Raw genomic sequence first — 115,343 nt, 5'->3', positions numbered from 1 at the left:
CGATCATTGTGTGCAGTTTTCACACGGCGCAGAATTTATTGCCGGCTTAAACAGTGAGGCGATTACACACACGGTTGTGAAGGGGACCAATCCGTCTATCGACAGTTATAGCGGCTTTTTTGATAATCAGCGTTTGCAAAGTACAGGTTTGAGTGACTACCTCGCTGAGCAGGGAATCGATGAAGTGTATGTTGTCGGTCTGGCGACCGATTATTGTGTCAAGTTCACTGCATTAGATGCGGTCTCGCTGGGTCTTCGTACCTGGGTGATCAAAGATGCATGCCGGGGCGTCAATATTGCCCCGCAAGATAGCGACGATGCTTTTCAGGCTATGCAGGATGCCGGCTGTGAACTGATTTCATCGTCGGTATTCTTGGCGCAGCAGATGTAGCCAGCGAAGACGATGGATGAATCTCTGTTGCTCGCAGCCAGAATACAACAAAGCCGTTGGGCAGCTTTGTTGTATCTGCAGGTGACTGGTGTATCTGCAAGGCGACTGTGGCATCAGCGCTCAGGCAGAGCCGGTACAGGACTTAATCGCCACTGATTTGGTAGTGTCTGGCGACATTGGCGGTGATTTTTCCCCATGGTGAGGCTTTGGCCCTGGCTTGATGCTGTTCAAAGGCGTTACGGTCGACAAACTCCTCATACACATCAAAACGATTTGGATTGCCTGGCGTGGGTGTGACATCAAACACCAGACATCCGCTTTCGGCAAGGGTCAGGCACTTATGTTCTGCTAATGCTTGTTTTACTGCGGCTAAATCTTCATTCTCAACCACAATATAGCCGCTTAAAGTCACCTTACCCATTTAAATTCCTTGTGGTTAGGTTCAGATACGTTCAGCCAGGTAAGCCTGATAATCCGGGATCTCAATATCGACATCCTGCGCCATTAACTCTGAATTAAACAGAAACTTAGCGGTCGCACGGTTAGTCGCAACCGGAATGTTCCACACGCTGGCGATGCGCAATAGAGCTTTGACATCCGGATCATGCGGGACGGCGTTGAGTGGATCCCAGAAGAAAATCAGGACATCAATTTTGCCTTCAGAAATCAGAGCGCCAATCTGCTGATCACCGCCCATCGGGCCACTGATCATGCTGGTAATTTCAAGGCCGGTTTCTTTGCTCAGCATATGGCCGGTTGTACCGGTTGCGTACAAGGCATGATGCTCCAGCTTGCTTTGGTTTTCTTTCACCCAACGCAGCAGTTCGCCTTTGTAGTTATCGTGAGCAACCAGAGCCACATGCTTGCGCTGTGACATAGTACGCGTGGTCTTTTTCATTGATGACCTTCCTAATGTTTGATAAGTCTGTTGTTAAACTCAGATGTTAATAACCAAAACCGCATGTCCATTCAATGGCTTTTATCAAAAAAGGTGCGGTCGGGGTTGTCACAGATAACGAATTCAATATTCCGTGTCCATTCCTGGCACGAAATGATGGCTATAGCGTAATGACTGACCACGCCAGTAGGGCATGCGCGAGATAGTAACTCACCAGTACCGCCTGACGAGTAATGAGCGTTGAAGCCAAAAAACGGTTTCTGGCCCACATTAAATCGCACATCAGCAGCATGAAAGCACCCATGATAGCGAGGTTAGCCGATGTAGACTGGCTGCTGAGCCAATACTCGGCGCTCGAAGAACCCAAAGTTGCAATCACCACCAGATAGATCAGAACCGGTACCATCAAGCGCTCCAGATTGGGCAGCAGCAGGAGGAAAGTCAGGATACCTAGTGCAAAAATGACCACAGGGATCCACCAGGTCACCGAACCGACCATGCTGATAAATCCTATCACATAGCAGGTGTGGGCGAGTAAATAGCCGGCGGAGGCGAGTCGGCTGTTATCTCCTGTCAGGGAGATAACACTGTCAGCCAAGGCGAAGACCAGCAGACCGCTGCTGACCCATAACGCTAATGGGGTACGGGTGGCTGAGCTGAATAAAATGGCCGTTGCCATCAGCAGCAGTGGCAGTGGTTTGGTGAGTGAACACAACCAGCGTGGCCCACGCTCGTCAGAAAACAGTTGAATACAGGATACGATCAGAATACTTGGCCACATAAATATTTCCCGGTTAAGACACGGCGCGAATAAGCACATGAATAATAACAGGAATACAATTATCAGAGTAGAGCTATTGCGTCATGGTCGTGCAAAGGGTGACCGAACACTCAGCGGGAAAAATGGGGAAACACGTTTGCCCCCAAAACAGTGGACTTGGAACCGGATACGGATCGTAAAATTAAAGTGTGCATAATAATATTCACTTTACGGCTATTGAAGCTTGATTTGTGCAATTAAATTGCCTGATTCTATATTTTGTGGCAGATTGGAGGCCGTTTATTTAGGGAGTGAGTGGTAATCTATGACTGAACTGGCAGAGCTGATGCAAAGGTATGTCGAGCAGTACTCGTTGTCTGATCTGGAAGGGGCCATTCAAACCGATATTCCCGGCGTACATTTTTACCGCAGTGAGAAGGGTAACCCACGTCAGCCTTTTGTTTACCAGTCCGGTATTATCATTCTGGGGCAGGGTCACAAAGATATTCATATCGGGAGTAATACTGTGCATTACGGACCCAATGACTATCTGGTGGTTGGGGTGCCCATGCCGCTCGAGTGCGAGGCGCTCGTTGAACCTGGCAAGCCTTTGCTCGGACTGAGTATCGATATTGATCATTCTATCTTGCTGAAACAGATCGATTTACTCGAACAGGCCGAATTTACGCCGCTACAACAATGTAAAGCCAATCCGTGTGGTATTCAGGCGGTAGCGATGAATACTGAGATGCAGAGCAGTTGCAAGCGAATCATGCAGGCTCTGATTGATGGTCTTGAAGCTCAGGTTTTGGGTACGTCTTTGTTAGAAGAGATGATCTTCAGGGCATTGACCAGTTGTGAAGGGCATGTGCTGTTTGAACTGGCTTACCATGAGGGCCATTACGCCCGGATTGCGAAAGCATTGAGTAAGGTTCATCGGGATTATGCTCAACCGCTGACGGTGCAGGCTTTGGCTGAAGAGGCCAATATGAGTATTTCAGCCTTTCATCAGGCGTTTCGACGGGTCACAATGGAATCACCGTTGCAGTATCTGAAAAAGGTTCGCCTCAATAAAGCCAAAGAGCTTATCCACGTTGAAGGGAAACGGGTGAATGATGCTGCGCATTTGGTGGGCTACACCAGTACTTCGCAGTTTTCCCGTGAGTACAAACGTCATTTCAATGAAACGCCTCGCGGCATAAAAGCCGCCTAAAAGAGGAATAAAATTGGTTCAGATTTACTCTTTTCGTGCACTATCTAAAACGAGATACTAAAACTCCCCCGTACAAGTCACTGGTCAGCGAAAGTCGGTAACTTTCTGTTTGATAGTAAGTTTCTTGATAGTAACTATCGGTTTTCGAGTAACTATTGATTTGAAGGCAAGTTACGACTCGCTTTTAGATTGCGACTTATGTTCAAGCCAGGCGTTACCTAGTGCCTTGTAGACAAGTGCCTTGGACACAAAAAGCATCGTTATGCTTCTGATGTATTTACCCGTATTCATGTGAATACGGGTTTTTTTAATCTGTTCCTTTTTTTGGGACGAGATCTAAATAGTCCCTTAAGGCTCACCTTTCTTAAAGAAATAAATGATTGTGTTGACTATATTGTCATTATGGTTCCTGCCGTACGCTGCTCCGATGAATAGAGGAGGGTCAGCATAGCAGTGAAGGTATAAGCATGGTTTGTCCACACTTTCAGGGATGGGTTCCCCGATTAGGAGGGGAGATGGCTAAATATAGATATGCATTACCCCAGCTTCAAGGTGGATTTTTTATGACTGATGGTGGCCTGGAAACGACGCTGATCTATCTGGAACATTTTGATTTACCTGTATTTGCCGCTTTTGTTTTGCTGCAAAATGAGCAGGGAGAGCGAGCCTTAAGGCGCTATTATTCCTCCTACGCTGAGATAGCCCGACGCCATGACGTCGGTTTAATTTTGGAAACGGCGACCTGGCGGGCCAATCCGGAGTACGGTGGACGTCTGGGATACAGTCTGGCACAGCTTGAAACGGAAATACGCAAAGCCGTCAGTTTGTTACTTGATATTCGTCAGGAGTATGAATCGCCGCACACTCCGGTGGTGATCAGTGGTTGTCTCGGTCCCCGTGGGGATGGTTACATCGCACAGCAACGGATGACCGCTCAGGAAGCCGATGATTATCACGATTTTCAAATCCACAGTTTTACCACCGCAGCTGCGGATTTGGTTACCGCGCTGACGCTCACTTATGCCGAGGAAGCGATTGGCATCTCTATGGCGGCCAGGCGGCACGCCATGCCGGTGGTGATTTCGTTTACAGTTGAAACTGATGGCCGTCTGCCGTCAGGTCAACCGTTAGGTGAAGCGATTTGTCAGGTTGAACTCGATACCGATGCTTATCCGTCGTACTACATGATCAATTGCGCTCATCCAAGTCATTTCAGGGCCGCCGTCAGTGGTGGTGAACCTTGGGTTAGGCGCATACATGGCCTTAGGGCCAATGCCTCCGCACTGAGTCACACTGAATTGGAACAGTGTACCAAGCTGGACGATGGTAATCCGCACCAGCTCAGCCTTGACTACACACAGCTGCTCAGTAAGTCAATGCGCCACGTTAACATTGTCGGGGGGTGTTGTGGTACCGACACCCGTCACTTAGAGCGAATTGTCGCAAGCTGTTTACCCGTTTACCGTCAAGGAAAGAATGATAAACCGTTAAATAGTTAAATAGTTAAATAGTTAAACAGTTAAACAGTTAACTGGGGAATCGTGGAAATGGCTTCGCAGTGATTAAGAGGCACTGAGTGTTACGTGTTATACCTATAGGCAGAGTAGGGCAGATGGGGCGGCGGTGAAGAGGAATCACCTTGCGTGACTCCTCTCGACTGATGGCCGGTTACCATTTTAGTAACAGCGGCGATTCGTGGGTTCAGAACTGGTAGCTTTCCGGAACGACCACTATGCCTTTTTCGGAAATACGGAAACGTTTCGCATCTTCAATCGGATTCAGTCCGATCTGGGTATGCGGCGGAATTTTTACGTGTTTGTCGATAATACAATTGACCAACTGGCAACCGTCACCGACTTCAACATCGTCAAACAGAATACAATCAACAATGGTTGCACTATCGTTGATACGTACGCCGGATGAAATGACCGAGTGTTGCACGGAACCACCAGAGTTGACTACGCCGTTGGCGATGATGGAGTTGATGAAAATGCCCTCATTACCTGTGGCGGAGGAGACGGTCCGGGCTGGTGGCAACTGCGGTTCATAAGTACGAATCGCCCAGTTTTTCTGGTACAGATTCATTGGCGGAACAGGTTCCAGCAGATCCATATTGGCTTCATAGAACGAATCTATGGTACCCACATCGCGCCAGTAGTTATCTTTGGCAACCCGACCTTTTTCGTCACCAAACTGATAAGCGTAGACGTTATTGTCAGGGATCAGTTTCGGGATGATGTCTTTACCAAAATCATGACTGGAAGCATCATTTTCCGCATCTTCTTTCAGCACTTGTTGTAACACAGCCATATCGAAGATATAGATCCCCATGGATGCCAGACTCCGGTCAGGCCGGTTTGGCATAGATGGCGGATCGCTCGGTTTTTCAATGAATGACGTGATACGGTGTTCGTCATCAATCGCCATTACACCAAACGCTTTTGCTTCTTCGCGTGCAACATCCATACAGGCAATAGTCAGTGCCGCGCCTTTTTCACGGTGCTCATCCAGCATCGCGGCATAGTCCATGCGATAGATATGATCGCCGGACAGAACAACGACGTGTTTGGCATCGCTGCGCGACAGTAACCACATGTTGTGGAACAGGGCGTCGGCCGTCCCTTCGTACCATTTACCACCTTTACGCATTTGTGGGGGGACCACAGTGATGAATTCGCCCAATTCAGGATTGAATATGGACCAGCCATCGCGTAAATGCTTTTGTAACGAGTGCGATTTGTATTGCGTCAACACCAAGATGCGACGTAACCCGGAATGCAGACAGTTGGTAAGTGTAAAATCGATAATACGGTATTTACCGCCAAATGGTACGGCAGGTTTAGCGCGGTCATCGGTTAGCGGGGATAGTCGCGAGCCGACACCACCGGCAAGCACGACTGCTAAGGTATCTTGCATCTTATTTCTCCCTAAATATGTGCAATTCATAACCATCTTAGAGAGTAGTACAAGTTTCACGCCAATATTGAAAACACTGTCGAATATGGGCTTTGGGTTACATAAGTTCTCACTAATGCACTAGTTTGATGCGATATTGTGATTTTATATGCATCAACTTGGTGCTCAGGCAAAATGCACCATTTCTGTGCTGGTGAGCACCGAGACCAAATTGCGTCCCGATGCTTTTGATTCATAAAGGGCCAGATCGGCTCTCTGATAGACATCGCCGGTAGATTCCGTCACATCTGTAATCCCGCTGCTGATAGAAAGCTCGCCTTTGTACTGGTCAAAAATCGCGACCCGCAGGCGGTTCAACACCTTATCAGCCTCTTCGAGCGAAGTGTGGGGCATTATGATGGCAAACTCTTCACCACCAATGCGTGAGATAAAATCCGATTCGCGCAGTTCGGTGCGCAGGCAAACGGCAACATTACGGAGAATCTCATCACCGCGAGCGTGGCCAAACCTATCGTTAATCCGTTTGAAGTGATCAATATCAACGATAGCCAGGCAAGAATGCTCCTGCTCGGGATAACGTTTGACCCGCATACATTCGGATGAGAACTCCTGATCAAATTTACGTCGGTTCCAGATCCCCGTCAGGCCGTCTTTTTCACTTTGATCGCGCAGCAGGTTTTCCAGTTCTTTACGTTGGCTGATATCAACGAAGGAAGCGACATAAAACTGGATGATACCGTCATCATCGAGAATAGTCTGGATACGCAGGATTTCAGTGATTTCATGGCCGTCACGATGCCGGTTAACGACTTCACCTTCCCAGGAGCCATCTTCCTGCAAAGACTTCCACATATTGAGATAGAATTCTTGGTTATGTTTACCCGAGGCAAAGATAGACGGTTGTTTACCCTTAACTTCATCAAATGAATAGCCGCTTTGGTTGGTGAATTCACTGTTCACTTTGATGATGCGGTTGTTCTTGTCGGTAATCAAGACCGCAGACATACCATTCATCGCGGCGCGGGCGAGCTTACTTTCGATACTGTTTTTGTGATGATTACGATTCCAGCAGATGCATCCTAATGCGATTAAGGTGATCACAAAGAACATGGCATACATTTGCCACAACAAGCGGTTTTTGCTGCTGCGGATAAGTGGCTGTAATGCCTGAACGTCAAAGCTTTCCAGCAGAATCAACGGCTGAACGTTTGCTAACGTCTGGCCCTGTGAAATCGTAACAAAACTGAACCATTGGTCCTTAGCAAACAGTGTTCCCTGCTGCGAACTTTCAATGTGTTGCCATAACTCTGGCATTGTAAGGGCCAGGTTGGTTGTCGGGAAGACTTCAATGTTCTGATGGTTGTCTAACGTCATCAAAACATCGCCACGACTATTGAGTAGGCTGGGCAAACCGGCTGATGGATCATCGGTTCCGAGCATTTGCTGATAGATGTATTCCAGGCTGACTTCAGCGACCAGGTAACCAGCCCGTTCACCGTTAGAGTCTATCGGTGTCACGAAATGCAAAACGGGTTGTTTTGAAGTTGCGGTCAGAGCGTGAAACTGATTGCCGCCGACCACTACGATCTGCCCCGATTTAAGGTGTTGTGCCGTCAGGAACTCATCGTACTGGCTACGGTTGATTAACCCCGTATCGGTTATGGCTACCGCCATCCCCCGAATATAATCAACACGTATGGTTTCTTGTCCTGTGCGGTCAATAAAACTCAGGCTGGAATAGCCTCCCAGAGTACGGGCCACCAATAACCAAAAATCCTGCACGGCCTCGATATTGAATTCATTCGGATTACTGACCGCCCGGTGAAAAAGGCTGTTGTTGGTCAGAGTGGTAAAGGTTTTGTAAGCTTCGTTGAGTGAAGACACCAGTTCACGCTTGCTAAAGTCGAGCTTCACTCTCTGTTTTTGTTCCTCCAATGCCAAAGCCTGCCCTTCAAGCTTGGCAAATTCCTGAGCGAAATAAAGTGCCGGCACAAATCCGATGATGAACAAGACGAGTACGAATTGACCGATGTATTTGGTGAACGTTGACGGCATAGCAACTTAACTAAAAAATGACAGCGACAGTATAGCGTTTCATAATGAGATGTCGCTTCCAAAATTTCCGGTTCGTGCGTTAGTTCAAACTAAAGTATGTCGCATTCTTTAGCTGGTGTTTGACCGTAGCTCTAACGAAGCAGGGAGTTGCAGGAAATATGGGGAACACCATTCAATACGTGTACGCTCGAAGGGATAAACAATAAGATAAAGTTAATCAATCGAATGGAGATTCGGGATTTACAATGTAAACCCTAGTTTTCCTAAGGGCTGGAGGTGATCTCGGTCAGAGCAGATAAGGCGGAAATCTCATAGTCGTAGTAATTTTGCATCGTTTGCAAAGAACGACGCAGAACATCGAGTGAGCCTTTCAGCTCCTGGTTTGATTTCAAATAGAGCTCAGCTGAAAAGTAATTGCTCATCAGCCCTTCATTTTTACATTTTTCTCCCAGCTGAAACCACTGCTCGGTTTGCATGACGATATATTTTGGCGTCTCATCGAGTAAAAACAGCAGGTTGATCACATCTCTGCTCGCCTTCTGCGCGCTTTCTAGCTGCATGGCGATTTTAGTGCGAATGTCATGTCGATTGCTGTCCCAGAGAAATTGCAGTTCACTTTGGGTAAATTCCTGATGCAGAAAAACCGCGTGTTGGAAGTTAGGTAGCCACAGGTTGTATTGGGAGGCGAGTAAATTGTAACGCTGGTCTAAAGTTTGTTGAGAACTGAGTGCTTTATTCCATTCTTGTTCGTTACACTGCACCGCATGACTTTGCTGCGGTAAAGTCATGTAAATAACGGCCGTTATAATCAATAAGCATGCTCGCTTTCCGGTCATGGTGATAGGTCATTAGTGAGTGTTAATTTAGTATAGATTAGGATAAATGAGCGCTGTGCCACATTTATCCTGATTGAGACACGGAGCCTCTGCATCAATGAAAAAAATACTGATGATTGTGATGTTGCTGTTGGGACTGGGTGGTGCCGGCGCGGGTTATTACCTGTTCTATTATCAACCGATGCATGAGCTGGCAGAGGCGGCCAAAGCCGGACAGAAAGATACGCCAGCCCCCCAGGAGACGGAATCACAACCTGGTCAGCCTGATGTGCCTAAGCCGGAGGTGATGGATTACTTCGTGGAATTGCCGAAATTAGGGGTACGTGAAGCACCGAATGAAGACGCGTTTGTTGAACGCTGGATGTATCGGGGCGATAAAGTACATCTGTATGAAAAGAAAGATGGCTGGGGACGGGTGAGTCAGTACTTCGTTTACCAGGAAGGCGGCCCTGAGATTGCTGAATGGCTCCCTTTGTCGGGTCTCAGTGAGCAGGCGCCGGTCATCACCGCAGACGAACGTAACAAAACCCTGGCTGCTTATATCGCCAAATCAGATGACTTGCTTGAGTTTGAAAGTATCTTTTTACAAAAGACCGATCAATTGCTCAAAGAGGGCACTTGCGACCCGGATGATTTTGCCGAACTGGGTGGCTGGGTGCGCTCGGTGAAGTTTCAGAATCGCGATGTGTATTTCATATACTGCGGTGGCTTAAGTCAGGCTGATAAGATCTATCTCAATGTCCAGACTGGAGAGATCTTCTATAACGCCCAGTAGCATTAATAGTACCCAGCAGAAGTTCGGGTATCCAATAGCATTTATAGCGTTCAATCGAGTAGCTCCGAGCTGCCGCTCAGTCGTCGATATGACCTTGTGACCAGCCAATGGTCGATACAAAAAGAGAGTGGCTCTGGAGCGCACCGGGTTCTAAAACGATTTGAACCGGTAACATCTCTGCAGGGATTGCAACAGCCTCCCAATGGCAAGCAGGTGACAAGCATACGATCACCAGACGGCTTGAATCGACAGTGATAGATTAAGTGACATTGTCACGTCATTCCGCACTAAAATTTATTTTCTTACACCTTACCTCATGAAATTCTCCCGGGTTGATGTTGTTTGCCCGGGCTTAGCGTGGGGTCAGGTACAAATGTCTTAATCATGGGCCGTTTGTGCGTTGAGCATAATCAGGTTTGGGGGATGTACAGGGCGGAACGAGGCATTGCACAAATTTACTGCAGATTAACACCCGAAACATGCACTAAAACAATGCACGAATATCATGTTTACTGATGTGGTAATTATCTGTGTTTGTTTGAATTGAACTTAGGTTTTGGTTTGAGTGCCTTCTTTCTGTGCTTGTCATTCATAAATTTTTCTGATAATTGCCTTGCTTCGATTAGAGAACTTCCATTTTATCATTAGTTTATACTAATTTAGTTATTATTATACATTGAGATAGGGTGAGATCTTACCAATACATTGGTGGGGTATTTAAATATTATCAATATCAAACATGTTATATTAATATTTAAAACATAAATGAATTTATTATTTAATGATAAAATAAATTTTTAATATGCAATGGTTAATTAATTTATAATGTTTAAATTAATTTAACTCATGAATCACCAATAAAGTGCAAAAATATTTTCCTTTTCACCATGAAAGTGCAATCGCCTTGTCATAAATTGGTGCGCAACAAATCTATAAATTAATGTTCCCGGTAACTTATTGATATTTATCAAGATTGATGAAACGTGAATTGAATCAAAGAAAGTCTTTTTAATCAATGTCTTATGCCATTTTTGTTAAGAGTAAAATCTAAATAAATTGTTTAAAATCAGTAATTTATATTATATATAACAAATAATTAACATTTCACCCTCAGTGAGATGTTAGTCAAAAATATGACAAAAGGCACCGATTTAATTTGAATTGTCACAAAGTAGGTTTAATTTAAATAAGGAGCGCACGAAAAATTCTTTGCAAAGGAATAAAAGATTAAATTATCGATAATGGTTTAGCTCTGGCTTAAATTATGGATGAAAAAAGCATAAAACCTGCTAACTCTTTTGAATGGAGTCATAAATGAAAAAAGTCGCGTTGATTACTGGGTCTAAAGGTGGAATTGGTTCCGCTATCTCTTCTGCACTGGTTGCTGATGGCTATCGAGTCATCGCTACCTATTACACCGGCGCATATGATTGCGCATTGGATTGGTTCAAGGAAAAGCAATTTACCGAAGAGCAGGTTCGTCTGTTTGAGCTAGACGTTACTAATACGGAAGAGTGCGCCGAGCGCTTGGAAAAATTGCTCGAGGAGGAAGGTACCGTTGATGTCATTGTTAATAACGCAGGCATCACCCGCGACGGTATGTTCAAGAAAATGACAGCTGCGGCATGGAAGGATGTCATCGAAACGAATTTGAATAGTGTGTTTAACGTGACTCAACCGCTGTTTGCTGCGATGTGCGAAAAAGGCGGTGGCCGCGTCATTAACATCTCGTCAGTGAATGGCTTGAAAGGCCAGCTCGGGCAAACCAACTATTCTGCTGCGAAAGCGGGCATGATTGGCTTCTCAAAAGCACTGGCTGCTGAAGGAGCTCGTAGTGGTGTCACTGTCAATGTGGTAGCTCCGGGATATACCGCGACTCCAATGGTTGAGCAGATGCGTGCTGAAGTTCTCGAATCCATTGTTCAACAAGTTCCGATGCAACGTCTTGCGAAGCCGGAAGAGATTGCAGCAGCAGTGAGCTTTTTAGCCAGTGATGCCGGTGCATACATCACGGGCGAGACTCTGTCGGTCAACGGCGGCTTATACATGCAGTAAGGGAGTATGCAGGATGGAAAAAGTATTTATTGTTGCGGCTAAACGTAGCCCGATTGGCGCTTTTGGCGGCTCATTGAAAGACGTTCCGGCCGGTAAACTGGCGGCAGAAGTAGTGAAAGGTGCTTTGCTGGCAGGCAACGTGGACCCGGCTCAGGTAGACGAAGTGATTATGGGTAACGTAATCAGTGCCGGTCAGGGCATGGGGGTCGGTCGTCAGGCGGCATTATATGCGGGTATTCCCGAATCAGTACCTGCGTATGGCGTTAACATGGTGTGTGGTAGTGGTATGAAAGCGGTGATGGATGCCGTGGCCCACATTCGTGCCGGAGATGCCTCAGTGGTTGTGGCAGCCGGCGTAGAAGTGATGTCGCAAATTCCTTTCGCCTCTCCGAGTTCGCTGCGTGACGGCAATAAAATGGGCAACTTTGAAATGAAAGATCTGCTCATCGCCGACGGCCTGACCGATGTATTTAATCAATACCACATGGGTGTAACGGCCGAGAATATTGCGGCTCAGTTTGAGTTATCCCGTGAAGAGCAGGACAGTTTTGCCCTGAGTAGTCAGCAGAAAGCGGTTGCTGCGATTGAAGCCGGTAAATTCACAGACGAAATTGTACCGATTGAAGTGAAGCAGCGCCGCGAAACGGTGACCTTCTCTGTTGATGAATATCCCAAATCGGGAACGACTCTGGAGCGTCTGCAATCACTCCGTCCGGCCTTTAACAAGGAAGGGACGGTTACAGCGGGCAATGCTTCCGGTATTAACGATGGTGCCAGTGCCATCATCGTCGCTTCTCAGTCCGCCGTTGAAGCTTATGGTTTAACGCCTTTGGCGGAAATCATCGGATATGCACAAACCGGTATTGACCCGAGTGTCATGGGCCTGGGGCCGGTGAACGCGGTCACGCAGGCACTGGAAAAAGCGGAACTTGACATTGATCAGGTTGAATTGTTTGAGCTCAACGAAGCGTTCGCTGCACAAGCATTGGGCGTTGTGCACGGATTATGTGCTGAACATAACGTCACGCCAGAGTCGATTCTCGATAAGGCTAACGTGAATGGCGGCGCTATCGCTCTGGGGCATCCTCTGGGCGCCTCTGGTAACCGTATTATGGTTACATTGATTCATGAACTTAAGCGTCGTGGTCAGGATTACGGCGTGGCCTCACTGTGTGTCGGTGGTGGCATGGGAACTGCAGTGGTTATTAAAGCAGCTAAGTAACTCCTCAGATAAGGATTTATCTTGGAGAACTCGGCGGTTTGAAAGGCAGTGCAAAAGTTTTAGAGCAAATTGAGAATTTATTTCATTCACTAGGAGATACAATATGTATACGGATTTTTTCAAAACTTTCACGGATCAAACTGAAAAAACATTAGAACCTTATGTGAAGTTCAACAAACTGGTTGCTAAAAACGTTGAAGTTCTGACTGAACTGCAACTGAACTCAATTCGCACTTACAGCGAGCTGGGTCTGGCGCAAATGAAAGCAGCCAGCGATGTTAAAGACGTGGCATCTATGACAGCGTTCAGCTCTCAACAATTGGGTGTGCTGACTAAACTGTCTCAACAAATGATGGACGACAGCACCAAGCTGCAGTCAGTTGCCAAAGAATTTAAAGAAGACATCGACAAACTTGCTTCAGAAAATCTTAAGTCAGTGACTCCTGCGTAACACTGTGCTTTGCGCCGCCTACGGGCGGCGTTTTTTCTGTTTTAAGGAGTAAGTTTATGTTTCAACATGCCTTTACAGACTACCTTGTGAAACTGCAGGAGGCCAACCATCGCTGGTGGCGGGATTTCGAAGTCAACAAGGAGGTCATGAATACCCCTCTTAATAAAGCGTTGCAGGAAGTCAACTGGGATGACACGGCGCAGCTGTTTGAGAAAGCAGCGCATCAACCTGCGGCGGTTTTGCAATTGCAAACTGAGTGGTGGGAGCAGCAGCTGAAAATCTGGCAGAACGTTGTTTTGGAAGGTAACCAAAAACAGGTGGTAGAAAGCGAGCAGGGCGATAAGCGCTTCGCGGACGAAACCTGGAAAACGGACCCATTTTTCAGCTTTATTAAGCAATCTTACCTGCTTTACAGTAAAAATTATCTGGACACGATCAACTCGGTGGACGGGCTGGATGAGAAGACCAAGGAACGCATCCTGTTTTTTGCTCGCCAGTCAATTAATGCCTTGTCTCCGAGTAATTTCATTGCGACTAACCCAGAGCTGCTGAAGCTGACCATCGAACAGAATGGCGAGAACCTGCTGAAGGGAATGGAGCTGCTGAAGGAAGACGTTGAGTCCAGTGCCGATATTCTTAAAATTCGCATGACCAACAACAATGCGTTCCGAGTCGGTCAAGACATCGCCAATACGCCGGGTGACGTGGTTTTTAAAAATGATCTGTTCGAGCTGATTCAATACAAACCGATGACAGAAACGGTCAACTCGACGCCGTTGCTGATCGTACCGCCTTTCATCAACAAGTATTACATTCTTGACCTGCGTGAGAAGAACTCACTGGTGCGTTGGCTGGTTGAACAGGGACATACTGTGTTTATGATGTCCTGGCGTAACCCGGGTCAGGCTCAGGCCGATGTGAACTTCGAAAACTATGTGTTGGATGGGGTAGTGAAAGCCGTGACTGCGGTTGAATCTATCACTGGCCAGGAACAAATTAATGCAGTGGGGTACTGTATTGGTGGTACGGTTCTGGCGACAACTATTGCGTACTATGCAGCGAAGCGCATGAAAAAGCGTATCAAATCAGCGAGCTTTTTCACGACCTTGCTTGATTTCTCGCAACCTGGCGAAGTGGGCGCATACATCAATGACACCATCATCAGTGCCATTGAAATGCAAAACAACGCCAAAGGTTATATGGACGGTCGTTCACTCAGTGTGACCTTCAGCCTGTTGCGTGAGAACAGCCTGTACTGGAATTACTATGTCGACAATTACCTAAAAGGCAGCAGTCCGGTCGATTTCGACTTACTGTACTGGAACAGCGACAGCACCAACGTTGCAGCTTCAACGCACAACTTTATGCTGCGTGAACTGTATCTGGAGAACAAACTGGTACAGGACAAAGGCGTGAAAGTTGGTGGCGTGTGGATTGATTTAGATAAAATCAAGATCCCGAGCTACTTTATCTCGGCAAAAGAGGACCACATTGCTCTTTGGCAGGGAACTTATCGCGGCGCGTTAAAAACGGGTGGCAATAAGGTGTTTGTGCTGGGTGAGTCAGGTCATATTGCCGGTATTGTTAATCATCCGGACAAAAACAAATATGGCTTCTGGACTAACGATACACTGGAAGAAACCGCTGAAGAGTGGCTGGAAAGTGCACAGCGTACCGAAGGCTCATGGTGGAAACACTGGGATGCGTGGCTGCAAACGTTCAGCAACAAAGAGAAAGTCGCGCCGTATGCAATGGGTAACGATGAGTATCCGGTTATCGACGTGGCACCTGGACAGTACGTTAAACAGGTACTGCCGGTTGTTGATGCTGAATAAATTTTCTTATCTGTTAAGCGCCATGACTCACCATCATGGCGCTTTTTTTCAACTGGCGGATGAGCCTGGCTGAGACGGCAATCGCTGACTTTTCCTGCATGATTGCCCGAATGCAAAAAACCGGCGCAATACGCCGATTTTGTATTTCCGAGGAAGCGCAAAGTCACCCGTTTTTGCTCCCCGGTTTTTTTGATTGCGTGTTTCTCCTGTGCAAAGTCAGGAGTGCGTGTCGTTACGTGTCTTTGTCTTTGGTTAGCGACAGTAACCACACACATACCACTGCGACGGCCGCAAAGCCACCCAGAATAATGACCGGCATGGCGCTATAGCCCAGGACATGCCAGATAACAGATTCTAATGTACTCATGGGTTGTACTCCTTACTGCCAACCTTCAACGCCATGCATATCCGGCAGGTTATGCGCTATGCCTTTGTGGCAATCGACACAGGTTTTTTCTCCTGAAGCCAGTGCGGTCGAGTGCTGCAGAGCACTGCGCTCGCTTTGCTCGGAAAAATCCATATATTCAAACTGATGGCAGTTACGGCATTCCAGCGAATCGTTCTTTTTCAGCCGCGCCCATTCCCGTTCCGCCAGGTGAGCCCGCCGGGCCTGGAATTTTTCCGGTGTATCTATGGTGCCGACAAAGTGGGCAAACAGTTCTTTTGATGCCTGGACTTTACGTACTATCTTATCCGTCCATTCATGTGGTACGTGACAGTCCGAACAGATAGCGCGCACGCCGGAACGGTTAGAATAGTGTATGGTTTCCTGGATTTCAGCCACGATAGGGGCATGGCATCCGGAGCAGAAAGCTTCTGAGTTCGTCGCTTCCATACCGGTATTGAATGCCCCCCAGAACAGAAGACCACCGGCAAAGCCCATAAACAGCACCACGCCAACCGCGGCTTTGCTCGGGCTTTTTAACCGTTGCCAAAACGCTTTGAGTAATTTCATACATTGCCTCTCAAATTAATACCAGGTTTGGTTAGCGGAGTGAGTCGACGCTTTCAAACTTGTTTTCTACCAAAGGTTTTGCATCAGCCTGAGGTACATGGCATTGCAGGCAGAAGTAACGTCGTGGCGACACATCTGCCAGGACAGCATCTTCACGGTTAACAAAGTGAGTTACACTGATTTTGGTTGCGCCCATTTCCTTGGCGTTTTTCCAGCTATGGCACGCCAGGCATTTGTTGGCGTTCAGCGAGACTTCATAGTTACGAATGTTATGTGGGATCAGCGGCGGCTGATAAACATAATCACTCTCCAGAGTATGTTCACGCGGGTACTTTTTCATATTATCTGCGGCACGAGTATCTTCCAGGAGAGTACTGCCACGCAATGACTCCAGTCCGCCAACACCACCCGGATTATCCAGTTCTGCCTGTGCTATACCTGCAATCAGCGTACAGAGTGTCATGAGTACCATGAGTAGTTTCTTCATCTTACATTCTCCGCCCAATGGCTTGAGTCTTTGAGCGGGCTGCGAGAGTGCAGCCCGGCATATTCTGTTGATGGCTTATGCCTGTCTTACTGGGTTGAGGCCACTTTGGTGATCTTAACCGGACATTTTTTAAAGTCTGTCTGTTTGGACAGCGGGTCCGTTGCATCCAGGATCAGTTTGTTGATCAGAATACGTGCATCGAAGAAAGGGACAAATACCAAACCCTGCGGCGGTTTATTGCGGCCACGAGTTTCAACTCTGGCACGTACTTCACCGCGTTTATTGCTGATCACAACTTCGTCACCACGGCGCAGACCACGTGCTTTGGCATCTTCATGGTGCATAAAACAGACAGCATCCGGAAATGCTTTGTACAGCTCGGGTACCCGGCGGGTCATGGTACCGGTGTGCCAGTGCTCCAGCACTCGGCCTGTACACAGCCATAAGTCAAATTCGGCATCCGGTACTTCAGGTGGTGCTTCGTACGGTGCTGAAATGATCAGCGCTTTACCATCCGGTTTACCGTAGAAATCCCAGCCGCTGCCTGGTTTGGCATAAGGGTCAGAGCCTTCTTTGAAGCGCCATAATGTTTCTTTTCCGTCAACAACCGGCCAACGCAGACCACGTACCTGATGATAGACATCGTACGGTGCTAAATCATGGCCGTGGCCGCGACCAAAAGTGGCATACTCTTCAAACAGGCCTTTCTGAACATAAAAGCCGAAATGGTGTGCGTCGTCATTGAGTTCGCGGGCTTCTTCGATAGCGAATTTGTCGACCTGACCATTGCGGAATAACATGTCATACATGGTTTTACCACGGTATTCTGGGGCTTGAGCCAGCAACTCTTGCGGCCAGATCTCTTCCATCTTGAAGCGTTTGGAAAATTCCATTACCTGCCACAGATCTGATTTGGCTTCACCGACGGTAGAGACCTGTTGGTACCAAGCCTGAGTACGGCGTTCTGCGTTGCCGTATGCCCCTTCTTTTTCTACCCACATCGCTGTTGGCAAAATCAGATCCGCGGCCTGAGCAGTTACTGTCGGATAAGGGTCTGAAACCACTATAAAGTTATCCGGATTACGGTAGCCAGGCAGGCGTTCACTATTGATATTCGGGCCTGCTTGCATGTTGTTATTGCACTGTACCCAGTAACAGTTAAGTACCCCGTCATTGAGCATGCGATCCTGCAAAACGGCATGAAAACCAGGTTTTGGCGGTATGGTTCCTTCCGGTAGCTTCCAGATTTTTTCCGCGATGGCACGGTGTTGCGGATTGGCAACCACCATGTCCGCCGGCAGGCGATGGGAAAACGTGCCTACTTCACGAGCGGTACCACAGGCTGAAGGTTGTCCGGTCAGTGAAAACGGGCTGTTACCCGGAGTTGAAATTTTACCGGTCAGTAAGTGCAGGTTGTAGACCAGACTTTGCATCCAAACCCCCCGGGTATGCTGGTTCATGCCCATGGTCCAGAGAGACATCACTTTGGTGTCAGGGTCAGCATATTGTTTCGCCAGCATGATCAGTTTTTCGACGCTGACGCCAGACATCTCAGAGGCTTTCTCAGCGCTGTATTCGGCCACGGACTGTTTGTATTGTTCGAAACTGATATCACTCATCGCGCCTGAGTTAGCGTTCTTCGCCTTTTGTTGCAGCGGGTGATTATCACGCAAGCCATAGCCGATGTCCGTGGTGGCTTGTTTGAAGTGAGTGTGTTTGTTGACGAAATCCCAGTTCACCGCATCATTTTGAATGATGTAGTTGGCAATGAAGTTGGCAATGGCGAGATCAGACTGCGGATGGAATATATAGCCGTGATCGGCCAGTTCAAACGAACGATGGTAATAAGTCGATAGTACGTTCACTTTCACATGCGGATGACTGAGGCGACGATCAGTAATGCGGGTCCAGAGAACCGGGTGCATCTCAGCCATGTTAGAACCCCACAGCACAAACACGTCTGCATTTTCAAAGTCATCGTAGCAGCCCATTGGTTCATCGATGCCGAAAGTACGCATAAAGCCGCCTACAGCCGAAGCCATACAGTGGCGGGCGTTGGGGTCGATGTTATTTGAGCGGAAACCGGCTTTCATCATTTTGGCCGCAGCGTAGCCTTCCATAACGGTCCATTGGCCGGAGCCAAACATGCCTACGCTGGTTGGTCCTTTCGCTTTCAGCGAGGCTTTCCATTTTTCAGCCATAACGTCAAATGCCTGATCCCAGGACACTGGCATAAAGTCACCGTCTTTACTGTATTCGCCGTCTTTCATGCGCAGTAACGGTTGTGTCAGGCGATCTTTGCCATACATGATTTTCGACAGGAAGTAGCCTTTGATACAGTTAAGCCCTTTATTAACCGGTGCTTCCGGATCTCCCTGAGTCGCCACGATACGGCCATTCTGAGTCCCGACCAGGACCGAGCAACCGGTTCCGCAAAAACGACAAGGCGCTTTGTCCCAGGTGATCTTAGTTTGGTCTGAACTGGCGATCAGATTGGTGGCAGTCGCTGGCAGTGTAATACCTGCCACTGCAGCAGCAGAAGCAGCTGCGTTTGCTTTTACAAACGCGCGTCTTGTCATTTTCATACGTCACCCTCAAATTGGGATTGTGGTTGTTCTGATTCGGTCGTGAATGAACTCTGATCCAGTGCGTCCAGATCCGTTTCGATCTGGTGGTAGACCAGTACTGCGCTGAGCACATTCGGTAAATTATTGATGGCATCAATGGTATCGGTCACGAAACCCTGATTTTCGGTCTCGAGAACCACCACAATTTTACCTTCCGGGCTGTCCCCGTAGATTTCGGCGTTATCGAACTGCTCGATCGCAGTCTTGACGCTCGCGAGATGTTGCGGGTGGGTATGTACCACCAAACTTGAAATATGCACTTCATTCAGCGACATAATGATCTCTTATCGTTATTCAATACGGGTAACTTTGATAGCGTCGGTCGGGCAAACTGACACACAAGCACCGCAGCCATTACATTCATCAGTGTTGATTACAGGCTGAGCCACTTTTCCTGCTGCCAGATGAAAATGAATCGCCATCACATCGCAACTGTCACCGCAACTGCGGCACTCGACGTTCTGGGTTGCCAGGCAGCGTTGGCTTATGGATGCTGTGGCCTGCCAGGGCGATTCAGACTGGGGCAGAAAAATGGGTGCAGGGCAGACTTCTGCACATTGGTAGCAAAAGGTGCACTCATCCAGAGCAAAATCGACGCTCGGAAATCCGCCGTCACCATGAACGATGATGTTCATTTCACATGCTGTAAGACACTGACCGCAGCGAGTACAAAGATCGGTCAAGACTTCTGCACTGATAATCCATGGCAGGCGAATTGCATCACTATCAACTAATTGACGAGTAAAGAGTCTTCGTTTAGAGAAGTCCACCACGCGAATTACCCAATGTTTTAAAGGTTATCAATTGAGTATGGCTCACAATTTCAGTTGATAAACTTCAATTATCCATACGCAAATTGTAGTTTTTGGCATAGTGGTATAAATACCCCTAAGGGGGTAAAGCGGAGTAGGCTTGTTTTAGATCAATAAATTCAGGCGCGTATCATCACATATTTGCAGCGCATTCCATTTTGCGCAGGAATAGCCGTGCAACGGCAGAGTAAAAAACAGCACGTCAGGGAGATATTTTTGGCGATACAAGTTGAGAAATCGGTCACTAGTACGATTGCGAAATCGATGTTGCTGATCGTACTGCTTTCAGTTCTGATCACCGGGTTTGCAATTATCACCCTGGCTTCATCGCTTAATGACGCGGAAGCGGTAAATGTTTCAGGCTCAATGCGGATGCAGAGTTATCGCCTTGCTTACGATATTCAGAGCGAGTCAGCCAGTTACATGCAACATATCGCTGCGTTCGAGCAGTCACTGAATGCACCGTCAATGCAGGCGGTACGTAACTGGAATGTTCCGGAGAATATCGCCCAGGATTACGAAGCATTGATCATGCGCTGGCAGATACTTAAAGCGCAGCTAACCGGAGATAATAAGCAAGAATATCTCCACCAGGTCGAAGACTTTGTCCGCCGTATCGACGGATTTGTCCTTAAATTACAACGATTTTCTGAACAGAAGCTGATTAATCTGGCTTGGGTTGGCGGGCTGGGCTTGGGCGGCGTATTGTTGATCTCACTGTTTGTTGTGCGTTACATCCGCAAAGAAGTCGTGCGCCCGTTACGTGCTCTGGTTATCGCCAGTGAACAAGTGCAGAATCGCGCCTTTGAGGTACAGCTCGATACCAACAGCCCTAACGAGCTGGGTATTCTTTCCGCTACATTCAATGTGATGGCGGGGGAGTTGGGTAAGCTGTATCGTGGTCTGGAACAGGCCGTGAATGAGAAAACCCATAAGCTGCAACGAGCCAATCAGTCGTTGGAGGTCCTGTATAACTCGGCCCAGCAGTTGACGGCAGCGCGGATTACCCAGGACAACTACCAGGCGATTCTGCGTCATATGGTCAGCATCCAGGGGGTAAATGGCGTTAAGATCGAGATTGAGCAGGAGGCTAGCAAGCCTCTGATGCTGCAGGAAGGACAAATTTGTGGTGAAAATGCCAATAGTCGCGAGTTGATTTTGGCGGGTCAGTCGCTGGGTCATCTGTACTGGGAAGCAGGATTACCTTGCCCGGACCAGGCACTGATCGAAAACTTCGCGCTGATGCTGGCCCGGGCAGTGTATTACAACCGGGCTCAGAAACAGGCCGAGCAGCTGCTGCTGATGGAAGAGCGGGCGACGATCGCGCGAGAGCTGCATGATTCTTTGGCGCAGTCTTTGTCTTATCTGAAAATTCAGGTCTCGCTGCTGAAACGGGTGATGGCTAAACTGGAGCAGAACCCGTACAGCTCACAAACTAACGATATCATCGGCGATATCGACCAGGGATTGTCCGGCGCATATACCCAGCTGCGTGAATTGCTGACCACGTTCCGCCTAACGATTAGGGAAGCAAACTTTGGTCAGGCGCTGGTGGATATGCTGGACCAACTGGCGGATCAGACACCGGCGCGGATAACGCTTAATAACAATTTGTCATCCATGGGGCTGGAGGCACATCAGCAGGTTCACTTGATGCAACTCATCCGTGAAGCGACCATGAATGCGATAAAACATGCGGACGCAACGCAAATTAACATCGATTGTAACGAACAGGACAATGAAGTGGTGGTTACCATCGAAGATGACGGCGTAGGGTTTGATCAGCAAGAAGCTAAACTCAACCATTACGGGATGAGTATTATGCAGGAAAGAGCTGGTCGTCTGAATGGCGAATTGCGCGTGGAAGCTTCGCCTGAACGCGGATGCAAAGTAACACTGACATATATGAGATCAAGGGATACACATGATGACGAAATGTAGAATAATGCTGGTGGATGATCATCCTTTGATGCGGCGCGGGATCAATCAGTTATTGAGCCTGGAAGATGAGTTCGAAGTCGTGACGGAAGCCTGCAATGGTAACGAAGCGATTGCTCTGGCTCATGAGTTTGATCCGGACATGATTCTGCTCGATCTGAATATGAAGGGATTATCCGGTTTGGATACTCTCAAAGCGCTGCGCGCTGATGGCTCCGGCGCCACGATTGTGATACTCACTGTATCCGACAGCGCTGCGGATATCGAAGCCATAGTGCGCGCCGGTGCCGATGGTTATCTGCTGAAAGATACGGAACCAGATGAGTTGATCGCCTTGCTCAAAGAGGCGATTGGGGGTAACAAGGCTTATAGTGACGTCGTCGCCAGATACTTGCTGGAGCGCAAAGATCAGCAAGATGTGTTTGATTCGCTGACTGAACGTGAAGCGCAGATCCTGGGTGAAGTCGCGAAAGGTTACCGCAATAAGCAGATTGCCGATCGTCTGTTTATTTCAGAATCGACGGTAAAAGTGCACATGAAGAGCCTGCTCAAAAAACTGCACGTGCCATCCCGCACTGCGGCGACAGTGCTTTATCTGGAGCGCTTTGGCGATATTGGCTGATACCCGGACGGAAGTTGCAGATCACCACAGGGTGACTGGCGAATGACGCCCTGTGATTTGTTTAGGTAGGATGCTAATTGAGGGATGTATCGATAATATCCAGTAGTGTTCGTGACTGCATAGAAATCGTGGCTGCACAGAAATCGTGACTGAATAGTAATCGTTAATCCGCGGGTGATGTCTGTTTGACTTCGAGACGATTTTTGTTATCACGGTTGGCCAGTACCTGCTGCTCGTGATCAATCACCAGGCTTGACTTAGCCAGACGGTCATAAAGCAGCACGTTGACCGTTGCCGCCAGGTTCATACAACCAACGGTTGGAACATAGACAACATGGTCGGCTTTATCAACCAGTTCCTGTGGCAGCGAACCATCTTCCGGGCCAAACAGATACATGGCTTTTTCCGGATGGATAAAGTTCGGTAACGCCGTTGCGCCCAAAGCCAGTTCAACACAGACAATTTTGACATCATCAGCCAGGTTGGCGGTGAGATCTTGCATCTCTGTCAGTTCAATATGCTGGCGTGCATTGTGAGTATCGGTCTGAAATTTGGCTGCGCGGCTGTAACGGGTGCCGTTAAAGCGTACCTGGGAAGCCTGGTAACAGCCGGCTGCACGCATCACGGCGCCTACGTTGGTCGGACTTTTCGGATTGTTCAGGCCAATAATGACGGTGGATTGGGTGGTCATGATTTCTCTCAGTAACAGGCGAGGCGCAAGTATATGACCACAGGCCAAAGAGCTCAAGGTGGTTAAGCTTTACTGTTTCGATGTGGGTTTGTCGAGTGAGAAGTTTGCAACAATATTGACGATAGGCGTACGTTTTAATCCCATCTTAGTCTGGTGTTAAGTACATCGTTTGACGCTTGTGTCAGCTTACGCCGAGCCGGGTAAAGCATCTGTCAACTGAGGTCTGTTACTCACCAAATAATCGGTTGATTGAACAACAAAGGGCGCATTGCTGCGCCCTTTGTCTTAACTATGTAAATACAGATGGTTATGCGTATTGAGCAACCACCTGATGCCAGCGGTTACGTTTTTCCAGCAACTCTGCTTTGACTTGCTGATAGCGAGCTTTAAGTACAGAGAGCTCGTAGCGCTGCGCTGCTGAATTCTTTTTGCTTTCCAGTAGCTGCTTTTTGACATCGTAGTAGTTATGTAACTCGGTTATAAAAGCGTCGAACTCACGCTGAATCGTCTCCACAATCGCATGCTGATTGGGTAGCTGAGTCACTTTACTGGTTGCGTACTTCAGGCTCATTTGGGCACGTGCTTTCTCAATTTTGATCGCAGGTGCGGTGCGCAGTTTAGTGGCCAGACCCAGCCAGGCACACAAGCGGATAATCCACTTGGTCGGGTCGTATTGCCACCAGTAAATACCGTTACGGTAGTCATTTTCAAAAATATGGTGATAGTTATGATAGCCCTCACCAAAGGTAAAGAAGGCAAGAATACCATTATCGCGCGCTGTATTACGGTCAGTAAAAGGCTGTTTACCCCAGATATGCGCCAGTGAATTAATAAAAAAGGTGGTGTGATGGTTGAGCACTAAACGCACCGCGCCAATCATCAGCAACATGCCCCACACATCGTTATAGATAAGGCCAAGCAGAATCGGCACACCAAGGTTCATGAGAATGGCGAGCGCAACGTAGTATTTGTGTTGCCACATCGCAATACCATCTTTCTGCAGATCACGGCAGTTGCTGTAATCGTCATAGGTTGCGGCATTGTAGCTGCGCAGCATCCACCCGATATGTGAAAACCAGAATCCGCGTTTAGCGGAATAGGGGTCTTTATCGTTCTGATCGACAAACTTGTGGTGTACCCGGTGATCGGACGCCCAGTGCAGAGCACTGTTTTGCAACGCGAATGCACCGCCCAGCGCGCAAATCAGGCGCACCAGCCAGTGAGCCTCAAATGCTTTGTGAGACCACAGGCGATGATAGCCAGTGGTGATCGACAGGTTGCAGAACGAAAAACAGACCACCAGCCAGATCCAGTGTTCCGCGCCGTAACCAAATTGCCAGCCATACCAGGGCGCAACGACCGTCGCCAGAATAAAGCTCACTGAAAATATTGTTATATTTAGCCAAATCAGAGGCGGTTTATTAGTCATTTACAGACCCTTAAGCTTACAAGTGTGCGCTAGAATATCAGCGAACTCTGTTATGTCAAATAGCATTAAATGAAATGTGACCAGAATGTTTTGCTTTTCTGCGCTAAATGCATAGTATGAAGGGGGTGAAAACCCATTACAGGAAGTAATAAGGACTAGTAAATGGAAATCAAAGTAGCAGAATATAGCGATTTTGAACGCATTGCAGTTTTGCATGCTCGTAGTTGGCAAATTAACTATGCAGGTATTCTGGAACAAGAATACCTGGATAATGAAGTGTTGGATGATCGCCGCCTTATCTGGCAGGCTCGATTGACGAACCCGCCTTTTAATCAGCATATTTTGTTGATTGAAGAGGCTGGATTACTGTGCGGATTTATCTGTGCATTTGGTAATCACGACTTTGAAAAAGGCACCAATATCGAATCTTTGCATGTTGACCCGGATTACAAAGGTCGCGGCTTGGGCTCAGTGCTGATTAAAGAGATGGCACAATGGCTGGAGAAATATTTCCCGGAGCAGGGGGTATATCTGGAAGTGGCGGAGCAAAATCAACCCGCGATTGATTTCTATGACCATATTGGTGGTGAACGTCTGGCTGAAAAAATGTGGCATGCACCGGGGGGGAGCGATCTGCCGGAGTGGATCTACAGCTGGAAAACGCCACAGGCGCTGATGCAGGCGGTTAACTAACCGCGCTCGTGTGGCATCAGGTCAAAGTGTACAGATTCTCAAAGCTAAAAGACGAAAGGGCCGACTGGCCCTTTTTTGTTGCGACTGTCTTTGTTGCAAGCCTCTGGTGCCGCTTAACGGGTACTCGCTCTATCCATTCAGCCGTAACGCTCAGCGAGTCTGAAATTCAGACACCGCGTCGTCCATCTGTTTGGCCTGCTGCGATACGCTGTCCACTTCACTTAGTACTTGCTGCGCGGAGCGTAAGTAGCGCGCGAGTTTAGATGCCATTTGCATCACCTGCAATAAGCAATAGAATGGCTAAATGTAACAATTGAAGCAACCACACACGAATCACTGTCATGTGAGATGGAGTTTTCATGAACTTAGAACGTTATAAAGGGCTGATCTTTGATATGGATGGCACCTTGATTGATACCATGCCTGCCCATATTGAAGCTTGGCGCACGACCGCTGAATTTTTTGACTTTCCTTTTGACGGGGATTGGCTGCACAGTATGGGCGGGATGCCAAGTTATAAAATCGTGGGTGAAATCAACCGAAAATTTGGTCTTGCGCTGGAGCCGATGGCGGTTGCTGAACACAAGATGCGGGCGTTTGCTGAGATTGACGACAGTGGCGCATTAATCGCAGATACTTACGCGGTATTTCAGGATTATCTGGGCAGTAAAAAAATCGCGATTGGTACCGGCAGCCAGCGTATCAGTGCCGAGAAGTTGCTGAACCGGGTTGGAGTGCTGGACAAACTCGATGCCGTAGTGACTGCCACTGAAGTTAAAAATCATAAACCGCATCCGGAAACCTTTTTGCGCGCCTGTGAACTGATTGGCCTGCAACCTAGTGAATGCGTGGTGTTTGAAGATACCCATTTAGGTAAGCAGGCAGCACATGCCGGTGGTATGGACTGTATTATGGTGACAGAGCAGGGCCTGCAATTTCATCCGTTACCGCAGTAATGCGTGCATGGTTATTTATCGCCGCGATTTGTGTTGTTACTGGAACGTACGATAAACAGAAAGAGCGGCCATTCGGCCGCCCTTATGATTTTGCTTTCCCACATCAAAGGGATTGAGCAGCGATTACTGAATTGCCAGCAGTTCGACTTCAAAAATTAAGGTTGCCGACGGTGGAATCGGGCCTGCGCCATTTTTACCGTACCCCAGGTTGGCCGGTACATACAGGCGCACTTTCTCACCTTCAGTCATCAGCTGCACACCTTCCTGCCAGCCTTTGATGACCTGATTCAGCCCAAACACGATTGGCTCGTTGCGCTGATAAGAGCTGTCAAACACAGTGCCGTCCAGCAGACGTCCTTCATAGTGAACTTTCACCCGGCTGTTCGCTTTCGGGTGCTCAGTGCCGATACCTGGTTTTAATACTTCGTATTGTAAGCCACTGTGGGTGGTAATGACGCCTGGTTTGTTGGCGTTTTCTGTCATAAATTCCTGACCCTGCTCGATATTCTGTTCCGCCGCTTTGTGGTTATTCCAACTGCGATAGATGAACAGACCCGCCAGTACAAACACAACCACAGGCAAAATAATTTTATACATAGTCTCAATACTCAGTTTACGTCAGGTTATACGACCAAATCTGGTTTTGCTGCGTAATCAGAATGCTCATCGGATATTTGCTATACAAAACCAAGCCTTGATAAAGATAGGCTGATTCTAGCGGGTTCACCGGATGAGGCAAACCAGGAAATCAGGATTTGTTACCAATTTTGCATAAAGTTTTTGTGTGGCTGCCGATAATAAAAGAGTCGTTTCAACAAATGGATGAGAGATTCATGAGGGTTATTGCGTTATTTACATTATTGCTACTGACTGGATGTAGTTCCCTGTCTCTCGATAATCCAATCGGGATGTTGGATACTAATATGTTGGATACGGCTCCGCAAAGTGATCAAGACGTGCGTTACCCTGAGTGGGGTCATGCACCTCAGCCTGCTCCGGTATCTGTGGCGGTTCCAGCGGTTGCGACACCGATTCAGAGGCCGCAGAGGCAGGCTTCTGCCTCCGGCTACAGCTCACTTGAGCAGTTTTTAATGCAAAATGGTATCGATTATGAAGTGATGCCGGGCAACCATATTATGGTCAAGCTTAAACATACCATGCAGTTTGCCACCGGTTCGGCGCAGCTTTCTTCAGACTCTGCGTACTGGCTCAATATTATGAGCCAGTTTTTGTCTCGTGAACGCGGTATCGATATCGTTATTGAGGGACATACCGATAATACCGGCACAACCACGCTGAATGATGGTTTATCGGTCAGACGCGCTCAATCGGTCAAAGATACTCTGGTCAGAAATAATGTCGCACGCAATGCGATTTTTACCCGCGGTTATGGTGAATCTATCCCAGCGTGCACCAACAGCACGACTCAGGGTCGGGCGTGTAACCGCCGGGTAGAGTTACTTCTTATCGTCTCAAATAATTGATTTAGTTTGCGTGCGAGTTGCAAGACGAGTTGGATGTGGTTGCGACTTTAAGCACATGCTTTGTTACTACTTGTGTGGAGTTGTTGATTATACTCACGCAACTGAGGTTTATTGAGTATGATGTTTTGAAAACCGCCTTAAAATTGTGTATATAAGGCGTCTACAATGTATAAGAATTATTAACGCCATGTCAGCTATTCAATCGTCTCAAAATGAAGTTCCGGTAGGGGAACAGGATCAGTTGGTTTCAACCACAGATCTTAAAGGTGTCATTACATACTGCAATGATACTTTTTGTCGTATCGCCGGGTTCGAGGAGCATGAACTCCTGGGACAAAACCACAATATCGTGCGCCATAACGATATGCCGAAAGCGGCGTTTGCCGATATGTGGCAGCATCTTAAGCAGGGTAATGCCTGGCGCGGGATAGTTAAAAACCGCACCAAAACGAACGGGCATTACTGGGTCGACGCTTATGTCACCCCCATTTACGAAGATGGTAAAGTGTGTGGCTTCCAGTCGGTGCGTGTCCAGGCGCAGCGTCAATGGGTGGATATTGCCGCGAAAGCGTATAAAGCACTGCGCAGCGCTGAACAGTCCGGCCGCAGCTTCTCTCTCAAGATTTCCGCTTCGGTGCGTTATGCTATCCTCCTCGGGTCACTGGCGGCGCCTGCGGCTGCCTATTTCCTGGCGCAGAGCAGTAATATGCAGCTGTTGGCCAGTTTATTGCCGGCTGCGGCCCTGGGTCTATTGTTCCGTCAGGAGTTGATTGATACACCCAAGCAGATCCATCGTTTGCAATCACAGTATGACAGTATCAGCCGTCTGATTTACTCGGGTAACAGTGCGTTTTCGGTGGTGGACTATCATCTGAAAATGGCTTCAGCCCGAATCCGTACGGTGCTGGGGCGTATGGTTGACTCAGCGCACCCGCTGCGCGACGTGTCTGAAAATTTAAGTGCTAATACGGCGGAAGTGGTGCAGGCGCTGAAACAGCAGAACGCCGATATTCGCAGTGTGGTGCAGGCTACAGACGCGGTCGAAGCTGCGGCAGATGCGGTATCCGGTAATACCCAAACTGCTCATGAGTTAATTGAAAAGGCATCGGCCAGTTGCCTGCATACCAAGCAAAGCATAGAGCAAACGCACAATAATCTGGTGGTGCTCAGTGATCAGGCTGAGCGGGCAACCGGCACGACCTATGAGCTCAATGAGCAGGCGCAGAAAGTGGGTCAGTTGATGGAAGAAATCGGTGGCATCGCTGAACAGACTAACCTGTTGGCACTGAATGCTGCGATTGAAGCGGCGCGTGCCGGGGAGCAGGGGCGTGGCTTTGCTGTGGTTGCCGATGAAGTGCGTGCTTTGTCTGGTCGTACCCAAAAGGCGACTCAGCATATTCAGTCCAGCATTGATACCATGCTGAATACGATTGAGTCATGGCAAAAAGAGATTGTCGAGAGTCAGAAACAGACTCAGGCGTGCGGTGCCGTGGCAGAAGAGAGCGGTCATCGCCTGCAGGAAGTTGAGCAGCAACTGGCACAAATGCAGAGTATCATCAGCGATATGGCTCACTCAGCTACGGCGCAGCGTGAACTGACCAGCGAGGTCAATCAGCATATTCATTCAATCGCCTCAATGGCAACGCAAAATCTGGCCGCAACCAATACGGTTGAAGAGTTCAGCCAGCAGATGAATGAGCGAGTGGATGATTTTGGCCAGCTCGCTAAGCGATTCGAAGAAAAATAACCCAATCAGGAAATGGCCGCATGATGCGGCCATTTTTGTCTTATATTCCCTCAAGATTCCCTCTGTTTGTCTTATATTCCCTCAAGATTCCCTCTGTTTTTCTTATTTCCTTAAATTTTCATGATCAATACGCCATAGGTCTGATGTGACTCGAAATGTAAAAAACTGTTTCTAAGTGATAATTTGTTATGTTATAACATTAATAGTTGTTAGGGTTGTTACGGAATTATCGTTATGAAGTCTGTGGTTGGAGAGATAGCGCGAACTCCTGTTAAAGCGCTCTTGTCGGTTTCACAAAGTCAACCAGCGCTGCAAGGAAGGCGTTTGTTATTGCTGTCGGCCCAAGTGCGCATCGGTTTGGCTGGCATTGTGCTGACGGCACTCTGGTTATCGATTTACTGGGCGGTACTGCTGCCATGATGACACTGGATCAGTTGGTGGTGGGTTATCGCGGGCAAGCCGTGACGCTGCCAGTCAGTGGCCGGTTTAAGTCGGGATCCCTGACCGCCATTATGGGGCCGAACGGAGCTGGTAAGTCGACGCTGGTCAAAACCTTATGTGGTTTGCAATCGCCGGTTTCAGGCCGGTTGGATGTCTGTGCTGCAGTTCCGCAAGTGGCCTGGCTGCCTCAGCGTGCCGAAATGGATAGTGATTTCCCCATCAGTGTGTATGAGGTGGTCGCCATGGGATGCTGGCCCAAGCAAGGCATTGGGCAAGCACTGGGGCAAGATAACCACATCCGAATTGAACGGGCTTTGACTGACGTTGGGATTGGTGATCTGGCTGCACGTACGATAGGTGAACTGTCCGGCGGTCAGTTTCAGCGCATGTTGTTTGCGCGCATGTTGGTTCAGGATGCAGATGTGATGATGATGGATGAACCTTTTGCCGGTATCGATCAGGCTACACAACAGATATTGCTGCAGCTTATGTTGGCGTTAAATCAAAAGGGCAAAACAGTGATAGCGGTGCTGCATGATGTCACTCTGGTGCGACGCTATTTCCCTCAACTGCTGCTGATGATGCCGGATCAGGTCAGATGGGGAGCGACTAGTGAATTATTGACAGAGCAAAGATACGGTTCTGACGGTGTGGTCATTCCTCTGTTTCATCAGGAGAGCTTGTATGAGCACACACATCATTGATGCCTTCATCCAGTACGGATTTATGCGCCGCTCTCTGGTGGCCTGCCTGGCGTTATCACTCAGCCTGGCTCCGCTCGGCGTGTTTTTGCTGTTGCGCCGCATGAGTCTGGTCGGCGATGCCTTGTCTCATGCGGTATTGCCCGGTGTCGCTGTGGGTTACCTGCTGTCGGGAATGTCGCTGCTTGCGATGGGGCTGGGCGGATTTATTGCCGGTTTGGTGGTGGCGATGGCATCAGGCTGGATCAGCAAAATGACCCGTTTGCAGGAAGATTCTGCATTTGCCGGCCTTTATCTTGGCTCCCTTGCGCTGGGCGTTACCTTGGTATCACTGCGCAGTAACGGTGTCGACTTGTTGCACTTACTGTTTGGCTCCCTGCTTGCGGTTGATGCGGATTCACTGATGTTTATCGGCGCTATTAGCAGTTTTACTTTGCTGGTTATTGCCCTGCTGTATCGCGGCATCGTGTTCGAATCGTTCAATGCAAGCTTCTTTACCATGCATTCGCGCTCCTTTTCGTTGCTGATGCACGGTCTGTTTATGGCGCTGGTGGTGCTCAATCTGGTCGCCGGTTTTCAGGTGTTGGGCACCCTGATGACGGTAGGTCTGATGATGTTACCAGCCATCGCCGCTCGCTGTTGGACCAACAGACTGGGCGTGATGCTGTTAGTCGCGGTACTGCTCGGAATGCTCAGTTCAGTCATCGGACTGGCCTGGTCCTGGTATCAGTCGATTCCGGCCGGACCGGCCATTGTGCTGACGGCGACCGCGGTGTTTCTTTTTTCCGTTCTTTTTGGCTCTCAGAAAGGCATTTTTACCCGATCAAAATCGATGGTGTATTCAAATTAAGGAGTAATAGATGAAAGTTTGGCAAGCAGCCGGTTGTTCTCTGCTATTGGCACTGAGCAGTTCCGCAATGGCAAAAACGGTGGATACCGTGGCAAGTTTTTCTGTGCTGGCTGATATTGTAAAACAAGTGGGCGGCGATCATGTCACCGTGACAGCTCTGGTGGGGCCGGATGGTGATCCGCATACCTTTGTTCCGAGCCCGCAAGACAGCGTAAAACTCAATCAGGCCGATGTGGTGTTTATGAGCGGACTGGGTCTGGAAGGCTGGATGGATCGTCTGGTGACCGCGTCGGGATACAAGGGGCCGGTCATTGTGGCATCTGATGGGGTTCAGAGCCGGACCATGCAGGAAGACGGCGAGGTGGTCACAGACCCGCATGCCTGGAACAGCGCGGCGAACGGTGCTATCTACGCGCGTAATGTGACGGATGCGCTTAAAGCGGCTGACCCGCAGGATGCCGACTATTTTGAACAGCGCGGCAGTGATTATATCGAACAACTGACCAAGCTGGATCATTGGGCTAAAGCCCGTTTTGCATCCGTGTCTGAAGAGGGACGTAAAGTGTTGACCAGTCACGACGCATTCGGCTATTTTGGTGCCGAGTATGGCGTGACCTTCCTGTCACCGCAGGGCTTTTCTACGGAGTCGGAAGCCAGTGCGAAGCAGGTGGCCGAACTGATCAGTCAGATTAAATCACAGCACATTCACGCTTACTTTATTGAAAATCAAACGGATCCACGTCTGGTTAAACAGATTGCAGCTGCAACCGGAGCGAAAGCGGGCGGTGAACTCTATCCGGAAGCGTTAACGGCTAAAGGCGGTGACGCTGATACTTATCTGGAGGCATTCAAACACAACGTGACAGTAATGGCCGACAGCATGAAGTAAGTCTGAGCGCATGTTTCCGACTGTGTTTGCGTAAATATCATTACCGGGCAGAGATCCGATAAGGTCTCTGCCTGATATGTTCTATGTCTGGTATGTTTAGTGATACTGCCAGCTCTCTGATGACGGGCGAAGCTATGTATTTTCTGTCTGTGTGCAAAACGTTACCCGGCGCCGTTGGCAATAAGCGGCTGCTGGTGTCCGGTTTGTTGACCTTGCTGATTGCACTCCCTTGCCGTGCGCATCCCCATTCATGGATTGATATCAAAACCCGGATATTAGGCAGTGACCAGGCCATTACCGGGCTGAAAATGGAATGGACCTTTGATGCCATGACCACCGCCTACTTGTTTGACGGCGAGGATATGTCTCCGGCGCAGCAGGAAAAAACGCTGCACAAACTGGCGGCATCTGTGATGACGAACATGTTATCGCAGCACTACTTTACCTATTTCTACGATAATCAGACGCCGATTCGTTATCAATCGGTTGATACCGGCCAGCTGAGCACTGCGAAAGGTAAAGCCACGTTGAGTTTTAGCTTGCCACTGGCCAAGCCTTATCCTCTCAACGGGCACAAACTCACCCTGAAAATTTTTGACCCGACTTACTACGTTGATATGTCATGGAAAGACAGCCATGACATCAGCTTCGCCCCGAGGTTACAGGATCATTGTCAGCAGAAGCTGGTCGAGCCGAATCCGACTTCAGCTCAAATAAGCTACGCCATGTCGCTACCGATGGATGCTGATCCTGACAATAAACTCGGTCAACTTTTTACCCAGACACTCGAACTGAGCTGTAAGGCCCAGAGTTAATACAAGCCTGAGCTGGCAATAACAAGGTTAGTCAAAAACCAGCCGGTACTTTTTATGGTAAGGAAAGCTTATGGTCCAGAAAAGCTTATGATTACAAAAGTAAGGGAGAAATATCTCATGTCGTTTGAACAAACCAAGCGAACGTCCACAGCGCAGGGGGCAGAGAAAGTAAACTCCAGACTCAATCCATGGCTGAACGGTGCGCTGGTGCTGGGTGTGTTGCTAGCCCTGGGCGTATTACTGTGGCATTTTTGGCCACAAATCCTGGTACAGAGCCTGCATTGGCAAAAGGCGTCCCTCGACTATCTGAGTGAGCAGTTCTATTTGCCGGGTCTGCACGCCAAGGCGATGATTCTCGCCGTCTGCCTATTGTACGGCGTGTTACATGCGCTTGGTCCCGGACACGGTAAAGTGGTGGTCAGCACCTATCTGGCGACTCATGCCACTAAGCTGCGTACCGGAATCTATATCACGATTGCCGCGGCGCTGTTACAGGGCTTGGTTGCAGTACTATTGGTCAGTGTGTTTTTGTTTGTGCTGCATCAGACCATGCATCAGCTGAATGCGACTGTATCCGATTTTATCGAGCTGAGTGGCGTGTTTGTGGTGGCGCTTGGCGTCTATCTGTTGCTGGCAGCATTGACATCGTTGCTCGGCTCTCGGTCGCCGCGTGTTCATCAGGAGAGCCATCACCACGATTACCCTCATCACGACGATCATCATCATAATGACCACCATCACGACTGTGGCTGCGGACACAAACATGGTGCGGATGCAGAGGAGCTCAACCGGGCAAATGGCTGGCGTGAATACGCAGCGATTATCATCAGTATCGGATTACGTCCGTGCTCTGGTGCGATTCTGGTTCTGTTTTTTGCTCATCTCGCCAATCTGTATTGGGTTGGTGTCGCGGGCAGTTTTGTGATGTCTTTGGGAACGGCGCTGACCACCTCAGTGATCGCGTTTTTAACGGTGACAGGACGCAGTGTGGTGCAATTTTACAGTCGGATAGACCCGGGAAAGAGCAGGGTAGTGATGACGATGCTGAAAAGTATCGCGGGCTTATTGCTGCTGGCAATGGGACTACTGCTGATCGAAATGCCGGGGTACGGTGTATCGCCGCTTTTTTTGTAGCAAGTGACCTTGCGTAAACGTGATTTGTCGTAAAGTAACGTTGCGCGAAGAGTGAGCGTCATAAACTAAAAAGGCCCTGCTCAGTGAGCAGGGCCTTGGTTTTCATTTGCTTGTCCCATCCTAAGACAGGATCAAACCAGGCTTATGCCAGCAGTTCGTTCGCAGTGTTGACTACGTTTTCAGCCGTGAAGCCGAACATCTTGAACAGTTCGCCCGCCGGTGCTGATTCACCAAAGGTGGTCATACCGATGATACGACCGCCAAAGCCGACGTACTTGTACCAGAAGTCAGCGATGCCCGCTTCAACAGCAATACGTGCAGTCACATCAGCTGGCAGTACCGCTTCACGGTAAGCCGCATCTTGCTTGTCGAAGGTGTCAGTCGATGGCATAGATACCACACGAACCTGTTTACCGGCTGCGGTCAGTTGTGCGGCGGCTTGTACGGTCAGTTCCACTTCAGAACCGGTCGCGATCAGGATCAGCTCAGGTTTGCCGGCACAATCTTGCAGGATATAACCGCCTTTGGCGATGTCCGCCACTTGCTGCGCGCTGCGCGCTTGCTGAGCCAGGTTCTGACGCGAGAAGATCAGCGCCGATGGCGCATCTTTACGCTCGATAGCCAGTTTCCACGCGACCGCAGATTCGACCTGGTCACATGGGCGCCACGTGCTCATGTTTGGTGTCAGACGCAGTGACGCGATCTGCTCGACCGGTTGGTGAGTCGGGCCATCTTCACCCAGACCGATGGAGTCGTGAGTGTAGACCTGGATGTTCTGAATCTTCATCAGCGCCGCCATACGCATCGCGTTACGTGCGTATTCCATGAACATCAGGAAAGTCGCGCCGTAAGGCACGAAACCACCGTGCAGGGCAATACCGTTGATGATGGCGGTCATACCGAATTCACGTACACCATAGTGGATGTAGTTTCCGGCGAAATCTTCGTGAGTCAGCGACTTAGAGCCAGACCACATGGTCAGGTTAGACGGAGCCAGGTCGGCTGAGCCGCCCATGAATTCAGGCAGGATCTTACCGAACGCTTCCAGCGCGTTTTGGGACGCTTTACGTGACGCGATGTTGGCCGGATTGGCTTGCAGATCAGCAATCACTGCGCTGGTCACTTGTTCCCAGTCAGCCGGCAGATCACCGGCCATGCGGCGCTGGTATTCCGCCGCTTCGGCCGGGTAAGCCTCAGCGTAGGCTGCAAATTTTTCATTCCAGGCGGCTTCTTTGGCTGCACCGGCTTCTTTGGCATCCCACTCGGCGTAGATATCGGCCGGGATTTCAAACGCGCCGTATTCCCAACCGAGGAATTCACGCGCAGCTTTGATTTCGTCTGCGCCCAGCGGAGCGCCGTGACAGTCGTGTGAGCCCGCTTTGTTTGGTGAACCAAAACCGATGATGGTCTTGGTACAGATCAGGGTCGGACGACCGGTTTCTGCCTGTGCGGCTTCGATAGCGGCATTAATCGCTTCTGGATCGTGACCGTCTACTGCCGGGATAACGTGCCAGCCGTATGCTTCGAAACGTTTTGGCGTATCGTCAGAGAACCAGCCTTCAACGTGACCGTCGATAGAGATGCCGTTGTCATCCCAGAAGGCAATCAGTTTGCCCAGACCGAGCGTCCCGGCCAGAGAACATGCTTCGTGCGAGATGCCTTCCATCAGACAGCCGTCGCCCAGGAATGCATAAGTAAAGTGGTCAACGATGTCGTGACCTTCTTTATTGAACTGCGCGGCCAGCGCTTTTTCCGCAATCGCCATACCCACGGCGTTAGTGATACCCTGACCCAGCGGACCTGTGGTGGTCTCGATGCCTGGTGCGTAACCGTATTCAGGGTGACCCGGGGTTTTCGAGTGCAGCTGACGGAAGTTTTTCAGGTCGTCGATTGACAGCTCGTAGCCACTCAGGTGCAGCAGAGAGTAGATCAGCATAGAGCCGTGGCCATTGGACAGCACGAAGCGGTCACGGTCAGCCCAGTTCGGGTTTTGCGGGTTGTGGTTCAGGTGACTGCGCCACAGCACTTCAGCGATGTCAGCCATCCCCATCGGGGCGCCTGGGTGACCAGAGTTAGCCTGTTGTACACCATCCATGCTCAGCGCGCGGATTGCGTTAGCCAGTTGTTTGCGGTTCATAATAGATTCCGTAATCGTTAGGATTTTAAAGTCAGAAATGATTAGGGGAAGCGGGCGCTTCCCCTAATGGGATTCAGTTTGGCTGATTAAAGCTTAGCTTCGATCATCGCTTCCAGTTTGCCCTGGTCTACAGCGAAGTTACGGATACCTTCAGCCAGTTTTTCTACCGCCATTGGGTCCAGGTTGTGCTCCCACAGGAACTCGGAGTGGTTCATGGCTGCCGGACGCTCTTGCAGTTCAGTGGTCGCAACCAGTTTCTCTTCAACCACACCTTCAGCCGCTTCCAGATCAGCCAGCAGCTGTGGAGAGATAGTTAGGCGGTCACAGCCAGCCAGTTCCAGGATCTCGCCGATGTTACGGAAGCTTGCGCCCATCACAACCGTGTTGTAACCGTGCTGTTTGTAGTAGTTGTAGATGTTAGATACAGACAGTACGCCCGGATCTTCCTGAGCTTCGAAATCACGACCTTCTTTCGCTTTGTACCAGTCCATGATACGGCCTACGAATGGAGAGAGTCAGGAATACGCCAGCTTCTGCACAAGCACGAGCCTGAGCAAATGAGAACAGCAGGGTCAGGTTACAGTTGATGCCTTCTTTTTCCAGTACTTCCGCAGCACGGATACCTTCCCAGGTAGAAGCCAGTTTGATCAGGATGCGGTCGTTGCTGATGCCTGCATCGTTGTACATTTTGATCAGTTTACGTGCTTTCTCGATGCTGCCTTCAGTGTCGTAAGACAGACGTGCGTCCACTTCTGTAGAGATACGGCCAGGGATAGTTTTCAGGATCTCTTTACCGATGTTCACTGCCAGCATGTCACAAGCTTCTTGTACTTGCTCTGCTTTGTCGCTGGTTTGTGATTTTGCGTATTCGATCGCTTGATCAATCAGAGGTGCATATTCTGCAATTTGAGCGGCTTTAAGAATTAGAGAAGGGTTGGTTGTTGCATCTTCAGGCTGGTACTTTTTGATTGCGTCAATTTCACCTGTGTCCGCGACAACAGTCGTTAGTTTACGTAGTTGCTCTAATTTGTTGCTCATTTCGATCATCCTATTTCTTTTCGGCTAGCCAGCAAAAACTGGCAGGTGCAAGCGGGTTAGCTAAGCGCAGCGCCACGTTCTGACGTCACTTCTTATGACTAACTCAATGTTTTCCAGCGACCGAGCAACTGCAATGAACATTTGCTCGTTCGTTGAGTAAATGATGTACCCATATTTAACGTATCCGGTCTAAATAATCAATCGGGATTTGGCTATTGTGAGGGGTTTTGACGAGTTATTTTACACAGCGCTGGATCAAGCCAGAAAAGAAACGTTTGCCTGATCGGCAGCGGCCCTGGAGTGATGAAAAAGAGCGCACGCCTCAGGGTGAGAAAATGTAACCATAGTGAGCAAATGTTGCATGTCTAATGTGTCCTGACATATGCTATACCCATGAGCAGATGCTGCGCCACAGCGGCATTATGACCACATACATCATCAAGGTTATACAATAGGGTAAGCGGGTATGAGCAGTTCCAGCCAGGATATTTCGTCTGAAAGCAGTGATTTATTGACCGAAGTCGCCGTCGCGTATTATCAGGACGGTGCGACTCAGGAAGAGATTTCGAGAAAATTTTCGATTTCACGTGCCAAGGTAGGGCGGATGCTGAAACAGGCGCGCGATGAGGGCATTGTTGAGATCACCGTGAAGTATCACCCGGTATTCAGCGCCAAAATTGAGCAGCGCCTGATAGAACGCTTTGGCGTTAAACGTGCCCTGGTCGCGCTGGATCAGCCCACAGAAGAGTTACAGCGTCAGCAGGTATCTGGACTGGTATCGAGTTATCTCAACAGTACTTTGAAAAATGGTATGGTGGTCAGTATCGGTCAGGGGCGTAACGTGTCGGCGGTCGCCCATCATATCGGCGTGATCACGCCACGCGATTGTAAGTTTGTCTGCAGTATTGGTGGTATTCACCCGCGCGGCGGTATGTTCAATGCCGACCATATTTGTCGCCAGATGGCGAAGAAATACGGTGGTACCTCAGAAACCCTCTATGCTCCGGCTTATGCGGAAAACCGCGCCCAGAAACTGGCGTTTATGCAAAATGAAACGGTGAAACAGACCCTGGATCTGGCGCGTAAAGCGGATATTGCACTGGTTGGGATCGGTGATATGAGTGAAAACAGCTATATGGTCGATTTGGGCTGGTTTACTCCCGATGAAGTGGTGCAGTCGCGCTTGCAGCAGGGGGTGGTCGGGGACTTTGCCGGCTATGATTTTTTTAACGTGCATGGTCAAATCGCCGACACCGTGATGAGTGACCGGATTATCGGTTTGGGGATTGAAGAGTTTCGGCGTATCGCTGAGGTGATCGCGATTGCGGCAGAAAACAGTAAACCGCTGGCACTGCTGGGCGCGCTGCGCACCGGCGCGGTGGATGTGGTCGCCACCAGTGTCAGTAACGCGCTGACCGTATTAAACCTCGATGAACAAATGTTCGGTCTGGATACAAAGTCGCAGCTTTGACTGACCGGACGGTGAAGTGACAGCCGTTGTGCCAGTTTTGTAGCGGCGAAAATGGCACACCATTTATTGATATATAGAACAGTATTCTACATTCTAATTGCTTGATTTTATGGGTGTAAACCCGAACCTATCCTTTATCGCTCCGACCTGAATGTTGCAGGGGCAAGATGCAAACATGCGCTTAAAAGATTGAAAATTCGGTCATTTTGTATAAATATGAGCGCGAAATTGCAGTTCTCCAGGAAAGGGAGACTGAAAAATCTCATCGTTATTGGTGTAGATTCAGTCCGGGATCTTCGTGTTTAGCATGACGTTTCTGCCACAGATTAGCGACTGAGTGGAGTTAAGGAAAACGAATCAACCAAGATTAAGAGTTTGCGTAAATTACGTATCCAACTCTCATTTCACCTAACTCACATTTGCTATTTCACACCATACATTTCATAACATAATGGAATAATAATACCGTTAATATAATAAGGAGCTTTTATGTACCAGGCACTAAGGAATGGGCTACTGGCGTTGGCTGTTGTTTTTTCTGCTTCAAGCATGGCTGAAAACTACACCATAGGCACCGGTAGTCAGAGTGGTACTTATTACCCGCTGGGCGGCATGCTGGCAAAAATCTGGAGTGAAAACCTGCCTGATTTCAACATGCGTGCGGAAGTGACAGCGGCTTCTGTCGAAAACACGATTAAGGTTTCAACCAACAAGCAGTTAGCCGGTATTGCACAGGGTAACGTTGTACTGCAAGCCTTTGAAGGAACGAAACCTTTCCCGCGTAAGATGGACGTTGCGGTTCTGTTTGCGCTTTATCCCAACGCGGTACAGTTCATTGTACCGGCCAAATCGGACATTCATTCGGTTGCTGACCTGAAAGGCAAACGCGTTTCCCTGGGTGCGCCTGGCTCAGGTACCCGTGTCAGTGCAGTTAATATTCTTAATACCCTGGGCGTGTCAGAAGATGACATCAAGCCTCAGTCTCTAAACTACACTGCGACCACCAGTGCGATTGCTAACAACCAGATCGATGCTGGTGTAATCGTCGGCAGCGTGGGTGTTGGTGCGATTACTGAACTGGCGCTGACGCGTGATATTCGTGTCCTGAGCTTCAGCGAAGAAGAGCTGGCCAAGATTGCCGCTGCGTATCCTTCTTACCTGGAACTGGATGTGCCGGCAGAGGCTTACAACAAGGTTCCTGCGTTTAAAGTGCCTGCGGTATGGAACGTACTGGTTGTGAACAAAAACCTGAGCGAAGACATGGCGTATCAGATGACCAAAGCGGCATTTGACCACATCGATGAGATTCGTCAGGTGCTGGGTGTGACTAAGTTCACCACCATTGAAAACATGACGAAGCTGGATGGTGTTCCTCTGCACCCTGGCGCAATGAAATTTCTGCAGGAACAACAGAAGTAAATTATCAGTCATTCACGAGTGATTACTGATAACAAAGTAACGTTACACGGAGTAAGTGATGAGTCAAATTCATCCTGGTAACCAGAAAATTACTGACGTGATACTTTCGATAGCCGCTGTAGCGGCTATCGCTTTATCGGTCTTTCAAATTTGGCAAGGTATCGTTGCCACGCTTTCCGCACCGGTGTTTCGTCCGGTCCATGTCAGTTGGGTTATCGCGATAGCCTTTATGGTTTATCCCACATTTAATGCCAGACACTCACGGCCGGTTTACTTGCTGGGGCGGGTAATTGACCTTGGCCTGGTGATCGCAACCTGCTGGGCATCCACTCAGATTGCCTTGTTTGATTATGATGATATTAGCTTTCTGCTCGATGGGTTAGGCACCGTCGATCAGGCCGCCGGTGTGGTGCTGATTGTGATGCTGCTCGAAGCCACCCGGCGTACCGTCGGGCTGGTGATGGTAGTGATCGCGGCACTGTTTCTGGTGTACGCCATGTTTGGTGATGTCCTGCCGGATAATGTCGCCAGTAAAGGCTTCAGTATCGAAGAGATCGTGCGTTTCCATATTTACTCCACCAATGGGGTATACGGCGCGCCACTGGCAATTGCAGCCGGTGTGGTATTTATCTTTGTCCTGTTTGGCGCCTTCCTGCAAGTGACCGGTGCAGGCCAGTTCTTTATCGATATGGCGTTTGCCGTGGCCGGTAAATACCGCGGTGGCCCGGCGAAAGCGAGCGTGGTCGCTTCGGCGGCATTAGGCTCGATTTCCGGTTCAGCAATTGCTAACACGGTGACCACCGGCTCGTTAACCATCCCGATGATGAAAAAGCTTGGCTACAAGCCGGAGCAGGCCGCAGGGATTGAAGCGGCGGCGTCGACTGGTGGGCAGATCATGCCGCCGGTTATGGGAGCCGGGGCGTTTGTTATGGCGCAGTTTACCGGTATTCCGTACAGCGATATCTTGCTGGTATCGATTGCACCGGCAATCCTTTATTTCGCTTGTACCTTGCTTTACGTCCACCTAATGGCCTGTAAGCTTGGTTTGCAGGGCATGACTGTCACCGAGCAAATTTCTAAAGTGCTCAAGGATGGCTGGCACTATCTGCTACCGCTGATTCTGATCACGGCGCTGCTGATGATGAGCTATTCACCGGTGTTGGTGGGTGTTATCGGCTGTGTGGCTATTTTGCTTACCGCGATGACCCGTAAACACAGCCGCATCAGTTTTAAATTGTTTGTCGAAGGCCTGAAAGAGGGCGCGCTGATGGCGATTCCGATTTCGGTGGCTTGTGCGACAGCGGGTATCGTGGTGGGTGTGGTCGGTCAAACCGGTATCGGTCTGCAATTTACTCAGTTTCTGATCGCGTTGTCGGGCGGCCATTTATGGTCGGCGCTGGCTTTGATAGCAGTGGCTGCGGTCATTCTCGGTATGGGCCTGCCGGTAACGGCTGCTTATATCGTATTGTCCATTATGGCTGTTCCGGCGCTGATGGATTTCGGCCTGGGTATGTTGACCGCACACATGATCGTGTTCTGGTTGTCGCAGACTTCTAACGTGACGCCACCGATTGCGCTGGCTGCCTTTGCCGGGGCGGGTATTGCCAATGCATCACCGATGAAGTCGGCAGTGCAGGCCTTCAAACTGGCGCAGGGCTTCTTCCTGATCCCGGCCATGATGGCATTTTCCGGCCTGATCTGGATTGATGGCGAACCGGTGCATTTTGCTATCGGGGTTATTTCAACCATCAGTCTGTTTGTTGCCTTTGCCGGCGGTATTGAAGGTCGTCTGTTCTCGCCACTGCATAGCTGGCAACGTGCCGTGTTGTTGGTCATGGCATTATGCGTGCTGTTTTTGTCGGATATATACCGTCTTGCCGCACTGGTGGTGATTGTTGCGGTATGTCTGCTAAATTACCGTCAGCCTGAACAACCGGCTTCCCACGCATCGTGATAACAGGGTAAGTGTTCGCGTTAAACGTGGTTAATTTCGTTCAATGCTCCAAATAAAAGATAAATGCCGTTCACCCAGTGAACGGCATTTTTTATCGCTTGTGCAGCCCGATGATGAAACGATGGCTACAGCGCTTATTGCTATTGCTATTTCAGAACTCTTGTTATTTTAACGCTATTCTGATGTCAAAGTACCAATCGGCAGGTCGTGATTTGAACCCCATTCAGTCCAGGATCCGTCGTACACGGCCAGGTTGTGATAACCACACAGCGCAGCAGCCAGAAGGACAATACAGGCGGTGACACCTGATCCGCAGCTGAACAGGTATTCGTCGGCTGATTGCGGCAACGCCTGCTGCAAAATCGGCTTGAGTTCGGCAACTGGTTTGAACTTATGACCGTTCATCAGTACGGCGAATGGCAGACAGCATGAATTCGGGATATGGCCGCTGCGTACACCCGCACGCGGCTCTGGTACCTGACCGGAAAAGCGGGCATGAGAGCGGGCGTCGACTGTTTGGCTGGCTGGATCATCGAGTTTGCTCAGCACGTAACCGGCATCAACAAAGTAAGCCGGGTCGAGCGGGCGGTTAAAATCGCCTTTTTCTGCTGACTGAGCGTAATCTTGCGCGACAGCGTAACCTTGTGTTTTCCACTCAGTCAGACCACCATCGAGTATGTAGACCTCGTTATGGCCGAATGCTTTGAACATCCACCACGCCCGTGGCGAGGCAAACGTACCACTGTTGTCATACACGACCAGAACCGAATCTTGATTAATTCCCAGCTCTTGCGCTAAGCGGTTGAAACGCGCTTCACTTGGCATCATGTGCGGTAAACTCGCATCAGGATCGCAGAACACGCTATCGTAATCGAAACGGCGTGCACCTGGGATTGTGTTGATTTTGTCTTTTTCCGGTTCAGCAGGAATTTGAAAATCGATACTGCTATCTAGCACGACAGTGCGTTTGTCATTAAGGCGTTCGGCCAGCCAGGCCGGAGTGACAAGAGGAGACATGCGACGCTTTCCTTATTGAGCGCGGGCCAGGAGCCCGCAATGGGTTCACCTTTAGAGGGTACTCAATTCAACGCTGGAAATAAATGAAAACAGGCGCTTAATAGCGCGCCTGTTTAGAATGGAGAGCAGGTTAGGGCTGGCTGCCGCACACCGGGCAGCTAGGCTGCTTCATCAGTTTCATTTCGCGCCATGACATGGTCATCGCGTCGAGCAGCAGAATTTTGCCTTGCACTGAACGGCCATATCCGGCGATGACTTTGATGGCCTCAAGAGCCTGCACTGCGCCAATAATACCGACTACCGGCGCCATCACGCCTGCTTCGACGCAGCTCAAAGCTGCATCGCCGAACAAAGCACTCAGGCATTGGTAACAGGGTTCATCGTCCTGCTGGTAGGTAAAGACGCTGACCTGACCTTCCATACGAATCGCGGCCCCGGAAACGAGCGGGGTTTTGCTCTGATAGCAAAGGCGGTTAAGTTGATTACGGGTCGCGACGTTATCTGAGGCATCCAGCACTAGTGTGTGACGGGTGATGAGCGTTTGCAGCGCTTCATCATTGAGTCGCTCGGCCAGAGTATCCACCATCAGGTGCGGATTAAGTTCGCGCAATGACTGCGCGGCCGATTCTACTTTAAGCCGGCCGATATCCGCGTCATGGTGCAGTACCTGGCGCTGCAGGTTTGAGAGCTCAACTTTATCATCGTCAATCAGGGTCAGTTTACCGATACCGGCCGTCGCCAGATACTGGCCGGCGGCACAGCCTAACCCACCGGCGCCGAGGATCAGCACTGAACTCTGTTTGAGCGCTTCCTGACCCTCAAAATCAAACTGTTTCAGGATGATTTGACGGTTGTAGCGCAGCATCTCTGCATCGCTGAGAATGTCCACCATGGCTCCTAGTATAGGGTTGCGTTAAACAGCTGGATATTGACGGTTTCACCGGCTTCGACCCGGCCACGTTCACGCTCCAGTACCACGAAACAATTAGCAAGGCTCATTGAGCGGAAGGCTCCTGAGCTCTGGTTACCTGTGGTCTCCACGAAAAACTGACCGTTTTCGATGCTGTAAATCCCGCGCTGATAATCGGTGCGGCCCGGTGCTTTTTTAAAGGTAGTGCGCGTTGTGGCTGGAATGGATTGCGGCGCTTGCCACTCGGTATGCCCCGCCAGTTTGGCCAGCATTGGTTGTACTAACACGTACATGGTTAACACGGCGGAAACCGGGTTACCAGGCAGACCACAGAACCACGCGTTTTGTAGCGAACCGAAAGCGAACGGTTTACCCGGCTTAATCGCCAGTTTCCAGAAGCCGATTTCACCCAACTGCTCAAGGATATCTTTGGTGTAGTCGGCTTCACCGACGCTGACGCCGCCGGAAGTAACGACCACATCGGCCAGACTTTGCGCTTTCTCAAACGTCGCTTTGAGTGTTTGCGGGCAGTCAGGAATGGCGCCGAGATCAATTGCTTCGCATCCGAAGTTCTCAATCAAAGGTTTGATACCGTAACGGTTGCTGTCGTAGATTTGACCAGCTTGCAGCGGTTCACCCAGTGGCTTGAGCTCGTCACCGGTTGAAAAAAAGGCCACTTTAGGTTTCTGGTAAACGGTGATTTGGCTAACGCCGAGTGTGGCAATCATTGGAATATCGCGTGGTGTCAGGCGGGCACCACGGCTCAGCACGACGTCATTATGATGAATGTCGTCTCCAGTCGGGCGGATGTTGTCATTATGCGGTACATCTCTCACGCTGAAGGTGACGCCTGCATTGGTCACGCTGGCCTGCTCCTGCATCACAACCGCATCACAGCCCGGCGGGATTTGCGCCCCGGTCATGATTCGCACGCAGCTCATCGCCGGCCACTCGCCGTCAAAAGGCTGGCCTGCGAAAGACTTTCCGGCCACAGTCAGTGGCTGGCCCAGCGCCAGCTCTGAACGACGCACGGCATAACCGTCCATGGCTGAGTTATCAAAAGGGGGCACATTGATTGGCGAGAGAATATCCTCAGCCAGCACATAGCCCAGAGCATCCGGCAGCGGAAGTCGTTGCGTGGTCTGAATCGGTTGGATACGCGACAGCATTTTCTCCATCGCATCTTCGATTGGCATTAAGCCGGGTGCGTCACAACAGCCCATGTTTTAATCCTATCATCTTGTATTTTCTGCCTACTTTAGCACACAACTGGCATCAGGCGACAAACTGTCTCTTGGTACGATTCATACGGTTTAGAATCGTCGTTTTAGTGAAAGTGTGAATTATCGTTACAACGGTAGCTATCACTCAGCGTTGTGGGGTTGAGAACCGTCCCGCAGTGCTGATGACAGCTGGCTTGCGTGAATTAAACCCATCTTTAAATTAAGGATGTAATTATTAAAAAATCCGAGTATCCTTGTCTGCCATCCGGAAGGGGTAATTAAGAGGTAAGGTAATGTCAGGTCTTAGCGAATCCGCGAAGTTAGTTAAAGATGCATTGGAGCGTCGTGGTTTGGAAACGCCAATGCAGCCAAATACGATGGGTCGTGAAGAGAAAAAAGAGCGAATCGAACACCATATGCGTGAGATTCTTAACCTGCTGGGGCTCGATTTGACTGACGACAGCCTGGAAGAAACGCCGCATCGTATCGCCAAAATGTACGTTGACGAAATCTTTTCTGGCCTTGATTATCAGAACTTTCCGAAGATTACGGTTATCGAAAATAAGATGAACGTGAGTGAAATGGTGCGGGTTAAAGACATTACCGTCACCAGTACCTGTGAGCACCATTTAGTGACCATCGACGGCAAAGCGGCAGTGGCTTACATTCCACGCGGCAAAATTATCGGTCTGTCGAAGATCAACCGTATTGTCCGTTTCTTTGCCCAGCGTCCGCAGGTACAAGAGCGCATGACCCAGCAAATTCTGGTGGCGCTGCAGGCTCTGCTGCAATCGGATGATGTCGCAGTCACCATTGATGCGACCCATTACTGCGTGAAATCACGTGGTGTGATGGATGCAACCAGCGAGACCACCACCACGGCACTGGGTGGTATTTTCAAGTCCAATCCGGCGACCCGTGCCGAGTTTTTGCATGGCCTGCGTTAAGCGCCAACGCATAAACTGTATATCCAACGCATAAACCAAATAAAAGTTAACTCGAAAAGCGTCTCTGAGCAGGCGCTTTTTTTGTGCCTGTTTTTTCCCTCTTTGGCAGGGCTCGCGCTGTCAATGAACGGTGCAGAGCGAATATAAAAAATCGCCATCCCGTAAGGAATGGCGATTGCTTTGAGTTGATAGTGGATGGTTGTTGTTACCCGATTTTCTGTCAGGCAGCTTCCAGCTCACCTTGCGCCTGATCGAGCAGAGCGAACTCTTCCTCGGCGCTTTTAGCAATCAGGTTGTGCTGACCGACGACGAAGTAGTAGAGCATACCGACGGCGAACAGGACCAGAGTGAACAGGAAGGCACGCACATCGTAAGCGTACACACCAGTCAGGGCGATAATTGACAAGACCAAAGCCACACCTGAAGTGACCACGCCTCCCGGAGTTTTGTATGGACGAGGAATATCAGGACGCTTGATGCGCAGCATAATGTGGCTGGCTGACATCATGGCGTAAGAGATGGTTGCGCCGACAACCGCCATAGACAGAATCAGGTCACCTTCACCGCTTAGCGAGATTATAAAACCCAGAATCGCAGGGTAGATCAGAGCGCGGACCGGCGCTTTGCGTTGGCTGGTCAGTGACAGGTTTTTCGGCAGATAACCGGCACGTGACAGCGCAAATACCAGGCGGCTGTAGCCGTAAATGATGGAGAAGAATGAAGCGATCAGACCGGCCAGACCCAGCACGTTCACGAAGGTCGCCAGTTGTGAGTGGCCGGCAATATTAAGCGCATCAACCAGAGGGACCGCGCTGTCGCCAATCACTTTAGCACCGGCTGCGCCGCTCAGCAGAACGACAACCAGAACGGCAGTGAACAACAGGAATACCATCGCAGCTATAATACCTTTTGGCACATCCTTTTTCGGATCTTTGGCTTCTTCCGCGGCCAGTGGAACACCTTCTACCGCCAGGAACAGCCACATCGCAAACGGCAGTGCAGCCCAGACACCGTACAGACCCATCGGCAGCATCAGATCGCCGCTGGCAGTCGGCTCGATATCAAACAGATTGGCGCTGTTAAATTCAGGCACCAGAGCAACACCGGTCGCCAGGATTGCCAATACCGCCAGGCCACTGATCACCATCATCACTTTTAATGCTTCGCCTACGCCAAAAATGTGAATACCAACAAAAGCCAGGTAGAAGAGGGCATAGACCACGGGGCCGTCAAAGCCAGTCAGCTCATTCACCGCCGAACCAATGAAGATTACAATCGCCGCCGGAGCCAGCGAGTATTCAATCAAAACCGCCAGGCCGGTCAGAAAGCCACCCATCGGGCCCATGGCCTGACGGGCAAAACTGTAACCGCCGCCGGCTGCCGGGATCGCCGCTGACATTTCGGCCAGAGACAGCACCAGTGCCAGATACATGATGCCCATCAGTACGGCGGCAATCACAAAGCCGCCCCAGCCGGCCTGAGCGATACCGAAGTTCCAACCGGCGAAATCACCGGAGATCACATATGAGATACCCAATCCGGCCAGCAGAATCCAACCTGCGGCGCCACGTTTGAGCTGGCGTTGAGCCAGATAATCGTTTGATGTTGTCATACTACTATCCTTACGTTATGACTTTGAAGTTAAAGAGAAAAACTGTGTCTGTTTATGCTCGAGGATGGTGTCATCCGAGCGGTCTTTGAGGCCGACACCGGTCAGTTTGAGACGGCGTGATTCAGCCAACAGATAGAAACATTTCATCGCCGCTGCCTGATAAGGGAGGCCTTGCGGACGTACATTGGAAATACAGTTACGCAGCGAATCTTCCGTGCCGCGATGCGGATGCCAGGTCAGATACAGCCCCAGGCTATCCGGGGAGCTCAGTCCCGGACGTTCACCGACCAGTACCAGCACTTCTTTGGCGTTAATGGCTTCACCGACATCATCGCCGACTGCGACACGGCCCTGATGGACAATGCACAGCGGTGCAATCTGCCAGCTGTTTTTGCTGTCGTTGTGCAACTGTTCAATCAGCGCTTCAATAACGGGTGTGGCGTGATTACTGATGGCATAAGAGGAAAGGCCATCAGCGATGACAATCGCCAGATCGTAAGGTTTGGCGTGTTCATCCGCGTGCTTTTTGAGCTGCTCAATAGACGACTCGCTCAGCTTACGACCCAGATCCGGCCGCTGCAGATAAGTCAGGCGGTCATCCGCCTGGCTGTGCAGCGACAAAGCGGGCAGATAAGGTGTCAGCTCTGGCCTGGAGGCCATTGTCTTAACCAGTTGTTGCTCGTCGAGCGGCACGTGTACGGCGTCCATTGCCTGAGCGTGAGAGAGCTGGAAACGCAGCAGCTCCTCTGTCGGGATGCTGGTGCCGACCCGGCCGATACCGATGCGGGCCTGAGTAAACTGGCGTAATTTGTGCCACGGATCCTCGTGGATCAAATGGTTGATAGGGACAACGCTCATACGGCCTCCTTGATTAAGCCCAGCGGCTGGATGAAGTGCGGAGAGATCTCGTCTGACAGCTGTTTACCCTGCTGTTGATTGAAGATTTGCATTTTTTGCAGCCAGGCTTCAAATTCCGGCGCTGGGCGCGAGCCGAGTACCTGACGCGCGTAGAGTGCATCATGGAAAGAGGTGGTCTGATAATTGAGCATGATGTCGTCAGAGCCGGGGATTCCCATGATAAAAGAGCATTCTGCCACACCAAGCAGGGTGAGCAGGTTATCCATATCATTCTGATCGGCGTAAGCATGGTTGGTGTAGCAGATGTCACAGCCCATCGGCAGGCCAAGCAGCTTGGCGCAAAAGTGGTCTTCCAGACCGGCGCGGATGATCTGCTTACCGTCAAACAGATACTCGGGGCCGATAAAGCCGACCACGGTATTGACCAGCAGCGGTTTGAACTTACGTGCCAGGGCGTAGGCGCGCACTTCACAGGTTTGCTGGTCGACGTCGTGATGGCCGTTGGCAGACAGGGCGCTGCCCTGACCGGTTTCAAAGTACATCACGTTGTCACCGACCGTACCGCGTTTCAGGCTCAGTGCGGCATCGTACGCTTCCGCCAGTACGTTGATGTTGACGCCAAAGCCCTGGTTGGTCGCTTCTGTGCCGCCTATCGACTGGAACACCAGATCAACCGGGGCGCCTTGTTCGATCGCTTCAACGGTATTGGTGACGTGGGTCAGCACGCATGACTGGGTCGGGATTTCATAGTGCTGAATCACTTCGTCCATCAGTTTCATCAGTTTGACCGCCTGACTGACACTGTCGGTCGCCGGGTTGATACCAATCACAGCATCGCCGTTGCCGTACATCAGGCCATCAAAAATAGAGGCCGCAATGCCGCTCATATCATCGGTCGGATGATTCGGCTGTAAGCGGGTTGATAAGCGGCCCGGCAAACCAATCGTGTTGCGAAACGCGGTCGTGACGCGACATTTTTTAGCCACCAGAATCAGATCCTGATTACGCATGATTTTGCTCACCGCCGCCGCCATTTCCGGAGTAATGCCCGGGCTGACGCGAGTCAGTTCGAGATGGGTCGTGGTTTCCAGCAGCAGCCAGTTACGAAAATCACCCACCGTCAGGTGCGCGATTTCCAGAAATGCCTGAGCATCATGTTCATCAATAATCAGGCGGGTAATTTCATCGCTTTCATACGGGATGAGCGTTTCATTTAAAAAGGTTTTCAGTGGCAGGTCAGCCAGCACCATTTGCGCCACGACGCGCTCTTCGGCGGATGTCGCTGCCACGCCGGCCAGCTGATCGCCGGAGCGCATCGGTGACGCTTTGGCCATCACTTCTTTCAGAGAAGCAAACTGATAGGTCTGGGTGCCTATCTGGTAACGGTAGCGTGAACTCATAAAACCTCTCAGCTTTTGGTTTCGGGGCACGGTAGCGGATGGATAGCAGCCGGGGAGATTCCTGTTTGCTGCGATCTGTTTCGCTGCGGTCCGAACATTGCAAATTGAACTGAGAGAAATAGTGCGAATTGTGTTCCGGTAACATGACGTCAATGCGCAAAGTTAGAATTATCAATAAAAACAATGAGATATATTTTTACGTGCCTAAAGCTGGTGCAAGAGAGTGAAAATGAATTTGATTCAATTGCCACATGAAGGGAATTCATGCGCACCAATAAGGTGCAAGCAGTACAGCTTTGATGTGAACCAACAAGCGCAAAGCCTCAACGCCTGGGAACAGAAGTATAATCAACATGGTGCAGGGCAATTTCATGGCTATCTGGATGAGATTAAGCTGCCCGGCCTGCACTTGTTTGAGGAATTCACCAGTCATACTGTGCATCAGGAGTGCAGTGTCAATCCGAACGCCATTTGGATTGGTTTTTCGATGGACGCGCAACGCCCGAAAGTGAATGGTTTGCAGGCAGCGCCGCACCAATTGATGATTCGTCCGGCACAGCAGCACTTTGACCTGGCGACCCCGGATAATTTTCATATTTTTGGTGTGGTGATTGATCGTGACCTGTTGCTGGAAAATATCCAGTGTGATGACAAGCAGCAGTGGGAGTCGATATCTTTACTGAAAAACCTCAATCCGCAACATGGCTGCTGGTCGCTGGTGGAACTGATCCGGCAGGTGCTGGATACGGAGTCGGTGTTGGGGAAACGCTTGCTGCACTTCTCTTCTGGTCAATCGCCGTCTGGACAATCGCGGTCTGGACAATTGTCGCAAGGTCAGTCGTCACACAGTCAGGCAGCACTGCAGCAAGTGCTGGTCAGTGCAGTGATTGACAGATTAGGGCAGTTTGCGGTCAGTGAACACAATGAGTCGCGCAGTTACGCCACCCGTCGTCAGGCTCTGTTACGTTTGTACCGTCACCTCGATAATAATGGTGATTATCCGATGAGTGTGGCGGAAATGGCCTCGATAGCCTGCGTTAGCCAGCGCACCCTGCAATACTGTTTTGAGCAGGAGCTTGGAGTCAGCCCGATCGCCTTTTTACGTGAATGCAGGCTCAATGCGGTGCGCCGGGCGTTGATCGTCACTGATCAGGAAAAAACCATCAGTGAACTGGCGTTACAGTATGGCTTTTATCATCTCGGGACCTTTAACCAATACTACAAGCTGCTGTTTGGCGAGACCCCGAGCCAGACTCGTGATCGTGCCGATCGCTATGAGCGTGCCGCATTGGTGAAAAGTTTTACGCCGCAACGATAATGTGCGGCGTACAGTTGGCGAGAAACCGGGTTATTGGAACAGTTTCAGGTAGGCACCATAGCCTTGTGCTTGCATCTCTTCTTTCGGTACAAAACGCATCGCAGCAGAATTCATGCAGTAGCGTAAACCGGTCGGTGCCGGGCCATCTTCAAATACGTGGCCTAAATGCGAACGGCCAAAGCGGCTGCGTACCTCGGTTCGGGTGTAAAACAGAGTGTTATCTGACTTGGTAACGATATAAGCCGGATCAATGGGCTGGGTAAAACTCGGCCAGCCCGTTCCGGATTTATATTTATCTGTTGAGGAAAACAGTGGTTCACCGGAGACAATATCGACATAGATCCCCTCTGCTTTATTGTCCCAGTACTCGTTGTTGAATGCCCGCTCGGTGGCATCTTCCTGAGTAACCCGGTATTGCAAGTCAGTCAGTTTAGCGCGGATTTGGTCCTCAGACGGCCGTGTATACACCTTAACTTCACTAATGGCCCGTTTTTCATCAATCAACTGACGCAGTGTTTTCGGGTTATCTTCACGGTCATCGCCGAAGATCTGGTCTAAGTATTGGTCCCGGCCTGAAGCGTAGCGATAGTATTTATAACGCAGCGAACTCTTTTTGTAGTAATCCTGATGATACTCTTCGGCCGGCCAGAATTTTTTGAATGCAATTAATTCGGTTTTCAATGGCTTGTGGAAAATACCTGCCTGGTCAATCTCCTGCATAAAGCGTTCAGCAACCTGCTTTTGCTGCGTATCGTGATAGAAAATAGCCGGGCGGTACTGATTACCACGGTCAACAAAAGAACCACCGTCATCGGTCGGATCAATATGGCGCAAGAAGTGGTCCAGAACCTGCTCATAGCTCAGTTTGTCACTGTCGTAGGTGACCTGAATCGATTCGATGTGCCCCGTGGTGCCGGAAGAGACCTGTTTGTAAGTGGGATTATCTACCGTCCCGCCTGAATAACCGGATACAACATCAATCACGCCGTCCAGTTTCTCCATATCGGACTCGGTACACCAGAAGCAGCCCCCAGCGAGGGTTGCCACTTGCTCATGTTCTGCGTGAGAGGCAGAGGAATGATTGGATGCCTGACTGAAAAAGGACAGGCCTACAGGTAGCGCGACCAGTAAAGCTAGTAAACTTATCGTAATACGTTTCATGACAGTTCTTACTCATGTATTGAACGGATACTCAATAAGAACAGTCGAAGACGGAAAAAATTTCAACCCGGCAACCCGGCACCAGATAGATAGCGGAGGGTATTACCGGGTTCAATGGTTCAGGCCAGTTTAATCAGCTCTTCGACCAGACGATCGATACCGGAAGCGGCCTGAGAAATATTTTCGGCCAGCATATAAGCCGGGGTCGATAGTACGTTGTGCTTTTGATCGAACACAAAATCATCCACCGGACAGGAGACATGCTCGCCGCCCATCTTACGAAATGCGACAGCGGTGTCCGGATCGTTACCTATAGTGCCTTCGACACCGTGTTCGTAAATCATCGGGATGATGGTGGGTGCAATACACAGATAGGCGGCCGGTTTACCTGCCTGGGCAAAAGCGCGACAGGCGGTGGCAACATGGGTATTGATACTGCATTCCGAGCCATGCACGGCAAAGTCGGTCAGATTTTTTGCTGCGCCGAACCCACCGGGTATGAGCAAGGCGTCGAACTCTTCAACTTTAAGCTTGGCCACATCCTCGATTTTTCCGCGCGCGATACGCGCTGATTCCACCAGCACGTTGCGTGTCTCTGCCATCTCTTCACCCGTCAGATGGTTGATAACATGCATTTGCTCAATATTGGGCGCAAAACAGTGCCAACTGGCACCGTGGCGTTCGATGGCATGCAGTGTCAGCACGGATTCATGAATCTCGGCTCCATCAAACACACCACATCCACTTAATATCACGGCTACTTTTTTCATCGATCCATTCCTTTATCTGTTCGGGCAAAACATGCTTGCACTAAGCTGGGACGTCAACATTTTTGCGATCCGCTTTTAAGTTTAGTTTAAGGCTTTCATTATGTTGTCACTGATAGCGGGGGATTTTTGCTCAATCTCGTGAATGATTGTTCATTAATCACGGATCGCTATTCAACATTGCGGATTAATAATCATTGTGGCGAATTTTATCTTTGATGTGAAGCGTGCTAAAACAGTGACCGCTACGGTGCTAGTTGCTGTTATATAAGAAGCTAATGGTTGTTTAAAAAAGCTAATGGTTGTTTTATCAAACAAAGTTGCCGTCTAAGATAATCGTTGTCGTTTTAGAAAATGTCCTGATCCCAGTAAGGGACATCGGCGCCGAGTTTGTCACTGACGAAATCCATGAAAGCGCGCACCTTGAGCGGCAGGTGTTTACGCTCAGGGAAAACCGCGTAGATGGCATGTTCAGGCAAGCTGAATTCTTGCATCACAGGCTTCAGGCGACCGGCGATAATATCTTTGCTGACCAGGAACGTCGGTAATTGGCCGATGCCTAAACCGTCAAGCAGGGCGCGGCGTATGGCTTCACTGTTATTCACGGTCAGGTTACCCTTGGGGATGACTTTAAAATCCGCGCCGTTCTGGCTGAACGTCCACTCACTGCCGCCACGGAAATACGAGTAAACCAGACAATTATGGTGGATGAGGTCCTGAGGTTTTTGTGGCGGCTGATGAAGCTGCAGATAACCCGGCGAGCTACACAGTATGCTGCGACAACGCACCAGTCGTTTAGCGATTAAATTTGAGGTGGGCAGGTGGCCAATACGAATCGCAAGGTCAAAGCCGCCCTGAATAAGATCGACCATCTGATCTTCCAGTTGTAAATCGACTTCCACGTAAGGGTAGCGCTCAAGAAATTCACTGATAATCGGGGCGATGTGCAGAACACCAAATGACATCGGTGCAGTAATTTTTAACTTGCCGCGCGGCTCGCCCTGCAGTTCACTGACTGCATCACTGCCCTGCCGGGCGTGTGTCATCGCCTGAGACACGTGATAATAATAACGTTCGCCCGCTTCGGTCAGGCTAAGCTTACGTGTGGTGCGGTTGAGCAGGCGCAGCCCCAGTTCATCTTCCAGTTGGGTGATCCGTTTGCTGACGGCAGACTTAGTGATACCCAGCCGCTCTGCGGCCAGCGAAAAGTTACCGCATTCAATTACTGCCACGAAGACCGGGATTGCAGAAAAGGTATTATCCATAATTGTTGAGATATATTTAACAAAAAGTTTCCTACCTACTAGATTAACATCTCATGGAAAACAATCTAGACTGTTTGCGCGATTTGAGGAGATGAAAATGAAATACGATTGGATCTTATTCGACGCTGACGACACCCTGTTTCATTTCGATGCTTTTAAAGGGATGCAGCTTATGTTCTCGCGTAAGGGATTAGACTTTAGCGAGCAGGATTACCAGCATTATCAGCAAGTGAATAAGCCACTGTGGGTGGATTATCAAAATGGTGTGATCACAGCAGCTGAGCTGAAACACATTCGCTTTCAATCCTGGGCGGAAAAAATTGGCACCACAACGGCCGAGCTCAACAGCGCTTTTCTTGAGGCGATGGCAGACATCTGTACTTTGTTACCCGGCGCACGTGAACTGATGCAGGCTCTGCAGGGCAAAGCGAAACTCGGCATCATTACCAATGGTTTTACCGAACTGCAGGATGTGCGCCTGACCAGAACGGGCATGAAGGATTACTTCGAGCACGTGGTGATTTCGGAGCAGGTCGGTGTGGCGAAACCGGATGCGGGTATTTTTAATCATGCTCTAACCGTCATGGGGGATCCGGATAAAACGCGGGTACTTATGGTCGGAGATAACCCGCACTCAGATATTCTGGGGGGGCTGAATGCCGGTCTGGAAACTTGTTGGCTGAATATCCATCAAGCTGAAAAACCACACGGCATTGATGCCCATTACGAGGTGAGTTCGTTAGCTGAGCTGCAAAGCATTTTGCTGGCCTGATACGCTCTTCTGGTGCAAAGGGGTGTTCATTTAAAACGGCTTTTGCACCAGAATTCAGGTATCACAGATACCTGAATTTAGACATCACAGATCATAGCGACCTTCACGTTCCGGCTGATAAGTCACTTCAATAATTTCAATCACTTTCTCACTGCCACCAGGCATAGGCCAGCTTAGTGTTTGTCCGGCAGATAATCCCAGCAAGGCACTGCCTACCGGTGCAAAGATGGAAATATCGTCATTACTTTTGACTTCATGGGGATAAACCAGGTGTTTCTCCATGATTTCGTCTTTCCCCTGAAATTTAAAGCGCACGGTTGAGTTCATACTGACCACGCCTGGCGGTATTTCCTGAGGTTCTTTGATCGTTGCCCGATCCAGTTCATCTTCCAGCCTTAATAGTTCCGGTGACAGCTTGGGCATTTTGTCCATCAGTGAGCTGATGCGGTCCATGTCCAGTGTGGAAACGACGATTGAATGAGTGTGTAACATTTATTTTCTCCACAAACAAACACCGCCCTGAACAGTCAGGGCGGTATACAGGCCGAATTCATTTCGACTGAATTTAAGTTAGTGGCTACGTAACAAAAACGCAATCAAAATGCTCACAATTTCATACTTATAAAGTGTGTGTATTTGTAAGTAATGTCGAGGTGGTCACGCTAAACGTATCGATGATTCGTCGCGTATGGCTGCCTATCAAGGGGAAGGGTAGCCAGAAAGTGCTAATGAATGACTTCGCTTTTTCCGTTGTTCAACCTGCGCTTTACTGGATGTCCATTAACTAACAACGAGGTGTCATGTGCGAAGCACCCGCGTATATGTGTAGCACCCCAATATATCCATAGGACTGCGTAGCAAAAGAATAAGAAAACAACGTCACATCTGTTTGAATGTGAGTGATGCGCGGGTGCAAAGCGGGTGAGTTGTGGGTACTATTTGGATATCAATTCCGCCCCAACGCCGGATGCTAAGGACAAGAGTGCAGTACGTTAGAATCAAAGAGGCTATCGCAGAACAGATTGACGCCGGGAGCTTATTACCAAGGCAGAAGCTTCCTCCTGAACGCCAGCTGGCTGAATCCTTCAATACCACCCGCGTAACCTTGCGCGAGGCTCTTTCCTTGCTAGAAGCTGAAGGCCAAATCTACCGTGAAGATCGCCGCGGCTGGTTTATCTCTCCGCCCCCGCTGCGCTACAATCCGTCGCAGGCAGTTGATTTCGTCACCGCAGCGCGAGCGCAAAATCGTCAGCCCGATATGACCATCATCAACGCGAAAGCGATGCTGGCGGATAAGGTGGCGACACGTTTGCTGGCGCTGGCGCCTTTCGCTGATGTCTATCGTATTGAGCGCCTTCTTCATCTGGAGCAGCGTCCGGTCGCGTATGTGACGAGTTACGTTCCTCCTCAGCTGTGCCCCAATTTACTCCGTTTCGATCTCGCTCAATCAATGAGCCTGGTTTTGCGTGAGCACTTTGCCCTTGAGTACCACTCAATCAGTTACCGTGTCACTACCAGTGCGCTGTTTGGTGATGTGGCGCTGGCATTACGCGCCACCGCCGGCACACCGGCTTTGGTTATTGAACGTAAGCACTATGATCATAAGGGTAATCTGCTCAATGCAGAGACAGAGCTGTGGCGTCATGATGCGATTTGCCTTGCATCCGAGGCGATTCTGACTCCGGTCAGCGCGTAAACGGGCGCAGTGACGATGAAATTGTGTTAGCCTGCAAATTCATACTCAGAAGAATAAGGTGAGTAAATCATGAAAATATTCAGTAACTTTGATAGTGGTAGCATTGACGTAGTCAAAGCAGACGACAGGCAGGACATACAGCTGAAAATTCCGAATGACAATATGTCGGAATTTTATCAGTGGTTCCATTTTCGTCTTGAAAGCGAGGCGGAGCAGTCGCACACCATTAAGCTGCTGGATTTGGCAAAGTCTGCTTATCCGGAAGGGTGGCAGGGTTACGATGTGGTGGCTTCTTATGATCGTGAAGAGTGGTTTCGTGTTCCGGCCGAATTTGATGGTGATACACTGACGTTCAGCTTAATTCCGGAGCGTTCTTCGGTCTATTTTGCCTACTTTGCGCCTTACTCTTACGATCGTCATCTCGACTTGCTGCACATGGCACAAAGCGCCCATCATTGCCAGCTGGAAACCTTAGGCCAGACCCTAGACGGCCACGATATGAGTCTGTTGACGTTTGGTGAAGCGGAGCCGGAGAAAAAGGCAATTTGGCTGATCGCGCGCCAGCATCCGGGGGAAACCATGGCCGAGTGGTTTATGGAAGGCTTGATCAACCGCTTGCTGGATGAAAATGATACTGTCGCGCGTGCATTACTGGAAAAAGCGGTGTTGTATGTGGTACCGAATATGAACCCGGATGGTTCGGTTCGTGGCCACCTGCGTACCAATGCGGTTGGTGTGAACCTCAACCGTGAATGGCAGTCGCCTTCAATGGAGAAAAGCCCGGAAGTCTATCTGGTGCGTGAGCGTATGCTGCAAACGGGTGTGGACATGTTCCTCGATATCCATGGTGATGAAGCTTTGCCTTATAACTTTGTCGCCGGCTCTGAGGGGATTCCTTCCTACAGCCCGGAACTGGCAGCCAAGGAAGCGGCATTTAAGCAGGCATTATCGACCATTACGCCTGAGTTTCAGGACGAAGTCGGTTACGACAAAGATGAACCAGGCAAAGCGAATCTGACCGTCGGATCCAACTGGGTGGCTGAGCAGTTTGGTTGTCTGGCTTACACCATCGAAATGCCGTTTAAGGATAACAGCAATCATCCGGATCCGCTGTATGGCTGGTCACCGGAGCGCAGTATTTTGTTTGGGCAGGATGTACTGGCGGCCACACTGGCGGTGACAGACAAAATCTGAACTCTTTATCGCGATGCTATGTTCGCCAGATAAACCAAAGCCAGCGGTGATACGCTGGCTTTTTTGACTTCAGATACCGACATTATTGGCGTGGTTCGCAGCCTTATCAGCTGGTGGTGTCTGCGTCTGCATCCGCGCGCTTGAGAACTTTGTGACCATCTTCGCTGACGCCGTTTTTCCAGTAGCTACTGATGTAGATATGTTCGCGGTCGATCTCTTTTTCATTACGGAAATATTGACGCAATGTCCGCATCGATTCAAATTCACACGCACACCACACCGAACACTGGCCGGCCAACCAGGCCTGTGCTTGTACTGCATCGGCAAGGGTTTCTCCCTGGTCGCTGCATGCCCAGATAAGTTCGATACCGGCCGGTGCCTGCAGTTCTGGTTTATCAGCGATGGAAGCCAGTTCAACCACGGCATAACCGCGAGCATCAGAATTGAGCTGTGACAAAGTCACAGACAGTGCAGGGATAGCCGTCATGTCAGCGGCAAGAAATACCCAATCGGCGTCCTGGTTCAGAGACTGACTTTTACCCGGCCCTGCAATCGAAATGGTATCGCCGACTTGTGCGCTTTCCGCCCAGCGGGCAGCGAAGCCACAAGACAGGTCGCTGGTAATGTGACGGACAAAATCGACCACAATCTGGTTGCTGGCCGGATCAAATTGACGAATGGTGTAAGTGCGCATCAATGGACGCTCTTCTTCACTCAGGCTACCGATATCAGTTCCGCCCTGAGGCGTAAATAATAACTTAATGTATCCGCCTTCACTCTCTTTACCGAAATGGGCAATCTCATCTCCCTGCAGCGTAATACGCTGGAAGTTTGGCGAAATTTGTTGGGTTTCAGTAACAGTCAGCGCGAAATTGCGACGGGATTTTTGTTTGTTTTGCATAGTAACCTGATGTCTGGCAGCCGATAAGTGTACTCACCTTAACGCTAATTTTGTCATTCGGCAATGATAATTGTTGTCATTTACTGAAATTTACGAACTACACCAAATGAACCATTGTAAATGCACTGCTGTACGGCGTAATAAAAGGCGTGATCATACTGGCAGTTTGTGGCTTTGCTACATTGAAAACAGCAGCTTAGATTTGTCAAACTGCTGATGCAGTCTAGAGTTATTTCATACGGTACTTTGATCCTGGCGTATGCCGTACTACTCAAAAACTCGACCTGATTAACGACATCAAGCGTGTTGAACCTAAAGACATGCAGTACGGAAAAATCGATCTTTGATCGCCGTTTACGAGCCAACATCAATGAGCTGATGTTGCGCTACGGCAGAGGCGGACATATCGCGGCCGCTACCTGTTACATCCTGATAGAGCCGGCACCTGAGGATAGAGTAAGCACCTGAGGGAGATCAGGCCCGGATTGAGCATGCGCCGCGCACGGTTTAAACAGAGGGCATCGCATGTGGGTAAAATCCCTGCGTTAACAGGGAGTTTTGATATAAAGTGGGCGGCAAAACTGGTGAGGAATCGAAATGAGACATATACACACTGCCACCCATCCTGAACTCGGACCGTTAAGCGAGTATCGCATCATTCAGCGTCAGGCGGCGCGGGCCATTGTGGTTGATGGTGAAGATATTCTGATGCTGTATACCGCACGCTATCACGATTACACCCTGCCGGGCGGCGGGGTCGATGCGCATGAGGATATTCTGCAGGGGTTGGTGAGAGAACTGGAAGAAGAAACGGGTGCGAAGAATATTCATCATATTCAACCCTATGGCATCTATGAGGAGTTTCGTCCCTGGTATCGTGATGACGCCGAGGTGATGCATATGATTTCCCATTGTTTTACCTGCAAAATTGACCGAGTACTGGGCGAAACGCGGTTTGAAGATTATGAAGTTAAAAATGGCATGAAGCCGGTGTGGATTAATATTAATGATGCGATACGCCACAATGAAAAGACGATGACCGAAAGCGATAAAAAGGGCATGAGTGTGGAGCGGGAGACTTTCCTGTTGCGCCTGATCGCCAGAGAACTGCTGTAAACCTCGGTTGGCGTATCTGATGTAGCGTTCTCATATCGGTTAGCTCGGTGCATCCATATCCCGTTTCACAGGTGGCTGAATTGTTTGAACTTTGCTGATGCCGGGGCTGTCTATAGCATCAGTACCTGCAAGATATTGACGCACAGCTGACCGGCTTGTCTGCCAGGGTGGATAGTCGGTCTGGCAAGGTGAACAGTTTTGCAGCCAGACCCGCAGTCAACGATGGAATACTGCATCTCGGATCTAAAGGGTATATACTCATAACTAGCTGAATTATTGATAAGAAATGATCGTGTCCTCGGACTGACGCAATGTCGGCGCCAGACGCAACATTAAGCAGAAGGATTTTTGAATGGGGAAAGTAAGACCAATGGCGTTAGGGATGATATTAGCTCTGACCAGCCATTTCTCTCTCGCTGATGTGATCGAAAGTACCAGCCTGGTGGGTTTCGGCACAGCAAAGTATCCGCCAAACTTCACTCACTTTGATTATGTTAATCCCGATGCGCCAAAATACGGCAAAGTGACTTATGGCCAGGTCGGCACCTACGATAACTTCAACCGCTACGCCTCGCGTGGCGTCGCTGCGGCAGCCAGTGGTGAGCTCTACGATCCGCTGATGTTTTCACCGGCTGACGAAATTGACTCCTACTATCCTTTGATTGCAGAGAAAGTGCGTTACTCGGATGATTACGCCTGGCTGGAGCTGGACATCAATCCCAACGCGCGTTTTCAGGATGGCGTGCCTATTACCGCGCACGACGTGGAATTTACCTTCAACAAGTTTATGACTGAAGGCGTGCCTCAGTACCGGGTTTACTACAAAGAAATAAAATCGGTTAAAGCGCTGAATGACAAAACGGTGCGAATTGAAATGGCAGAGCCGAATCGTGAAAAGTTGTTTAGTTTTGCGCAGTCAACTCGTGTGTTACCGCAGCACTTCTGGAAGGATAAGAGCCTGTCAGAACCGCTTAATCAGCCGCCGGTTGGTAGCAGCGCTTATAAAGTGGAAGAGTTCAAACCTGGTCAGAGTGTGACCTATAAACTGGATGATAATTACTGGGCCAAAGATTTACCGGTTAATGTCGGTCGTAACAACTTCAAAGAGGTGCAGTACGATTATTACCGTGATGACACCGTCATGCTGGAAGCGTTCAAAGCCGGTGAGTTTGATTTACGCCAGGAGAGTCAGGCTAAGTACTGGGCGACCTCTTACACCGGCGCCAATTTTGATAACGGTTTCATTAAAAAGAAGAAATTCCGCACGATGCTCCGGCGGCAACACAAGGCTTTGTGTTTAATACCCAGCGTCCGGTGTTTAGTGACGTGCGTGTTCGCGAAGCGCTGAATTATGCGATGGACTTTGAGTGGATGAACAAAAACATGTTCTACAGTCAGTACACTCGCACTCGCAGTTACTTTCAGAATACCGAATACGAGGCGAAAGGTTTACCGGATGACGCTGAACTGACGGTGTTAAATCCGGTTAAAGATAAGATTCCGGCGCGAGTGTTTACGCAAGAGTATCAACCACCGGTCACCGATGGCAGTGGTCGTATTCGTCCGCAGATGCGTCAGGCGTTCAAACTGCTGAAAGAGGCGGGATGGGAGTTGAAAGATAAGGTGATGACCAATGTTAAAACCGGTCAGCCAATGTCTTTTGAGCTGCTGATTTACAGCCCGACCTCTGAACGTATTGCGATTCCGCTGCAAAAGAATCTCAAGCTGATGGGCATTGATATGAAGATCCGTACCATCGATACCACGCAGTACATCAAGCGCCTGCGTGACAGAGACTTCGATATGGTCTCGTCTTCTTATGCTGCTAATCCGTTCCCGAATCCGAACCTGATGATAGTGTGGAACTCGCATTATCTTGATTCGACCTACAACACCGCAGGCGTGACGGATCCGGTGATTGATCAGCTAACCCTGGATATCGCCAAGAATCAGGAACATCCGGAAAAGCTGAAATCATTGGGTAAAGCGCTGGATCGTATCCTGCAGTGGAATTTTTACATCATTCCGCAGTGGCACACCAGTATGTACCGGGTCGCGAGCTGGGATAAGTTTGAGCGTCCGGCTGTAATGCCTAAGTACGATCTTGGTTTGGATACCTGGTGGATCTCCAAACAGAAGGCCGAAAAATTACCTGAGAAGCGTCGTTAAGAGGAAGTTATGGCTGCGTACATCATTCGCCGTTTGCTGTTGGTGATACCAACGCTGTGGGCCATCATTACCATTAACTTCTTCATCATCCAGATAGCGCCCGGTGGGCCGGTTGAGCAGGCGATTGCCAACCTGCAGGGCCATACCTCCGGCATCATGGAGCGCTTTTCCGGAGGGGGGCAGGAAGTCGATATGTCGAAAGTCGACAATGGTGACCCGACCGGCTACAAGGGCTCTCGTGGTTTGGATCCTGAGGTGGTGGAAGCGATTAAACGTCAGTTTGGTTTTGATAAGCCACTGCACGAACGCTATTTCGACATGCTGAAAAATTACGTCACGTTTAACTTCGGCGAGAGCTTGTTCCGCGGCGGTAATGTGATTGATTTGATTGTTGACCGCTTACCGGTGTCGATATCACTCGGCTTGTGGAGTACGTTGATCATCTATCTGATCTCAATTCCGCTCGGCATCATGAAGGCGATTCATCACGGCTCACGCTTTGATGTCTGGTCAAGTGCGGTGGTGATCGTTGGTTATGCCATTCCCGGTTTTTTGTTTGCGATTATTCTGATCATTCTGTTTGCCAGTGGCAACTACTTCAGCTGGTTCCCGCTGCGGGGGCTGGTGTCGGATAATTTTGACCAGCTCAACGGGTATCAGCAGATCATCGATTACTTCTGGCATCTGGCTTTGCCGATTTGCGCCATGGTGATCAGTGGCTTTGCGACCCTAAGCATGCTGACCAAAAACTCGTTTCTGGATGAGATCAATAAGCAGTATGTGGTCACCGCACGTGCTAAAGGGCTGGATGAGGGCAGTATTCTGTACAAGCACGTGTTTCGTAACGCGATGCTGATCATCATCGCCGGTTTTCCGAGTGCGTTTATCAGTATCTTTTTCACCGGCTCGATGCTGATTGAGGTGATGTTCTCGCTGGAGGGCATTGGCCTGCTGGGCTTTGAGTCCACGATTCAGCGTGATTATCCGGTGGTATTCAGCTCATTGTACATCATGACATTACTTGGTCTGATACTCGGCATTATTTCGGATTTGACCTACACCTGGGTTGATCCGCGTATTGATTTTGAGGCCCGCTAAATGGTGTTGAGAAGTAAAAAAGTGAATCCGCTCAACGCGGCGCGCTGGCAGCGATTTAAATCCAACCGGCGTGGTTTCTATTCGTTGTGGATATTTTCGCTGCTGTTTCTTATCAGCTTGTTTGCTGAGGTTATTGCCAACGATAAACCTTTGTTTGTCTCTTATGATAACCAATGGTTTTTCCCGATAGCCGAGCAATACGCCGAAACCCGCTTTGGCGGTGAATTTGAGACCGAAGCGGATTACACCGATCCGTATGTCATCGATCTGATTGAAGAGAAGGGGTATATGATTTGGCCACTGATCCATTTCAGTTACGACACCATCAACTTCGATATTGTCGGCTCTGTACCGTCTGCTCCGGACAGTGTCAACTGGCTGGGCACCGATGACAAAGGGCGCGATGTCCTGGCGCGAATTATCTACGGCTTTCGTATTTCAGTGCTGTTTGGTTTTGTCCTCACCATCATATCTTCATTGATCGGTGTGGTGGTTGGTGCCACTCAGGGTTATTACGGCGGCTGGCTGGATTTACTCGGCCAGCGCTTTATCGAAGTGTGGTCAGGCATGCCAACCCTGTTTCTGTTGATTATTCTGTCGAGTTTTGTCGAACCGAATTTCTGGTGGTTGCTCGGCATCATGGTGCTGTTCAGCTGGATGAGTCTGGTGGGCGTGGTGCGGGCAGAATTCTTACGCTGCCGTAATTTTGATTACGTACGCGCGGCGCAGGCGATGGGGGTGAATGACACCCGTATCATTTTGCGCCACATGTTACCGAACGCGATGGTCGCGTCATTAACCATGATGCCGTTCATTTTGTCAGGCTCGGTCACCACCTTAACGTCTCTCGATTTTCTCGGTTTTGGTCTGCCAGTCGGTTCACCATCACTGGGTGAATTGCTGGCTCAAGGTAAAACCAATTTACAGGCTCCGTGGCTGGGTATTTCGGCGTTTGTTGTGTTGTCGCTGATGCTGACTTTGCTGGTATTTGTCGGTGAAGCCGTGCGGGATGCGTTTGACCCCCATTTACAACGGAGAGGCTGATGAGCGAAGCATTACTCACAATCGAAAACTTGTCGGTCGGCTTTGGCCGCAGTGATGCGGTGCAGGCGGTGACTCATCAGGTATCGCTGTCGATCAATAAAGGCGAAACTCTGGCGCTGGTGGGCGAGAGCGGTTCGGGTAAATCGGTGACCGCGAATGCGATTTTAAAGCTGCTGCCCAAAGGTTCGGCCCATTATCTGGAAGGTCAAATCAATTTTGCCGGGGTGAATACACTGCAATGCTCCGAGCGTCAGTTACGCGGTATTCGCGGTGGCCGGATTGGTATGATTTTTCAGGAGCCGATGGTGTCACTCAACCCGCTGCACAAAATTGGTAAGCAGCTGGTGGAAACCCTGGCTATTCATCGCGGCATGCGGCAAAAAAAAGCGGAGAATCTCGCGGTCAGCTGGCTGGAAAAAGTCGGTATCCGAAATCCGGCCAGTAAGATCAACGCTTATCCGCATGAATTATCCGGTGGTGAACGCCAGCGGGTGATGATCGCGATGGCACTGATTAATGAGCCGGAGCTGCTGATTGCCGACGAGCCGACCACGGCGCTGGATGTGTCAGTGCAGGCGCAAATCCTCGATCTGCTCAAATCTCTGCAACAAGAGCTCGGTATGGCGATGCTGTTCATCACGCATGATCTGAGCATTGTGCGCCGCATTGCCGATCGGGTAGCCGTGATGCAGGAAGGGAAACTGGTTGAGGTTAATCAGTGTAAGACTCTGTTTTCGGCGCCGCAGCATCCTTATACCCAATTGCTGATCCAGTCTGATCCGCGCGGCTTACCGGTACCGGTGGACAGCAACAGCCCGGTTCTGCTCAAAGCTCAGGATCTCAAAGTGTGGTTTCCCATCACCGGTGGCCTGCTTAAACGCACCGTAGACCACGTGAAAGCAGTAACGGACATGCAGTTTGAACTCAGAAAAGGTCATTCGATTGGTTTGGTCGGCGAAAGTGGTTCAGGCAAATCAACCACCGGCATGGCAATCCTGAAACTGGTGAATTCGCAGGGTGTGATTGAGTACGACGGACACGACCTGCAAGGTTTGGATCGTAAAGGTATGTTGCCGTACCGCAGTAAAATGCAGGTGGTGTTTCAGGACCCGTTTTCGGCGCTCAATCCGCGAATGTCAGTGGCACAGGTGATTGGTGAAGGCCTGTACGTGCATACCGATTTCAGCGACGAACAGATTGATGCGGCGATCTGTGATGCGATGCGCGAAGTGGATCTCGATCCACAAACTCGCCATCGTTATCCGAATGAGTTCTCCGGCGGTCAGCGTCAGCGGGTTGCGATTGCCCGGGCTCTGGTGTTGAAACCGGAATTTATTCTGCTCGACGAGCCGACATCGTCTCTGGATCGCACAGTACAGGCGCAGGTGCTGGATTTGCTCAAATCGCTGCAGGAAAAATACGGCTTAACCTATCTATTTATCAGCCATGATCTCAACGTGGTGAAATCACTGTGTCATTACACCATAGTAATGAAGCAGGGTGAAATTGTAGAGCAGGGTCCGACGCTGGACCTGTTTCAGAACCCCGGCCAGCCTTATACCCGTCAGCTGGTCAGCCTGTCGTCGTTTTAGTGTTGCTTGCAATGTTTGAGTGACAGACAAAGGCCCGGCAATGCCGGGCCTTTGTTTTCAATACGAATAGGTTTGAGCAGATTGGGTTTAAGACGATTCTGTTTGAGCCGATTCATGGACCGTCAGCTCACTGTAGCCGGTATCGCTGTCAAACTGGCGTTCAAACTGCAGAGTCGGGTAGTGATGGATAATCAGTTCTGCTGTGGTATTGACGATATTGCCATCCAGCAAATGACCGCCCCAGACTTTGCCCTTTGCATCAGCGACTGCAATATGCAGATGAAGGTGAGCATGGGTCAGGGTGCCCATCAGCGAGACAATTTCAAACGGTGCTTCAATGCTCAGTGTGCTGTGACTGTCCGCAAGGCGAATATTGAGCGTTGATAAGCATCCGGCGCAGGACGCGACAGACCCTGCCTGCACCTGGTTCTGCCTGATCAGTGCCAGAATCGACTGTTTCAGATCGGCGCCCCGGGTCAGACGGGTGGCGATAACATTGATCATCATGCCTCTCTCTTAATCAGTTGCAGCAGGGTTTCCAGTGCCTGCTCAAGGTCCTGATAACGTTTGGCTTTGCCCAGCACGCGCATGCCCTGCATCTGGGTCAGGATCAGGCTGGCGAGCGCCGCAGGGGCAAGATTGCCGGTCACAGCGCCGCTCGCGACCGCATTGGCTAACGCCTGTGTCAGCACCTCGGTTAAGTGATCAAACAGTTGGTGACCACGTTCCAGTACCCGCTCATCCTCTCCGGCATGTTCCACTAACGCGTTTTGCATAAAACAGCCACAGCTGCGTTGGCGCTGGAGTTCTGCGAACTGGCGCAGAAAGTGCTCTATCTCGCTCAGCGATGCCTGCGGCTTTTGCAGCTCCGCCAGTGCCGGAAAAGAGACCGACTGCAGGTATTTATCCAACGCCTCATAGTAGAGTTGCTGTTTGTCACCAAAGGTGTTGTACAGGCTGAAGCGGTTGATTTGCAGCGCATCGATCAGATCAGAAATCGCAGTATGGGCATAGCCCCGTTGCCAGAACAGTTCCATGGCCTGGGTCAGCTTCTGGTCGCGATCAAAATTACATTTTCTGGCCATGGTTATCTGCCTCGTTGGTGCGCCCGAGCTTATCAGGCTGGTTAAAATGATTCTTGACTGATCGTTTAGTTTACCGCTAAAGTCTATCCTAAACGATCGTTCAGTTAAAGATGAAAGGGATGTAAAATGAAGTTATACGAAACCGCCATGACGCCAAGCTGCCGCCGGGTCAGCATTTTTCTCAAAGAGTTGGGAGTCGATGTCGAGCGTGTTGCGCTTAATGTGCGTGAAGGCGATAACCTGACTGACACCTTCAAGCATAAGAGTGTCAACGGTAAGGTGCCGATGCTGGAACTGGATGATGGGACAACTTTATGTGAAAGTGTCGCGATCTGCCGTTATTTTGATGAAACGATAGCTAACGACAAAAATCTGTTTGGCCATGATGCGCTGAGCAAAGCGCAGGTCGAAATGTGGCATCGCGTGGTCGAATTTCAGGGCCTGTATGCCGGATTTCAGGCATTTCGTAACCTGAGCGGGATTTATCAGGATCGTGAAACCTGTGTCGCTGCCTGGGGTGAAGAGAGCAAATCACGCGTAGCTGAATTTCTGCCCCAGCTGGATGCTCGTCTGGCGCAAAGTGACTATGTTGCCGGTTCTGCGTTTACCATCGTTGATATCACCGCGTTTATTTTTGTGGGTTTTGCGCAAAAAGCACTGGAAATCGATGTGACTGGTCAGTTCGCCAATATTGCCCGCTGGCAGCAAGTCATCGCTCAGCGTCCGTCATTTCAGTAAACGCAAGGATATCTCAGGGATGTGGTTGGTATAGAGTACGCTTCTTATCCGTTAATCAGTGAGTCTGCAGGATTTGATTTATTAATGCGGGTGGCTTCGGTACACTAGCGCTAAATGTTGTAGAGACAATGATCATGAATGAATTTGAAGCAGCTCAGTGGGATGAAGAAGAAGTCGAAATCGAGGCAATTGGTGTCGAAGTCGATGAACAACCTATTGAACTCTATAAAGTATTGAAGATTGCCAACGTCGTCAGTGGCGGTGGTGAAGCGAAATACGCGATCGCTGAAGGTTATGTGGCGGTCAACGGTGAAATCGAAACCCGTAAGCGCCGCAAGCTGTACGATGGCGACCTGGTGGAGTTTGATCAGGAATATTACCTAGTGATCTGTGATGCACCCGTTACCGAAGCCGAGCCAAAACCTGTGAAACAGGCAGAGAAGAAAGCGGCACCGGCTGCGAAGAAGAAAGGCAATAACAGCCAGCCATCTGCTGATAAGAAAAAGTCGGCAGACAAAAACAAAGCAGCCAGTAAAAAGGGTGCTCAGGCTGGTAAAAAAGGCCAGAACAAAGCTCACCCTCTCTCTCAGTCTGCCAAGCCAAACAAAGCAAAGGCTACGCCAGATAAAGCGGCTGTCGATAATAACGCCGATAGCACCCCAGCCCAATCAGAGGGCGGACGCAACGCGATTCGTTTCTTCTGATAGCCGGTATAACGGGAAATCTGTTGATCAAGGGGAGCCGATAAGGCTCCTTTTTATCTCATGATTGAGGACTGTGCCAAAGGTACTGACGCTAAAATACCTCTTCTCCCAGGCCCACAGCCGCACAGCTCACGGCTATATTCTCATCCGCGGCCTGCATTTCGCAGCTTTGATCATCAATGCGTGAAAAATTAAATACCGCACCAAAAGTGTTATTGGCTACCTGATCTTGCTCTGATGGGATTGAACCGCTGACGCCGGTTACTGTTGTAGTTGTAGCGGTGAGATGATACTGCGATTTAAAAATATTCTTTTCTACCGTTGCCGGCCCTTGCTCCGGTATCCCGCGAATACCCACCGAGGAGCGATTTGAGGTGCCATAGTCGCCATAGTTGAACCAGTTATGCATCACATGCACATAGCTGCCGCCGTATCCTTCGCTGCCTTGGTGCATATCGAACTGATGATAGGCACCGCGGCCGCCATCCTGCATCACCAGATTATACTGAGCCAGGTAACCTTCACCAAGCTTGCCTGAACCTGCAATGGCGTGACGGTTGGCGGAGAAAATGTTGCACTGGATAGTGGCGCTGGTATCACCGTTCTGCACCACCACACCGTAGCCAAGTTCACTTTTGATATTGTGATGAATATAGTTGTTGTTAATAAAAGCCTGATGACTTTGTTTCAGCGACACGCCTGCCCAGGGCCAGCCGTATATTTCGTTGTTATCAACCATCACATCGGTCGAATACGACTCAGCCTGCATCCCGATAGTCTGCTTATCACTGTTGCTGACTTGCACTGGACCTTCAATGATCAGACCGGATATTCGGCTGTGACTGGCCAGAGTGATCACCGGGTACTTGTCATCTGAATCTGTTTCGAGCGGCAAAACCACCAGCTTACCCGGATTGTCGACCTGGCCGCGTTCACCGAACAGCGTCTGGCCGAGGCCAAGTGACAAAGCCCCGGATTGGTTCGGAAGCTCTATGGTGACTCCGGCAGGGATCTTGATGTAGCGATAGCCGGCACTAATTGCCGTCAGCAGATCCGCATAATTAGTGACTAAAATCAGACTGGAACTGTCTGGCAAGTTCAACGGCTGAAAGCTAATGCCCAGCGTAGCGCAGGTTTCTCGTGCAGTCGGGAGGGATGTGCTGTCGGCAGTCTGTGCGGATTCTGCCGCAGTAGTCGTGTCTTCGGAACAGGCGGTTAAGAAAACAAGCAGCGTGCATGCTAAGAAGGAGTGACGTTGCAAGGGAACCTCTTTAATGTGGAAATCTAGGGTGAAAACTATTTGGTAATCTCAATGACAGTATCAATTTTATGATAAGTGGTGCGCTGACCGTTGCCGCGCTTTACGAAATGTTCTTTGCCCTCGGTTAGTCTGTGAACGCTAGCCATAGTTGGTCTAAGGACAATCGGAGCGATAGGATACCATTTTTATAAAACGATGTTCTGTTAATTTGTTTGAATATAAGGTGAGCGTTTGAGAAGAGGGCGAGATTAGTCTCGATCAGGCAATAACCCGGCTAAACAGACTGAGCCGGATTATTGATGAGTAAAGGAAGATATGGAGGTTAGATGGCTGCGCTCAGGCAACGGTAGGCAGGGCTAACAGTGCACCGGCCAGTTCATCGCTGAACGGAGATTTGAGCAGTTCGCTCAGGTCATCGACGGGAGCCGGTAATGATTGCGCCCATACATGCAGAGCCTGCAACACTTGCTCGCCACAGACGGTCACCCAGCGCTGCTGTGAGCCTGCTGAACCACTGTCAACACTCAGTAATTGGTCGTAGCCGGAGTGTAGCTGTTGCTTCAATAGATTCGCCAACTGATGTGCGGGTAAAGACGATTCTATGTGGTACAGATAACCGTGTTCGATTTTCTGCCTGGCCCAGTATTCGACCCCATCTAACGTGACCATAGTGCGCGTAACAAAACGTGCTGCGCTTTGTAACGCGTATGGAGCGATGCTGACTGCGGTATGTTTAAATTCCGGCTGGCCGGAAAGCTTATCGGTAAAAGGCGCGATCAGTGCGCACGGCTTACTCTGTTTCGCTGTGGCATTATTCCAGTGAATTGGCATGAACAACTGGCCGGGAAGCACTTGTGCACAAATTTCTGCCCGCGCCAGAGATTGCCCTTGCGTGTTATGAATCTTGACCAGTTGATTGGAGGTAATGCCATAGTAAGCTGCTGTGTTCGGATGGATTTGCACGTAAGGCTGCGTGCGGTATTCGCCGAGACGAGCCGATAAACCGGTTCGTGACATGGTGTGCCAGTGATCGCGGGTTCTGCCGCTGTTGAGCAATAACGGAAATCGGTTGCTGGTCCCGTCATGCGGCGCTTTGTGATGGGTGGCGATAAAGTTGGCTTTACCATCAGGGGTATAGAAGCGGCCCTTGGTCAGCAGACGCTGGTTGACTATCTCGGTTTGCAGTTTAACCACCGGCCATTGCTGTGGCGTCAGGCGGCTGTAGCCCTGGTCATCAAGCTGAGTCAGGCCAATCAGAGTGAAATCACGTTCACCGCTGAGATTGCCCAGCGTAGATAACCTGGCGTACTCGGCAAACACTTCGCCCTCGTGACGGTAATTGAAATGCTGCGCGTAGCCCATTTTGCTTGCGACCTGGCTGATGATCCACCAATCCGGCTTAGCCATGCCGGGGCTTGGCATAACACGGCGCTGGCGTGAGATCCGGCGCTCTGAATTGGTCACCGTACCGGATTTTTCGCTCCAGCCCTGAGCCGGCACAACTAAATCCGCCATGCGTGTGGTTTCAGTATCGGCGATACAATCAGACACCACCACAAACGGGCAGGTTTGCATTGCCTTACGGATCTTATCGCTGTCCGGCAGGCTGACCATTGGGTTGGTCGCCATAATCCACACCGCTTTAATTTTGCCCTCAGCCATTGCATCAAACAGCTCCACCGCTTTGAGGCCGGGCTGAGTTGCCAGATTGTCGGTGTGCCAGAAATCGCTGATTAACTGATGGTGCTGCGGGTTATCAAACTCCATGTGAGAGGCCAGGGTATTGGCCAGTGCCCCGACTTCACGCCCGCCCATGGCATTGGGTTGTCCGGTCACGGAAAAAGGACCGCAGCCCGGGTAGCCGATCTTACCACTCGCCAGATGACAGTTAATGATGCTGTTGACTTTGTCTGAGCCGATACTCGACTGATTGACGCCCTGAGAATAGAGGGTGACTACTTTTTGCTGAGTTGCAAAAGCGTGATAGAACTCGTCGAGTTGCTGATGCGAAAGCCCGGTAATCTCTGCGATATCCGCTTGTGCACGGGCCGCTTGCAGCGCTTGCTCAAAACCTTGGGTATGCGCCTTGATATAAGTGTGATCGAGATGCTGGTGCTGGTCGAGATAAGTCAGCAAGCCATTAAACAGCGCCACGTCCGAACCGGAATGTAATCCCAGATGCTGATCGGCAATGTCACAGCTTTCCGTTTTACGCGGATCGATCACGACGACGTTAAGTTCGGGGTTGACCTGCTTGGCAGCACGTAAGCGCTGGAACAGCACCGGGTGACACCAGGCCAGATTTGATCCGACCAAGACCACCATGTCGGCCAGTTCAAGATCTTCATAACAGACGGGTACGGTATCTGAGCCGAACGCACGTTTATGGCCAACCACGGAAGAGGCCATACAGAGGCGCGAGTTACTGTCGATGTTAGCGCTGCCAATAAATCCCTTCATCAGTTTGTTGGCGACGTAATAATCTTCGGTCAGCAACTGACCGGAGACATAAAAAGCGACAGAGTCCGATCCATAGTCGCGAATGGCCTGACTGAATTTATCGGCGATTAATGTCGTTGCGCTGCTCCAGTCGAGGGCTTGTGGCTGGTCATTGGGATTAAGAGTCGGCGTGAGCAGACGTCCGTCAGTAATAATCGTATCGCCCAGGGCGATTCCTTTCGTACACAACTTACCGTAATTGGACGGGTGACTTTTATCACCTCTGATCTCCAATTCACCGCTGAGCTTGGGCCTTGCTTCGACACCACAGCCCACACCACAATACGCACACGTTGTCTTAATCCATCCATCATTCTCACGTGACATGCAGATGCTCCCTATTCTGATTTATTTCCTTTATTTGTGTTAGGTGCAATAAATAAACCAGAATGTGAAAAGTTGGAGTAAATTAAATTAAAATCAATAAAAACAGCAATTTAAATATTGTTATACCACTAAAGTGGTAGGTGTGTTTTTAAGGTATTACTCTTTGGAGGTATAGGTATTGCACCACTCAAGAATTAAATGCACCGTGAGTGCTCATAAAATAACAGTGTTTACTTTTTTTGCGCCGTGTTTTTAGCTAGCGTTTCTGATTGATTATTTAATTTATGTATATGAAAAATAAATAGAAAATTAAATATCTCCTGCAAATTTTTAAAGTTTGGCATTCAAATTGCGTTGTTGGATTTAGCAAAAATCATTTTCAGTGCAGGGAGCCAACCATGAAGTCAGACATGAAAACAATGCTCAGCAGTACAGCTCTTAACGCTACAGGTATCGTCACCTTAGTGGGTGCGGGACCGGGTGATCCGGATCTGCTGACGGTCAAAGCGCTACGAGCTATTCAGAATGCGCGCTTTATTGTGTTTGATAATCTGGTCAGTGCAGACATCCGCGCGCTGTTTCCTGCTGAGGCGAAAACGCTGTATGTCGGTAAAGCTAAAGGTCATCACAGTGCCACTCAGGATGAAATCAATCAGATTCTGGCTAAGTACGCTCAGTCTGGCGTGAATGTTGTGCGGGTGAAAGGTGGCGACGGATTCGTATTTGGTCGCGGTGCTGAGGAGATGCTCTACCTGACTAAAAAGGGCATTAAAGTCGACGTGATTCCCGGCATTACTGCCGCATCAGGCTGCACGACGTATGCCAACATTCCGCTTACCCATCGCGGACTGGCGCAGGGCTGCACTTTTATTACCGCTCACGCTGACAAACAGTTATCGGTTAACTGGTCTGCGCTGGCGCAGCTTAATCAGACGTTAGTGATTTATATGGGGTTGAGTAAAACCGATCTCATCAGCGCGGAACTGATGGCTCATGGCATGAGCAGCGATACCCCGGTGGCCATGATTGAGAACGGTTGTACCGCGCAGCAGCGAGTCTTTACCGGTGTTCTGAGCGAGCTTAGTCAGATCAAGACTCAGCATCAAATTCAGTCTCCGGCACTGATTGTGATTGGCGAAGTGGTGAGTGTTGCCAACCAAATGGAATGGTTACAGCAACTTTCTCAGCGCGCACAGGCGAGCGAGCATCAAGCGTTCAGATTAACCGCTTAATTCAGATTTTACTGCGTGCCAGCAATTGGCGCAGGACAGGAAACCAGGCTCAACAGACCAAATATGAGTCGTAGAGACAAACTTACATTAGGGAAGATTACTATGAGTAAGCAAAGAATCGTGGTGGTAGGCAATGGCATGGTCGGCCACAAATTTATCGACACTTTGATCCAGAGCCAGCGTGATGATGTGGAGATCATTACTTTTTCCGAAGAGTCTCGTCTCGCGTATGACCGCGTGCAATTGACATCTTACTTTACCGGTAAAACGGCACAGGATCTGGCGCTGACCGATGAGGCTTACTACCAGAGCAACGGTGTGAAATACGTGGTCAACGAGAAAGTGGTGCAGGTCAATACCGCGGACAAGCAGGTGGTTACCGCCAGCGGCCGCGTTGAAGCGTACGACAAACTGGTGCTGGCGACCGGTTCGTATCCGTTTGTGCCGCCGATCCCGGGCAATGATCACGAACACTGCTTTGTTTACCGCACACTAGAAGATTTGGATGCGATTGAGCTGTCGAGCAAGCAGAGCAAAACCGGCGTGGTGATTGGCGGCGGTTTGCTGGGGTTGGAAGCGGCTAACGCGATTAAAAACCTCGGTCTGGAAACTCATGTGGTTGAGTTTGCCCCGCGCCTGATGGCGGTACAGCTGGAAGAGGGGGGCGGTGCGCTGCTGCGCCGCAAAATTGAAGCCATGGGTGTATTGGTACACACGGAAAAAGCGACCAGTGAGATCGTGGCCGGTGAAGAGGCTCGCTACCGGATGAACTTTGCTGACGGCAGTCATCTCGAAACCGACATGATTGTCTTTTCTGCCGGTATTCGTCCGCAGGATGAACTGGCGCGCAGCTCCGATATCACGCTGGGTGAACGCGGCGGGATTGTTATCAACAGCTACTGCCAGACCAACCATAAAGATGTGTATGCGATTGGTGAATGTGCACTGTGGCACAACCAGATTTTTGGTCTGGTTGCGCCTGGCTATCAAATGGCGAAAGTGGCCGCGAAACACATTCTGGATAAAGACTCTGAGCTGGCATTCACCGGTGCGGATATGAGCACCAAACTCAAACTACTCGGTGTGGACGTGGCCAGCATCGGTGAAGTGCATGGTCGCACCGAAGGCGCGCAGTCTTATACCTACAGTGATGAAATTGACCAGGTTTATAAACGTTTGATCGTCTCTGCCGACGGCAAGCGTATCGTCGGCGCTGTGCTGGTCGGCGATGCCGAGGCCTATGGAACCTTACTGCAACTGAAACAAAACGACATGCCGCTGCCTGCCAACCCGTCGGTACTGATTCTGCCCAATGCCGTCGAGGATGACACGGCGGCAACCGGAATTGATGCGCTGCCTGATAGCGCTGTGATCTGTTCGTGCTTTGATGTGACCAAAGGCGACATTAAACAAGCGGTGGCCAGTGGCTGCACCACCATGGCCGGGTTAAAAGAAAGCACGAATGCTTCAACCGGCTGTGGTGGTTGTTCAGCCCTGGCAAAACAAGTGCTGGACAGCGAACTGCTCAGCCTGGGGGTCGAAGTTAATAATGACTTGTGTGAGCACTTTGCTTATTCCCGTCAGGAGCTGAGCGATCTGGTGCGGGTGAATCAGATTAAGACCTTTGATGAACTTTTGAGCCAATACGGCACTGGTCATGGTTGTGAAATTTGTAAACCGGCCGCGGGCTCGATTCTGGCCTCGTTCTGGAATGACTACATTCTGGAAAACCAGCATATGGAGCTGCAGGACACTAACGATATCTACCTCGGCAACATGCAAAAAGACGGCACCTATTCGGTGGTTCCTCGTATCGCCGGCGGAGAGATCACTCCGGATAAACTGATTGTGCTGGGTAAAGTGGCTAAACAGTATGACCTGTATACCAAGATCACCGGTGGTCAGCGTATCGACCTGTTCGGCGCTCAGTTGAACGATCTGCCGCAGATCTGGCAACAGCTGGTGGAGGCCGGATTTGAGACCGGTCATGCCTACGGTAAATCGGTCCGTACGGTGAAATCCTGTGTCGGCAGCACCTGGTGTCGCTATGGTGTCGGTAACAGTGTCGGCTTCGCAATAGATATTGAAAACCGTTACAAAGGTCTGCGCTCACCACACAAACTCAAGTTTGCGGTGTCCGGTTGTACCCGTGAGTGTGCGGAAGCGCAATCGAAAGACATCGGCGTGATCGCAACCGAGAACGGCTGGAACCTGTATGTGTGCGGTAATGGCGGTATGCGCCCGCGTCACGCTGACCTGTTCGCGACCGACCTCGACGATCAGACTCTGATCCAGTACGTCGACCGCATTCTGATGTTCTACATTCGTACCGCCGATCGCCTGCAACGCACCTCAGTATGGATGGAAAATCTCGACGGTGGTCTGGAGTACCTCAAACAGGTGGTGATTGAAGACAAGCTGGGCATCTGCGTTGAACTGGAACAGGCCATGGCCGAAAACATCGCTAAATATCAGTGCGAATGGAAAACCACACTGGAATCACCAGAGAAACTAAAGCGTTTCAATCACTTCATTAACAGTGATCAACGTGATGAACGTCTGCAGTTTGTCTCGGTGCGCGAGCAGCGATTCCCCAAAGCGGTAAAGGCGGACAAGCGCCAGCAGCAGATTCAGCAGATTGATATCGTGGAAGTGGAATAACCCACAACGGCCACGGACTTATTCAACAGTGATAAATTGAGCCATTAACAGGAGAAGGGCAATGGAAAACTGGATAACCATTTGTCAGGCAGAAGACTTGGTGCCTAACGTCGGCGTATGTGCACTGGTAGGCGGGGAACAGGTTGCGATCTTCAGTTGTCAGCGCAGCGGTCAGCTGTACGCCGTATCCAACTTCGATCCGATTGGCGAGGCGAATGTGATGTCGCGCGGCATGATGGGGTCGCTTGGCGGTGAACCTTATGTGGCATCTCCCCTGTATAAGCAGCATTTTCATCTGCTGAGCGGCGAGTGTCTGGAAGATGCGCAATACCGCCTGAAAACCTATCCGGTTCGTCAGCAGGATGGCGTCGTTCAAGTTCTCGCATCGCTGGCCAATGCGGCCTGATCGTAACGTTTCCACACCGCTGCAGTGACGCGGCGGTTGTGAATCTCTTTGAATTGATTAAAAGGATTGAATCATGGAAAACAGCAAATTTTCACTTTTTTCGTTCAGCGGCAAGATGAAAATCTTACACCTGAGCTGGATTGCGTTCTTCATCACGTTTGTGGTGTGGTTTAACTTTGCGCCGCTGCTGCAGATGGTGAAAGAAACGTTGGGGCTGAGCACTCAGGAGATCAAAACCCTGCTGATCCTCAATGTGGCACTGACCATTCCGGCGCGCGTCGTGATTGGTATGCTGACCGATAAATATGGTCCGCGTCTGGTTTATTCGGCTTTGCTGGCTGTCTGTTCGATTCCCTGTTTTATGTTCGCCTTTGCAGATAGCTTTATCCAGGCTGCGATTGCCCGCTTCCTGCTGGGCTTTATCGGTGCCGGATTTGTGATTGGCATTCGCTTGGTGTCGGAGTGGTTCCCGCACAATGAGCTGGGGACTGCGGAAGGTATCTACGGTGGTTGGGGTAACTTTGGTTCTGCGGCGGCGGCGTTTACCCTGCCGACAGCGGCTGTGCTATTCGGCGGTGAAGATGGCTGGCGTTATGCCATTGCCATTACCGGCCTGATGAGCCTGCTGTTCTCCGTGGTGTTTTACCGCAGTGTGACAGATACCCCGAAAGGATCGACTTACTTCAAACCTAAGCATATGACGGCAATGGAAGTGACCTCAAAAGGCGATTTCTTCTTCCTGCTGCTGATGAAAATCCCGATGTATGCGGTACTGGCTCTGCTGGCCTGGAAACTGTCTTCAGCGGGTATCGGGATGCTGCCGGATGTCGCGGTCAACTCTATCTACGCCGGTTTGGTCGCGCTCTACCTGGTTGAAGTGACTCAGGTATGGAAAGTGAACAAAACGGTGTTTGACAAACCGGTTGAGCCTGTCCATCAGTACAAGTTTAAACAGGTTGCGGTACTTAATGTGCTGTACTTTGCGACCTTCGGCTCAGAGCTGGCAGTGGTTTCCATGCTGCCACTGTTTTTCTCGGAAACCTTTGAACTGACGCCGGTTGTCGCGGGTATGGTTGCGTCTGCTTATGCTTTCATGAACCTGATGTCACGTCCGGGAGGCGGTTGGATTTCAGACCGTTTCGGCCGTAAACCAACCCTGCTTATCCTGACCGCAGGTCTGGCGGTGGGTTACTTCCTGATGGGACAAGTCGGCAGCGAATGGCCAATCTGGCTGGCAGTGGCTGCGGCGATGATGTGTTCGTTCTTTGTTCAGGCCGGTGAAGGCGCCGTATTTGCGACTGTCCCCCTTATTAAACGTCGTATGACGGGTCAAATCGCGGGCATGACAGGGGCTTATGGTAACGTCGGCGCGGTGACTTATCTGACGATCCTGTCATTTGTCGACTATCAAACTTTCTTCTATGTGATTGCCGCGACCGCAGTGGTTGGCTTTGCTGCCCTGATGTTGATGGAAGAGCCGAGCGGTAAGATTGCAGAAGTCAATGAAGATGGCAGCGTGACTCTGATTGATGTTTCACACTAAAGGTAGCTGAGTGGCGGTACAGATCGCCACTCTCCTTTAGCGGATTTATCGGGAGACTTGATGAGACGTTTCGCCCGCACAGCGAAGCTCGTGTGATTAAGTCGTTCAAAAGCTCAATGTTGCTCAGGTTCTGTTTTTCCCTGACTGCGTTGAGCTTTTGTTCGGTCAGACTGGTAAAGTCACTATCAGGCTGACTAAGCAGAGCAGGTGAAGGGGATCTCTATGCATGCAAGGCAGATGAAACAGGGACAGGCACTGATGATTGATCATGCCGGTACCTCGCTGACCGGAACTCGGCAGCACAATCAGGACGCTTTGTTGGTGAAGCAGCCACGGGCGGCCGATGTTGTGGCGCATAAAGGTATTGTGGCCTGTATTGCTGACGGGGTAAGTTGCAGCGACCAGAGTCAGAAAGCCAGCCATACCGCGGTTGTGCAGTTTATTAATGACTATTACGCCACCCCGGACAGCTGGAGCATTCGCCATAGCGCCGGCCAGATATTAACCGCGCTCAACAGCTCGCTGTATGAAGAGGGCTGCCAACAGAATCTGACCCACAACGGTTTGGTGACGACCTTCAGTGCCGCTATCTTTAAATCCAACACAGCGCATCTGTTTCATGTTGGCGATACCCGCATCTATCGGGTGCGGGATGGCAAATTGCGTTTGCTGACCCGGGATCATCAACGTACCCAGTTTGGTCAGCAAGCTTATCTGACCCGCGCACTGGGCATGGATAACCGGCTCGATGTCGACTATCAGACCGTCACTCTCAAACCTGACGACTATTTTATTCTGACCAGTGACGGCGTACATGATTTCGTCGATGAAACCCGCATGCTGGATGCGCTGAACCAGGAGTCCGGCCTGGACCTGCAAGCGCTTAGTGAGGCGTTATGTCAGCAGGCGCTGGACAACGGCAGCCAGGATAACGTCAGTTGTCTGCTGCTCAAGGTCAGGCAGCTACCGCAACGTACTTTGCTGGAACACCAGGTGATGACCCTGACGCGGGTGATTCCGCCCGCGCTGGAAGTCGGACAGAGCCTGGATGGTTATCGGGTTGATGAGGTGTTGTATGCCGGTTCACGCAGCCATGTGTATCGGGTGACCGAGGTGGCGAGCGGTGAAAGCAGGGTATTGAAAGCTCCTTCGCTGCAATACAGTGATGATCGGGATTATCTGGTTCATTTTGCCAACGAATTTTGGGTCGGTTCGCAAATCAACAGCGAGCGGGTCATGAAAGTGTATCCGACGCCGGCTGATTCACCGTTTATCTACCAGCTATGCGAATGGGTACAAGGCATTACCCTGCGGCAGTGGATGTTTGATAACCCCGCACCATCACTGGCCCGGGTGCGTACCATTCTGAGCGAAGTGGTGAAAGCGGTACGAGTGTTTCAGCGAGCTGATATGGTGCACCGCGATCTGAAGCCGGAAAACATCATGCTGACCAGCGATGGTAAAGTCAAAATCATCGATTTTGGCGCAGTTAAAGTGATGGGACTGGAAGAGATGCAAGCTGTTCCTGAGCCACAGGCCCCGCTTGGCGCGGTTAACTACATTGCGCCGGAATACATCAATGGCAGTGAGGTGACAGTGCTGTCAGATTTGTTTTCGATCGCTGTTATCGCTTACGAGATGCTGAGCGGACAATTGCCATATAAAGCCAGACAGTCTACCCATTTGCAGTCCGCCCGGCACATCAAATGGGACTACCGGCCGATCGAACAATTTCGCTCTGATATCCCGTTATGGGTCGATCTGGCGCTACACAAAGCCACTCATCCATCACCTGCACAGCGTTATCAGGCGCTGGGGGATTTTATTCTCGACCTGTTTACACCCAACATCCGCTTACAGAAAGAGTTCAAACACAAACCCGTATTGCAGCGCAATCCGCAGCTGTTCTGGAAAGCCACCGCACTGCTGGCCATCGCCGTCGCGCTTCTGGAAGGGGTGATGTTGCTGTGAGCGGGCTAACTCGTGCGAAGAACTATCATAAGTCATATGGGTGAAATTCAGACCTCTGACAAATGATATAAATGTGGCAACAATTTGCTCGCGATAGGTAAAAAGTTGCTCGAATGAAGTAAATCCTTACCCTATTAACAATGTTGTCTACATAAGTTATTGAGTAAAAAAGAGCATGGTGGTGGCATAAAAATTGTGTGAGTGAAACAGCATTTTATGATGCTTTGTTCTCACACTGTTTAAGGAAAAAGTGATGCCAACTCCATGTTATATCTCTATTGAAGGCCAGACTCAGGGTCTTATCACCGCTGGTGCATGTACTGCTGATTCAATTGGCGATTCTTTTGTCGAAGGTCACGAAGACGAAATGCTGGTGCAGTATTTTGACCATAACGTGACTGTGCCAACCGATCCTCAGTCTGGTCAGCCATCAGGCCAGCGTGTACACAAACCATTCACTTTTACGGTCTCGCTGAACAAAGCCGTCCCTCTGCTTTATAATGCACTGGCTTCTGGTGAAAAAATGACCAGCGTTGAACTGAAATGGTACCGCACCTCAATTGAAGGTAAGCAAGAAAACTTCTTCACGACCAAGCTTGAGAATGCTTCTATCGTCGATATTCACTGTGAAATGCCACATTGCCAGGATCCGGCCAAATCGGATTTCACCCAAAACCTGACTGTTGCCATGTCTTACCGCAAAATCACCTGGGATCACGTTAATGCAGGTACATCGGGTTCAGACGACTGGCGCAAACCAATCGAAGCGTAAACCACGCTGAAATAAGCCTGTAGACTACGCTACGCGTGCTCGTCTATGGGCTTTGTTTCAAATTCAGTGGGTTGAAAATTCGTTTAGGTTGAATTTGACGTAGTCGCAAACTCATTTGTTAGAAGCTCAGTTAGTTAAAAACTACTTGGTTGGTTTAGGGCTAACTGCGTGCTTCGAAGCTAACGGCTTGGTTCAGGGCCAACAGGTAATAAGGTTTAAAATGGCAAAGTTACAATTTATTCTCTCTGTGGACGGAATGCCCGAAGATACGTTTGTGGTGACAGAGTACCGTGGCAAAGAATCGGTCTCTGACAGTGTGATGAGCGGTTGTGTCACCTGTTATGGCTTCCGTTATGAGATAGATTTAGCGAGCCGACAATCTGGCATTAAAGCGAGCCAGGTGGTGGATAAGTCGGCGCAACTGACCGTGTTAAGGAATGGCCAGCCGGTTCAGTTTGTTCATGGCATCGTGCGTCAATTCGGACAGGCGGATATTGGTCATCACCATACCTTTTACAACCTGACGTTAGTACCAGCGCTGGAACGTTTGTCACTCAGACAAAACAGCCGGATTTTCCAGCTGAAAACCGTTGAACAAATCATCACCACTATTTTGCAGGAAATGGGGATTGATAACTTTTCTTTCTCACTGAAGAGAACGCTCTCGCAAAGAGAGTTTTGTGTTCAGTACCGGGAGACGGATTTGGCGTTTGTGCATCGTCTTGCTGCTGAAGAAGGTCTGGTTTATCACATTCAGCAAAGCGATGGTAAACACACGGTATGTTTCAGCGATGACAGTGCCTTGATTGCTAAGTTCGCTCAACCTGTACCATACAACGGTTTGTCCGGCGGGCAGGTTGATGGCAGCTATGTGTCTTCATTCACTTTGGTCAATCAAAGTGAGCCCAGCCATCTGACGATGCAGGATTACAGCTTTAAAAAGCCGGACTACGGTTTTCTGCAGCAACAGTCAGGGACGGATCTGAGTTTTCAGCAATCAACCTATGAGCATTTTGATTATCCTGGTCGCTATAAAGACGATACCAGCGGTGCCGCGTTCAGTCGTATTCGGTTGGAATATCTGCGACGAGATGCCGTGCATGCTGTGGGTAAAAGTAATCATGCCGGTATTCAGGCCGGAATAAAGTTCGATCTCACCGACAATCTTGAGCCGAGCGCGAACCGAGACTGGCTGGTTGTTGAAGTCTCTCATCAGGGCACTCAGCCTCAGGCTCTTGAAGAAGAAGGGGGCTCCGGTCAGACATCCTATTCAAACCAGTTTAAGGTCATCCCGGCGAACCTGACCTGGCGAGCTGCACCTGTCGCCAAACCTCATGTCGATGGCCCGATGATTGGTGAGGTGGTCGGCCCGGCCGGTGAAGAGATTTTTTGTGATGAACATGGCCGAGTGAAAGTCCATTTTCCCTGGGACCGTGAAAGTCAACAAGATGAGCACAGCTCTTGCTGGGTGCGTGTATCCCAGGGGTGGGCAGGTGCTCAGTATGGTTTTGTTACTATTCCCCGTATCGGGCATGAGGTTATTGTTTCATTTTTGCATGGCGATCCGGATCAGCCGATTATCACTGGCCGAACCTACCACGCAACCAACGTTGCACCATATCTGCTGCCGAATCACAAGACCCGTACAGTGTTAAAAACCCAAACCCATCAGGGGGAAGGTTCAAACGAAATTCGCTTCGAAGATCAGGCGTCCATCGAGCAGATTTATATTCACGCGCAGAAAGATCAGGATGTGGTGATTAACAATATTCATCGTGAATCTGTTGGGCTGGATTTCCACTCTCATATTGGCCGCCACCAGTACGAACTGGTGACAGAGAATGTCCACCGTTCGATTGGTAAAAATGTCACCGAAGAGTTGGGACAAGATCACCATATTAAAGTGGGCCGCAACCTGGTGCAACGAGTTTTAGGTAAGATAAACCGTTGGGTAACCGGCGGAGTTATTTCCAAAATCGATGGTGGTGTCAGCACCCAGATCGCAGCATCTGAAGAGAAACAAATCGGCGCAAACCAACGTGTTGCAGTCAGCAATGAAAGTTATCTGAAAGCCGCGGACATTGTTTTAGATGCCGGCAATTCACTGACTATTAAAGGGCCGGGAGGCTTTATTAAATTAGACAGTGCAGGCGTTACTATCTCTGGGGCTAAAGTCAAAATTAACGATGGAGGCTCTCCGGGAACCGGGACAGCGCCTGCCGTCACTCAGCCAGATGAGCCGGACAAACCTCAGCAACCTGATGCGCCGGATAGGAGAGGGTAAATGCCAGGAGCGGCGAGATTAGGCGATACAGCGGGTGGGCACGGATGTTTTCCGCCTACTTCTATCATTGCTGGTAGCCCGGATGTCTTAATAAATGGCAAACCGGCGGCCAGAAAGGGTGATGCTGCCTTGTTGCACGCTTGCCCTTGCCCCTATAAACCGCACGGGCTGCATGGCCGGGCGATTAATGCCGGTTCCGGCTCCGTGTCGATTAACGGTCAGCCGGCGGCACGTATCGGTGACGCCATAGACTGTGGTGGTTCGGTGGCTTCCGGGTCGGGCGATGTCATCATCGGTGATACGCCTTATCAATCCAATACTCACGCCTGTGGTGAAGGTGCGGTTCTTGGGCAGTCGCCATTTTTGAAAATCACGCCGTTGGCGAAAAATGTCGAAGCCTTGTGGAACAGCCCGACATTTACCCCGCAGGCACTGGCTGCGTTGGCGGGCTCTCAGGCAATGAGCACCGCCGCCGATATCGCAGCGGAGAAAGCGGTGTCCACTCTGCCGCCATTAGCGCAGTCACTGGTTAAGGTTGTTCAGTCCGGGGCCTCTAAATTGCAGATGCTGGATGTACTTGAAACAGGCACCACCAAAGCACAGCGCCGAGAGGCGAGAAAAACGATTACTCAGGCTGCGTCTGCCAATGATCCGCAGACAGCACAGCGCTTTAGTATGGATATGGACGCAGCCGAAAAAGCCATGTTGGCCGACCACGTTTACACGCTAGATAAAGAGCGGAATACATTGGAACCACATCGTAAGCAAGTCGCGGAGGATTTTGACAATGATTCGGGCTGGAGTGTGGCGACGGAAGATGATTTGGCAGAGTTGGGTATACAGCAAAAAGATCTGAAGGTGAAAGGTACAAACTTCCGATCACAGGTCTATATTCCGGACCCCGAAGTATTTGGTGAAAACGCTAAACCGACATTGGTGTTTCGAGGTACTGAAATGGACAGTGGCAGTGACTGGATTAAAGGGAATTTGAGTCAGGGGGCTGTCGGACGATCTTCGTACTATAAGCAAGCAGTGAAGACTGTACTGAATATTCAAGATCAAGGGGTAGATATTGAAATTGCGGGACATTCACTGGGGGGAGGGTTAGCCTCCGCTGCGTCAAAAGCCTCGGGGTATCCCGCAACAACCTTTAATGCTGCCGGTCTGCACCGCAATACTGTAGCCAATTATGGCGTTGCATCAGAGATGCAAAGTGCAGACAGCTTAGTCACCGGGTATCGAGTTGATGGTGAGGTTCTGACCAGAGTGCAAGAAAAGACCCCTGTGCTGCGTCGCCTGGCTCCCTCGGCTGTGCGAAACGGTGAGCTGGAAACCACCTTACCCAAGTCGACCTTTATGCCGGACGTTTCGACAGGAACGACAGAAGATAAGCGTGGTTCGGTCGCGCTGCATGGCATGGATCAAATGCGTGAATCGATAGAAGAGCGTAAAGTGGGCGACTTACACAAATTGGCAAGTGAGGCTTAAGTATTGATTAAATGGATAATAGTCACCGTCGTTGTGATTGTGTTCGCACTGGTAGCAAAAGGAGCTCTGACGAAAGTGAGTAATAAAATTAACCCGCAAGACCTGTTTTCCGGCCCGATGCTCGAAGTCGCCAAAGTGGTTGACCGTGATGATATTGCCCGGGTAAAGCACTTGGCTTCTCAGTTGGATGATATTAATGCATTGGGTGAGCACGGAGTGACTTTGCTGGTGTATGCCGTGATCGCTGATAAACCTAAGTCCATCAAGGTGTTAATGGAACTGGGCAGTGATCCTGCTATTGATGTGCCGGAGCAAGGCAACGCAGGTTATATTGCGATGTGGCATCCGGATGCAAAAAGTTTAGAGGCGCTGCTGCAGGCAGGAATGGATCCAAATCTGAAGGAAGAAGGTGATGCGCTGATATTCCACTCTCACAATATTGACGAATCCAATTCATTACCTGTACTGGTGAAATACGGTGCCGATGTTAATTCTCTGAATGAAAAAGGCGAAACACCGATATTTGATATGATCAGGGCGCAACCCAAAAATGCATTGTTTCTGTTAGAGCATGGTGCTGATGGCAGTGCGGTCAGTCCTAGTGGTGTTTCGGTTGCTTATTCTTATGAGTTGAGAATGAAACGCATCGATGAGAAATCTGCGGTTTATCAGGTCATGATAGAAATAAAGCAAAAACTCATTGCCCAAGGGGTTAAGTTTCCCGCGCTGTCACCCTGGGGTGAGCGCTTCGTGCGTGACATTGTGTTTTGCAAAGAGCCTTTGGGCTATCGTCCGCGCAGTGAATGCAAAATTGAAGGCGCTAACCGATTTGTTAAAGAGCCTGCGGAAGAAATTAAACGCCAGGATGAAATGATTCTGAAAGAGCGTTACGGAATCGAGCACCAGTTTTAACTGCGATGAGCAAAACAGGGCTGGTTATTGGTGTGTTGGTTTTACTTGGAGCGATTGGAGCCGGAGACATGAAAAGTATGAACAGTAAGGTAAAGCCTAAAGCGCTGTTTTCCGGCCCGATGCTCGAAGTCGCCAAAGCGGTTGATCGCGATGATATTGCCCGGGTAAAGCAACTGGCTGGCCAGTTGGACGATATAAACGCTCTGGGTGAGCACGGAGTGACTTTGCTGGTGTATGCGGTGATCGCTGATAAACCTGAGTCCATCAAGGCGTTGATGGAACTGGGCAGTGATCCTGCTATTGATGTGCCGGAGCAAGGCAACGCAGGTTATATTGCGATGTGGCATCCGGATGCAAAAAGTTTAGAGGCGCTGCTGCAGGCAGGAATGGATCCAAATCTGAAGGAGGAAGGAGATGCGCTGATATTCCACTCTCACAATATTGACGAATCTAATTCATTACCTGTGTTGGTGAAATACGGCGCCGATGTCAATGCGCTTAATGAAAAGCAAGAGCCACCTATTTTCGACATGCTAATGGTTCAGTTTAAAAATGCGCTTTATTTACTCGATCATGGTGCCGATGGACATTTTGTCAGCCCTTCAGGTGAATCGGTTGCATATAATGTCGAATTCCAACTGAGTGAATTGGATCCAAAGTCAGAAGCCTATCAGACGATGTTAACCATAAAGGAAAAACTCGTTGCCCAAGGCGTTACGTTTCCCGCGCTGTCACCCTGGGGCGAACGCTTTGTGCGGGACATTGTTTTCTGTAAAGAGCCTTTGGGTTATCGCCCGCGCAGTGAATGCAAAATTGAAGGCGTAAACCGATTTGTTAAAGAGCCTGCGGAAGAAATTAAACGCCAGGATGAAATGATTCTGAAAGAGCGTTACGAAATCGTGCATGAGTTTTAATGGAACAAACGTCAGTGAGCTTATTTTCACCAATTCCCAGACATCCTAACTCGCTGTTTCCCTTGTTGTCGCAGGCGCAAGGCAAGCAAGTGTATTTACTGTTTGATCAAGTCCAGTTTACGCAAGGCAGGGAATTCTGGGACACGATGAAAAACAGACGTGATGTAGAATGGTGTTATTTACTTTCAGGCACACCACTTGCGTACCTGGAAGAGGGATCACCTGTGCTGATCTCGGTCAGGGACGGTAATCCCGGAGAGACGCTTTATTACTGGCTATGTGAGCATCTGGAAGCCCCGGAGCGATTCGGTTTTATCGGAGTATATGATGGTTCACTGGCAGAGGTGCAGCGTCACTGGCAGAACTGGGTTTACTTTTGGGACAAAAATCAACGCTCAATGATGTTGCGCTTTTACGATATTGCGGCTTTTCCCCTTTGGTACGACATTCTGATGCCAGCGCAAAAACAAAAGTTTAAAGGCAAACATGAATCCATCGCTTTCTGCCAGCGCAGTGATGCGATTGATTTGTCATTATTTCAGTGGCCAGAACTGCCATATGAAGACGAACCTCAAGCCGCTTCGATTTATCCGGTGCAACTGACTGCGGCGCAACATGAACAGTTTTTCTATCCGCAACGCATTGAAAGCCTGGTGGATGAACTCTTCCGCCGCTTAGCGCCAGACTACGCATGGCTGTTGCCACAAAGTATGGTTCGACTGCGATTTCATGAAGGATTGGCGTTAGCCCGACAGCGCTACAACTTAGCAACGTCATTGGAGCGGGAAACCTATGCCCTGTATCGGTTTTACATTGCCGATCGCTTTGATGAACATCCGGAATTCATTCGTCTGATGAGTTTTTATTCTTTACGTGATGCCATTGGTCATTTTTACGATTTCTACCTTACGCATCAGGAAGACATGAGCGCCTATCGAACAGCGGGCTGGTTAGGGATTGAAGGGAAGGCGAGATTGATACCATGAACGAGCACCTGAAAGGGACGCAAACCATTACCAAACAAGAGTTGCAGACTTTGCTGGCACAGCCGGGCTGGTATTTAATGGCGGAGGCAGCGGTGAATGAATCGCTGTTAAGCTCTGTCCCTGAAGAAAAGTTTGCCCAGCGTCGCCTCTACTGGGATGAAATGGGTCAACAAAATTCGTCTATTTCTCCCTTTTTACTACCGCTTGATTGCTTTTCCCGGGCCGAGAAAAACATTACGCATGTTGCTCACTGGGGGATTGCTGTGCAGCTGCATGATGATTTTCAGTCGCTGACCACTGACCATCAGATCGATTTGATTCAAAAACATTTCCGCGCCTGGACATTGGTGGTGTTACCTGACGATCAGCAAGTATTGATGCGCCTGACGGACTGGGACATTTTTAATGTGTTATGGCGCTCAACAGATCCGGCGCACTTATCCGATTTACAGGGGCCTTTGAAACGTGTGGCTTACTGGCAGGCGGGTAACGATGCAGTCGCGGTCCGGGAAATGAGCGCCCCGCGCCAAACGAGACCCATGGTCATGCCGAATCGTTTATCTGAACGACAATATCAGGCATTAAGCGCGTGGGGAGATCGTCATGTGTATCAGCAATATCGCACCCACCTCTATCAACATCATCCGCAAACCCAGAACTGGGATGACGAAACGTTCAACCAGTACCTGCTGCGTAGTGTGAATAGCGCTCATCAACTCGGCTTTTATCAACAAGCCGACGTGGTGGTGTATTTGAGTATTTCGTTGCTGCTGGGTGAGCAGTTTCATCAGTCAGATTGGGCACAGTCCATTCTTCAATCTCCACAGGTCATCGGCGATCAGAGTCGTATGGACCGACTATTGGCCGAAGCGGTGAATGCTTTAGGCGAGGACGCGACAGAATCATGAGTCAGGGTAAGCAAACTGAATTATTATCGAGCGCTCAAGCGGCTAAACAAAACTTTCAAACGGACAACGTGATCGACGGAGGCTGCGTCGAGTGTGGTTGTGAAGTGTTTGTGCATTTCCATTACGATGATGGCCAGCCGATCAGCGATGCCTCGTTTGTACTGACAGACAGTAATCAGGCAGAGATTACGGGGAAGACTGACGCCAACGGCATGTTTAAAGTGCAGAACATGGGATGTGGAGCCTACGACCTGATGTTGGGTGAAGGCAGCGATGAATTTGAGCCACAACCCAAATTGCAAAATAACCCCGTCTTGCAGGACAACCCGGAATACGCGGTATTGGCTGGTGAATATTTTGCGTTGTTTACCCTGCTCAGAAAAGAAGGCTGCCTGGTATACGATGCGGATGACAGCAGTGATGAACATGTGGATGTGGATCGTGATACCTGGTTTGTACCGGATGAATACGAAAGTGCGTATGACCGCTTCTGGGAGTTGTCTGAGCAAATAAATAATGGCCCGATATCGCTGCGCCAGGCCGTCAATAAAATGCACAGCAGCCTGGCGGGAGAGCTCGCCGGCCGGGCTCAGGACAATAGCGCCATTTTGCTGTTTTGCCAAATTGCGTTGGGCTTTGTTCCTGTGGTCGGACAGGCTCTGGATCTCTATGACCTGGGCGATTGGGGCTGGCGCACTTATGAAGGTGATAACCTCGATAACTGGCACTGGGGCGAAGGTGCGCTGGTGGCGATTGGTTTTGTTCCGGGATTGGGTGATGTGGCCAAGAAAACCGGTATGGCGATCATCGATGCGTTAAAGAAATCGGATTCACAAGCGATTCAACTGGCGATCAAGATGATTCGCAGCCTGTCTAACGGTAATATCGTGCAGTACCTTTCAGGGATAGCCAGCACGCTGAAAGAGTGCGGTGCAAAAGCGATACAATTACTCGAAGACATCATTGCCGGCTTAGAAAGCCTGGTAAGCCAGAGCAACAGCTGGATCATCCGTTTAGCTAAAGATGCCTTCCTTGGCTTGATTAACGCCATGGATACGCTGGCTAAGAAAGTGGATGCCATGGTTGACTGGCTGATTACTCAGGTGAATGAATTTATCAGCAAAGTCGTCACCCGGGTTTCCGGTACGCCGGCACGCAAAAATACACTCCGGGACGCTCAGCCGATGAACGCCGGGACGGCAAAACCTGCGCAGCGGCTGGAACCTGAGCAAAAATCGGGCAGTCATGAGCAAAGTGCGAACGATACCCAAAGCCGGGATGCGCAACAGAATACTAACTGCACCAACGAGTGTGGCACTGAACCTATCGATCTGAACACTGGTAAAATGTTTGAGCAGCGCACAGACTTTAGTGTCGACGGTCTGCTGGCGCTTGAACTGACCCGCTATTATCAGTCAACCGGTGAACGTACCTCCGGCATTCTTGGCTCACTATGGCGTACCAACTGGGATATCGCGCTTGAGATCCAGGATGAACAAGTCGAGTTTGTGGATTACGACCATTCCAGAGCCTTGTTTGTATTGCCTGCGGATCAGCAGGAGCGTACCCGATCGATTAGGAAACCCGGCTGGACATTACAACGTGACGGGTTCGATCTGACTCTGACCCATGTGTCGGGCATGCAATATCGTTTTGGGCATGCTGAGGGGAACGCATTAAAACTCAGTGCGCTGGGGGATGCGTTCGGTCATCAGATCGAGTTTCTCTACGACAGAGACATACTGAAAGCCGTTGTGCTGCCTGACGGACGTTACATTAAAGTCAAATCACAACAGCGCCGGGTTGATGCTCTGGTGTTGTTTAGTTCGCAAGATAAGATGTTGGAAACCCTGGTCACTTACCAATATGACCGCAAGGGTTGGCTGACGGCAGTGAGAGCGGCTCCGGGTCGTAACTTTGACTATCACTATGATGATAAAGGTTACTTAACTCGCTGGAATGATTTAGCCCATACCTGGGTTGAGCATGATTTTGACGAGCAGGGCCGGGCAATCGCTACCCGCTGTTCGGGCGATTTCTGGTGGGATAAAGTGCGTTACGACGATGAGCGCCATATTACTTACCACCGTGATGCCTTTGGTGGCGTGATTCAGTATCACCTGGATGAACGTAACCGCGCAGTTAAGGTCGTGGCGGCGGATGGCGCAGAGACATTACAAGAATGGCAAGGTGAGCTGCTGTCGGCGATTGTCAATCCGAACGGTGAACGCACTGAATACACGCACGACGAACTCGGTAATCTCACCTCGGTGACATTGCCTTCCGGTATTGCGCATCAATATCAGTATAACGAAAGCGGGCAACTGACGGCTTATATTAACCCTCTCGGGGCAAGCTGGCTGCTGGATTACCATTCTGCCGGTACACTGCAGTCGGTTACTGACCCGGATGGTCACCAATGGGAGTATGAGTACAACGAGCATGGCTTACGTACACTAAGCCGTGGGCCTGACGGTCTTGCCGTACATTATGACTATGATGATATTGGGCGTCTGATTGGCCTGCGCCCCGAGATGGGCGAGGCGGTGACCTTCACTTATGACGCTTTAGGGCGTTTATCGGCGCGGACCATAGGCGGCCAAACCCGCCGCTGGCGGTATGAAGACACGAAGCGTATGCCTGCGCAAGTGGTGTACGAGGATGGCACGCACGCCAGTTTCCAGTATGACATTGAAGGCAATCTGACTAAGGTCACGGATGCGATGGGTAACGCTTCGGCGTTTAGCTATGGCGCATTTGATAAATTGCTGACCGCGACGGACCCGATGGGTGCCGTTACCCAATATCATTACAACCCGATGGCTGAATTTGCCGGTGTGACCAACAGCCAGGGGCATCAATGGCGTTATGAGTTTGATGAATGTGGCCGAATTCATACCGAACGTCATTACGACGGCCGTACTGAATCGTACCGTTATGACTCAGCCGGTAGGCTGGTTGAACACATTAAACCCAACCAGCATGCCTTAACGTACCGCTACAATGCCGATGGTCAGCTGGTCGAAAATCACAGCTTGAATCCGCTTGGCGAGCAGACCGGACGTAGCTGGTATGAATACGACGACGCAGGGCGTTTAATCAGCGCAGAAAATGGCGACATTGATGTCGTGATGGAGTACAGCCCCGGCGGGCAACTGCTTCAGGAATGCCTGGGTGGGGTCGCGCTGACACACCAATACGATAAAGCAGGATATCGCCAGCAACTCAGCGGGACACACACACTGCGCCAATACCAATGGCAGCAGGGTCAGCTGGCCGGGTTACAGGTTGGTGACCACCAAGCGCTTAACTTTGCGTACACTCCGATGGGGCTGGAGAAACAGCGCCTTAATGGGCAGGGGTTCCACCTGCATCATGACTGGGATGACAGAGGACGCCTGCAGGCCCAGCGTCTGGGCAGCAAAACCCTGACGGGTATGCCGGATGCGCTCAGAGAATATCACTATGACAAGCTTGATCGCTTAGTCGGTATTGATGACAGCCACTGGGGCAGTGAGCGGTTTGAGTTGAACCGCAACGGTCAGATAACCAGCCGTACTCATACGCCGCAAAAAGGCAGCCAGCATCAGTTTGTCACCTTGTTTGGTTACGACAGCGAACTTAACTTAAATGAGACGGCCAGCGCTACACACTATACCGATACTGTGGTGCCCATCAGCCAGGCTGCGTTAAACAAAGCCGCCCGTCAGTATGATAACGCGGGGCGTGTGGTTCAGGTCGGGCGTTTTACTTACCATTACGATGAATGCGGCCGTGCGATTCAGAAAGTGGAACGTAAAGATGGCTTCCGTCCGCAGGCAACGAACTTCAGTTGGGATGAGCACGACCGGCTAATCCGGATTGAACTGCCCAATGGTGAACGCTGGCGTTACCGCTACGATGCCTTCGGGCGTCGGGTTGCCAAAGAGTGTGAGCGCGGCGCGCAAGCCAGTCAGCAGGTGCATTATCTGTACGACGGCGCGCAGGTCATCCAGCAAACGCTGAAAACCGCCAATGGCGAGGCGCTGCAAAGTACAGAATACATTTATGAGCCCGGTTCATTCCGGCCGGTGGCACAGGTCAACACTCACCATCAATTACAGACGGAAAAGCTGCACTATGTGGTGACCGACCACGCAGGCACACCCAGAGAGCTGTGTTCAGAAAATGGTGACATTGTCTGGCGTGGTGAGCAAGGTTTATGGCAAGGTCACCATCAGACATTGCAAAGCAATATCAAACAGTTATTTGAGGATGCGGCTAACGACCCGGTGCAGTGTGACCTACGTTACCAAGGTCAGATTGAAGATAAAGAATCCGGGCTTTACTATAACTTAAACCGTTACTATGATGCAGACAGCGGCCAATACCTCAGCTCAGATCCGATAGGAATGCTGGGCGGCCTGCGACCTCAGGCGTATGTGCATAACCCGATGGAATGGGTGGATCCGTTGGGGTTGGCTGGGCATACTTATAGTAAGAACTGGAAGGGTGATGAGGTTAAAAAATTTGACGGGCATGAATGGAGTCCATTAGATCCTAAAATGTCAGAACCACCGATATATGTAGAAGGTCCTTTTACAAGCGAACAAAGAACTGCCTTTTTACAAGGTAATTCAGCAGAAACTAAGCTTTCTCCACATCATAGACACCAGTTACCTGTGGAAACACATGGAGGAGTTATAGATGAAATCCCTGGTCCTGGGCACCCATCAGGTAATATTCACACTAAGAAAGTAGATGGTGTAAGTCGTCATAAAGGGGCATCTTATTTCAGAAATAATGAAGGAGGAGAAGGTCAACGACGTAGAGAAATTAAAGAGCATTGGAAAGCAAAAGGCGCAAGACTTATTGAAGACCCTGATTCTCCTGGAGATTGGTATGATCCAGGTTTTGACTAGAGTAGAAAATGATGAAAAATATAGATGATTTAATACTAGCGCATGAATTGTTGTATGTAATTTTTGCCCAGAAAGATGGGGTTATAATAAATAGTTTTGGTAATAGATCTGCATTAAAATACGTTGGAGTTGTAGACCAATATTTTGGTAATGAGGAAAAAATAATTTCTACTAGTGAATTTTTGCAAGGAAAAAAATTACCTCAATCAGTTATGCAAGGGGATCAATGTTGTTTATTAACAGTATTAAATAATTCAATTATTTCAGGTGTATTCTTTTTAGATGATTCAAATGTTCTTTTACGTAAAAAACGTTTAAAAGTAATTCATGATGATATATTGAATTTAGATATTGCTTCGGAAAATCAATAAGATCAGGTCTTGTGTAAAAAAGCTGTTTAAGATATTCAATCCTGATGAGTGTTTAGAAAACTAGACAGTAGTTTGTAAAGTAGGTGAGTTTAATCTGTCTGTTGAAAGTGATAATGCAATTTGGTTAGTTAGTTTAGATAAATGGTATGCTAATAACTTTAATACATGAAACAGAGGGTCAGGTCTTGCATTTTGCCTTTTTGGTTAACTTTATGACTAATATTAAAATTTAGTTAAAATTAGCCTACATCATTTCCTTCAAGTGGCAGGTGCTTTCGTTATGAAAGTATCTGCCATTTTTGTTTTCTTTTTAAGCATCACTACGGCAGTGTTGGTTACTATACCCGACTTTTCGGAAAAATGACCTTCTGCCAATACCAATGGCAGCTGGCCCAGCTGGCCGGGTTACAGGTTGGTGACCACCAAGCGCTTAACTTTGCGTACAACCCGATGGGGCTGGAGCAACAGCGCCTTAATGGGCAGGGGTTCCACCTGCATCACGACTGGGATGACAGAGGACGCCTGCAGGCCCAGCGTCTGGGCAGCAAAACCCTGACGGGTATGCCGGATGCGCTCAGAGAATATCACTATGACAAGCTTGATCGCTTAGTCGGTATTGATGACAGCCACTGGGGCAGTGAGCGGTTTGAGTTGAACCGCAACGGTCAGATAACCAGCCGTACTCATACGCCGCAAAAAGGCAGCCAGCATCAGTTTGTGACCTTGTTTGGTTATGACAGCGAACTGAACTTAAATGAGACGGCCAGCGCTACACACTATACCGATACTGTGGTGCCCATCAGCCAGGCTGCGTTAAACAAAGCCGCCCGTCAGTATGATAACGCGGGGCGTGTGGTTCAGGTCGGGCGTTTTACTTACCATTACGATGAATGTGGCCGTGCGATTCAGAAAATTGAACGTAAAGATGGCTTCCGTCCGCAGGCAACGAACTTCAGTTGGGATGAGTACGACCGGCTAATCCGGATTGAACTGCCCCAATGGTGAACGCTGGCGTTACCGCTACGATGCCTTCGGGCGTCGGGTTGCCAAAGAGTGTGAGCGCGGCGTGCAAGCCAGTCAGCAGGTGCATTATCTGTACGACGGTGCGCAGGTCATCCAGCAAACGCTGAAAACCGCCAATGGCGAGGCGCTGCAAAGTACCGAATACATTTATGAGCCCGGGTCATTCCGGCCGTTGGCACAGGTCAACACTCACCATCAATTGCAGACGGAAAAGCTGCACTATGTGGTGACCGACCACGCAGGCACACCCAGAGAGCTGTGTTCAGAAAATGGTGACATTGTCTGGCGTGGTGAGCAAGGTTTATGGCAAGGTCACCATCAGACATTGCAAAGCAATATCAAGCAGTTATTTGAGGATGCGGCTAACGACCCGGTGCAGTGCGATCTGCGTTATCAAGGTCAGTTAGAAGATAAAGAGTCGGGCCTTTACTATAACTTAAACCGTTACTATGATGCGGACAGCGGCCAATACCTCAGCTCAGACCCTATAGGAATGCTGGGCGGCCTGCGCCCTCAGGCGTATGTGCATAATCCGATGGAGTGGATAGAACCATTAGGATTAAATAGTACATTACTAAATAAAAACATTGGAGGGGTAGTAGGTGATAAGCTATCTGCACACCATGTTATTCCAGTAGAAATATGGAAAAATCATCAAAGTTTTTTTGATGATATTGGTATAGGTTCTCGTAGAGATTCAGTTGAAAACGGAATATTAGTACCTGGTAGTGAAAAAGCGTATAAAGATAGGTTAGGTAAAGGAATGTCAGTGTATCATAGTTCAAGTCATAATAATTACTCTAGTGACGTAGATAGAAGAATAGAGGATATCAGACATGACTATAATTCTGGAATTATTTCAAAATCTGAAACAAGATTAGAGGTAAGGAAATTACAGATGGAGTTAAAAAGAGATATTTGGTCAGGGAATGTATCGAAGAACTGTAAAGGACGATTAAATTAATGAATTACTACTTTTTAATGAATGATAGAAAAAGCTTTAAATTAATAAATCCTAAAGCTGTATTGAATAATGTACCGTCGACTAGTGTTCCAGTAGATGCATCGAGAATTGATGTGTCCTTTGATGTAATGAATAACAGGGTCCTAGATGATCTTTACTGGAACTTTGATAATAATCCAGTTATCGATTTTGATTATCTTAATCATCATGGCCATATTTTTACTTCTGAATTTTATGACAAAATTTCAGATTTCAAGTTTGCCCCTCACGTAAAAAAAGAACCTTCATGTTTGGATGAATGGTAAATTTACGGGTGAAACGCTCATATATTTGGTTTTTAAAAGACCTATTAATAATGACACGGATGAAATAAAAAAACGCTATAGATTTATAGACCTTAATAAAACAGATTGGCAGTATGGGAAGAGAAATCAAATTGTTCCTACAGGAAATGTGGTTTTAAATGAAAACGCGTTTGATTATGACATCTTAGAATTGAGTGAGTTTAGTGTTGTACATAGTCAGATAGTTATTAGTGAAAAAGTGAAGCTTAGTATTGAAAAACATGCTGTTAAAGGAGTTAAACTTATAGGTTTAAATAAGGGCATTAATGAACATTTGGTCGATAACCATATTGAAATATCGCGTTATCTTCCGAAGGCTAAGAAAAAATCCCTTAATAATTTTTTAATACATAAATGTTAAAGCGAGTTATCAGTACAATAAAAAGTAGGATAAATCTTGACTAAATTTAAAATACTGGTTTTTAGATAAATAGAACTCTCTACCGTTACTATGATGCAGACAGCGGCCAGTACCTCAGCTCAGACCCAATAGGAATGCTGGGCGGCCTGCGACCTCAGGCGTATGTGCATAACCCGATGGAATGGGTTGATCCGCTGGGGTTATATTCAGAGTTGAAGCATACGGGCATGGGACATCATCTCATACCACGCTCAGTAGCGAAGAAACTCGCCATAGATGACTTTGCACATAACCAAGCAATCTCTTGGTATCCCAATAATGTATCCGGTAGCGATGAATTGCATAAACGATTGCATTGTTCACTTATCAATGAAGGTGTTCCGTTTCACGGTAGCAAATTTGAAGCTAGTGTAGGGGACTTTTTCCAAAGGGCTAAGAGTGCTTATGATGGAATAGATGAAAAAGGATTTTTAAAAGTTCCTTATACTGACGAAATACTTGCTGATGATGTTACACCCAAAGAAGCACTAGAAATTCTAGAACAACGTATCGTAGGATTGCCTAAACATGAATAAATTTAAAGAAGTACGGCTTTCAGATTATGGTTTTTTTATTCTTTCACCATCTTTAATGAAAGAATATCTCTTTAGTAAAAAAATTAAAGGAAAAAAAATACTTGATAAATTTGAAAATGATAAAAAATTGTATCTCGATTCGATATCTAAAGGAATTTGGCTGCCAATATCTAGTATAGATGCAAAAAAATATATTTTTTGTGCTTCTTTGGATAGTATCCCAGAAAACACTAAATCAGAGTTAGGTAAATTCAACCTTTCCGTAGGTGATGATGATTCAATTTGGATAGGTAGTCTTGGTAGTCTAAATTGCTGGGATTATATTATATTTGAAAATGAAGATAAAGATGTCATCAGCTATAAAGCTGCTCTAACTGGGCAGGTGATAAATAAATTTATAAAATTTGAGATTCCTAAAGGTAAATATAAGGTCACATTAACTAGTGTCGCAGAACACAATGAGTCTGGATATTTCTTATATTTTTCATTAGTTGATGAATTTAAAAATTTAATTGATCCAAGAGATGATATCTATTCATTTAATATAGGATAGCTTAGATGGAAATTGTTAAATTATACTATAATTAATATAAGATTATTTATTGTTATCCCTAAGCCACTGCCTTGGCGGTGGTGATTACTTTAATTTTTGGTAGTTAACCAGTGAGATATATATGGATTGGGATAAGTTTGAAGAAAAATGTTAAAAAATAACATTAAACGTTATAACTAATATTTTATCTGAAAGGAGTAACGAAAATCTTTATGGTATAGTATTACATACTGATAGTAGTACTATGACAGTATGCCTAAGCGCTAATTCTACAGAAGAATTACAAGCTATACTTGACAGTGATAGCGATAAAAGTAAAGAAAATCCGAACTATTACAAATGTGCCATTTCGGAATGGAGTTATGAATCATATGAGGCGGAGTTATTCTCTGAGCTAAGTAAAGAGTTGAGACTTTTTCCAGATAGAGCTCAATTTTCTGAGTTTAAGAGAGATCTTATTGATTCTCTAACAAACGTTTTGAAAAGGGTTAAGGAAGAAGTATTCAAGCGTGACGGTGATATAGTGACTATGTTTGTCTCCATTACAGATGATGATGCGGAGTGCATAGAAAATGTATCATCTAAATTGATAAATATCGATGTCATACATGATTTGTTTTTACAACGATATGAATGGTTTAAATAAAAAGAAACAACAGTGTCAGGTCTTGCATTTTGCTATTTGTTTTTAACGCAATGGTTTATAAGACAATTTTGTATCATAATATCTTAAAATTCCCGCTGAGACTTGCATGAAATAAGTGATGCCGGTACGAAAGGTAAATTAATTGCAAAGGATGTAAATCCATCAGAAGCATGGAAAAATCAATAGATTGGGCAAGTGATAAACATAGTGGGCATGACCATGAATAGAGCGAGCAGATACATATACGAAGCCAGTGATACTTTTTATGAAGCGAAAGTTTCGTTAGATAGTACTTTTAGAGTAAGTGAGCTATTTGATCCAGGTAGACGTTTTAAAAAGCATTTAGCCAATGCGTACTTAATTGATAATGAAGAGTATATATCTTTGGCAAGTGTAAAATGTATTGAATCTTTAAAGGAAGGTATTTTTATTTTTAGTGGTGATGATATTTTTAGATTTAAAAATATTTTTATTTCCGGTTCTGAGCTTGGTCTTGTAAAGGGATGTAAATATCACTATAAAATATATTTGAATACAGATATTCCTATGTGCCTGAGTGGGAAAGACCCTTCACAAGGTAATTATGTTGAAGCCGAAATATACAATATTAACCTTGTTTTTTCTGTTGAAAATAGAAGCAGAGTAGTTAATAAAGGTGATCATCTTATTTATGAGACTTACCATGAGTATGGATTTATGTTGGCTGATATCGATAAATTAAATAATTATTTAAAGAAACACGAATCAGGTAACGATTTAATTAAAGAATTCACGACAACTGAACTAGCAAGCGAACTATTTTCGGAAGGCTTAATAGCCTTGTGTTGGGGACTCACACCATGGCCATACTACATATCATCAGAAGCAAACGAGCAAGCAAGGTTAGGTAAAAATTCTCCCTTCGTTGGATCCTACTTTTTTGATGAGTCAATTAAGGAAGTTAGTGTTATAAAAGGTGAATCATTAACTGATTGGACATCATGTGTTGCGAATAACTGGCCTAAGCTAAAAGTTCCTGGAAGCGGAAATGGTTTGAAAATCTCACTATATAGTGAAGACGAGCTAGCAGTTGAAGAAAGGTTTAGAGCTGGCTTCTCGTCGCCCATATGCACTTTCTATGTTAAAAGAGAAAATGTAGAAACACCTGTACCTTTACTTGAAGTCAATTTGTTTGATTGATAGATGTGGGTCGTTATAAATAAAAAATAATGATCAAATATTAATTGATTATTATGAAGGTTATTGAGTCCCGTTTAGCTAAGTATATTGACACGTAAAACTATTTATCTGCGCAAAGGAGCCATTAGGCTCCTTTGCGCTTTGTTGTTTCTATCACGAACAGGCTCAGCAGAATAACTGAGCCTGTGTGAGTATCGCAATCAACGCTCTGTTGCTAAGCGGGACTGCGCAGTGAATTTGTGCAGGCGAATTGCCGCAGCGAGAACGACGATGGTTGGGACAATCCAACCCGCGTAGTAGCTGTACAGCGGCAGCCACTTGGTCAGAGTTGAGTCCGCTTGTTCAGGCATGCTGCCCAGGATGTGCAATGCATCCAGGCTGCCAAAGATCAGTGCAGTGGCTACGGTCACCAGAACGCCGGATACGGAAATGAAGCGCTTCAGCGGCGCAATCAGCAGCAGTGCGATCGCGATTGGGTGCAGTGCCACAACCGCTGGCAGGGTGATTTTCAGAAGCTGTTCCAGGCCCACGTTAGCCACCAGAGCAGCGATCACCATGCTGACAATCACGCTGTTACGGTAAGAGACTGACGGGAACGTTTTGCTGTAGAACTCACTACCGGCTGTCGTTACACCAATGATGGTGGTCAGACAGGCCAGAACCATGACTGCGCCCAGCAGAACCGTACCGAACACACCAAAGTGCATGGTCGTGAAGGCTGTCAGAATATCGCCGCCGTTGGTGAACGTGGTTGCACCGCCAGCGCTGGTTGCACCGATGTAGGCCAGCGCAATGTAGACTAAGGCCATCGCCACCGCGTACATACCGGCTGCAATCAGGGTGTATTTGGCAATCGCTTTCGGCTGGCTGACGCCCATGCTTTGAATCGCGCGGAAGATAACCCAGCCAAAGCCAATCGAACCCAGAGCATCCATGGTCATGTAACCCTGTGTGATACCTTCAGAGAACGCGTTATTAACGTACGTGCCGGTTGCCGTGCCAATTTCATGGGCAGGGAACAGCAGAGCGACCACAGACATCACAACCAGAATCGCCAGCAGAGCCGGCGTCAGCCATTTGCCCAGCGTGTCAATCAGTTTGCCTGGATAGAGCGAGAACAGAATCGCTGCGATACAGAACAGAACAGAGAACGGGATCAGGGCGCTGTCACCAAAGAACGGGCTGATGCCGAACTGGTAAGCCACGGTAATGGCGCGAGGTACCACGAACGCCGGACCAATTACGATAAATACCAGAATCCAGAAAGTGGTCGCAATCGGGCGTGGCAGTACAGAAGTCAGGTTATCAGAGCCGCCGACCAGCGCGACGATGACCAGAGCAAAGGCAGGTAAACCTACGCCTGCCAGCAAAAAGCCAGCCATGCCCTGAAACAGATGTTCACCGGCCTGATAGCCCAAAAATGGCGGGAAAATAAGGTTGCCCGCGCCTAAATACATGGCGAAGGTCATAAAGCCCAAAGCGGCAATGTTGCGTGCACTTAACATACTCTTCCTCAACATGTCGGATGGGAAGCGGCTGCTGAGTGAGCGTGGAGGCGTCTCTGCCAGCAACTTCGACCGACAGAAAAATAAAATGGCCTGTCAGCTCCGGTGTAATAGACCCAGAGAGAGCAGGAGGAGCCGATCAGACGCAATCGCTTGTTTGCAACGGTGCAACAGACAAATTGTGGTAGCGGCGAATGACATACTCAGTCCTGGCTGACAGTAAGTTCCGGAGAGTTAATCTCTCCTGTGTGGCGCCGTTATAAACGTATACCCTATAACGTGGCAACCCTTTAACCAGTAAATGGTGGATATTTCTAATTATTTGATCTTGGTTGGAATAATTAACTGATTATCGACTAATTAACCAAAACGAACAACTTAACACTTTTGCAATATTATCTACTTTCCATTCACGCCTGTGCGCAGCAAAAGCAACAGATATTGCTAAGCTTGTGTGATTACATCGGGTTTTATTCTCGAAATGATGAAATTAGGTGCATGTTTTATCGTATTGATTGTAGTCTGTTTTTTGGGCAAAAGGACGTTACCATGACAGAAAAGGTATTCTGGACCAATCCCTATTTAGCTGAGCTCACCTCGCATGTGTCGAGGGTGGACGGCAGTGAAGTAGAGCTGTCACACACCATTTTTTATGCAGAATCCGGTGGTCAGGAGAGTGACCAGGGCACCATCGGCGGTATCGATGTGGTTAAGGCAAGTAAATCCGGCACGCGGATTATTTATCAGCTAGCGTCGCTGCCGACCTTTACTGTCGGTGACAAGGTTGTGACCGTAATTGACTGGCCAAGACGTTATGCGTTGATGAAGTTACATTTTGCGGCTGAAGTGGTACTTGAAATCTTCACGCAGCGTTTTGCTGATTTCGATAAAATTGGCGCTCATATTTCAGCCGATAAAAGCCGGATTGATTTTGCCTGTCCGCACAGTATCACGCCATTGCTGTACGACATTCGGGCCGAGGCACAGCAATTGATTGATGCTGATCTGGCTATCGAAAGTCAGTTTTCCGATCCTCTGGTTGAACGTCGGTTTTGGAAAGTCGCGGGATTCGCCCAGGTTCCTTGTGGCGGAACCCATCTGCGCCGTACATCAGAAGTGGGTAGGATTGCCCTTAAACGTAAGAACGTCGGTAAAGGCAAGGAGCGGGTAGAGATCCGATTGGCCGATTGATTTCGACCGAAAAAAACAAAGCCAGCGTGGTTGCGCTGGCTTTGTTTTTGTAGAGATAAGTTTCGTGAGATGAATGTATGGTGAGTTACTCTCGACTTTAGGTCGTGCGATTAGCGAATACGGAAATGTTTGCGAATCGCCAGCAGGGTAATGGCGCTGACACAGCAGGTGAACAGCATATAGTAACTCGGTGCCAGCAGATCGCCGCTCGCACTGATCGACCACACCAACAGGGCCGGAGTAAAGCTGCCAAATACCGTGGTGGCAATGTTGTAGCTCAGCGCCATACCGGTCGCCCGCACCTGAGTCGGGAACATCTCAGACATCAGAGCCGGCAGGCCGCCGAAATACAACGACTTAAGAATGCTGAGCCAGAACAGTACCGTAGCCAGCGCCATCAGAGTAGCATTGCCGGATAGGAACACAAACGCCGGATAGACACTGACAAAGAACAGACCAGTTGCGATCATCATCAGGCGGGTACGGCCAATACGATCCGACAGATTACCGATAAAGGGAGTCAGCACAGTTAATACCGCGTAGCTGATCAGAGTGCCCCCGTAGCCGATTGAACCGCTCAGACCTAAAAACTTGGTCGCATAAGTCGGCATAAAGATGATCGAATAGGTGACGGAAGTCGACAGCATCATCGCGCCAATATTGTAAACAATGCCACGCTTGTGCGTTTTGAAAAGCTCTGCCACCGGCACTTTAACGTGCTCTTTCTCGGTAAATTCACCCGCTTCTTCAATATGGCGACGGATATACAAACCGACCGGGCCAATCAGCAGTCCGAAAAAGAACGGAATACGCCAGCCCCAGTCTTCAAGCTGTTGGGTGGTCAGCAAGGCTGTTAACACCAGACCAAAGCCTGCGCCCAGCAGGCCGCTCACGCCCTGGCTGGCAAACATAAAGCTGGAAATAAACCCTTTCCGCTGCGGGTATTGCTCAACCAGCATCGCCGTTGCACTGCCAAATTCGCCGCCGGCCGAAAAGCCTTGCAGCAGGCGGGCCAGCAAAATACCGCACGGCGCCCAAAGGCCGATGCTATCGTAGGTTGGCATCACGGCAATCAAAAATGTGCCGGCCATCATCAGCCAGATGGTCAGCAGCATGGCTGACTTACGTCCGGCCTTGTCGGCGTAGCTACCAATCACCAGCGCACCAATCGGCCGGATCAGATACGACATCGCAAAAGTAAACATCGCTAGCATCAGCGACAGCGTTGGGTCGTCGGTCGGAAAGAACAGTTTGGAAATGGTCGCGGCAAAAAAGGCGTAAGCAATAAGGTCAAACCATTCCAGCGCATTACCAATCGATGATGCGATGATCAGTTTATACAGTTTTTTATCTGATGGTTGATGCTGCGCATGAGGCGCACCATCAAGTGTGAGTTCGCTGTCTGACACTGAGTCTCCCTGACATTAAATGAATCATTCCGTTTATGGGATAGTAGGGTTCGATAACCTTTTACACAATTATTCATTTTTTAACGCATTGTTGCTTTAATTAGAAAGCTCGCGTCCCGTTTCAGGGCACAATTTACCTGGCTGGCTGGCTGGCTGGCTGGCTGGCTGTCTATCCGTGGCTGGGTGGCCACGGTTTGTTGCTGGTAGAACGCTCTCCGTTACTGAGCGACTGCTATCCGTTACTGCCAGATTGTTGTTGCAACATCCGGGTCAGGAACAGAATAAACTGGGTGACCAGATCTGGTTGCCTCCGGTGTGACATCACCTGGAGCTGAATACTGCGCTGAGCGAGCGAGGGTTCGCGCATCGGTAGCAGCACCAGGCCGTCATGCTGCGCGCGGCGTTTGACCGCCATATCACTGCACAGCGCAATCGCGTGAGGGTTTTCCTTGGTATAGGTGTAAATGGCGCCCATCGCATTGGTGGTCATCGCGGGTACGATTTTGACCCCTTCGATATGACAAGCGAGTTCGAATAGATAATTGAGCGTGGTGCCGGAGTCAGAAAAAGCTAACGGAAAACCAGTCAGATCGTGGACGCTGAGCTGGTTGCGCAGCGCCAGCGGATGACGGGCGGATAATAGGGCGCATACCGGAGAGTGCACCTGTAGCGCGACTTCAACCCCTTGTTCGGGTTGCAGACTGAATGTCAGCGCCGCATCGACTGCTCCTTCTTTGACCAACTGCGAGGCTTTGCCTGAGTCAACTACGCGCAGTGAGAAAATTACCTGCGGATGCTGTTGATGGAACAACGCCGTTACGTAGGGCACAAAGTCCCACGCTAACCCTTCGGGGCAGGCCAGAGTGATGGTTTGTTGCTGAACGCTGTTAAGCCCTTTCATTTCGGTCACGACGTTACTGAGCTCAAGTGCTGAGCGCAGCGAATAAGTATAGAGAATGTCACCGGCCGGTGTCAGTGCCATGCCGCGCGGCTTGCGCTCGAACAGATTGACCTGCAAATGCTCTTCCAGCTGGGTGATCTGGCGGCTGATGGCCGAAACGGCGACATGCAGTTCGTCCGATGCCGCGGAGAGTGAGCCTGTCTTAGCGACAGCGTGAAAGTATTTAAGAGTGATGTCGTGCATGTTTGCTTTCTATTTTTTATAACGTTTAATTGCATTATTAATAATTGTTGCAACGGTAAGCTCATCTTAAGCTAATCCGAGATAAGAAATCGAGTGTTAACATACAGGTAAAGCAGATGAGCAAGACTTCAGGACGCGAGCAGGCGATTCACGCGGCAACACAATCCATTCATAACGGACAGTTCTTTGACACACTGGCGCGTCGCGTGGCGATGCAGACTGAAAGTCAGAACCCGGATGCCGCTGCGCAGTTATCGGCTTATCTGACCGATGAAATGGCGCCGCTGTTTGCCTCACTGGGTTTTGCAACCGAGTTTTATCCTAATCCGGTAGACGGTAAGCCACCGCTGATGATTGCCGAGCGAATGGAAGCTGACGCTTTACCGACTTTACTGCTGTACGGTCACGGCGATGTAACCAATGGTCAGGCTGAGCTTTGGCAGGCGGGTACGCATCCTTGGCAACTGACCCAATCTGGTAACCAGCTGTTTGGCCGCGGCACCGCGGATAACAAAGGCCAGCACACCATTAACCTGATGGCGCTGCAAGCGGTGCTTGACGCACGTGGCGGCAAACTGGGTTACAACGTCAAAATCCTGTTTGAGATGAGCGAAGAAGTGGGTTCCATCGGCCTTGAGCAGTTCTGCCGCGAACAGAAAGATAAACTGGCTGCCGATCTGTTTCTCGCCTCGGATGGCCCGCGCCTTAACGCCAGCACGCCGACCTTGTTTTTAGGCTCGCGTGGCGTGTGTCAGTTTCGTCTGCGTTGTCATACCGGGAACGGTGACCGCCATTCCGGTAACTGGGGCGGCATCATTACCAACTCGGCGATCCGCCTGCAGCATGCGCTGGCGATTCTGGTTTCGGCCAACGGCCGGATCCTGGCTGAGCCACTGAAAGCGCCGCAACCGGAAGGGCTTACCGCCAGCATGATGCAGCAACTGCCGGTCGGCGGTCAGGCGGGCGATCCTGAGCTCAACCCGCACTGGGGCGAAAGCCATTTAACTGATGGTGAGCGCCTGTTTGGTTGTAATACACTGGAAGTGATTGCGCTGGGTGCAGGCAATGTTGCTCAGCCGATTGGTGCGATTCCGCAAACTGCAGAAGCGGTGTGTCATTTACGGATGGTGCCGGGTACGGACTGGCAAAACCTGATCCCGAACCTGAGGGCTTATCTGGCGGCAGCCGGCTTTGAAGATATCGATGTGATCCTGGAAGGCGGTTACAACGCCACCCGACTGGATCCGAACCATCCATGGGTCGGGTTTGCCCGTGAGTCGATGCAGCGTTCACTGCAGCAACCAGTCACCGTTTTACCAAATCTGGGTGGCACCATTCCGAATCACTGTTTTGCTGAAGTGTTGGCATTGCCGACGGTATGGATGCCGCATTCGTATCCATCCTGTAAGCAACATGCTCCGGATGAACACCTGCTGGTGGATGTGGCGGAGCAGGGCCTGGCCGCGGCCGCGGGTCTGTTGTGGGATTTGGGTGAGCAGTGGCCTGTGTGATGGATAACGACCATTCCTGATGACAGCTCCGAGCGACACGGCGGTGTTTATTTGCTGCAGTGAAGAGTACTCTTTGTTATGCACAGTGTTTACTGTGCATATTTTTTTCAATGCTGAAGGAAAGCCATGATGAACATGAAACAGTTCTCGCATCAGGTCGGGCTGTCGCCGCATACCCTGCGGTATTATGAAAAAATCGGTCTGCTGAAAAACATCCGGCGCGACGCAAGCGGACACCGGAGCTACACTGCCAAAGATATCGACTGGATAACCTTTATCATCCGCCTCAAAGAGACCGGCATGCCGCTGGAAGGCATACTCGAGTATGCCAATTATCGTGACCAGGGATCTGCCACGGTCGGCGAGCGTCAGCACCTTCTAGAGCAGCACCGTGCCGCGCTGCAACAGCATATCGAGCAACAGACTCAGCACCTGTTGGCGCTGGAAGCCAAAATTGAATTGTACAAAAACGGAAAAGTGGCTTGACTTAGAGTTCACTCTAACTTGTAAGGTGCCTGTGTCGTTAACCACAGGAGAAGGCCTTAATGGAAACCACACGATTTGAACGCGGACTGCAACAACTGACCAAGATCGACGGAGAAGCCGGGCAAAAGGTGATTGAAAGCCTGCAAGACATTTGCCCGGATCTTGCCCGCTACACCATTGAGTATCCGTTCGGTGATATTTACTCACGCCCGGGACTGGATCTGAAAACACGTGAAATCGCTACCGTGGCTGCGTTAACCGCGATGGGTAACTGCGCGCCGCAATTAAAGGTGCACTTACATGCGGCACTCAATGTCGGGTGCAGTGAAGAGGAGTTGAAAGAGGTGATTATCCAGATGTCAGGTTACGCAGGTTTCCCGGCGGCACTGAACGGGATGTTTGCTTTGAAAGAGGTTTTAAAGGAAGTACATTCCTGAGTCTTAGTGCGAAAGTTTTATCTACAGAAACCTCTTTGGGTGGGATTGTATGTCGCGCCTTGGCATTTTTAGGTTTAATCAGGGCATGACCTGCAAACCGTTTGCTGATTTAGCGAAGTTGATCAAGAAGTGAATGGTTATACACTCTTTTTCATCTGGTATGGCCTGCGGATAAATACGGAATACCAGATACCAGACAACGGACGAGTTGATGTATGAGAGCACGGGCTGACATTAACTGACCGTTGAACCTGAATGAAATAGCCCCAGCTTAGTTTGGGGCTACTCAATACAATCACAGAGTAAAAGCCGCTCAAATCACAAACTGCCTGCTCAACTCGCCGAGAGTCTGCGTTGATACTTGGAGTTTATTGGTCGCATCTTGTTGCTGTTTTGCACTTAATGCCATTTTTTCAGCAGATTGACCTACTTTAGCCATATTCATATGGGCATTTTCAATACTTAAACTTTGCTGGGAAAGGGCGGTTGTGATTTCGTTCATCATCGCCGCAGTCTCACCCATATTAGCGTTATTTTCGGCGACAATGGTATGGATTTTCTCCGCTTGTGCTTGAAGTGCGGCGGAATAGTCTTCGACACTTTGCATACTCTCAGTCGATGACTTAATGTTTTTATCAAGTGCCGTCAGCGTCTTGCCAATTTGTTCGACGCTGGTATTGGTTCTTAGTGACAGGTTCCTCACCTCATCGGCGACCACCGCAAATCCTCTTCCTGCTTCTCCGGCACGCGCAGCTTCAATAGAAGCATTCAGCGCCAAAAGATTGGTTTGTTCTGAAATATCGTTAATCGTTTGCAGAATGCTATGGATGTTACTGATGTCTGCCGCAACCCGGGTAATATTTTGCCCAGTATCGGCAATTTTTTCTGCCAGGTGGGACGCTGCATTGACGGTATCGGATGAAATATCCGACATCTCATGATTCATCTTGGTTGATAGCGTAATATTTTCATTGCACTGATTACTATTAGTGTCGACCTGCGCAACCGCCGTATTTATGGTATCCATCATTTTGGCCATTTGATGCGTGTGCGCGAGATTCTCTTGTATCTCATCACTGATACTGTGGGTCGTAGCAATGAAGTTATGTGTCAGCGATTGCAGATCACTGATAGTTTGTTTGTTGAGTGCGGTAGTCTCTTGAAACTTCTCGATTATCAGGTTGAATTTTCGACAAAAATCATCGTCTGACCGAAGTGTGACTTTTAAGTTGAGGTTATCTTTTTGTACGATTTCTTTTATTTTTTCCTCAACGTAATCAAGGCGTTTGATACTCAGGCTTCGTGTATAGCAGCCGTACATAGATACAGAGGCTTGAAGAGTAGCAAAAAGACAATGCTCAATCACCATCATAAACGGTGCGTCGGGCTCAAAAATATAAACAGGGAAGCCATTATTCTGCAGCCAGAAAAACAGCAAGTGATGAATGGCAGCAGCAATCAGATTATTCAGAACCATTAGCCAGTCATTAAACAAAAGCATCATCCCAAGCAGGATAAACACCTCGAAATGAAGCATGGTCAGGCCAGAGGATTGATCGATATGAAGCGCCACATATCCATACAGCAGGTACGAGATGATATGGCGAAACTTTGGCTTGTTTAACACGCCAATCAGTACGGTTAAGCCAATATTGATTATCAAATCTGTCCATTCAAAGCCAAAACCAACAATGTAAACAAAAGTAAGCAGAAAAAATGGAGCGGTAATGACAAAGGTTTTTTGCTCGAATCTGAGCTCTTTTTTGAGTGAAATGGACATGTGTTACCTCAAATCAGTGTTCATATGCAAAAGGTAGTGTATTTGCTGTAAAGAGTTGAAAGCGTTATATCTCAAAATATAAAGTCCTGATAGTTTTAGTGGGAATTTTACAGGATTATATTCTGTTTGTGTGAGTTGGCTGCAGCAATCGGGGAAAGATTCTTTACTAGACAGAAGATGTCAAAAAGGCGTTACTGGTGCTTGGGAATAGTCTGCTTGGGAATACATGCATTTTTCAGCCAGACCATGGCTGGAAAGCGGTGAGCTTATACAAGTTTTACCCGGTATCGCTATGCAGAAGCTCCCCGCCCACTGAGTTTATGCCCATCATAAACATCCTTCATCACTGGTACGAGCATATCTGGATTTTTGTACAGAATGGATAGAGAGGTTGAGTGAAATAGTACCAGCAAAACGTGCTCCAAGTTCTTAGGGCTTGGTACCAGCCTAGAAATATTTTCAATATGAAATCTTATTAATCGAGTTAAGCCCTGTCGGTATCACTTTATCTCATGCTTGCCCTGTAGACCGATGGGAAGGATACAGCTCATTTATCCTAGAACGGCAAATTCAGGACTCAGGACGAATTTTTAGGTTTTAGGCTCAGGTAACGCCTGTAATCTGCCCGGCGAATACTATCACCTGTGTAAATTCCATCACCCGAGTAACTGCTGCGAGTTATATATCACGCCGCCGCCAGCCACCAGCAATAAGAACCCGGCACATAACCCTTCAATCCAGCGTGAGCTGAAGGCTTGCGTCCACCATTTTGCGCCGATGATATACAGCGACAGAATGGTCAGATCAAACAGCACCCAGATTGCTGACAGCGTCATCACGCTGGTGGAGAAATTGTGTGTCACGGCAATGAACTGTGGAAAAAACGAGACAAAAAACAGGATGTCTTTCGGGTTCGCAATGCCAATCACAAAGCCTTTGACCAAGCCGCTACGGTGAGCGTTTTGCCTGGCCGGATGTGTGGCTGCTGCGTTCCGGGCGCCTGCATTGTCTATCATTGCCAGCAAGTCACTGATGGCGGTATAGCCAATGTACAGCGAGCCGAGAATACCCAGTAAGTACAGGTAAGCGGGAGACAAATGAACCACGCCAGCCAGCATTAATACCGCGGTGGTCAGCAACAGCAGTGACGCGCCATTGGTGCCAAGCATGGTCATAAATGCTTTGCGCTGACCATGACGTGCCGCGGTAGAGGTGATTAAAGCCACTACAGGGCCGGGGCTGAGAATTAAAAGCAACACGGCCAGGCTGTAACTGGCGAGCAAAGAAAGGTTCATCGGGCGTGGTTTCCTGTGACTGAATCGGGCCGGGCGTACTTTTTATGAGCACATCTGTATGAGCAGCACTCACGATTATCAAGTGTGAGTACTAATCGGCTTGGGAATTAATGGGCTGATTATCCTCAATCAGTCCATTGGTGAAAAACGGAAAAATCTGTATATTATTGTGAGTTAAACTCACAATGGATGATTGCAGTGACCTTACCTCCACTGTACGCGCTGCGCGCATTTGAAGCGGCAGCCCGTTTAGGCTCGTTTTCTAAAGCTGCACAACTGCTCAACGTAACGCCAGGCGCGGTCAGCCGCCACGTGCGCACACTGGAAGAGTGGTTTGAATATGAGCTGTTTCAGCGTCACGGCCCGAAAGTCACCATCACACCGGCTGGTAATACGCTGGCAACCCAACTGGCTGAAGGATTCCAGAGCCTGGAAAATGCCTGTTATCACTTTGGTCACAACAATCGCAAGCTGCGCCTGAAAGCGCCGTCTACACTGACCATGAGCTGGCTGCTGGATGTGCTGAGTCGTTTTCGTGCGCAGCACTCTGCGCCGATGATTGAAACTGCCAGTGTGTGGATGGATGTCGACACGGTTGATTTTGTCCGTGAACCTTATGATTGCGCGATTTTGCTCGGTCAGGGCAGTTTTGGCGCCAATACCGAATGTCTGCCGCTGTTCGCTGAATGGTTAATCCCGGTTTGTGCTCCGGATCTACTCACTGCAGCGCAGCAGGATCTGACCCGTTGCGAACTGATTCACCCGACCACGGACCGCCGTGACTGGCGGCGCTGGATTGCCCGTACCGGTCAGGTTAAATCTCTCAATCTCAATCAAGGCAAGGTGTTTGACACACTCGAGCAAGGCAATCTGGCCGCCATCAGTGGTCACGGAATCTCAGTCGGTGATTTGTTACTCAGCCTGAAAGCGATTGAAGCGGGGCTGCTGACATTGCCATTTAGGGAGGCGGTATCTACCGGGGAAAGTTATTATCTGGTGTGGCCGAAAGGCAGCGCTAAACGGCAAAACATCGATCTGCTGTATCAGTGGCTCAAGCTGGCAGTGCCGGGGCCGATGCCAGCTGAGGTTGTTTGTCTGGATTAAAAATGCCAGCGCGAACGCTGGCATTTTTGTATTTGCAGGACTACTGATCAGGCAGTGGCAAACTTATAGGTGCGGTAACCGCCAATCAGGTTGCGCGCTTGGTAACCGTTATTCACCAGTTGGCGGTAAGCCACGTTGCCGCGCAGGCCGACCTGACAATAGATGATGATCTCTTTATCTTTCGGCAATTCGTGCATGCGCTGGCGCAGCTGGTCGACCGGGATATTGACCGCGCCCGGAAGATAGCCGACGTTGCTCAGTTCGCCCGGATTGCGCACATCCAGCAGCAATTGATCTTCCAGTCAGGTTGTCGATTTCATCAAAATGAATCGCTTTGCCGTCACCTTTCATCAGGTTGGTGGCAACAAAGGCGGCCTGGTTGATGACATCTTTTGCGCTGCCGTAAGGTGGCGCGTAGGTCAGTTCCAGATGTTGCAGTTGCTCGACGGTCATCCCGGCGCGCTGGGCGACCGCGAGAATATCAATGCGTTTATCCACGCCATCTTTACCGACCGCCTGAGCGCCGAAAATTTTGCCGTTTTGCGGATCAAACAGCAGCTTGAGTGACACGGTTTCTGCGCCAGGGTAGTAGCTGGCGTGGCTCGCGGTGTGGACATACACTTTTTCATAAGTGATACCGTCACGTTTAAGCTGCTTCTCATTTTTGCCGGTGGAAGCGACCGCCAGGTCGAATACTTTACAAATTGCGGTGCCTTGTGTGCCCTGATAGCTTTCGCTGCGTCCCAACATGTTGTCGGCGGCCATACGGCCCTGACGGTTGGCAGGACCGGCGAGGGGAACCAGAGTCGGTTGGCCGGTCACGAAATCCGTTTCTTCGACTGCATCGCCGACGGCGTAGATACTCGGATCGCTGGTCTGCATCATGGCATTGATTTTGATGCCGCCCAACTGACCGATTTCCAGCCCTGCTAGCTGCGCCAGGCGAGTTTCCGGTTTGACACCGATGGCCATGATTAGAATATCTGTGGTCAGGGTTTCACCATTGCTGAGAGACAATTTCAGCTCACCTTCAAGGTGTTGGTGTTCATCGCTTTCGCCCGCACCAAAGCTGGCGATGTGGTCATTCGGCACGTACTCGACCGCGCTGAGTGCGGTGCCCAGTTTGAGGTCGATGCCTTGGTCACGGATTTCAGCATGGACAAAACCGGCCATCTCACGGTCGACCGGTGTCATCACCTGGTCAGCCATCTCAAGCAGGGTCGTTTTAATGCCCAGTTGCTGGAATGCTTCCATCATCTCCAGGCCGATGAAGCCGCCTCCGACCACGGTCGCGTGCTCTGGTTTGTTCATCTGCAGGGTTTTAATGATGCGATCCATATCCGGAATGTTACGCAGTGAATGGGTCAGCGGGTTATTGATGCCCGGAATTGGGGGGTACTACCGCGGCTGCCCCCGGGCTGAGCAGCAGAAAGTCGTAGCTTTCTGTGTATTCACTGTCATCGAGCAGGTTTTTTACTGTCACTGTTTTGTCCTGGCGGTTGATGGCAATGACTTCATTCATCACCCGCACATCGACATTAAAGCGTGCCAGGAAGCTTTCTGGGGTTTGCAGCAGCAGTTTGCTTCTGTCCTGAATATCGCCGCCGATATGGTAAGGCAAGCCACAGTTGGCGAATGAAACAAACTCGCCGCGTTCAAACATGATGATCTGTGCTTCTTCACTTAAACGGCGCGCACGGGCTGCGGCCGATGCACCGCCCGCGACGCCGCCGATAATCACAATTTTAGTCATCATTTCACTCCAATTTTTAGCCCAACTGACAGTTTACACTGGGCGTACTATTTAAAACCAAGCTTTTTCAGCACGTAAGCTGCCGGACAGATGCCTGTGTAAGCACTTTGTATAAGGTTTGCACCGATAAATGCGGTTAACCAGATGAAATTAGGATGCACCAGTGTGGTTAATATTACAGAGAGTAACACCATTGCCCCTGCCACTACTCGAACGCCATTGTCGACTGTCATGACCGTTTCCTCCGTCAATAAACTGTTGTTACTATAGAACTATTATTTAGGTAAGTCTAATATTGTTTTATCTAAATAAGTTTTGACTAATTTATATTTATTAGTATTATCTGATTTAAGTGGTTTTGAGATTGGTCTCTTTGAGGGGGAGTGATGGCAATGGTTGATATAGAGCAGATGAAATCCAGTGCGCCGGAAGTCTCTGAGCTGCTGCGCATTATGGCGCACCCGGAGCGCTTGATGGTGTTGTGCCAACTGACGCAGGGTGAGATTGGTGTCGGGCAACTTCAGAAAAATTCATCACTCAGTCAGTCGGCATTCTCACAGCATTTAACGCTGCTGAGAACGCATCAACTGATCAAAGCCCGTAAAGAATCACAACAAGTGTTTTACTCCCTGGCCGATGGCCGGGTTGCACAGTTGATCGGTAGCCTGCAGCACATTTTTTGCGGCGCGTGAGCAACTCATTGGAATAAGAGGACAATATGACATTTTCCATACCATGGGCGTCTCTGTTGGGAGGCATGTTACTCGGTATTTCTGCCACTTTATTACTCCTGATGAACGGTAAAATCGCCGGTATCAGCGGGATTCTCTCAGGACTGATCAAGCCTGAGCGGGGCGATTTTTCGTGGCGGATGCTGTTTGCGGCAGGGGTTGTCGCCGGCGGGGTACTCGGTGCTCTGACGCTGTCGGATAATCTGGTTATCGACTATCCGCCGAACGGAGGACTTCTGGCCGCGGCCGGTCTACTGGTCGGTTTAGGAACCCGCTTGGGCAATGGCTGTACCAGCGGCCATGGTATTTGCGGCATCGGCCGTCTGTCGCGTCGCTCACTGGTCGCCACGGCTGTTTTCATGCTGGTTGCGGTGCTGACCGTTTTTGTGCGTTTACATCTGATTTAGCGGGCTGAGCAGGATAGAAAAATGAATAACGTATTGTTTCGGTTAACGTCTCTGGTTTGTGGCCTGCTGTTTGGCCTTGGCATGGTGATCTCCGGTATGGCTGACCCGGCTAAGGTTATCGGATTTCTGAATGTGGCGGCACTTTTTGATGCTCAGACTTCGTGGGACCCAAGCCTGCTGTTTGTGATGGGCGGCGCCTTGCTGGTGTTTATGCCGGCGTATTTC

The 115,343-nt window shown here is 49.4% G+C and carries 101 protein-coding genes and 4 pseudogenes (2 of these 105 only partly in view); 65 read left to right on the top strand and 40 right to left on the bottom strand.

The window, feature by feature from the left end:
• Positions 1-391, top strand: partial view of a bifunctional nicotinamidase/pyrazinamidase gene (gene pncA, locus KNV97_RS02320; protein ID WP_218562027.1) — the 3' portion only. The gene continues 236 nt to the left of window position 1, outside the view; the window shows 391 of its 627 coding nt (coding positions 237-627); its start codon lies beyond the left edge, outside the window; the stop codon is at positions 389-391.
• A 142-nt stretch (positions 392-533) separates the two neighbouring features.
• Here the strand turns inward: pncA and KNV97_RS02315 are convergent, their stop codons facing one another.
• The 3 genes from KNV97_RS02315 to KNV97_RS02305 all read right to left on the bottom strand — a co-directional run bounded on the left by KNV97_RS02315 (position 534) and on the right by KNV97_RS02305 (position 2,070).
• Positions 534-812 carry a putative quinol monooxygenase gene (locus KNV97_RS02315; protein WP_136487675.1) on the bottom strand — a complete coding sequence of 93 codons (279 nt, stop codon included), beginning with the start codon at positions 810-812 and terminating at the stop codon, positions 534-536.
• A gap of 21 nt (positions 813-833) precedes the next feature.
• Entirely contained in the window at positions 834-1,289 is a 456-nt protein-coding gene (locus KNV97_RS02310) for a methylglyoxal synthase (protein WP_218562026.1), read from the bottom strand.
• Between the two features lie 160 nt (positions 1,290-1,449).
• Positions 1,450-2,070, bottom strand: coding sequence for a lysoplasmalogenase (locus KNV97_RS02305; RefSeq protein ID WP_218562025.1), 621 nt, complete (start codon positions 2,068-2,070; stop codon positions 1,450-1,452).
• Between the two features lie 304 nt (positions 2,071-2,374).
• On the opposite strand from KNV97_RS02305, the gene KNV97_RS02300 reads away from it, so the two are divergent.
• Positions 2,375-3,262: an AraC family transcriptional regulator gene (locus KNV97_RS02300; RefSeq protein WP_218562024.1), complete on the top strand. Its 888-nt coding sequence runs from the start codon at positions 2,375-2,377 to the stop codon at positions 3,260-3,262.
• A 563-nt stretch (positions 3,263-3,825) separates the two neighbouring features.
• Positions 3,826-4,761 (top strand): homocysteine S-methyltransferase family protein, encoded by a 936-nt coding sequence (locus tag KNV97_RS02295; RefSeq protein ID WP_256611819.1) that lies wholly within the window; start codon positions 3,826-3,828, stop codon positions 4,759-4,761.
• Positions 4,762-4,963: 202 nt separating this feature from the next.
• Here KNV97_RS02295 and glgC read toward each other — a convergent pair whose 3' ends face one another.
• The 3 genes from glgC to KNV97_RS02280 all read right to left on the bottom strand — a co-directional run bounded on the left by glgC (position 4,964) and on the right by KNV97_RS02280 (position 9,021).
• Entirely contained in the window at positions 4,964-6,208 is a 1,245-nt protein-coding gene (gene glgC / locus KNV97_RS02290; RefSeq protein WP_256611817.1) for a glucose-1-phosphate adenylyltransferase, read from the bottom strand.
• Positions 6,209-6,343: 135 nt separating this feature from the next.
• On the bottom strand, positions 6,344-8,233 hold the full coding sequence (locus KNV97_RS02285) for a sensor domain-containing diguanylate cyclase (RefSeq protein WP_218562022.1): 1,890 nt from the start codon (positions 8,231-8,233) through the stop codon (positions 6,344-6,346).
• A 263-nt stretch (positions 8,234-8,496) separates the two neighbouring features.
• Entirely contained in the window at positions 8,497-9,021 is a 525-nt protein-coding gene (locus KNV97_RS02280; protein WP_240798224.1) for a hypothetical protein, read from the bottom strand.
• 145 nt (positions 9,022-9,166) lie between these two features.
• On the opposite strand from KNV97_RS02280, the gene KNV97_RS02275 reads away from it, so the two are divergent.
• From KNV97_RS02275 to KNV97_RS02255, 5 genes are all read left to right on the top strand, one after another.
• Positions 9,167-9,844: a hypothetical protein gene (locus tag KNV97_RS02275; protein ID WP_218562021.1), complete on the top strand. Its 678-nt coding sequence runs from the start codon at positions 9,167-9,169 to the stop codon at positions 9,842-9,844.
• A gap of 1,314 nt (positions 9,845-11,158) precedes the next feature.
• Positions 11,159-11,899 (top strand): SDR family oxidoreductase, encoded by a 741-nt coding sequence (locus tag KNV97_RS02270; RefSeq protein ID WP_136487684.1) that lies wholly within the window; start codon positions 11,159-11,161, stop codon positions 11,897-11,899.
• Positions 11,900-11,912: 13 nt separating this feature from the next.
• Positions 11,913-13,121, top strand: coding sequence for an acetyl-CoA C-acetyltransferase (locus tag KNV97_RS02265; protein WP_218562020.1), 1,209 nt, complete (start codon positions 11,913-11,915; stop codon positions 13,119-13,121).
• 103 nt (positions 13,122-13,224) lie between these two features.
• The gene (locus KNV97_RS02260) at positions 13,225-13,572 is read left to right on the top strand and encodes a phasin family protein (protein ID WP_136487686.1); all 348 of its coding nucleotides are present in this window, start codon (positions 13,225-13,227) and stop codon (positions 13,570-13,572) included.
• A gap of 56 nt (positions 13,573-13,628) precedes the next feature.
• Positions 13,629-15,407 (top strand): class I poly(R)-hydroxyalkanoic acid synthase, encoded by a 1,779-nt coding sequence (locus KNV97_RS02255; protein WP_218562019.1) that lies wholly within the window; start codon positions 13,629-13,631, stop codon positions 15,405-15,407.
• Positions 15,408-15,639: 232 nt separating this feature from the next.
• Here the strand turns inward: KNV97_RS02255 and KNV97_RS02250 are convergent, their stop codons facing one another.
• From KNV97_RS02250 to napF, 6 genes are all read right to left on the bottom strand, one after another.
• Positions 15,640-15,774 (bottom strand): TIGR02808 family protein, encoded by a 135-nt coding sequence (locus tag KNV97_RS02250; protein ID WP_218562018.1) that lies wholly within the window; start codon positions 15,772-15,774, stop codon positions 15,640-15,642.
• 12 nt (positions 15,775-15,786) lie between these two features.
• On the bottom strand, positions 15,787-16,362 hold the full coding sequence (locus KNV97_RS02245) for a NapC/NirT family cytochrome c (protein WP_136487689.1): 576 nt from the start codon (positions 16,360-16,362) through the stop codon (positions 15,787-15,789).
• Between the two features lie 31 nt (positions 16,363-16,393).
• A complete protein-coding gene (locus KNV97_RS02240; RefSeq protein ID WP_136487690.1) occupies positions 16,394-16,849 on the bottom strand; it encodes a nitrate reductase cytochrome c-type subunit in 456 nt (151 codons plus the stop codon).
• 86 nt (positions 16,850-16,935) lie between these two features.
• Complete coding sequence (gene napA / locus KNV97_RS02235) at positions 16,936-19,434, bottom strand: periplasmic nitrate reductase subunit alpha (RefSeq protein ID WP_136487691.1); 2,499 nt, start codon at positions 19,432-19,434, stop codon at positions 16,936-16,938.
• Positions 19,431-19,751, bottom strand: a complete 321-nt coding sequence (locus tag KNV97_RS02230) for a chaperone NapD (protein ID WP_136487692.1) — start codon at positions 19,749-19,751, stop codon at positions 19,431-19,433. Before KNV97_RS02230 ends, napA begins: the two co-directional genes overlap by 4 nt.
• 15 nt (positions 19,752-19,766) lie before the next feature.
• Positions 19,767-20,249 carry a ferredoxin-type protein NapF gene (napF, locus tag KNV97_RS02225; RefSeq protein ID WP_136487701.1) on the bottom strand — a complete coding sequence of 161 codons (483 nt, stop codon included), beginning with the start codon at positions 20,247-20,249 and terminating at the stop codon, positions 19,767-19,769.
• A 255-nt stretch (positions 20,250-20,504) separates the two neighbouring features.
• Between napF and narQ the strand changes: the two genes are divergently transcribed.
• Together narQ and KNV97_RS02215 are read left to right on the top strand one after the other, a co-directional pair.
• Complete coding sequence (gene narQ, locus KNV97_RS02220) at positions 20,505-22,229, top strand: nitrate/nitrite two-component system sensor histidine kinase NarQ (protein ID WP_218562017.1); 1,725 nt, start codon at positions 20,505-20,507, stop codon at positions 22,227-22,229.
• Positions 22,216-22,848: a response regulator gene (locus tag KNV97_RS02215; RefSeq protein WP_136487702.1), complete on the top strand. Its 633-nt coding sequence runs from the start codon at positions 22,216-22,218 to the stop codon at positions 22,846-22,848. Before narQ ends, KNV97_RS02215 begins: the two co-directional genes overlap by 14 nt.
• A gap of 163 nt (positions 22,849-23,011) precedes the next feature.
• Here the strand turns inward: KNV97_RS02215 and KNV97_RS02210 are convergent, their stop codons facing one another.
• The gene (locus KNV97_RS02210; protein WP_218562016.1) at positions 23,012-23,539 is read right to left on the bottom strand and encodes an RNA methyltransferase; all 528 of its coding nucleotides are present in this window, start codon (positions 23,537-23,539) and stop codon (positions 23,012-23,014) included.
• Between the two features lie 307 nt (positions 23,540-23,846).
• Positions 23,847-24,968, bottom strand: coding sequence for an acyl-CoA desaturase (locus KNV97_RS02205; protein WP_136487695.1), 1,122 nt, complete (start codon positions 24,966-24,968; stop codon positions 23,847-23,849).
• A 162-nt stretch (positions 24,969-25,130) separates the two neighbouring features.
• On the opposite strand from KNV97_RS02205, the gene KNV97_RS02200 reads away from it, so the two are divergent.
• Positions 25,131-25,661 (top strand): GNAT family N-acetyltransferase, encoded by a 531-nt coding sequence (locus KNV97_RS02200; RefSeq protein ID WP_136487696.1) that lies wholly within the window; start codon positions 25,131-25,133, stop codon positions 25,659-25,661.
• A gap of 150 nt (positions 25,662-25,811) precedes the next feature.
• Here the strand turns inward: KNV97_RS02200 and KNV97_RS02195 are convergent.
• Positions 25,812-25,907: pseudogene (locus KNV97_RS02195) on the bottom strand (methyl-accepting chemotaxis protein); the annotation flags it as partial.
• A gap of 113 nt (positions 25,908-26,020) precedes the next feature.
• On the opposite strand from KNV97_RS02195, the gene KNV97_RS02190 reads away from it, so the two are divergent.
• Positions 26,021-26,617, top strand: a complete 597-nt coding sequence (locus KNV97_RS02190) for a beta-phosphoglucomutase family hydrolase (RefSeq protein ID WP_218562015.1) — start codon at positions 26,021-26,023, stop codon at positions 26,615-26,617.
• A 123-nt stretch (positions 26,618-26,740) separates the two neighbouring features.
• Here the strand turns inward: KNV97_RS02190 and KNV97_RS02185 are convergent, their stop codons facing one another.
• Complete coding sequence (locus KNV97_RS02185; RefSeq protein WP_218562014.1) at positions 26,741-27,214, bottom strand: FKBP-type peptidyl-prolyl cis-trans isomerase; 474 nt, start codon at positions 27,212-27,214, stop codon at positions 26,741-26,743.
• A gap of 236 nt (positions 27,215-27,450) precedes the next feature.
• Between KNV97_RS02185 and KNV97_RS02180 the strand changes: the two genes are divergently transcribed.
• The 8 genes from KNV97_RS02180 (at position 27,451) to KNV97_RS02145 (ending at position 34,678) form a co-directional block, all read left to right on the top strand.
• The gene (locus KNV97_RS02180) at positions 27,451-28,101 is read left to right on the top strand and encodes an OmpA family protein (protein WP_218562013.1); all 651 of its coding nucleotides are present in this window, start codon (positions 27,451-27,453) and stop codon (positions 28,099-28,101) included.
• A 187-nt stretch (positions 28,102-28,288) separates the two neighbouring features.
• A complete protein-coding gene (locus KNV97_RS02175; protein WP_218562012.1) occupies positions 28,289-29,848 on the top strand; it encodes a methyl-accepting chemotaxis protein in 1,560 nt (519 codons plus the stop codon).
• 234 nt (positions 29,849-30,082) lie between these two features.
• Positions 30,083-30,268, top strand: coding sequence for a hypothetical protein (locus KNV97_RS02170; RefSeq protein WP_218562011.1), 186 nt, complete (start codon positions 30,083-30,085; stop codon positions 30,266-30,268).
• Positions 30,265-30,993: a metal ABC transporter ATP-binding protein gene (locus tag KNV97_RS02165; RefSeq protein WP_218562010.1), complete on the top strand. Its 729-nt coding sequence runs from the start codon at positions 30,265-30,267 to the stop codon at positions 30,991-30,993. Before KNV97_RS02170 ends, KNV97_RS02165 begins: the two co-directional genes overlap by 4 nt.
• A complete protein-coding gene (locus KNV97_RS02160) occupies positions 30,974-31,840 on the top strand; it encodes a metal ABC transporter permease (RefSeq protein WP_218562009.1) in 867 nt (288 codons plus the stop codon). The genes KNV97_RS02165 and KNV97_RS02160 overlap by 20 nt, the downstream gene beginning before the upstream one ends.
• A gap of 10 nt (positions 31,841-31,850) precedes the next feature.
• Positions 31,851-32,729, top strand: a complete 879-nt coding sequence (locus KNV97_RS02155) for a metal ABC transporter solute-binding protein, Zn/Mn family (protein ID WP_218562008.1) — start codon at positions 31,851-31,853, stop codon at positions 32,727-32,729.
• 83 nt (positions 32,730-32,812) lie between these two features.
• A complete protein-coding gene (locus KNV97_RS02150) occupies positions 32,813-33,544 on the top strand; it encodes a DUF1007 family protein (protein ID WP_256611802.1) in 732 nt (243 codons plus the stop codon).
• A gap of 117 nt (positions 33,545-33,661) precedes the next feature.
• Positions 33,662-34,678, top strand: a complete 1,017-nt coding sequence (locus KNV97_RS02145; RefSeq protein ID WP_218562007.1) for a nickel/cobalt transporter — start codon at positions 33,662-33,664, stop codon at positions 34,676-34,678.
• A 142-nt stretch (positions 34,679-34,820) separates the two neighbouring features.
• Here KNV97_RS02145 and tkt read toward each other — a convergent pair whose 3' ends face one another.
• Both tkt and tal read right to left on the bottom strand, forming a co-directional pair.
• Positions 34,821-36,815, bottom strand: coding sequence for a transketolase (tkt, locus tag KNV97_RS02140; protein ID WP_218562006.1), 1,995 nt, complete (start codon positions 36,813-36,815; stop codon positions 34,821-34,823).
• A gap of 86 nt (positions 36,816-36,901) precedes the next feature.
• A pseudogene (tal, locus tag KNV97_RS02135) lies at positions 36,902-37,853 on the bottom strand (transaldolase).
• 466 nt (positions 37,854-38,319) lie between these two features.
• Here tal and KNV97_RS02130 point away from each other — a divergent pair.
• From KNV97_RS02130 to KNV97_RS02120, 3 genes are all read left to right on the top strand, one after another.
• Complete coding sequence (locus KNV97_RS02130) at positions 38,320-39,324, top strand: sugar-binding transcriptional regulator (RefSeq protein ID WP_218562005.1); 1,005 nt, start codon at positions 38,320-38,322, stop codon at positions 39,322-39,324.
• A 489-nt stretch (positions 39,325-39,813) separates the two neighbouring features.
• Positions 39,814-40,743: a TAXI family TRAP transporter solute-binding subunit gene (locus KNV97_RS02125; RefSeq protein ID WP_136485530.1), complete on the top strand. Its 930-nt coding sequence runs from the start codon at positions 39,814-39,816 to the stop codon at positions 40,741-40,743.
• Positions 40,744-40,801: 58 nt separating this feature from the next.
• Positions 40,802-42,697 (top strand): TRAP transporter permease, encoded by a 1,896-nt coding sequence (locus tag KNV97_RS02120; protein ID WP_218562004.1) that lies wholly within the window; start codon positions 40,802-40,804, stop codon positions 42,695-42,697.
• Positions 42,698-42,871: 174 nt separating this feature from the next.
• Here the strand turns inward: KNV97_RS02120 and KNV97_RS02115 are convergent, their stop codons facing one another.
• The 3 genes from KNV97_RS02115 to moeA all read right to left on the bottom strand — a co-directional run bounded on the left by KNV97_RS02115 (position 42,872) and on the right by moeA (position 45,847).
• On the bottom strand, positions 42,872-43,714 hold the full coding sequence (locus KNV97_RS02115) for a sulfurtransferase (protein WP_136485534.1): 843 nt from the start codon (positions 43,712-43,714) through the stop codon (positions 42,872-42,874).
• Positions 43,715-43,844: 130 nt separating this feature from the next.
• A complete protein-coding gene (gene moeB, locus KNV97_RS02110) occupies positions 43,845-44,603 on the bottom strand; it encodes a molybdopterin-synthase adenylyltransferase MoeB (protein ID WP_218562115.1) in 759 nt (252 codons plus the stop codon).
• 8 nt (positions 44,604-44,611) lie between these two features.
• Complete coding sequence (gene moeA / locus KNV97_RS02105) at positions 44,612-45,847, bottom strand: molybdopterin molybdotransferase MoeA (RefSeq protein ID WP_218562003.1); 1,236 nt, start codon at positions 45,845-45,847, stop codon at positions 44,612-44,614.
• Positions 45,848-46,140: 293 nt separating this feature from the next.
• On the opposite strand from moeA, the gene folE reads away from it, so the two are divergent.
• On the top strand, positions 46,141-46,794 hold the full coding sequence (folE, locus tag KNV97_RS02100) for a GTP cyclohydrolase I FolE (protein ID WP_136485539.1): 654 nt from the start codon (positions 46,141-46,143) through the stop codon (positions 46,792-46,794).
• Between the two features lie 220 nt (positions 46,795-47,014).
• Here the strand turns inward: folE and eat are convergent, their stop codons facing one another.
• Genes eat through KNV97_RS02085 form a run of 3 tightly spaced genes read right to left on the bottom strand, consistent with a single transcriptional unit; the run spans position 47,015 to position 50,664 of the window.
• Entirely contained in the window at positions 47,015-48,406 is a 1,392-nt protein-coding gene (gene eat, locus KNV97_RS02095; protein WP_136485541.1) for an ethanolamine permease, read from the bottom strand.
• Between the two features lie 15 nt (positions 48,407-48,421).
• Positions 48,422-49,264: an ethanolamine ammonia-lyase subunit EutC gene (gene eutC / locus KNV97_RS02090; protein ID WP_218562002.1), complete on the bottom strand. Its 843-nt coding sequence runs from the start codon at positions 49,262-49,264 to the stop codon at positions 48,422-48,424.
• Positions 49,261-50,664, bottom strand: a complete 1,404-nt coding sequence (locus tag KNV97_RS02085; RefSeq protein ID WP_136485545.1) for an ethanolamine ammonia-lyase subunit EutB — start codon at positions 50,662-50,664, stop codon at positions 49,261-49,263. The genes eutC and KNV97_RS02085 overlap by 4 nt, the downstream gene beginning before the upstream one ends.
• 229 nt (positions 50,665-50,893) lie before the next feature.
• Here KNV97_RS02085 and KNV97_RS02080 point away from each other — a divergent pair, with 229 nt between their 5' ends.
• A complete protein-coding gene (locus KNV97_RS02080) occupies positions 50,894-51,982 on the top strand; it encodes a helix-turn-helix domain-containing protein (RefSeq protein ID WP_240798179.1) in 1,089 nt (362 codons plus the stop codon).
• A gap of 30 nt (positions 51,983-52,012) precedes the next feature.
• Here the strand turns inward: KNV97_RS02080 and msrB are convergent, their stop codons facing one another.
• From msrB to KNV97_RS02065, 3 genes are all read right to left on the bottom strand, one after another.
• Complete coding sequence (msrB, locus tag KNV97_RS02075; RefSeq protein ID WP_136485547.1) at positions 52,013-53,143, bottom strand: peptide-methionine (R)-S-oxide reductase MsrB; 1,131 nt, start codon at positions 53,141-53,143, stop codon at positions 52,013-52,015.
• Between the two features lie 119 nt (positions 53,144-53,262).
• Positions 53,263-53,913, bottom strand: coding sequence for an isoprenoid biosynthesis glyoxalase ElbB (elbB, locus tag KNV97_RS02070; protein ID WP_218562001.1), 651 nt, complete (start codon positions 53,911-53,913; stop codon positions 53,263-53,265).
• 344 nt (positions 53,914-54,257) lie between these two features.
• Entirely contained in the window at positions 54,258-55,175 is a 918-nt protein-coding gene (locus KNV97_RS02065) for a LysR family transcriptional regulator (protein WP_218562000.1), read from the bottom strand.
• A gap of 97 nt (positions 55,176-55,272) precedes the next feature.
• Here KNV97_RS02065 and yjjG point away from each other — a divergent pair, with 97 nt between their 5' ends.
• Positions 55,273-55,947 (top strand): pyrimidine 5'-nucleotidase, encoded by a 675-nt coding sequence (gene yjjG / locus KNV97_RS02060; RefSeq protein WP_136485553.1) that lies wholly within the window; start codon positions 55,273-55,275, stop codon positions 55,945-55,947.
• A gap of 84 nt (positions 55,948-56,031) precedes the next feature.
• Here yjjG and rnk read toward each other — a convergent pair whose 3' ends face one another.
• Positions 56,032-56,439, bottom strand: coding sequence for a nucleoside diphosphate kinase regulator (rnk, locus tag KNV97_RS02055; RefSeq protein ID WP_136485555.1), 408 nt, complete (start codon positions 56,437-56,439; stop codon positions 56,032-56,034).
• A gap of 490 nt (positions 56,440-56,929) precedes the next feature.
• Between rnk and KNV97_RS02050 the strand changes: the two genes are divergently transcribed.
• Positions 56,930-57,643 carry a UTRA domain-containing protein gene (locus KNV97_RS02050; protein ID WP_136485557.1) on the top strand — a complete coding sequence of 238 codons (714 nt, stop codon included), beginning with the start codon at positions 56,930-56,932 and terminating at the stop codon, positions 57,641-57,643.
• A gap of 69 nt (positions 57,644-57,712) precedes the next feature.
• The gene (locus KNV97_RS02045) at positions 57,713-58,837 is read left to right on the top strand and encodes a M14 family metallopeptidase (protein ID WP_136485559.1); all 1,125 of its coding nucleotides are present in this window, start codon (positions 57,713-57,715) and stop codon (positions 58,835-58,837) included.
• Between the two features lie 106 nt (positions 58,838-58,943).
• On the opposite strand, the gene KNV97_RS02040 is transcribed toward KNV97_RS02045, so the two are convergent.
• Positions 58,944-59,738 carry a siderophore-interacting protein gene (locus KNV97_RS02040; protein ID WP_136485561.1) on the bottom strand — a complete coding sequence of 265 codons (795 nt, stop codon included), beginning with the start codon at positions 59,736-59,738 and terminating at the stop codon, positions 58,944-58,946.
• 597 nt (positions 59,739-60,335) lie between these two features.
• On the opposite strand from KNV97_RS02040, the gene KNV97_RS02035 reads away from it, so the two are divergent.
• The 5 genes and pseudogenes from KNV97_RS02035 to KNV97_RS02015 all read left to right on the top strand — a co-directional run bounded on the left by KNV97_RS02035 (position 60,336) and on the right by KNV97_RS02015 (position 66,757).
• Positions 60,336-60,854: an NUDIX hydrolase gene (locus KNV97_RS02035; protein ID WP_136485563.1), complete on the top strand. Its 519-nt coding sequence runs from the start codon at positions 60,336-60,338 to the stop codon at positions 60,852-60,854.
• 352 nt (positions 60,855-61,206) lie between these two features.
• A pseudogene (locus tag KNV97_RS02030) lies at positions 61,207-63,023 on the top strand (extracellular solute-binding protein).
• A 9-nt stretch (positions 63,024-63,032) separates the two neighbouring features.
• Positions 63,033-64,121 carry a microcin C ABC transporter permease YejB gene (locus KNV97_RS02025; RefSeq protein WP_218561999.1) on the top strand — a complete coding sequence of 363 codons (1,089 nt, stop codon included), beginning with the start codon at positions 63,033-63,035 and terminating at the stop codon, positions 64,119-64,121.
• Positions 64,122-65,165 (top strand): ABC transporter permease, encoded by a 1,044-nt coding sequence (locus KNV97_RS02020; protein ID WP_218561998.1) that lies wholly within the window; start codon positions 64,122-64,124, stop codon positions 65,163-65,165.
• Positions 65,165-66,757, top strand: coding sequence for an ABC transporter ATP-binding protein (locus tag KNV97_RS02015; RefSeq protein WP_218561997.1), 1,593 nt, complete (start codon positions 65,165-65,167; stop codon positions 66,755-66,757). The genes KNV97_RS02020 and KNV97_RS02015 overlap by 1 nt, the downstream gene beginning before the upstream one ends.
• Before the next feature lie 87 nt (positions 66,758-66,844).
• Here KNV97_RS02015 and KNV97_RS02010 read toward each other — a convergent pair whose 3' ends face one another.
• Positions 66,845-67,261 (bottom strand): PPC domain-containing DNA-binding protein, encoded by a 417-nt coding sequence (locus tag KNV97_RS02010; RefSeq protein ID WP_218562114.1) that lies wholly within the window; start codon positions 67,259-67,261, stop codon positions 66,845-66,847.
• The gene (locus KNV97_RS02005) at positions 67,261-67,842 is read right to left on the bottom strand and encodes a TetR/AcrR family transcriptional regulator (protein WP_218561996.1); all 582 of its coding nucleotides are present in this window, start codon (positions 67,840-67,842) and stop codon (positions 67,261-67,263) included. Before KNV97_RS02005 ends, KNV97_RS02010 begins: the two co-directional genes overlap by 1 nt.
• 126 nt (positions 67,843-67,968) lie before the next feature.
• Here KNV97_RS02005 and KNV97_RS02000 point away from each other — a divergent pair, with 126 nt between their 5' ends.
• Together KNV97_RS02000 and KNV97_RS01995 are read left to right on the top strand one after the other, a co-directional pair.
• Positions 67,969-68,580 (top strand): glutathione S-transferase family protein, encoded by a 612-nt coding sequence (locus tag KNV97_RS02000; RefSeq protein WP_218561995.1) that lies wholly within the window; start codon positions 67,969-67,971, stop codon positions 68,578-68,580.
• Positions 68,581-68,708: 128 nt separating this feature from the next.
• Entirely contained in the window at positions 68,709-69,284 is a 576-nt protein-coding gene (locus tag KNV97_RS01995; protein WP_407701878.1) for an RNA-binding S4 domain-containing protein, read from the top strand.
• 91 nt (positions 69,285-69,375) lie between these two features.
• Here the strand turns inward: KNV97_RS01995 and KNV97_RS01990 are convergent, their stop codons facing one another.
• Complete coding sequence (locus KNV97_RS01990; protein ID WP_218561993.1) at positions 69,376-70,380, bottom strand: hypothetical protein; 1,005 nt, start codon at positions 70,378-70,380, stop codon at positions 69,376-69,378.
• 501 nt (positions 70,381-70,881) lie between these two features.
• A complete protein-coding gene (locus KNV97_RS01985; protein ID WP_218561992.1) occupies positions 70,882-73,371 on the bottom strand; it encodes a molybdopterin oxidoreductase family protein in 2,490 nt (829 codons plus the stop codon).
• Positions 73,372-73,769: 398 nt separating this feature from the next.
• On the opposite strand from KNV97_RS01985, the gene cobA reads away from it, so the two are divergent.
• The 22 genes from cobA (at position 73,770) to KNV97_RS01880 (ending at position 100,365) form a co-directional block, all read left to right on the top strand.
• Positions 73,770-74,603 carry a uroporphyrinogen-III C-methyltransferase gene (gene cobA / locus KNV97_RS01980; RefSeq protein WP_218561991.1) on the top strand — a complete coding sequence of 278 codons (834 nt, stop codon included), beginning with the start codon at positions 73,770-73,772 and terminating at the stop codon, positions 74,601-74,603.
• Positions 74,604-74,705: 102 nt separating this feature from the next.
• Positions 74,706-77,264 carry a nitrite reductase large subunit NirB gene (nirB, locus tag KNV97_RS01975; protein ID WP_218561990.1) on the top strand — a complete coding sequence of 853 codons (2,559 nt, stop codon included), beginning with the start codon at positions 74,706-74,708 and terminating at the stop codon, positions 77,262-77,264.
• A 61-nt stretch (positions 77,265-77,325) separates the two neighbouring features.
• Positions 77,326-77,670, top strand: coding sequence for a nitrite reductase small subunit NirD (gene nirD / locus KNV97_RS01970; RefSeq protein WP_136485589.1), 345 nt, complete (start codon positions 77,326-77,328; stop codon positions 77,668-77,670).
• A gap of 73 nt (positions 77,671-77,743) precedes the next feature.
• Entirely contained in the window at positions 77,744-79,213 is a 1,470-nt protein-coding gene (locus tag KNV97_RS01965; protein WP_218561989.1) for a NarK family nitrate/nitrite MFS transporter, read from the top strand.
• 222 nt (positions 79,214-79,435) lie between these two features.
• A complete protein-coding gene (locus KNV97_RS01960) occupies positions 79,436-81,184 on the top strand; it encodes a bifunctional protein-serine/threonine kinase/phosphatase (protein ID WP_218561988.1) in 1,749 nt (582 codons plus the stop codon).
• Positions 81,185-81,437: 253 nt separating this feature from the next.
• Positions 81,438-81,956, top strand: coding sequence for an Hcp family type VI secretion system effector (locus KNV97_RS01955; RefSeq protein WP_136485598.1), 519 nt, complete (start codon positions 81,438-81,440; stop codon positions 81,954-81,956).
• Positions 81,957-82,176: 220 nt separating this feature from the next.
• Positions 82,177-84,240 (top strand): type VI secretion system Vgr family protein, encoded by a 2,064-nt coding sequence (locus tag KNV97_RS01950; protein ID WP_218561987.1) that lies wholly within the window; start codon positions 82,177-82,179, stop codon positions 84,238-84,240.
• A complete protein-coding gene (locus KNV97_RS01945; RefSeq protein ID WP_218561986.1) occupies positions 84,241-85,728 on the top strand; it encodes a PAAR domain-containing protein in 1,488 nt (495 codons plus the stop codon).
• Between the two features lie 75 nt (positions 85,729-85,803).
• On the top strand, positions 85,804-86,640 hold the full coding sequence (locus KNV97_RS01940) for an ankyrin repeat domain-containing protein (RefSeq protein WP_218561985.1): 837 nt from the start codon (positions 85,804-85,806) through the stop codon (positions 86,638-86,640).
• Between the two features lie 77 nt (positions 86,641-86,717).
• Positions 86,718-87,554, top strand: a complete 837-nt coding sequence (locus tag KNV97_RS01935; RefSeq protein WP_218561984.1) for an ankyrin repeat domain-containing protein — start codon at positions 86,718-86,720, stop codon at positions 87,552-87,554.
• The gene (locus KNV97_RS01930; protein ID WP_218561983.1) at positions 87,554-88,540 is read left to right on the top strand and encodes a DUF4123 domain-containing protein; all 987 of its coding nucleotides are present in this window, start codon (positions 87,554-87,556) and stop codon (positions 88,538-88,540) included. The genes KNV97_RS01935 and KNV97_RS01930 overlap by 1 nt, the downstream gene beginning before the upstream one ends.
• Positions 88,537-89,448, top strand: coding sequence for a DUF4123 domain-containing protein (locus KNV97_RS01925; RefSeq protein ID WP_218561982.1), 912 nt, complete (start codon positions 88,537-88,539; stop codon positions 89,446-89,448). Before KNV97_RS01930 ends, KNV97_RS01925 begins: the two co-directional genes overlap by 4 nt.
• On the top strand, positions 89,445-94,349 hold the full coding sequence (locus tag KNV97_RS01920) for an RHS repeat-associated core domain-containing protein (protein WP_218561981.1): 4,905 nt from the start codon (positions 89,445-89,447) through the stop codon (positions 94,347-94,349). The genes KNV97_RS01925 and KNV97_RS01920 overlap by 4 nt, the downstream gene beginning before the upstream one ends.
• Positions 94,350-94,357: 8 nt before the next feature.
• Complete coding sequence (locus tag KNV97_RS01915) at positions 94,358-94,720, top strand: hypothetical protein (RefSeq protein ID WP_218561980.1); 363 nt, start codon at positions 94,358-94,360, stop codon at positions 94,718-94,720.
• Positions 94,721-95,080: 360 nt separating this feature from the next.
• Positions 95,081-95,725, top strand: coding sequence for a hypothetical protein (locus KNV97_RS21835; RefSeq protein ID WP_256611779.1), 645 nt, complete (start codon positions 95,081-95,083; stop codon positions 95,723-95,725).
• The gene (locus tag KNV97_RS21830; RefSeq protein WP_256611777.1) at positions 95,706-96,707 is read left to right on the top strand and encodes an RHS repeat-associated core domain-containing protein; all 1,002 of its coding nucleotides are present in this window, start codon (positions 95,706-95,708) and stop codon (positions 96,705-96,707) included. The genes KNV97_RS21835 and KNV97_RS21830 overlap by 20 nt, the downstream gene beginning before the upstream one ends.
• Positions 96,707-97,012 carry a hypothetical protein gene (locus tag KNV97_RS01905; protein ID WP_218561979.1) on the top strand — a complete coding sequence of 102 codons (306 nt, stop codon included), beginning with the start codon at positions 96,707-96,709 and terminating at the stop codon, positions 97,010-97,012. The genes KNV97_RS21830 and KNV97_RS01905 overlap by 1 nt, the downstream gene beginning before the upstream one ends.
• Positions 97,002-97,412 carry an Imm43 family immunity protein gene (locus tag KNV97_RS01900; RefSeq protein ID WP_218561978.1) on the top strand — a complete coding sequence of 137 codons (411 nt, stop codon included), beginning with the start codon at positions 97,002-97,004 and terminating at the stop codon, positions 97,410-97,412. The genes KNV97_RS01905 and KNV97_RS01900 overlap by 11 nt, the downstream gene beginning before the upstream one ends.
• 65 nt (positions 97,413-97,477) lie before the next feature.
• Positions 97,478-97,987: an RHS repeat domain-containing protein gene (locus KNV97_RS01895; protein WP_218562113.1), complete on the top strand. Its 510-nt coding sequence runs from the start codon at positions 97,478-97,480 to the stop codon at positions 97,985-97,987.
• Positions 97,980-98,540, top strand: coding sequence for a hypothetical protein (locus tag KNV97_RS01890; protein WP_218561977.1), 561 nt, complete (start codon positions 97,980-97,982; stop codon positions 98,538-98,540). The genes KNV97_RS01895 and KNV97_RS01890 overlap by 8 nt, the downstream gene beginning before the upstream one ends.
• A gap of 157 nt (positions 98,541-98,697) precedes the next feature.
• Positions 98,698-99,186: a DUF4303 domain-containing protein gene (locus KNV97_RS01885; RefSeq protein ID WP_218562112.1), complete on the top strand. Its 489-nt coding sequence runs from the start codon at positions 98,698-98,700 to the stop codon at positions 99,184-99,186.
• A 207-nt stretch (positions 99,187-99,393) separates the two neighbouring features.
• Entirely contained in the window at positions 99,394-100,365 is a 972-nt protein-coding gene (locus KNV97_RS01880; RefSeq protein WP_218561976.1) for a hypothetical protein, read from the top strand.
• 200 nt (positions 100,366-100,565) lie between these two features.
• On the opposite strand, the gene brnQ is transcribed toward KNV97_RS01880, so the two are convergent.
• On the bottom strand, positions 100,566-101,870 hold the full coding sequence (gene brnQ, locus KNV97_RS01875; protein ID WP_218561975.1) for a branched-chain amino acid transport system II carrier protein: 1,305 nt from the start codon (positions 101,868-101,870) through the stop codon (positions 100,566-100,568).
• A 498-nt stretch (positions 101,871-102,368) separates the two neighbouring features.
• On the opposite strand from brnQ, the gene KNV97_RS01870 reads away from it, so the two are divergent.
• Positions 102,369-103,061, top strand: a complete 693-nt coding sequence (locus KNV97_RS01870) for an alanine--tRNA ligase-related protein (protein WP_218561974.1) — start codon at positions 102,369-102,371, stop codon at positions 103,059-103,061.
• A gap of 110 nt (positions 103,062-103,171) precedes the next feature.
• Here the strand turns inward: KNV97_RS01870 and KNV97_RS01865 are convergent, their stop codons facing one another.
• Positions 103,172-104,470 carry an MFS transporter gene (locus KNV97_RS01865; RefSeq protein WP_218561973.1) on the bottom strand — a complete coding sequence of 433 codons (1,299 nt, stop codon included), beginning with the start codon at positions 104,468-104,470 and terminating at the stop codon, positions 103,172-103,174.
• A gap of 232 nt (positions 104,471-104,702) precedes the next feature.
• Positions 104,703-105,614 carry a LysR family transcriptional regulator gene (locus KNV97_RS01860; protein WP_218561972.1) on the bottom strand — a complete coding sequence of 304 codons (912 nt, stop codon included), beginning with the start codon at positions 105,612-105,614 and terminating at the stop codon, positions 104,703-104,705.
• Between the two features lie 116 nt (positions 105,615-105,730).
• Here KNV97_RS01860 and KNV97_RS01855 point away from each other — a divergent pair, with 116 nt between their 5' ends.
• The 3 genes from KNV97_RS01855 to KNV97_RS01845 all read left to right on the top strand — a co-directional run bounded on the left by KNV97_RS01855 (position 105,731) and on the right by KNV97_RS01845 (position 108,048).
• Positions 105,731-107,125, top strand: a complete 1,395-nt coding sequence (locus tag KNV97_RS01855; protein ID WP_218561971.1) for a M20 family metallopeptidase — start codon at positions 105,731-105,733, stop codon at positions 107,123-107,125.
• A 129-nt stretch (positions 107,126-107,254) separates the two neighbouring features.
• The gene (locus KNV97_RS01850) at positions 107,255-107,611 is read left to right on the top strand and encodes a MerR family transcriptional regulator (protein ID WP_218562111.1); all 357 of its coding nucleotides are present in this window, start codon (positions 107,255-107,257) and stop codon (positions 107,609-107,611) included.
• Positions 107,612-107,670: 59 nt separating this feature from the next.
• Entirely contained in the window at positions 107,671-108,048 is a 378-nt protein-coding gene (locus tag KNV97_RS01845; protein WP_218561970.1) for a carboxymuconolactone decarboxylase family protein, read from the top strand.
• 313 nt (positions 108,049-108,361) lie between these two features.
• On the opposite strand, the gene KNV97_RS01840 is transcribed toward KNV97_RS01845, so the two are convergent.
• Together KNV97_RS01840 and KNV97_RS01835 are read right to left on the bottom strand one after the other, a co-directional pair.
• Positions 108,362-109,828, bottom strand: a complete 1,467-nt coding sequence (locus KNV97_RS01840) for a methyl-accepting chemotaxis protein (RefSeq protein ID WP_218561969.1) — start codon at positions 109,826-109,828, stop codon at positions 108,362-108,364.
• Between the two features lie 656 nt (positions 109,829-110,484).
• Positions 110,485-111,123, bottom strand: a complete 639-nt coding sequence (locus KNV97_RS01835; protein ID WP_218561968.1) for a LysE family translocator — start codon at positions 111,121-111,123, stop codon at positions 110,485-110,487.
• A 198-nt stretch (positions 111,124-111,321) separates the two neighbouring features.
• Here KNV97_RS01835 and KNV97_RS01830 point away from each other — a divergent pair, with 198 nt between their 5' ends.
• Positions 111,322-112,227, top strand: coding sequence for a LysR substrate-binding domain-containing protein (locus tag KNV97_RS01830; RefSeq protein ID WP_218561967.1), 906 nt, complete (start codon positions 111,322-111,324; stop codon positions 112,225-112,227).
• A 47-nt stretch (positions 112,228-112,274) separates the two neighbouring features.
• Here KNV97_RS01830 and KNV97_RS01825 read toward each other — a convergent pair.
• Positions 112,275-113,980: pseudogene (locus tag KNV97_RS01825) on the bottom strand (FAD-dependent oxidoreductase).
• 47 nt (positions 113,981-114,027) lie between these two features.
• Positions 114,028-114,213 carry a YgaP family membrane protein gene (locus tag KNV97_RS01820; RefSeq protein ID WP_218561966.1) on the bottom strand — a complete coding sequence of 62 codons (186 nt, stop codon included), beginning with the start codon at positions 114,211-114,213 and terminating at the stop codon, positions 114,028-114,030.
• Between the two features lie 153 nt (positions 114,214-114,366).
• On the opposite strand from KNV97_RS01820, the gene KNV97_RS01815 reads away from it, so the two are divergent.
• The 3 genes in view from KNV97_RS01815 to KNV97_RS01805 are tightly spaced (at most 26 nt apart) and all read left to right on the top strand, a layout consistent with a single transcriptional unit that may run on beyond the window.
• Entirely contained in the window at positions 114,367-114,672 is a 306-nt protein-coding gene (locus KNV97_RS01815) for an ArsR/SmtB family transcription factor (protein WP_218561965.1), read from the top strand.
• A 26-nt stretch (positions 114,673-114,698) separates the two neighbouring features.
• Complete coding sequence (locus tag KNV97_RS01810) at positions 114,699-115,118, top strand: YeeE/YedE family protein (RefSeq protein ID WP_218561964.1); 420 nt, start codon at positions 114,699-114,701, stop codon at positions 115,116-115,118.
• A gap of 21 nt (positions 115,119-115,139) precedes the next feature.
• Positions 115,140-115,343: the 5' end (the start) of a YeeE/YedE family protein gene (locus KNV97_RS01805; RefSeq protein ID WP_218561963.1), read on the top strand. The gene runs 252 nt beyond the window's last position; 204 of the gene's 456 nt are visible here — the first part of the coding sequence; its start codon is at positions 115,140-115,142; the stop codon falls past the right edge of the window.

Origin of the sequence: Vibrio ostreae (assembly GCF_019226825.1) — a bacterium.
In the GTDB taxonomy this organism is placed as follows: Bacteria; Pseudomonadota; Gammaproteobacteria; order Enterobacterales; family Vibrionaceae; genus Vibrio; species Vibrio ostreae.
The sequence above is the reverse complement of the archived record's forward strand: the minus strand, read 5'-3'. Positions and strand labels throughout refer to the sequence as shown.

Coding starts and splice junctions, on each gene's coding strand:
- KNV97_RS01955 (WP_136485598.1), top strand. CDS start 81,438: ATGCCAACTCCATGTTATATCTCTATTGAAGGCCAGACTCAGGGTCTT.
- KNV97_RS02275 (WP_218562021.1), top strand. CDS start 9,167: ATGAAAAAAATACTGATGATTGTGATGTTGCTGTTGGGACTGGGTGGT.
- KNV97_RS01945 (WP_218561986.1), top strand. CDS start 84,241: ATGCCAGGAGCGGCGAGATTAGGCGATACAGCGGGTGGGCACGGATGT.
- KNV97_RS01870 (WP_218561974.1), top strand. CDS start 102,369: ATGTTTTATCGTATTGATTGTAGTCTGTTTTTTGGGCAAAAGGACGTT.
- KNV97_RS02190 (WP_218562015.1), top strand. CDS start 26,021: ATGAACTTAGAACGTTATAAAGGGCTGATCTTTGATATGGATGGCACC.
- KNV97_RS02305 (WP_218562025.1), bottom strand. CDS start 2,070: ATGTGGCCAAGTATTCTGATCGTATCCTGTATTCAACTGTTTTCTGAC.
- KNV97_RS01890 (WP_218561977.1), top strand. CDS start 97,980: ATGAATAAATTTAAAGAAGTACGGCTTTCAGATTATGGTTTTTTTATT.
- KNV97_RS02010 (WP_218562114.1), bottom strand. CDS start 67,261: ATGATCAATGTTATCGCCACCCGTCTGACCCGGGGCGCCGATCTGAAA.
- KNV97_RS01960 (WP_218561988.1), top strand. CDS start 79,436: ATGCATGCAAGGCAGATGAAACAGGGACAGGCACTGATGATTGATCAT.
- KNV97_RS01920 (WP_218561981.1), top strand. CDS start 89,445: ATGAGTCAGGGTAAGCAAACTGAATTATTATCGAGCGCTCAAGCGGCT.
- KNV97_RS01815 (WP_218561965.1), top strand. CDS start 114,367: ATGGCAATGGTTGATATAGAGCAGATGAAATCCAGTGCGCCGGAAGTC.
- elbB (WP_218562001.1), bottom strand. CDS start 53,913: ATGAAAAAAGTAGCCGTGATATTAAGTGGATGTGGTGTGTTTGATGGA.
- KNV97_RS01995 (WP_407701878.1), top strand. CDS start 68,709: ATGATCATGAATGAATTTGAAGCAGCTCAGTGGGATGAAGAAGAAGTC.
- KNV97_RS02175 (WP_218562012.1), top strand. CDS start 28,289: ATGTCAGCTATTCAATCGTCTCAAAATGAAGTTCCGGTAGGGGAACAG.
- KNV97_RS01950 (WP_218561987.1), top strand. CDS start 82,177: ATGGCAAAGTTACAATTTATTCTCTCTGTGGACGGAATGCCCGAAGAT.
- KNV97_RS02080 (WP_240798179.1), top strand. CDS start 50,894: ATGAATTTGATTCAATTGCCACATGAAGGGAATTCATGCGCACCAATA.
- KNV97_RS02040 (WP_136485561.1), bottom strand. CDS start 59,738: ATGCAAAACAAACAAAAATCCCGTCGCAATTTCGCGCTGACTGTTACT.
- moeA (WP_218562003.1), bottom strand. CDS start 45,847: ATGGGCTGTTGTGACGCACCCGGCTTAATGCCAATCGAAGATGCGATG.
- rnk (WP_136485555.1), bottom strand. CDS start 56,439: ATGTTACACACTCATTCAATCGTCGTTTCCACACTGGACATGGACCGC.
- KNV97_RS02180 (WP_218562013.1), top strand. CDS start 27,451: ATGAGGGTTATTGCGTTATTTACATTATTGCTACTGACTGGATGTAGT.
- KNV97_RS02145 (WP_218562007.1), top strand. CDS start 33,662: ATGTCGTTTGAACAAACCAAGCGAACGTCCACAGCGCAGGGGGCAGAG.
- KNV97_RS02230 (WP_136487692.1), bottom strand. CDS start 19,751: ATGTCGCTGAATGAAGTGCATATTTCAAGTTTGGTGGTACATACCCAC.
- KNV97_RS01855 (WP_218561971.1), top strand. CDS start 105,731: ATGAGCAAGACTTCAGGACGCGAGCAGGCGATTCACGCGGCAACACAA.
- KNV97_RS01810 (WP_218561964.1), top strand. CDS start 114,699: ATGACATTTTCCATACCATGGGCGTCTCTGTTGGGAGGCATGTTACTC.
- KNV97_RS02295 (WP_256611819.1), top strand. CDS start 3,826: ATGACTGATGGTGGCCTGGAAACGACGCTGATCTATCTGGAACATTTT.
- KNV97_RS02005 (WP_218561996.1), bottom strand. CDS start 67,842: ATGGCCAGAAAATGTAATTTTGATCGCGACCAGAAGCTGACCCAGGCC.
- KNV97_RS02280 (WP_240798224.1), bottom strand. CDS start 9,021: ATGACTTTACCGCAGCAAAGTCATGCGGTGCAGTGTAACGAACAAGAA.
- KNV97_RS02185 (WP_218562014.1), bottom strand. CDS start 27,214: ATGTATAAAATTATTTTGCCTGTGGTTGTGTTTGTACTGGCGGGTCTG.
- KNV97_RS01935 (WP_218561984.1), top strand. CDS start 86,718: ATGAACAGTAAGGTAAAGCCTAAAGCGCTGTTTTCCGGCCCGATGCTC.
- KNV97_RS01835 (WP_218561968.1), bottom strand. CDS start 111,123: ATGAACCTTTCTTTGCTCGCCAGTTACAGCCTGGCCGTGTTGCTTTTA.
- KNV97_RS01900 (WP_218561978.1), top strand. CDS start 97,002: ATGAATGGTAAATTTACGGGTGAAACGCTCATATATTTGGTTTTTAAA.
- KNV97_RS02085 (WP_136485545.1), bottom strand. CDS start 50,664: ATGAGTTCACGCTACCGTTACCAGATAGGCACCCAGACCTATCAGTTT.
- KNV97_RS02285 (WP_218562022.1), bottom strand. CDS start 8,233: ATGCCGTCAACGTTCACCAAATACATCGGTCAATTCGTACTCGTCTTG.
- KNV97_RS02015 (WP_218561997.1), top strand. CDS start 65,165: ATGAGCGAAGCATTACTCACAATCGAAAACTTGTCGGTCGGCTTTGGC.
- folE (WP_136485539.1), top strand. CDS start 46,141: ATGTCAGGTCTTAGCGAATCCGCGAAGTTAGTTAAAGATGCATTGGAG.
- KNV97_RS02020 (WP_218561998.1), top strand. CDS start 64,122: ATGGTGTTGAGAAGTAAAAAAGTGAATCCGCTCAACGCGGCGCGCTGG.
- KNV97_RS02170 (WP_218562011.1), top strand. CDS start 30,083: ATGAAGTCTGTGGTTGGAGAGATAGCGCGAACTCCTGTTAAAGCGCTC.
- msrB (WP_136485547.1), bottom strand. CDS start 53,143: ATGAAACGTATTACGATAAGTTTACTAGCTTTACTGGTCGCGCTACCT.
- KNV97_RS02120 (WP_218562004.1), top strand. CDS start 40,802: ATGAGTCAAATTCATCCTGGTAACCAGAAAATTACTGACGTGATACTT.
- KNV97_RS01915 (WP_218561980.1), top strand. CDS start 94,358: ATGATGAAAAATATAGATGATTTAATACTAGCGCATGAATTGTTGTAT.
- KNV97_RS02245 (WP_136487689.1), bottom strand. CDS start 16,362: ATGAAATTACTCAAAGCGTTTTGGCAACGGTTAAAAAGCCCGAGCAAA.
- KNV97_RS02240 (WP_136487690.1), bottom strand. CDS start 16,849: ATGAAGAAACTACTCATGGTACTCATGACACTCTGTACGCTGATTGCA.
- KNV97_RS01820 (WP_218561966.1), bottom strand. CDS start 114,213: ATGACAGTCGACAATGGCGTTCGAGTAGTGGCAGGGGCAATGGTGTTA.
- KNV97_RS01850 (WP_218562111.1), top strand. CDS start 107,255: ATGAACATGAAACAGTTCTCGCATCAGGTCGGGCTGTCGCCGCATACC.
- KNV97_RS01845 (WP_218561970.1), top strand. CDS start 107,671: ATGGAAACCACACGATTTGAACGCGGACTGCAACAACTGACCAAGATC.
- KNV97_RS02115 (WP_136485534.1), bottom strand. CDS start 43,714: ATGTCTCCTCTTGTCACTCCGGCCTGGCTGGCCGAACGCCTTAATGAC.
- KNV97_RS02270 (WP_136487684.1), top strand. CDS start 11,159: ATGAAAAAAGTCGCGTTGATTACTGGGTCTAAAGGTGGAATTGGTTCC.
- KNV97_RS02155 (WP_218562008.1), top strand. CDS start 31,851: ATGAAAGTTTGGCAAGCAGCCGGTTGTTCTCTGCTATTGGCACTGAGC.
- yjjG (WP_136485553.1), top strand. CDS start 55,273: ATGAAATACGATTGGATCTTATTCGACGCTGACGACACCCTGTTTCAT.
- KNV97_RS02045 (WP_136485559.1), top strand. CDS start 57,713: ATGAAAATATTCAGTAACTTTGATAGTGGTAGCATTGACGTAGTCAAA.
- KNV97_RS02315 (WP_136487675.1), bottom strand. CDS start 812: ATGGGTAAGGTGACTTTAAGCGGCTATATTGTGGTTGAGAATGAAGAT.
- cobA (WP_218561991.1), top strand. CDS start 73,770: ATGAAGTCAGACATGAAAACAATGCTCAGCAGTACAGCTCTTAACGCT.
- KNV97_RS02160 (WP_218562009.1), top strand. CDS start 30,974: ATGAGCACACACATCATTGATGCCTTCATCCAGTACGGATTTATGCGC.
- KNV97_RS02300 (WP_218562024.1), top strand. CDS start 2,375: ATGACTGAACTGGCAGAGCTGATGCAAAGGTATGTCGAGCAGTACTCG.
- KNV97_RS02215 (WP_136487702.1), top strand. CDS start 22,216: ATGACGAAATGTAGAATAATGCTGGTGGATGATCATCCTTTGATGCGG.
- glgC (WP_256611817.1), bottom strand. CDS start 6,208: ATGAATTGCACATATTTAGGGAGAAATAAGATGCAAGATACCTTAGCA.
- KNV97_RS02125 (WP_136485530.1), top strand. CDS start 39,814: ATGTACCAGGCACTAAGGAATGGGCTACTGGCGTTGGCTGTTGTTTTT.
- KNV97_RS02210 (WP_218562016.1), bottom strand. CDS start 23,539: ATGACCACCCAATCCACCGTCATTATTGGCCTGAACAATCCGAAAAGT.
- KNV97_RS02025 (WP_218561999.1), top strand. CDS start 63,033: ATGGCTGCGTACATCATTCGCCGTTTGCTGTTGGTGATACCAACGCTG.
- KNV97_RS02165 (WP_218562010.1), top strand. CDS start 30,265: ATGATGACACTGGATCAGTTGGTGGTGGGTTATCGCGGGCAAGCCGTG.
- KNV97_RS02200 (WP_136487696.1), top strand. CDS start 25,131: ATGGAAATCAAAGTAGCAGAATATAGCGATTTTGAACGCATTGCAGTT.
- KNV97_RS02000 (WP_218561995.1), top strand. CDS start 67,969: ATGAAGTTATACGAAACCGCCATGACGCCAAGCTGCCGCCGGGTCAGC.
- KNV97_RS02035 (WP_136485563.1), top strand. CDS start 60,336: ATGAGACATATACACACTGCCACCCATCCTGAACTCGGACCGTTAAGC.
- nirD (WP_136485589.1), top strand. CDS start 77,326: ATGGAAAACTGGATAACCATTTGTCAGGCAGAAGACTTGGTGCCTAAC.
- KNV97_RS02260 (WP_136487686.1), top strand. CDS start 13,225: ATGTATACGGATTTTTTCAAAACTTTCACGGATCAAACTGAAAAAACA.
- eat (WP_136485541.1), bottom strand. CDS start 48,406: ATGACAACATCAAACGATTATCTGGCTCAACGCCAGCTCAAACGTGGC.
- brnQ (WP_218561975.1), bottom strand. CDS start 101,870: ATGTTAAGTGCACGCAACATTGCCGCTTTGGGCTTTATGACCTTCGCC.
- KNV97_RS02255 (WP_218562019.1), top strand. CDS start 13,629: ATGTTTCAACATGCCTTTACAGACTACCTTGTGAAACTGCAGGAGGCC.
- KNV97_RS02250 (WP_218562018.1), bottom strand. CDS start 15,774: ATGAGTACATTAGAATCTGTTATCTGGCATGTCCTGGGCTATAGCGCC.
- KNV97_RS01925 (WP_218561982.1), top strand. CDS start 88,537: ATGAACGAGCACCTGAAAGGGACGCAAACCATTACCAAACAAGAGTTG.
- KNV97_RS01930 (WP_218561983.1), top strand. CDS start 87,554: ATGGAACAAACGTCAGTGAGCTTATTTTCACCAATTCCCAGACATCCT.
- tkt (WP_218562006.1), bottom strand. CDS start 36,815: ATGAACCGCAAACAACTGGCTAACGCAATCCGCGCGCTGAGCATGGAT.
- KNV97_RS01840 (WP_218561969.1), bottom strand. CDS start 109,828: ATGTCCATTTCACTCAAAAAAGAGCTCAGATTCGAGCAAAAAACCTTT.
- KNV97_RS02065 (WP_218562000.1), bottom strand. CDS start 55,175: ATGGATAATACCTTTTCTGCAATCCCGGTCTTCGTGGCAGTAATTGAA.
- KNV97_RS01965 (WP_218561989.1), top strand. CDS start 77,744: ATGGAAAACAGCAAATTTTCACTTTTTTCGTTCAGCGGCAAGATGAAA.
- KNV97_RS02130 (WP_218562005.1), top strand. CDS start 38,320: ATGAGCAGTTCCAGCCAGGATATTTCGTCTGAAAGCAGTGATTTATTG.
- KNV97_RS02310 (WP_218562026.1), bottom strand. CDS start 1,289: ATGAAAAAGACCACGCGTACTATGTCACAGCGCAAGCATGTGGCTCTG.
- napA (WP_136487691.1), bottom strand. CDS start 19,434: ATGAAAATGACAAGACGCGCGTTTGTAAAAGCAAACGCAGCTGCTTCT.
- KNV97_RS01860 (WP_218561972.1), bottom strand. CDS start 105,614: ATGCACGACATCACTCTTAAATACTTTCACGCTGTCGCTAAGACAGGC.
- KNV97_RS01905 (WP_218561979.1), top strand. CDS start 96,707: ATGAATTACTACTTTTTAATGAATGATAGAAAAAGCTTTAAATTAATA.
- KNV97_RS21835 (WP_256611779.1), top strand. CDS start 95,081: ATGACCTTCTGCCAATACCAATGGCAGCTGGCCCAGCTGGCCGGGTTA.
- KNV97_RS02205 (WP_136487695.1), bottom strand. CDS start 24,968: ATGACTAATAAACCGCCTCTGATTTGGCTAAATATAACAATATTTTCA.
- KNV97_RS02150 (WP_256611802.1), top strand. CDS start 32,813: ATGTCTGGTATGTTTAGTGATACTGCCAGCTCTCTGATGACGGGCGAA.
- KNV97_RS01985 (WP_218561992.1), bottom strand. CDS start 73,371: ATGTCACGTGAGAATGATGGATGGATTAAGACAACGTGTGCGTATTGT.
- KNV97_RS02265 (WP_218562020.1), top strand. CDS start 11,913: ATGGAAAAAGTATTTATTGTTGCGGCTAAACGTAGCCCGATTGGCGCT.
- eutC (WP_218562002.1), bottom strand. CDS start 49,264: ATGAGCGTTGTCCCTATCAACCATTTGATCCACGAGGATCCGTGGCAC.
- nirB (WP_218561990.1), top strand. CDS start 74,706: ATGAGTAAGCAAAGAATCGTGGTGGTAGGCAATGGCATGGTCGGCCAC.